This is a genomic window from Nocardia goodfellowii, from assembly GCF_017875645.1.
In the GTDB taxonomy this organism is placed as follows: domain Bacteria; phylum Actinomycetota; class Actinomycetes; order Mycobacteriales; family Mycobacteriaceae; genus Nocardia; species Nocardia goodfellowii.
In genome coordinates, this window is record NZ_JAGGMR010000001.1 from 1602921 (window position 1) to 1715674 (window position 112754).

General features: G+C 67.4%; 113 protein-coding genes and 1 tRNA gene (2 of these 114 cut by a window edge). 52 read left to right on the forward strand and 62 right to left on the reverse strand.

The genetic code is table 11. From position 1 onward, the window contains the following. Positions 1-71, reverse strand: the start of a protein-coding gene (locus BJ987_RS06815; protein ID WP_209885720.1) for an isochorismate synthase. It extends 1036 nt beyond the left edge of the window; only the first 71 of its 1107 coding nucleotides appear in the window; the start codon lies at positions 69-71; the stop codon falls past the left edge of the window. A gap of 78 nt (positions 72-149) precedes the next feature. Beyond that, positions 150-629, reverse strand: coding sequence for a universal stress protein (locus tag BJ987_RS06820; RefSeq protein WP_209897963.1), 480 nt, complete (start codon positions 627-629; stop codon positions 150-152). 130 nt (positions 630-759) lie between these two features. Between BJ987_RS06820 and BJ987_RS06825 the strand changes: the two genes are divergently transcribed. The 3 genes from BJ987_RS06825 to BJ987_RS06835 all read left to right on the forward strand — a co-directional run bounded on the left by BJ987_RS06825 (position 760) and on the right by BJ987_RS06835 (position 3952). After that, the gene (locus tag BJ987_RS06825; protein ID WP_209885721.1) at positions 760-1914 is read left to right on the forward strand and encodes a glycoside hydrolase family 3 N-terminal domain-containing protein; all 1155 of its coding nucleotides are present in this window, start codon (positions 760-762) and stop codon (positions 1912-1914) included. A 144-nt stretch (positions 1915-2058) separates the two neighbouring features. Further along, a complete protein-coding gene (locus BJ987_RS06830) occupies positions 2059-2658 on the forward strand; it encodes a TetR/AcrR family transcriptional regulator (protein WP_209885723.1) in 600 nt (199 codons plus the stop codon). Between the two features lie 115 nt (positions 2659-2773). Next, positions 2774-3952: a DUF5685 family protein gene (locus BJ987_RS06835; protein WP_209885725.1), complete on the forward strand. Its 1179-nt coding sequence runs from the start codon at positions 2774-2776 to the stop codon at positions 3950-3952. 20 nt (positions 3953-3972) lie between these two features. Here the strand turns inward: BJ987_RS06835 and BJ987_RS06840 are convergent, their stop codons facing one another. Both BJ987_RS06840 and BJ987_RS06845 read right to left on the reverse strand, forming a co-directional pair. Further along, the gene (locus tag BJ987_RS06840) at positions 3973-4839 is read right to left on the reverse strand and encodes a MaoC family dehydratase (protein ID WP_209885727.1); all 867 of its coding nucleotides are present in this window, start codon (positions 4837-4839) and stop codon (positions 3973-3975) included. Continuing rightward, entirely contained in the window at positions 4839-6197 is a 1359-nt protein-coding gene (locus BJ987_RS06845) for a 3-oxoacyl-ACP reductase (protein ID WP_209885729.1), read from the reverse strand. The genes BJ987_RS06840 and BJ987_RS06845 overlap by 1 nt, the downstream gene beginning before the upstream one ends. 164 nt (positions 6198-6361) lie before the next feature. Between BJ987_RS06845 and BJ987_RS06850 the strand changes: the two genes are divergently transcribed. After that, complete coding sequence (locus BJ987_RS06850; RefSeq protein WP_209885731.1) at positions 6362-7675, forward strand: acetyl-CoA C-acetyltransferase; 1314 nt, start codon at positions 6362-6364, stop codon at positions 7673-7675. 73 nt (positions 7676-7748) lie between these two features. Here the strand turns inward: BJ987_RS06850 and BJ987_RS06855 are convergent, their stop codons facing one another. The 4 genes from BJ987_RS06855 to gnd form a co-directional block, all read right to left on the reverse strand. After that, entirely contained in the window at positions 7749-7979 is a 231-nt protein-coding gene (locus BJ987_RS06855; protein WP_209885733.1) for a hypothetical protein, read from the reverse strand. Then, positions 7976-8176, reverse strand: a complete 201-nt coding sequence (locus BJ987_RS37155) for a helix-turn-helix domain-containing protein (protein WP_209885735.1) — start codon at positions 8174-8176, stop codon at positions 7976-7978. Before BJ987_RS37155 ends, BJ987_RS06855 begins: the two co-directional genes overlap by 4 nt. A gap of 221 nt (positions 8177-8397) precedes the next feature. Continuing rightward, a complete protein-coding gene (locus BJ987_RS06865; RefSeq protein WP_209885737.1) occupies positions 8398-10152 on the reverse strand; it encodes an SDR family oxidoreductase in 1755 nt (584 codons plus the stop codon). 161 nt (positions 10153-10313) lie between these two features. Continuing rightward, on the reverse strand, positions 10314-11342 hold the full coding sequence (gene gnd, locus BJ987_RS06870) for a phosphogluconate dehydrogenase (NAD(+)-dependent, decarboxylating) (RefSeq protein ID WP_209885739.1): 1029 nt from the start codon (positions 11340-11342) through the stop codon (positions 10314-10316). 317 nt (positions 11343-11659) lie between these two features. On the opposite strand from gnd, the gene BJ987_RS06875 reads away from it, so the two are divergent. The 3 genes from BJ987_RS06875 (at position 11660) to BJ987_RS06885 (ending at position 14619) form a co-directional block, all read left to right on the forward strand. Continuing rightward, positions 11660-13642 carry a VanW family protein gene (locus BJ987_RS06875; protein ID WP_209885741.1) on the forward strand — a complete coding sequence of 661 codons (1983 nt, stop codon included), beginning with the start codon at positions 11660-11662 and terminating at the stop codon, positions 13640-13642. Between the two features lie 136 nt (positions 13643-13778). Next, the gene (locus BJ987_RS06880; protein WP_209885743.1) at positions 13779-13958 is read left to right on the forward strand and encodes a hypothetical protein; all 180 of its coding nucleotides are present in this window, start codon (positions 13779-13781) and stop codon (positions 13956-13958) included. Positions 13959-14037: 79 nt separating this feature from the next. Next, positions 14038-14619 (forward strand): ImmA/IrrE family metallo-endopeptidase, encoded by a 582-nt coding sequence (locus BJ987_RS06885; RefSeq protein ID WP_209885745.1) that lies wholly within the window; start codon positions 14038-14040, stop codon positions 14617-14619. Between the two features lie 9 nt (positions 14620-14628). Here the strand turns inward: BJ987_RS06885 and BJ987_RS06890 are convergent, their stop codons facing one another. After that, a complete protein-coding gene (locus BJ987_RS06890) occupies positions 14629-14889 on the reverse strand; it encodes a hypothetical protein (protein ID WP_209885747.1) in 261 nt (86 codons plus the stop codon). A 281-nt stretch (positions 14890-15170) separates the two neighbouring features. Between BJ987_RS06890 and BJ987_RS06895 the strand changes: the two genes are divergently transcribed. After that, complete coding sequence (locus BJ987_RS06895; RefSeq protein ID WP_209885748.1) at positions 15171-15551, forward strand: helix-turn-helix domain-containing protein; 381 nt, start codon at positions 15171-15173, stop codon at positions 15549-15551. A 14-nt stretch (positions 15552-15565) separates the two neighbouring features. On the opposite strand, the gene BJ987_RS06900 is transcribed toward BJ987_RS06895, so the two are convergent. Continuing rightward, a complete protein-coding gene (locus BJ987_RS06900; RefSeq protein ID WP_209885749.1) occupies positions 15566-15835 on the reverse strand; it encodes a hypothetical protein in 270 nt (89 codons plus the stop codon). Positions 15836-15934: 99 nt separating this feature from the next. On the opposite strand from BJ987_RS06900, the gene BJ987_RS06905 reads away from it, so the two are divergent. Then, a complete protein-coding gene (locus BJ987_RS06905; RefSeq protein WP_209885750.1) occupies positions 15935-16249 on the forward strand; it encodes a hypothetical protein in 315 nt (104 codons plus the stop codon). A 56-nt stretch (positions 16250-16305) separates the two neighbouring features. Here BJ987_RS06905 and BJ987_RS06910 read toward each other — a convergent pair whose 3' ends face one another. Beyond that, complete coding sequence (locus tag BJ987_RS06910; protein WP_209885751.1) at positions 16306-17388, reverse strand: glycoside hydrolase family 183 protein; 1083 nt, start codon at positions 17386-17388, stop codon at positions 16306-16308. 148 nt (positions 17389-17536) lie between these two features. Continuing rightward, positions 17537-19363, reverse strand: coding sequence for an acyl-CoA dehydrogenase (locus tag BJ987_RS06915; RefSeq protein ID WP_209885752.1), 1827 nt, complete (start codon positions 19361-19363; stop codon positions 17537-17539). Between the two features lie 302 nt (positions 19364-19665). Between BJ987_RS06915 and BJ987_RS06920 the strand changes: the two genes are divergently transcribed. Together BJ987_RS06920 and BJ987_RS06925 are read left to right on the forward strand one after the other, a co-directional pair. Beyond that, the gene (locus BJ987_RS06920) at positions 19666-20262 is read left to right on the forward strand and encodes an alpha/beta hydrolase family protein (RefSeq protein WP_209885753.1); all 597 of its coding nucleotides are present in this window, start codon (positions 19666-19668) and stop codon (positions 20260-20262) included. Positions 20263-20333: 71 nt separating this feature from the next. After that, positions 20334-21764, forward strand: coding sequence for an alpha/beta hydrolase (locus tag BJ987_RS06925; protein WP_209885755.1), 1431 nt, complete (start codon positions 20334-20336; stop codon positions 21762-21764). Here the strand turns inward: BJ987_RS06925 and BJ987_RS06930 are convergent, their stop codons facing one another. From BJ987_RS06930 to BJ987_RS06940, 3 genes are all read right to left on the reverse strand, one after another. Next, positions 21765-22445, reverse strand: a complete 681-nt coding sequence (locus tag BJ987_RS06930) for a class I SAM-dependent methyltransferase (protein ID WP_209885757.1) — start codon at positions 22443-22445, stop codon at positions 21765-21767. Positions 22446-22511: 66 nt separating this feature from the next. After that, positions 22512-23618 (reverse strand): glycoside hydrolase family 183 protein, encoded by a 1107-nt coding sequence (locus BJ987_RS06935; protein WP_209885759.1) that lies wholly within the window; start codon positions 23616-23618, stop codon positions 22512-22514. 170 nt (positions 23619-23788) lie between these two features. Continuing rightward, a complete protein-coding gene (locus tag BJ987_RS06940) occupies positions 23789-24541 on the reverse strand; it encodes a crotonase/enoyl-CoA hydratase family protein (RefSeq protein ID WP_209885761.1) in 753 nt (250 codons plus the stop codon). A 117-nt stretch (positions 24542-24658) separates the two neighbouring features. Here BJ987_RS06940 and BJ987_RS06945 point away from each other — a divergent pair, with 117 nt between their 5' ends. From BJ987_RS06945 to BJ987_RS06955, 3 genes are read left to right on the forward strand one after another with little or no spacing between them, the layout of a single operon-like run. Next, the gene (locus BJ987_RS06945; RefSeq protein WP_209885763.1) at positions 24659-26158 is read left to right on the forward strand and encodes an acetyl-CoA acetyltransferase; all 1500 of its coding nucleotides are present in this window, start codon (positions 24659-24661) and stop codon (positions 26156-26158) included. 11 nt (positions 26159-26169) lie between these two features. Next, positions 26170-26934, forward strand: coding sequence for a crotonase/enoyl-CoA hydratase family protein (locus BJ987_RS06950; protein WP_209885765.1), 765 nt, complete (start codon positions 26170-26172; stop codon positions 26932-26934). 5 nt (positions 26935-26939) lie between these two features. Further along, positions 26940-27626 carry a TetR/AcrR family transcriptional regulator gene (locus tag BJ987_RS06955; protein WP_245365849.1) on the forward strand — a complete coding sequence of 229 codons (687 nt, stop codon included), beginning with the start codon at positions 26940-26942 and terminating at the stop codon, positions 27624-27626. Positions 27627-27629: 3 nt separating this feature from the next. Here BJ987_RS06955 and BJ987_RS06960 read toward each other — a convergent pair whose 3' ends face one another. Further along, positions 27630-28400: an alpha/beta fold hydrolase gene (locus BJ987_RS06960; protein ID WP_209885769.1), complete on the reverse strand. Its 771-nt coding sequence runs from the start codon at positions 28398-28400 to the stop codon at positions 27630-27632. 107 nt (positions 28401-28507) lie between these two features. On the opposite strand from BJ987_RS06960, the gene BJ987_RS06965 reads away from it, so the two are divergent. Together BJ987_RS06965 and BJ987_RS06970 are read left to right on the forward strand one after the other, a co-directional pair. Further along, entirely contained in the window at positions 28508-28732 is a 225-nt protein-coding gene (locus tag BJ987_RS06965) for a hypothetical protein (protein ID WP_209885771.1), read from the forward strand. Further along, on the forward strand, positions 28719-29015 hold the full coding sequence (locus BJ987_RS06970) for a hypothetical protein (protein WP_209885773.1): 297 nt from the start codon (positions 28719-28721) through the stop codon (positions 29013-29015). The genes BJ987_RS06965 and BJ987_RS06970 overlap by 14 nt, the downstream gene beginning before the upstream one ends. A gap of 4 nt (positions 29016-29019) precedes the next feature. Here BJ987_RS06970 and BJ987_RS06975 read toward each other — a convergent pair whose 3' ends face one another. Then, positions 29020-29319, reverse strand: a complete 300-nt coding sequence (locus BJ987_RS06975) for a DUF1905 domain-containing protein (protein WP_307869522.1) — start codon at positions 29317-29319, stop codon at positions 29020-29022. Positions 29320-29374: 55 nt separating this feature from the next. On the opposite strand from BJ987_RS06975, the gene BJ987_RS06980 reads away from it, so the two are divergent. Together BJ987_RS06980 and BJ987_RS06985 are read left to right on the forward strand one after the other, a co-directional pair. Continuing rightward, the gene (locus tag BJ987_RS06980; protein ID WP_209885775.1) at positions 29375-29725 is read left to right on the forward strand and encodes a hypothetical protein; all 351 of its coding nucleotides are present in this window, start codon (positions 29375-29377) and stop codon (positions 29723-29725) included. Between the two features lie 136 nt (positions 29726-29861). Further along, positions 29862-30647 carry a peptidoglycan recognition protein family protein gene (locus tag BJ987_RS06985; protein WP_307869523.1) on the forward strand — a complete coding sequence of 262 codons (786 nt, stop codon included), beginning with the start codon at positions 29862-29864 and terminating at the stop codon, positions 30645-30647. Between the two features lie 293 nt (positions 30648-30940). On the opposite strand, the gene BJ987_RS06990 is transcribed toward BJ987_RS06985, so the two are convergent. The 6 genes from BJ987_RS06990 to BJ987_RS07020 all read right to left on the reverse strand — a co-directional run bounded on the left by BJ987_RS06990 (position 30941) and on the right by BJ987_RS07020 (position 35182). Then, positions 30941-31216: a hypothetical protein gene (locus BJ987_RS06990; protein ID WP_209885779.1), complete on the reverse strand. Its 276-nt coding sequence runs from the start codon at positions 31214-31216 to the stop codon at positions 30941-30943. A gap of 804 nt (positions 31217-32020) precedes the next feature. Next, on the reverse strand, positions 32021-32983 hold the full coding sequence (locus BJ987_RS07000) for a coiled-coil domain-containing protein (protein WP_209885785.1): 963 nt from the start codon (positions 32981-32983) through the stop codon (positions 32021-32023). 8 nt (positions 32984-32991) lie between these two features. Next, entirely contained in the window at positions 32992-33825 is an 834-nt protein-coding gene (locus BJ987_RS07005) for a hypothetical protein (protein WP_209885788.1), read from the reverse strand. A gap of 33 nt (positions 33826-33858) precedes the next feature. Further along, a complete protein-coding gene (locus BJ987_RS07010) occupies positions 33859-34395 on the reverse strand; it encodes a hypothetical protein (protein WP_209885791.1) in 537 nt (178 codons plus the stop codon). Positions 34396-34544: 149 nt separating this feature from the next. Beyond that, complete coding sequence (locus BJ987_RS07015; RefSeq protein WP_209885794.1) at positions 34545-34820, reverse strand: hypothetical protein; 276 nt, start codon at positions 34818-34820, stop codon at positions 34545-34547. Beyond that, on the reverse strand, positions 34817-35182 hold the full coding sequence (locus BJ987_RS07020) for a hypothetical protein (RefSeq protein ID WP_209885798.1): 366 nt from the start codon (positions 35180-35182) through the stop codon (positions 34817-34819). Before BJ987_RS07020 ends, BJ987_RS07015 begins: the two co-directional genes overlap by 4 nt. 370 nt (positions 35183-35552) lie before the next feature. Between BJ987_RS07020 and BJ987_RS07025 the strand changes: the two genes are divergently transcribed. Continuing rightward, positions 35553-36767, forward strand: coding sequence for an NsdA family TPR-like regulatory protein (locus BJ987_RS07025; RefSeq protein ID WP_504739751.1), 1215 nt, complete (start codon positions 35553-35555; stop codon positions 36765-36767). Here BJ987_RS07025 and cutA read toward each other — a convergent pair. Both cutA and BJ987_RS07035 read right to left on the reverse strand, forming a co-directional pair. Beyond that, positions 36748-37083 carry a divalent cation tolerance protein CutA gene (gene cutA, locus BJ987_RS07030; RefSeq protein WP_209885804.1) on the reverse strand — a complete coding sequence of 112 codons (336 nt, stop codon included), beginning with the start codon at positions 37081-37083 and terminating at the stop codon, positions 36748-36750. The genes BJ987_RS07025 and cutA overlap by 20 nt on opposite strands. A gap of 408 nt (positions 37084-37491) precedes the next feature. Further along, a tRNA-Gly gene (locus tag BJ987_RS07035) sits at positions 37492-37565 on the reverse strand. 126 nt (positions 37566-37691) lie between these two features. On the opposite strand from BJ987_RS07035, the gene BJ987_RS07040 reads away from it, so the two are divergent. Together BJ987_RS07040 and dcd are read left to right on the forward strand one after the other, a co-directional pair. After that, complete coding sequence (locus tag BJ987_RS07040; RefSeq protein ID WP_209885807.1) at positions 37692-37853, forward strand: hypothetical protein; 162 nt, start codon at positions 37692-37694, stop codon at positions 37851-37853. A gap of 85 nt (positions 37854-37938) precedes the next feature. Then, positions 37939-38538 carry a dCTP deaminase gene (gene dcd, locus BJ987_RS07045; RefSeq protein WP_209885810.1) on the forward strand — a complete coding sequence of 200 codons (600 nt, stop codon included), beginning with the start codon at positions 37939-37941 and terminating at the stop codon, positions 38536-38538. Here dcd and BJ987_RS07050 read toward each other — a convergent pair. The 3 genes from BJ987_RS07050 to BJ987_RS07060 all read right to left on the reverse strand — a co-directional run bounded on the left by BJ987_RS07050 (position 38484) and on the right by BJ987_RS07060 (position 40465). Then, positions 38484-38885 carry a hypothetical protein gene (locus BJ987_RS07050; RefSeq protein ID WP_209885813.1) on the reverse strand — a complete coding sequence of 134 codons (402 nt, stop codon included), beginning with the start codon at positions 38883-38885 and terminating at the stop codon, positions 38484-38486. The genes dcd and BJ987_RS07050 overlap by 55 nt on opposite strands. Before the next feature lie 66 nt (positions 38886-38951). After that, positions 38952-39875 (reverse strand): helix-turn-helix domain-containing protein, encoded by a 924-nt coding sequence (locus tag BJ987_RS07055; protein WP_209885816.1) that lies wholly within the window; start codon positions 39873-39875, stop codon positions 38952-38954. A 140-nt stretch (positions 39876-40015) separates the two neighbouring features. Beyond that, on the reverse strand, positions 40016-40465 hold the full coding sequence (locus BJ987_RS07060) for a hypothetical protein (RefSeq protein WP_209885820.1): 450 nt from the start codon (positions 40463-40465) through the stop codon (positions 40016-40018). 255 nt (positions 40466-40720) lie between these two features. On the opposite strand from BJ987_RS07060, the gene BJ987_RS07065 reads away from it, so the two are divergent. From BJ987_RS07065 to BJ987_RS07075, 3 genes are all read left to right on the forward strand, one after another. Beyond that, positions 40721-42064: a helix-turn-helix domain-containing protein gene (locus BJ987_RS07065; protein WP_209885823.1), complete on the forward strand. Its 1344-nt coding sequence runs from the start codon at positions 40721-40723 to the stop codon at positions 42062-42064. A 41-nt stretch (positions 42065-42105) separates the two neighbouring features. Beyond that, positions 42106-43362 carry a pyridoxal phosphate-dependent aminotransferase gene (locus BJ987_RS07070; RefSeq protein WP_209897967.1) on the forward strand — a complete coding sequence of 419 codons (1257 nt, stop codon included), beginning with the start codon at positions 42106-42108 and terminating at the stop codon, positions 43360-43362. A 334-nt stretch (positions 43363-43696) separates the two neighbouring features. Further along, positions 43697-44974 (forward strand): YibE/F family protein, encoded by a 1278-nt coding sequence (locus tag BJ987_RS07075; protein WP_372446846.1) that lies wholly within the window; start codon positions 43697-43699, stop codon positions 44972-44974. A 13-nt stretch (positions 44975-44987) separates the two neighbouring features. Here BJ987_RS07075 and BJ987_RS07080 read toward each other — a convergent pair whose 3' ends face one another. Beyond that, positions 44988-46451 (reverse strand): Hsp70 family protein, encoded by a 1464-nt coding sequence (locus BJ987_RS07080; protein ID WP_209885827.1) that lies wholly within the window; start codon positions 46449-46451, stop codon positions 44988-44990. A gap of 160 nt (positions 46452-46611) precedes the next feature. After that, positions 46612-47934 (reverse strand): UDP-glucose dehydrogenase family protein, encoded by a 1323-nt coding sequence (locus tag BJ987_RS07085; protein WP_209885830.1) that lies wholly within the window; start codon positions 47932-47934, stop codon positions 46612-46614. Between the two features lie 309 nt (positions 47935-48243). Here BJ987_RS07085 and BJ987_RS37160 point away from each other — a divergent pair, with 309 nt between their 5' ends. Beyond that, positions 48244-48729: a hypothetical protein gene (locus BJ987_RS37160; RefSeq protein ID WP_245365851.1), complete on the forward strand. Its 486-nt coding sequence runs from the start codon at positions 48244-48246 to the stop codon at positions 48727-48729. Positions 48730-48777: 48 nt separating this feature from the next. Further along, the gene (locus BJ987_RS07095; RefSeq protein WP_209885832.1) at positions 48778-49311 is read left to right on the forward strand and encodes a YdcF family protein; all 534 of its coding nucleotides are present in this window, start codon (positions 48778-48780) and stop codon (positions 49309-49311) included. A 15-nt stretch (positions 49312-49326) separates the two neighbouring features. On the opposite strand, the gene BJ987_RS07100 is transcribed toward BJ987_RS07095, so the two are convergent. Together BJ987_RS07100 and BJ987_RS07105 are read right to left on the reverse strand one after the other, a co-directional pair. Further along, positions 49327-49614, reverse strand: a complete 288-nt coding sequence (locus BJ987_RS07100) for a hypothetical protein (protein WP_209885835.1) — start codon at positions 49612-49614, stop codon at positions 49327-49329. A 236-nt stretch (positions 49615-49850) separates the two neighbouring features. Continuing rightward, on the reverse strand, positions 49851-50540 hold the full coding sequence (locus tag BJ987_RS07105) for a hypothetical protein (RefSeq protein WP_209885838.1): 690 nt from the start codon (positions 50538-50540) through the stop codon (positions 49851-49853). A 205-nt stretch (positions 50541-50745) separates the two neighbouring features. Here BJ987_RS07105 and BJ987_RS07110 point away from each other — a divergent pair, with 205 nt between their 5' ends. Continuing rightward, on the forward strand, positions 50746-51975 hold the full coding sequence (locus tag BJ987_RS07110; RefSeq protein ID WP_209885842.1) for an acyl-CoA dehydrogenase family protein: 1230 nt from the start codon (positions 50746-50748) through the stop codon (positions 51973-51975). Beyond that, the gene (locus tag BJ987_RS07115) at positions 51975-53120 is read left to right on the forward strand and encodes an acyl-CoA dehydrogenase family protein (RefSeq protein WP_209885845.1); all 1146 of its coding nucleotides are present in this window, start codon (positions 51975-51977) and stop codon (positions 53118-53120) included. The genes BJ987_RS07110 and BJ987_RS07115 overlap by 1 nt, the downstream gene beginning before the upstream one ends. Positions 53121-53274: 154 nt before the next feature. On the opposite strand, the gene BJ987_RS07120 is transcribed toward BJ987_RS07115, so the two are convergent. Beyond that, complete coding sequence (locus BJ987_RS07120) at positions 53275-56472, reverse strand: (Fe-S)-binding protein (RefSeq protein ID WP_209885848.1); 3198 nt, start codon at positions 56470-56472, stop codon at positions 53275-53277. A gap of 530 nt (positions 56473-57002) precedes the next feature. Here BJ987_RS07120 and BJ987_RS07125 point away from each other — a divergent pair. Continuing rightward, positions 57003-57740: a DUF8020 domain-containing protein gene (locus tag BJ987_RS07125; protein WP_245365852.1), complete on the forward strand. Its 738-nt coding sequence runs from the start codon at positions 57003-57005 to the stop codon at positions 57738-57740. A 72-nt stretch (positions 57741-57812) separates the two neighbouring features. On the opposite strand, the gene BJ987_RS07130 is transcribed toward BJ987_RS07125, so the two are convergent. The 13 genes from BJ987_RS07130 to BJ987_RS07190 form a co-directional block, all read right to left on the reverse strand. Beyond that, positions 57813-58655 (reverse strand): NRDE family protein, encoded by an 843-nt coding sequence (locus tag BJ987_RS07130; RefSeq protein ID WP_209885855.1) that lies wholly within the window; start codon positions 58653-58655, stop codon positions 57813-57815. A 71-nt stretch (positions 58656-58726) separates the two neighbouring features. After that, positions 58727-60013: a trypsin-like serine protease gene (locus BJ987_RS07135; protein ID WP_209885859.1), complete on the reverse strand. Its 1287-nt coding sequence runs from the start codon at positions 60011-60013 to the stop codon at positions 58727-58729. A 76-nt stretch (positions 60014-60089) separates the two neighbouring features. Further along, positions 60090-61454 (reverse strand): S1 family peptidase, encoded by a 1365-nt coding sequence (locus BJ987_RS07140; protein WP_209885862.1) that lies wholly within the window; start codon positions 61452-61454, stop codon positions 60090-60092. Between the two features lie 127 nt (positions 61455-61581). Continuing rightward, positions 61582-62724 carry a hypothetical protein gene (locus BJ987_RS07145; RefSeq protein ID WP_209885865.1) on the reverse strand — a complete coding sequence of 381 codons (1143 nt, stop codon included), beginning with the start codon at positions 62722-62724 and terminating at the stop codon, positions 61582-61584. Positions 62725-62764: 40 nt separating this feature from the next. Then, positions 62765-65317 (reverse strand): LuxR C-terminal-related transcriptional regulator, encoded by a 2553-nt coding sequence (locus BJ987_RS07150; RefSeq protein ID WP_209885867.1) that lies wholly within the window; start codon positions 65315-65317, stop codon positions 62765-62767. A 531-nt stretch (positions 65318-65848) separates the two neighbouring features. Further along, entirely contained in the window at positions 65849-67018 is a 1170-nt protein-coding gene (locus BJ987_RS07155; protein ID WP_209885870.1) for a globin domain-containing protein, read from the reverse strand. A gap of 532 nt (positions 67019-67550) precedes the next feature. Next, entirely contained in the window at positions 67551-67964 is a 414-nt protein-coding gene (locus BJ987_RS07160) for a heat shock protein transcriptional repressor HspR (protein ID WP_209885873.1), read from the reverse strand. Further along, complete coding sequence (gene dnaJ, locus BJ987_RS07165; RefSeq protein ID WP_209885876.1) at positions 67964-69124, reverse strand: molecular chaperone DnaJ; 1161 nt, start codon at positions 69122-69124, stop codon at positions 67964-67966. The genes BJ987_RS07160 and dnaJ overlap by 1 nt, the downstream gene beginning before the upstream one ends. A 99-nt stretch (positions 69125-69223) precedes the next feature. After that, a complete protein-coding gene (grpE, locus tag BJ987_RS07170; protein WP_209885879.1) occupies positions 69224-69919 on the reverse strand; it encodes a nucleotide exchange factor GrpE in 696 nt (231 codons plus the stop codon). Then, on the reverse strand, positions 69916-71763 hold the full coding sequence (gene dnaK / locus BJ987_RS07175) for a molecular chaperone DnaK (RefSeq protein ID WP_209885881.1): 1848 nt from the start codon (positions 71761-71763) through the stop codon (positions 69916-69918). Before dnaK ends, grpE begins: the two co-directional genes overlap by 4 nt. A gap of 343 nt (positions 71764-72106) precedes the next feature. Further along, on the reverse strand, positions 72107-72877 hold the full coding sequence (locus BJ987_RS07180) for an FAD-binding oxidoreductase (protein ID WP_307869524.1): 771 nt from the start codon (positions 72875-72877) through the stop codon (positions 72107-72109). A gap of 14 nt (positions 72878-72891) precedes the next feature. Next, positions 72892-74049, reverse strand: coding sequence for a globin domain-containing protein (locus BJ987_RS07185; RefSeq protein ID WP_209885884.1), 1158 nt, complete (start codon positions 74047-74049; stop codon positions 72892-72894). Positions 74050-74266: 217 nt separating this feature from the next. Continuing rightward, on the reverse strand, positions 74267-75202 hold the full coding sequence (locus BJ987_RS07190; RefSeq protein ID WP_209885887.1) for an NADP-dependent oxidoreductase: 936 nt from the start codon (positions 75200-75202) through the stop codon (positions 74267-74269). 245 nt (positions 75203-75447) lie between these two features. On the opposite strand from BJ987_RS07190, the gene clpB reads away from it, so the two are divergent. From clpB to BJ987_RS07225, 7 genes are all read left to right on the forward strand, one after another. Then, positions 75448-78003: an ATP-dependent chaperone ClpB gene (gene clpB, locus BJ987_RS07195; RefSeq protein WP_209885890.1), complete on the forward strand. Its 2556-nt coding sequence runs from the start codon at positions 75448-75450 to the stop codon at positions 78001-78003. Between the two features lie 57 nt (positions 78004-78060). Continuing rightward, entirely contained in the window at positions 78061-78837 is a 777-nt protein-coding gene (locus tag BJ987_RS07200) for a DUF5666 domain-containing protein (protein ID WP_209885892.1), read from the forward strand. 76 nt (positions 78838-78913) lie between these two features. Further along, entirely contained in the window at positions 78914-79918 is a 1005-nt protein-coding gene (locus BJ987_RS07205; protein WP_245366638.1) for a TtfA family protein, read from the forward strand. A 24-nt stretch (positions 79919-79942) separates the two neighbouring features. Continuing rightward, positions 79943-80755: an SDR family NAD(P)-dependent oxidoreductase gene (locus BJ987_RS07210; protein WP_209885898.1), complete on the forward strand. Its 813-nt coding sequence runs from the start codon at positions 79943-79945 to the stop codon at positions 80753-80755. A gap of 49 nt (positions 80756-80804) precedes the next feature. Further along, positions 80805-81338 (forward strand): orotate phosphoribosyltransferase, encoded by a 534-nt coding sequence (gene pyrE / locus BJ987_RS07215; protein ID WP_209897976.1) that lies wholly within the window; start codon positions 80805-80807, stop codon positions 81336-81338. A 53-nt stretch (positions 81339-81391) separates the two neighbouring features. Continuing rightward, positions 81392-82450, forward strand: coding sequence for a beta-ketoacyl-ACP synthase 3 (locus tag BJ987_RS07220; RefSeq protein WP_209885901.1), 1059 nt, complete (start codon positions 81392-81394; stop codon positions 82448-82450). Between the two features lie 63 nt (positions 82451-82513). Further along, positions 82514-83212 (forward strand): lysoplasmalogenase family protein, encoded by a 699-nt coding sequence (locus tag BJ987_RS07225; protein ID WP_209897977.1) that lies wholly within the window; start codon positions 82514-82516, stop codon positions 83210-83212. Here the strand turns inward: BJ987_RS07225 and BJ987_RS07230 are convergent. The 3 genes from BJ987_RS07230 to BJ987_RS07240 form a co-directional block, all read right to left on the reverse strand. Then, the gene (locus BJ987_RS07230; protein ID WP_209885904.1) at positions 83196-83642 is read right to left on the reverse strand and encodes a DUF3592 domain-containing protein; all 447 of its coding nucleotides are present in this window, start codon (positions 83640-83642) and stop codon (positions 83196-83198) included. The two genes, BJ987_RS07225 and BJ987_RS07230, sit on opposite strands and share 17 nt — an antisense overlap. Positions 83643-83753: 111 nt before the next feature. Beyond that, positions 83754-84407, reverse strand: coding sequence for a LuxR C-terminal-related transcriptional regulator (locus tag BJ987_RS07235; RefSeq protein WP_209885907.1), 654 nt, complete (start codon positions 84405-84407; stop codon positions 83754-83756). Beyond that, positions 84407-85762 carry a sensor histidine kinase gene (locus BJ987_RS07240; RefSeq protein ID WP_209885910.1) on the reverse strand — a complete coding sequence of 452 codons (1356 nt, stop codon included), beginning with the start codon at positions 85760-85762 and terminating at the stop codon, positions 84407-84409. The genes BJ987_RS07235 and BJ987_RS07240 overlap by 1 nt, the downstream gene beginning before the upstream one ends. 92 nt (positions 85763-85854) lie before the next feature. Here BJ987_RS07240 and BJ987_RS07245 point away from each other — a divergent pair, with 92 nt between their 5' ends. From BJ987_RS07245 to BJ987_RS07260, 4 genes are all read left to right on the forward strand, one after another. After that, positions 85855-86181 (forward strand): DUF4190 domain-containing protein, encoded by a 327-nt coding sequence (locus BJ987_RS07245; RefSeq protein ID WP_307869525.1) that lies wholly within the window; start codon positions 85855-85857, stop codon positions 86179-86181. 49 nt (positions 86182-86230) lie between these two features. After that, positions 86231-86734: a DUF4190 domain-containing protein gene (locus BJ987_RS37700; protein ID WP_209885913.1), complete on the forward strand. Its 504-nt coding sequence runs from the start codon at positions 86231-86233 to the stop codon at positions 86732-86734. 31 nt (positions 86735-86765) lie between these two features. Continuing rightward, on the forward strand, positions 86766-87491 hold the full coding sequence (locus BJ987_RS07255; RefSeq protein WP_209885916.1) for a TrmH family RNA methyltransferase: 726 nt from the start codon (positions 86766-86768) through the stop codon (positions 87489-87491). Between the two features lie 128 nt (positions 87492-87619). After that, complete coding sequence (locus BJ987_RS07260; protein ID WP_209897981.1) at positions 87620-88708, forward strand: glycoside hydrolase family 76 protein; 1089 nt, start codon at positions 87620-87622, stop codon at positions 88706-88708. On the opposite strand, the gene BJ987_RS07265 is transcribed toward BJ987_RS07260, so the two are convergent. Beyond that, positions 88705-89361 carry a DedA family protein gene (locus BJ987_RS07265; RefSeq protein WP_209885919.1) on the reverse strand — a complete coding sequence of 219 codons (657 nt, stop codon included), beginning with the start codon at positions 89359-89361 and terminating at the stop codon, positions 88705-88707. The two genes, BJ987_RS07260 and BJ987_RS07265, sit on opposite strands and share 4 nt — an antisense overlap. Before the next feature lie 46 nt (positions 89362-89407). Further along, complete coding sequence (locus BJ987_RS07270; RefSeq protein ID WP_209897983.1) at positions 89408-90067, reverse strand: DedA family protein; 660 nt, start codon at positions 90065-90067, stop codon at positions 89408-89410. Positions 90068-90312: 245 nt separating this feature from the next. On the opposite strand from BJ987_RS07270, the gene fbaA reads away from it, so the two are divergent. Together fbaA and BJ987_RS07280 are read left to right on the forward strand one after the other, a co-directional pair. Next, positions 90313-91407 (forward strand): class II fructose-bisphosphate aldolase, encoded by a 1095-nt coding sequence (gene fbaA / locus BJ987_RS07275; RefSeq protein ID WP_307869526.1) that lies wholly within the window; start codon positions 90313-90315, stop codon positions 91405-91407. 58 nt (positions 91408-91465) lie between these two features. Beyond that, positions 91466-92584 carry a BTAD domain-containing putative transcriptional regulator gene (locus tag BJ987_RS07280; protein WP_209885924.1) on the forward strand — a complete coding sequence of 373 codons (1119 nt, stop codon included), beginning with the start codon at positions 91466-91468 and terminating at the stop codon, positions 92582-92584. Between the two features lie 7 nt (positions 92585-92591). Here BJ987_RS07280 and BJ987_RS07285 read toward each other — a convergent pair whose 3' ends face one another. The 3 genes from BJ987_RS07285 to BJ987_RS07295 all read right to left on the reverse strand — a co-directional run bounded on the left by BJ987_RS07285 (position 92592) and on the right by BJ987_RS07295 (position 95116). Further along, positions 92592-92897 (reverse strand): excalibur calcium-binding domain-containing protein, encoded by a 306-nt coding sequence (locus BJ987_RS07285; protein ID WP_307869527.1) that lies wholly within the window; start codon positions 92895-92897, stop codon positions 92592-92594. A gap of 71 nt (positions 92898-92968) precedes the next feature. Beyond that, entirely contained in the window at positions 92969-94024 is a 1056-nt protein-coding gene (locus BJ987_RS07290) for a fused (3R)-hydroxyacyl-ACP dehydratase subunits HadA/HadB (protein WP_209885930.1), read from the reverse strand. 117 nt (positions 94025-94141) lie between these two features. Further along, a complete protein-coding gene (locus tag BJ987_RS07295) occupies positions 94142-95116 on the reverse strand; it encodes an Rv0361 family membrane protein (protein ID WP_245365857.1) in 975 nt (324 codons plus the stop codon). A 775-nt stretch (positions 95117-95891) separates the two neighbouring features. Between BJ987_RS07295 and BJ987_RS07300 the strand changes: the two genes are divergently transcribed. The 3 genes from BJ987_RS07300 (at position 95892) to BJ987_RS07310 (ending at position 98155) form a co-directional block, all read left to right on the forward strand. Further along, a complete protein-coding gene (locus BJ987_RS07300) occupies positions 95892-96473 on the forward strand; it encodes a hypothetical protein (protein WP_209885933.1) in 582 nt (193 codons plus the stop codon). Positions 96474-96553: 80 nt separating this feature from the next. Beyond that, positions 96554-97003 carry a DUF3151 domain-containing protein gene (locus tag BJ987_RS07305; protein ID WP_209885936.1) on the forward strand — a complete coding sequence of 150 codons (450 nt, stop codon included), beginning with the start codon at positions 96554-96556 and terminating at the stop codon, positions 97001-97003. Positions 97004-97006: 3 nt separating this feature from the next. Then, a complete protein-coding gene (locus tag BJ987_RS07310) occupies positions 97007-98155 on the forward strand; it encodes an FUSC family protein (RefSeq protein ID WP_209885939.1) in 1149 nt (382 codons plus the stop codon). On the opposite strand, the gene BJ987_RS07315 is transcribed toward BJ987_RS07310, so the two are convergent. Together BJ987_RS07315 and BJ987_RS07320 are read right to left on the reverse strand one after the other, a co-directional pair. Further along, positions 98152-98931: a site-2 protease family protein gene (locus tag BJ987_RS07315; RefSeq protein WP_209885942.1), complete on the reverse strand. Its 780-nt coding sequence runs from the start codon at positions 98929-98931 to the stop codon at positions 98152-98154. The genes BJ987_RS07310 and BJ987_RS07315 overlap by 4 nt on opposite strands. Beyond that, positions 98928-99590 (reverse strand): hypothetical protein, encoded by a 663-nt coding sequence (locus BJ987_RS07320; RefSeq protein ID WP_245365858.1) that lies wholly within the window; start codon positions 99588-99590, stop codon positions 98928-98930. The genes BJ987_RS07315 and BJ987_RS07320 overlap by 4 nt, the downstream gene beginning before the upstream one ends. Before the next feature lie 255 nt (positions 99591-99845). On the opposite strand from BJ987_RS07320, the gene BJ987_RS07325 reads away from it, so the two are divergent. The 4 genes from BJ987_RS07325 to BJ987_RS07340 all read left to right on the forward strand — a co-directional run bounded on the left by BJ987_RS07325 (position 99846) and on the right by BJ987_RS07340 (position 104942). Beyond that, a complete protein-coding gene (locus tag BJ987_RS07325; protein WP_209885946.1) occupies positions 99846-101135 on the forward strand; it encodes an adenylosuccinate synthase in 1290 nt (429 codons plus the stop codon). A gap of 167 nt (positions 101136-101302) precedes the next feature. Then, positions 101303-101620, forward strand: a complete 318-nt coding sequence (locus BJ987_RS07330) for a hypothetical protein (RefSeq protein ID WP_209885948.1) — start codon at positions 101303-101305, stop codon at positions 101618-101620. Between the two features lie 186 nt (positions 101621-101806). Next, complete coding sequence (locus BJ987_RS07335) at positions 101807-104407, forward strand: helix-turn-helix transcriptional regulator (RefSeq protein WP_209885950.1); 2601 nt, start codon at positions 101807-101809, stop codon at positions 104405-104407. A 247-nt stretch (positions 104408-104654) separates the two neighbouring features. Then, complete coding sequence (locus BJ987_RS07340; protein WP_209885952.1) at positions 104655-104942, forward strand: hypothetical protein; 288 nt, start codon at positions 104655-104657, stop codon at positions 104940-104942. Between the two features lie 12 nt (positions 104943-104954). Here BJ987_RS07340 and BJ987_RS07345 read toward each other — a convergent pair whose 3' ends face one another. Next, the gene (locus BJ987_RS07345) at positions 104955-105551 is read right to left on the reverse strand and encodes a methylated-DNA--[protein]-cysteine S-methyltransferase (RefSeq protein WP_209885954.1); all 597 of its coding nucleotides are present in this window, start codon (positions 105549-105551) and stop codon (positions 104955-104957) included. A gap of 20 nt (positions 105552-105571) precedes the next feature. Next, the gene (locus tag BJ987_RS07350; protein ID WP_209885956.1) at positions 105572-105871 is read right to left on the reverse strand and encodes a hypothetical protein; all 300 of its coding nucleotides are present in this window, start codon (positions 105869-105871) and stop codon (positions 105572-105574) included. A 62-nt stretch (positions 105872-105933) separates the two neighbouring features. On the opposite strand from BJ987_RS07350, the gene yczR reads away from it, so the two are divergent. Next, complete coding sequence (yczR, locus tag BJ987_RS07355) at positions 105934-107436, forward strand: MocR-like transcription factor YczR (protein WP_209885958.1); 1503 nt, start codon at positions 105934-105936, stop codon at positions 107434-107436. Positions 107437-107496: 60 nt separating this feature from the next. Here the strand turns inward: yczR and BJ987_RS07360 are convergent, their stop codons facing one another. After that, positions 107497-108594, reverse strand: coding sequence for a CaiB/BaiF CoA transferase family protein (locus BJ987_RS07360; RefSeq protein WP_209885960.1), 1098 nt, complete (start codon positions 108592-108594; stop codon positions 107497-107499). 164 nt (positions 108595-108758) lie between these two features. On the opposite strand from BJ987_RS07360, the gene BJ987_RS07365 reads away from it, so the two are divergent. After that, positions 108759-109241, forward strand: a complete 483-nt coding sequence (locus BJ987_RS07365) for a DUF456 domain-containing protein (RefSeq protein ID WP_209885962.1) — start codon at positions 108759-108761, stop codon at positions 109239-109241. On the opposite strand, the gene BJ987_RS07370 is transcribed toward BJ987_RS07365, so the two are convergent. From BJ987_RS07370 to BJ987_RS07380, 3 genes are all read right to left on the reverse strand, one after another. Further along, on the reverse strand, positions 109242-109901 hold the full coding sequence (locus tag BJ987_RS07370; protein WP_209885964.1) for a maleylpyruvate isomerase family mycothiol-dependent enzyme: 660 nt from the start codon (positions 109899-109901) through the stop codon (positions 109242-109244). A gap of 133 nt (positions 109902-110034) precedes the next feature. Next, positions 110035-110889 carry an amidohydrolase family protein gene (locus BJ987_RS07375; protein ID WP_209885966.1) on the reverse strand — a complete coding sequence of 285 codons (855 nt, stop codon included), beginning with the start codon at positions 110887-110889 and terminating at the stop codon, positions 110035-110037. Between the two features lie 54 nt (positions 110890-110943). Further along, on the reverse strand, positions 110944-112332 hold the full coding sequence (locus BJ987_RS07380) for an FAD-dependent oxidoreductase (protein ID WP_209885968.1): 1389 nt from the start codon (positions 112330-112332) through the stop codon (positions 110944-110946). A gap of 250 nt (positions 112333-112582) precedes the next feature. Between BJ987_RS07380 and BJ987_RS07385 the strand changes: the two genes are divergently transcribed. Then, positions 112583-112754, forward strand: partial view of an Rv0361 family membrane protein gene (locus BJ987_RS07385; RefSeq protein WP_209885970.1) — the 5' portion only. It continues 281 nt past the right edge of the window; only the first 172 of its 453 coding nucleotides appear in the window; the start codon lies at positions 112583-112585; its stop codon lies beyond the right edge, outside the window.

A 112754-nucleotide genomic window follows, 5' to 3' on the forward strand; every position in this document is an offset into this window, starting at 1 on the left:
TCGTCGAAGGTGCCGCGACTGCCCGACGTGCGCAGCACACCGCCGGGCTGGGCTAGCAGGAATCCGTCCATGGTCCTTCGACCCTAACCCCGCTGCCCGGCAACGAGCCCGCTCCAGCGACGTACGTCTCAGCGTGACGGTCGCGACGGCTACTTGGCGGGTTCCCGGCCGGGCGGAACCATCAGCACCGGCCGGTGGCAGTGTTTCAGCACCGCGTCCGCGACGCTGCTGTGCAGCAGCGCCCGCACGCCGGTCGCCCCGCGTGTCCCGGCCACGATGATGTCGACATCGAGTTCGTCCGCGCATTCCACGATCGTGTTCCAGATCGTCGTACTGCACTCGGCCGTGCGCGCCTCCGCGTTCAACCCGGCGAGCTTCGCCAGCCGCACACCCTCGGTGTTGATGTTGCGCGCGTCGACGTAAACGATGTCCTCGATCTCCTCGTCGGGCATCCATTCGGGCTGCATCACCCCGGACAACCCCGACAGCTTGGCGGCTTGGCGGACCATCGGCTCCCAGGCCGTGAGGACCACCGCGCGGTCGGCCGAGAGAAATCGCCCGGCGTATTCGATGGCGCGCTTGGCATTTTCGGATCCGTCGTACGCGATGAGCATCAGATCGCAGGGCACGGCGACCTCCCGGTGCGGGGTTCGGCTACCTCCCAAGGTTACTCCCGACACGCCCACCGCGGGCGTCGGCGCGCGGCCGCCACGCACCCGGGGATGCCCGGCGCGGCCCCGCGCACTAGCGTGAAACCTCATGCGGAAGACGCCTCTCGTCCTGCTCGCGGTTCTCGCCTCGGTCGTCACCGGCTGTTCCGGCGGAGACTCGTCGAGTTCCGGTTCGCCGACCTCCGACGCGCCGGCCCCGTCCGCGCCACCCTCGGCGACCACCGTGCAACGCGACTGCAACGCCGTCTACCTCGCGCAGTTCACGCCGCGGCAGAAGCTGGCGCAGCTGCTGACCGTCGGCGTCAGCAGCGCGGCCGACGCGGAGCAGGTGGTGCGCTCCGAACAGGTCGGCGGCATCTTCGTCGGCAGTTTCACCGAGAAGGCGTTCCTCGCCACCGGCCAGGCCGAGCAGGTCAAGGCTGCCGCGAAGGTCCCGTTGATGGTGACCATCGACGAGGAGGGCGGCCGCGTCTCCCGGGTCAAGGATCTGATCGGCCCCGCGCCGTCGGCCCGCGCCACCGCCGAGACCATGACCTCGGAGGAGTTCTACCAGGCCACGCTGGTCCGGGCGCGCAAGCTCAAGGATCTCGGCATCACCGTCGACTTCGCGCCCGATGTCGATGTGAGCAGCGAGCCGGACGACGCCGTGATCGGCGACCGTTCGTTCTCCGACGACCCGCAGGTCGTCACCGACTACGCGCGCGCCTACATCCGGGCCATGAACGAGGTCGGGCTGGGTTCGGTCATGAAGCATTTCCCCGGCCACGGCAGCGGCTCCGGCGACTCGCATCACGGTTCGGTGCGCACTCCGCCGCTGGCCGAGCTGATCGCCTCCGATCTGGCGCCCTACCGCGAGCTCGGGGATTCCGGCGCCGCGGTCATGGTCGGCCATCTCGACGTGCCCGGCCTGACCACCCCGGATGTGCCCGCCAGCATCAGCCCGGAGACGATGGCGCTGTTGCGCAACGGCGTCGGCTACGGTGCGGCACCCTTCGACGGCGTCATCTTCACCGACGATCTGAGCGGTATGAAAGCCATTACCGCGCGGTTGGATATCGCGAGCGCGGTGCAGGCGGCGCTGGTCGCCGGTGCGGACAACGCCCTGTGGATCAACACCACCGCGGTGTCGCAGGTGCTCGATCAGCTGGAGCAAGCGGTGACGAGCGGGACGCTGCCGAGCGCTCAGGTCGACGCGTCGGTGCTGCGGATGGCGAAGTACAAGGGCATCTCAACGCAGTGTTAAGGCTGTCTCGGCCCGGTGCGCCGGGCCGTAGGATCGCTGTCTAGCCCGGCTCTCAGATAAGACAGGCGATCGGTGAGCAAATCGTGCCCACCGAACTTACCTTGGAGTAATATAGGGGCTTCACCTTGCGGTAGGAGACAGTGGATGGCGGGCGGAACGAAGCGACTTCCCCGGGCGGTTCGTGAGCAACAAATGCTCGACGCCGCCGTCGAGGTGTTCTCGCGCAAAGGCTTCCACGACACGTCGATGGACGCGATCGCCGCCGAGGCGAAAATCTCCAAACCGATGCTCTACCTGTACTACGGCTCCAAGGACGAACTGTTTCGCGCCTGCATCCAGCGCGAGGGCCTGCGCTTCATCGAATCGGTGGCCCCCGCGGGCAACCCGCTGCTGTCCCCGCACGAGCAGGTCCGCACCGCACTGGAGGGCTTCCTCGGTTTCGTCGACGCCAACCGCCGCTCCTGGCAGGTCCTCTACCGGCAGGCGATCGGCCAGCAAGCCTTCGCCTCGGAAATCGAGAACGCCCGCGAGCGCGTCATCGAACTCACCGCGAAACTGCTGGAGTCCAGCGCTAAGCACGCCGAGCCGGGCACCAACTTCGATGTGGTCGCGGTAGCGGTGATCGGGGCGGGAGAGGCGATCGCCGACCGCGTCGCCAGCGGCCGCATCGAGGTGGAAGAAGCCGTCAACCTGCTCGACGATCTCGCCTGGAGCGGTCTCAAGGGCCGCAAAAAGGCCGAATAGCCGAGTATCTCCGGCCGAATTCGCCCGGCCCGATTGCGATGTCGTTAACGCCCTGCAAAGGTGCTGAGATCAACTGGCACGGACCGGTCGCGTGGACCGGGGATTACGGGGCGGAATGTTCGGGATGTTGAGGCCGTGTTCGCACGGCGCGGCGAAGTATGGGATCGATCCCGCGCAGTGGCGCGCGCACATGTGCGGCTTGTGTCTCGGCTTGCGGGACGGGCAGGGTCAATTGGCTCGCACCGCGACCAATACCGACGCGATCGTGCTCAGCGTGCTGACCGAGGCGCAGTCGAGCGGACCCGTGCGGCGCACGACCGCTGGTCGCTGCGCGCTACGCGGGATGCAGCGCGCCGAGGTAGCCGCGACGGACGCGCCGGGTGTACTGCTGGCGTCGACGGCGTCACTGCTGTTGGGCTCGGCCAAGATTCGCGATCACGTCGAGGATCGGGACGGCTCGGTGCTCACCCGGCGTCCGATGGCGAAGGTGTCCACCCGCTGGGCCGATGGTGCCAGAGCGCAAGCCGGACGTATCGGGCTCGACGTCGAACCGCTTGTGGCAGCGATCAATTCGCAGTCGGAACTGGAACGCAACGCATCCGCGTTGTCCCTCGATGACCTGACCGTCCCTACCCAGACTTGCGCCGCCGAATTCTTCGCGCACACCGCGGTTCTGGCCGGAGCGCCCGGCAATATCGACCCGATGCGCGAGGCGGGCAGGCATTTCGGTCGTATCGCGCACCTCGCGGACGCCATCGAGGACTTCGACGCCGACTCGGCGCACGGCCGCTTCAACCCGCTCGCCGCCACGGGCACCGCCCTGCCCGAAGCCTATGACCTACTCCGCCAATCGGATTCGGACCTGCGCCGTGCCGTAGCGGCGGCTCGGCTGGCCGATGCCCCGACGGTCCGCTGGATCCTGCTCGACCCGCTGACCGCGCTGCTCCGCCGCCTCAGCACAGGTGTGGGCGCAACGATCGCCCACACCTGCGCATCGGCCGACCGTCCGCACGCCGAGCGCCGCGGCACCCGCCGCCGGGACCGTCCGCACGCCCCGTTCCGCCCACCGCACCGCAGACCCGGCCTCGGCGAATCCCTCGCCCTCGTCCTCGGTTCGTACTGCACCGGCTACGCCCTCTGCGCCGACCACCGCAATCCCTGCACCGGCGAACAGAAACCGGCGTGGTGGAAAGAGCACTGCGGCAGCTGCTGCGACTGCGCCGAAGGCTGCTCCTCCTGCGGCGAATGCTGCAGTTGCGGCGGCTGCTGCGACGGATGCGGTTGCGACTGTTAGCGCGGTCTTCTACGACCTGCTCAGCGCAGCGTGGCCGTCAGGTGCGGGTAACCCTTCTTCGGATGCCGCATCGCCAGATCCCAGCCACCCTCGACCTGATCGGCGTACACGTTCACCGTGGACGGCAGGAAGATCGGCTTACCGAACTTCACCGCGTAGTCGGCCTTGTCCGGCACCCGGCCCTCGATATTGGCGAGGATGTTGGCCGCCGACCACATGCCGTGCGCGATCGGCTTCGGGAAGCCGAAAGCCTTGGCGCCCAACGCGGAGGTGTGGATCGGGTTGTGGTCACCCGAGGCGGCCGCGTACCGGCTGATGATCTTCTGATCGACCCGGAACTGCCGCATCGGCGGCGGCGGAACCTCTTCCGGCTTCGGTTCGGGCTTGGGCCCGCCCGAGAGCGAGGTGCGCTGCTGGTGCAGGAACGTGGTGACCTGCCGCCACACCAGCTCACGACCGACGTTCACCTCGGTGATGGCGTCGACCAGCAGCCCCTTCGGGTGCTCGCGCAAATTCTCGATGTGGGTTTCGAAGTCCAGCGGCTCGGCCACCGAGATCTCGCGGGTGCGCTCGATCAGGTTCTCCGCGTGCACCGCGCCGACCGCGACGAACGGGAAGTCGCGGGCCACCACCAGTTGCATGGCCAGCGGGAAGCTGAGCACGAACGGGTAGGTCAGCGGCAGCGCGTCACCGAACCGCAACCCGGTGGCCCGGCAGTAGGCGGCCAGGTGATCGGGGTCGACCTTGAAACCCTCCAGCCGCACCACCCGATCGGGCAACTGGGACCCACGCGCCGAAAGCAGCGGCACCGGAACTGCGCCCAGCGCAGCCTTCATGAAAAGGCCGCTGTTCTTGGGCGGTTCGGTGAGCGTGATCGTCTGCGTCATCATGCTCCGATCAGGGACTGACCGCAGACGCGAACCACGTTGCCGCTCACCGCGTTCGACGCCGGGCTGGCGAAGTAGGCGATGGTCTCGGCCACGTCGACGGTCTGGCCACCCTGCAGCAGCGAGCTCATCAGGCGACCGGCCTCGCGGGTGCCCAGCGGGATGGCGGCTGTCATGGCGGTCTCGATGAAGCCCGGGGCCACGGCGTTGATGGTGATGCCCTTCTCGGCCAGCTTCGGCGCTTCGGCATCGACCATGCCGATGACACCGGCCTTGGAGGCGCCGTAGTTGGTCTGGCCGCGGTTGCCCGCGATGCCGGCGATGGAGGACACGTCGATGACGCGGCCGCCTTCCTTGAGCGCGCCCCGCGCCACCAGGCCCTCGGTGATCCGGTGCGGCGCGGCCAGATTCACGTTGATGACCGAGTTCCAGCGGCCCTCGTCCATGTTGGCGAGCAGCTTGTCGCGGGTGATGCCGGCGTTGTGCACGATGATGTCGATGCCGCCGAACCGCTCGGTGCAGAACTCGGCGAGCTTCTCGGCGGCGTCGGGGGAGGTGACGTCGAGCGCGAGCGCGGTGCCGCCGACCTTGTTCGCGGTGTCGGACAAGGCATCACCGGCGGCCGGGATATCCGCGACGACAACGGTGGCGCCATCGCGGGCGAAGACCTCGGCGATGGTCGCGCCGATGCCGCGGGCCGCGCCGGTGACCACGGCGACCTTGCCGGCCAGCGGCTTGTCCCAGCTGGCCGGGGCCACCGAGTCGGCGGAACCGACCCGGATGACCTGGCCGTCGACGAAGGCCGACTTGGCCGAAAGCAGGAAGCGCAGCGTCGATTCCAGGCCGGTGGCGCTCGCCGAGGCCTCGGGCGAGAGGTACACCAGCTGTGCGGTCGAACCACGCAGCAGCTCCTTGGCGACCGAGCGGGTGAAGCCCTCGAGGGCGCGCTGGGCGATCTGTTCGTCGACGCTGGCGGTGAGCTCCGGCGTGGTGCCGATGACGACGACGCGGCCCGACGGGGTGAGGCTGCGCATGGCCGGCTGGAAGAACTCGAACAGTTGTGACAGGTCTTCGATGGACCCGATGCCGGTCGCGTCGAACACCAGCGCGCCGTACTTGGTGCCCTGGCTCAGGGAGTCGGCGAAGGTGTAGTCGGACAACAGGTTTCGCACCGGCTCGGCGACCCGGCCCTTACCGCCGATCAGCACCGGCCCGCTCAGCGGCGGTTCGCCCGCCCGGTAGCGGCGCAGGTTCTCCGGCTGGGGCAGCCCGAGCTTGCTGGCCAGGAACTGCCCGGGCGCGGAGTGTACGAACGATCCGTAGAGGTTGGGAGCACCCTTGCTCTTGCTGGCTGCCACTGTTCCTACCTTTTCTGTCGTGTGTTGTCTCGTTGCCCCGGCGGGAATCGCGCATGTCACGGGGTACGGTGTCGACAATAAACTTACTCCAGAGTAAGTTTAATGTAAACCAACACCGGCGGGGCGCTTTATCCCCGACATCCGACGAGACCGTGGAGACTCGAGTGACTAGCAAAGCCCGTTCGGCGAAAAAGCCCGCGAAGCAGCCGAAGTCTGTTGCCATCGTGGGCGGCAATCGGATTCCGTTCGCGCGCAGCGACAAGGCCTACGCGCACGCGTCCAACCAGGATATGTTCACCGCGGCGCTGGACGGTCTGGTGAGCCGGTTCAACCTGCAGGGCGAGCGCCTCGGCATGGTCGTCGGCGGCGCCGTGCTCAAGCGCGTCGGCGAACACGGCATGATTCGCGAGAGCGTGCTCGGCTCCAAGCTGAGCCCCTACACCCCGGCCCACGATCTGCAGCTCGCCTGCGGCACCGGTCTGCAGGCCATCGTCACCGTCGGCGACGCGATCGCCGCGGGCCGGATCGACGCGGGCGTCGGCGGCGGCACCGACACCACCTCGGATGCCCCGATCGGCGTCAGCGACACCATGCGCGAGTGGATGCTCGACGCCAACCGCGCCAAGACCAACAAGGACCGCCTCAAGCTGGTCGGCCAGCTGCGTCCGTCCATGGTCGGCATCGAGATCCCGCGCAACGCCGAGCCGCGCACCGGTCTGTCGATGGGTGAGCACGCCGCCATCACCGCCAAGGAGTTCGGTGTCGCCCGCGAGGCCCAGGACGAACTGGCCTATCTGTCGCACAAGAACATGGCAGCCGCCTACGACCGTGGTTTCTTCGACGACCTGATCACGCCGTTCCTCGGCCTGACCCGCGACGACAACCTGCGTCCCGGCTCCACCATCGAGAAGCTCTCGACCTTGAAGCCCGTCTTCGGCGTCAAGGCGGGCGACGCCACCATGACCGCCGGTAACTCCACTCCGCTCACCGACGGCGCGTCCGCGGTGCTGCTGTCCAGCGACGAGTGGGCCGCCGAACGCAAGCTGCCGACCCTGGCCTACCTGGTCGACTCCGAGGTCGCCGCCGTCGACTACATCCACGGTCCCGACGGCCTGCTGATGGCCCCCACCTACGCGGTCCCGCGCATGCTCGCCCGCAACGGCCTGACCTTGCAGGATTTCGACTACTACGAGATCCACGAGGCCTTCGCCTCGGTCGTGCTCGCCACCCTGCAGGCCTGGGAATCCGACCAGTACTGCAAGGAGCGCCTCGGCCTGGACAGCGCCCTCGGCTCCATCGACCGTTCGAAGCTCAACGTCAACGGCTCCTCGCTCGCCGCCGGCCACCCCTTCGCCGCCACCGGCGGCCGCATCGTCGCCTCCACCGCGAAGATGCTGGCGGAAAAGGGCTCCGGCCGCGCCCTGATCTCCATCTGCGCCGCCGGCGGCCAGGGCGTCGTCGCGATCCTGGAGCGCTGAAAGCCCCTGCCCTGAGCGGGATTACGAACCGCGCCCCGGAAAATCAGTTCCGGGGCGCGTTTTCGTTCGTTGCTCAACTCTGCTCGATTTCATCCCGACGCCAACGCAATTCGCGTTGCACCCGAGTAGCGGCGATCCCCCGAAGGGCAATTGGTCGCGATTGGCTCTTCATCGGCCGCCGATACTCAGGCAGATAACGGAATTCTGTACTTCCGTCGGGGTTTCGTAGAAGTATCGCGGCCAGGCGGCCGGCTTTGTAGACATCGGCGCGGCCGATATGCCGGAAGTCCTCGAAGCTGGTCACAGGGAGACGCCCAGCCGTAGGCCGACGACATCTGCCACGGTAGCCACGGTAGCGATGCTTGTGGTTCCGGTGCCGTGTTCGATGTCCCGGACCGTCCGAGTGGACGTTCCAGCGAGCTCCGCGAGTTGCTCCTGGGTGAGGCGATGGCGGCGTCGTTCAGCTCGGATCGCCTGTCCGATGTCGATTAGCTCTGTCACCCGGCCTCCGATAACGGCGAGATCCTGCCGATTGCGGTAATACTGCTTCCGATTCTAGGTGTTCGTAGCTTAAATCGGCAGAATATTGCCGTTCGCGGCTAGATGGACGAGTCATCGGCTGGGCGAGCAGAGAGAGCGGCAGCATTCTGCCGAATTCTGCTCATACTTGCGAGAATGGGATCCGCATTCCTGTCAACCGGCAAGATTCTGCCGATTTAGTTTCAGCGGACCAGGCGGGTGCGCTCGGTGACGAAGCGGACGAGGCCGGGGGCGAAGCGCCAGAGGTAGTACTGGGCGCGGGATTCGGGGGTTACGGGGACGATCTTCTTGTTCTTCTGGACGGCGCGGACGATCTGGGCGGCGACCTTGTCCGGGGTGTAGCCGCGCATGCGGTAGAGCCGGTCGTAGCGCTCCCGCATGCGGGCCTCCTGCGCGGGGGAGACGCCCGCCATGCGGGTGGTGCGCACGATATTGGTGTGCACGATGCCGGGGCAGATGGTGCTGACGCCGATACCGGCGGCCGCCAGTTCGGTACGCAGGCAGTCGGAGAACATGAAAACCGCTGCCTTGCTGGTGGAGTACGCGGTGAAGCCCTGCTGCGGGGTGTAGGCGGCCATGCTGGCGAGGTTGACGATGTGTCCGCCCAGGCCGCGATCGGCCATCGCCCCGGCGAAGGCGCGGCAGCCGTTGACGACCCCGCTCAGGTTGACGTCGAGGACACGCTGGAAATCCTCGGCGGAGGTGTCCAGGAACCGGCCCGCCTGGCCGATGCCCGCGTTGTTGATCAGGACATCGGGCACGCCGTGCACGGCCAGCACCTCGTCCGCGTGCCGGGCGACCGCCGCCGCGTCGGAGACGTCCAGCCGGTAGGCGTGGCCCATGCCGCCCGCCCCGGCGATCAATCCGACCGTGTCCTCGGCGGCCGCCATATCGATATCGGAGACCACGATCTCCGCACCGTCCCGCGCGAAAGCCAACGCTGTTTCCCGGCCGATTCCGCTGCCGCCGCCGGTGATCACGACCAGTTGATCCTCGAAAGGCCTGCGGTGCGCACCCATGCGCGCGCGCCGCAGACTGCGGGCCGGTGGCGCGCCGGCGGTGGCGTCGATCAGTTCGACGGTCGCGGACGCGAGCAGCTCCGGATGCGAGAACGGCAGCCAGTGGCCGCCTTTCACCACCCGCAGCCAGACTTCCTCGGCCCACCGATCCTCGTCGGAGTACGCGGACTGCCGCACCGCGGGGTCGCGGGTGCCGATGATGATCTGTACCGGAACTTCGGTGCGGGCGTCCCGCGCGCGCAGCGGATTCGCGAACCACGTCGCGCGATAGATGCGTAACCCGTTGACCATGTCCTGCTTGAAGGTCGGCGCGAGGTGAATTTTGTCCGGCCGCGCGCCCTCGCTGTTGGAAAGGATGGCCCGCCAGCGTTCTTCGCTCATGGTCGTGCGAATCGCCGCGTGCGGCAACGCGGGCAGCGCGAGGATGGTCGAGTAGGCGAACGAGCCGAGTTGAGCGAGCGGCAGCGCGATATTGCGCGGGGTCGGGCGAGCGAGCCGGCTGCGCGCCCACTGCGCGGTGTGCGCCAGGCTCGGCCCGGACACCGAGGTGAACGACGCGACCAAACGGCGGGCATCCGGACGGCACACGATTTCCCACATCGCGACACTGCCCCAATCGTGCGCGAGGACGTGCACCGGCTCGTCCGGGCTCAACTCCTCGATCACCGCGACGTAGTCCTGCGCCAGCTTCTCCACGGAAATATCCAGGGAGCCAGGAGGATTGGTGGACGCACCGTGGCCGCGGTTGTCCACGCTCAACACCCGGAACCGGTCCAGGAACTCCGGCGCGACGTTGTCCCACAGGTGATGGGTGTCCGGCCAGCCGTGCAACAACAGCAGGGTCGGCCCGTCCGGCGTCCCCTGCTCGTATACGGCGATGTCTACCGCACCGTTGCGCACCAGGTGTTGGACCACCATCGACCTCACCCCACATCCGGACCGCCGTTGGTCCTCGGACTTACGTCTCCGGCACCATTCTGTTCCAGTCGTGATCGACCCGAAACCCCACAGAAGCGGTGTCCTCGCGTCACAACCGGGCCCGGCGCCGAATTGCCGGGCCCCGGTACAGGATTGAAGCGCTACCTGCCGGGCAGCTCGTTGTGCCCGCCGAACGCTTTGCGCATCGCCGAGAGCGCCTTGTCCGCGTAGAGCGCTTCCCCGCGCGAGGAGAACCGCTGGAACAGCGCCGCCGCCAGCACCGGCGCGGGTACCCCGGTGTCGACCGCCGCGTCGAGCGTCCAGCGGCCCTCCCCGGAATCGGACACGCGTCCGCTGAACGTTTCCAGGGTGGGATCCGCGTACAGCGCGCTCGCCGTGAGATCCAGCAACCAGGAGGCGACCACCGACCCGCGCCGCCACACCTCGGTCACCTCGGGAATGTCGATGTCGTACATGTAGTGCTCGGGGTGGTCGAGCGGTGTCTCCTCGGCGGAGAACTCACCGTTGTGCTCGGCCCCGATATTGGCTTTGTGCAGGATATTGAGGCCCTCCGCGTAGGCCGCCATGGCCCCGTACTCGATGCCGTTGTGCACCATTTTCACGAAGTGTCCCGCACCGGCGGGCCCGCAGTGCAGATATCCCTGCTCGGACGTCGAGGGCTCACCCTGGCGGCCCGGTGTCCGCTCCGCCGCCTCGACTCCCGGCGCGATCGACTTCAGCAGCGGGTCAAGGTATTTCACCTGTTCGGACTCGCCGCCGATCATCAGGCAGAACCCGCGCTCCAAACCGAAGACGCCACCGGATGTTCCGATGTCGATGTAGTGGATCCCCTTCGGCCGCAGGTCTTTCGCGCGCGTGATGTCCTCGTGGTAGCGGCTGTTACCGCCGTCGATGATGATGTCGCCCGGCTCCAGCAACCCGGCCAGTTGATCGACCATCGCACCCGTCGCCCCGGCCGGGATCATCACCCACACCACCCGTGGCGTCTCCAGCTTGCCCACGAACTCCGTCAGCTCGGTGGTCCCGTCGAAATTGTCGCCTAGCTCACTACGCAACATCTCGATGTTCTCGACGTGCCGGTCGAGGCCGACGGCGGTGTGCCCGTCCCTGGCGATGCGGCGCACGATGTTGGCGCCCATCCGGCCCAGTCCGATCATTCCCAGCTGCATACCATCCCTCTCCTCCTGTGCGGCGGTGCTGCGATCCGGTCCGTTTCCGATTGTCCCGCGTGGTACGCCGGAAACCTGGTGAGGCGGGATGTAACACGCGTAGCGGGTCACCGATAAACAGATCGGCTCCACGTAGTTGCCAGACCCCCGACCCGGCAACTGCGTGGAGCCTTTCCGCATGTTTTGCGGGCCGTTTGCCGCTCGTCCGTGCTGTGCGGACGGTGTCGGTGCGGCGCACTATCGTGGGCGGAGACTCGCACCAGGCGAGTGCCTTTCACCTGACTGCATTTGTTTCAGAGACACGGGGAGGACGGTTCGTGACGAACGAGTCGAGTACCGGACGCCACGACCGAGGCGAAGTCACCTTGCGCCAACTGCTCGAGGCGAAGCGCGCAGCGGCGGCCGCACAGTCGGGTGGGTCACAGGACGCGCCGACCGCGCAGAACGCAGCGATGCCGCAGAACGCAGCGATGGAGACGGTGCCGATGCGGACGGTCGCGCGAGACGATCAGCGCGCGTTCTCGGGCCACCAGCGCATCCAGGACCCGCCCACCGAGGTCATGCGCCCGGCCGAGGCCCAGCGTCGCAAGCCGGCACCCGGCCCTGGCCCCTGGTGGAAATCCCCGGCCGCGCGCCGGACCGGCATCGCGGTGGGCGCCCTGCTCGCCGTCGGCGTGATCGGCTACGCCACCGATTTGATCCGTTCCTCGGGTGAGGTCCCACGCGGCACCGTCGTCGCGGGCGTCGATATCGGAGGCATGGAGACCGCCTCCGCCGACGCGAAGCTGCGTGCCGCGCTGGGCGGCCGTGCCGGTCAGGAACTCCCGATTCGCATCGGCGACGTGCAGACCGTGCTGACGCCCAACGCCGCCGGCCTGGACATCGACTGGGACGCCACCTGGGCCGATATCGGCGACCAACCGCTCAATCCCGTCACCCGCTTCGCGTCGATGTTCACCACGCGCACCGTCCCGGTTGCCAGCCGCGTCGACGAAACCGCGCTCGACCAGCAGCTCACCGCCTTGCGTGTGCACGACCGCCCCACCGTCGAAGGCACCATCGTGTTCGAGGGGGCCAAGCCCGTCGCCGTGCCGCCGGTCCCCGGCCGGGAACTCGACGCCCCCGCCGCCCGCACCCTGCTGATCGACAACTGGGTCCTGGGCGCCGCCCTCGACCTCCCGGTCCATCCGGCGCCGGTCACCGTCCAGCCCGAAGCCCTCACCAAAGCCCTGACCGAGGTCGCCACCCCCGCGGTGTCCGGCGACGTGGTGTTCACCGGCAAAGACGCCACGGGCAAGGAAACCAAGGCCACCCTCGACCCGGCCCAGATCGCCACCATCCTGTCCTTCGGCCCCGACGGGCAGGGCGGTCTGGCCGCGAAGTTCGATCAGAACATCGCCACCGGCCTGCTCGCGCCCCAATTGGCGCCCTCCGAGGTGGAGCCGAAGGACGCGACCTTCGCCCTGTCCGGCAGCTCGGCCCGGGTCGTCCCCGCCGTGGTCGGCAACAAGGTCAACTGGCAGAAGACGCTGGAAAAGCTTCCGGCCCTGCTGCTTTCGCCCGATCAGCGCACCGCCGAGGCGATCTACGAGAAGGTCGAGCCCAAACTCACCACCGAGGCCGCCAACAGCCTGAAGATCGTCGAACCCATGGGTTCGTTCACCACGGGTGGCTTCAGCGGCCCGTCCGGGGTGAACATCCGCACCGTCGCCGCGAAGGTCAACGGCGCCGTCATCAAACCGGGAGAAGTCTTCTCCCTCAACGAGTTCACCGGCCCCCGCGGGGTAGCCGAAGGCTATGTCGAGTCCGGCATCATCGACCACGGCCGCCCCAGCACCGCCGTCGGCGGCGGCATCAGCCAGTTCGCCACCACCCTCTACAACGCCGCCTACTTCGCCGGCCTCGAAGACGCCGGCCACACCGAGCACAGCTACTACATCTCCCGGTACCCGGCCGCCCGCGAAGCCACCGTCTTCGACGGCGCGATCGACCTCAAATTCCGCAACAACACCGCCAACGGCGTCTACATCGAAACCGTGGCCACCGGCTCCGACATCACCGTCCGCCTATGGGGCACCAAAACCGTCGAGGTCGAATCCATCACCGGCGAGAAAACCAAGCCCACCGAGCCGAACACCGTCAAACTCCCCAAGGGCAAAGACTGCATCGCCTCCGAAGGCGCCCCCGGCTTCACCATCTCCGACACCCGCGTCATCAAGGACCGCAAAACCGGCAAGGAAATCTCCCGCCACACCCGCACCGTCAAGTACGACCCCATCCCGGTCGTGCAGTGCGAGTGAGTCGTCGCTCCCTCGAAGTTCCTCGATTCCGTCGCCGATGTGCGCGCTGGGCGGATCACGGAACTATCAAGCCTGGCGGGGTGCCTACCGTCACTGCGATAACGGGGGCGCAATTAAAGGCAGTATGCTGGCTCGCATGACGTTCGAGCTCGACCCGCACTCACCTGAGGACTCCGATGGTGGCCTAGCTGCACCGTGGGATGACGAGCAGGCCGGCCCGGAGGTTAATCGGGCCCGGGTGCAGGCCGGCGATTTTTCGGACTTGAACCAGCACGACAAGTGCGTCATCGATGAGTTCCTCGCCACACTTCGGTAGCGGCTGCGAGTAGCGGGCTGAACCGCGAAGGGGCGTAAGAGGTTCCATAGAAATCCACTGTCGAAGAGGTGTCAGCATCATGCCCGGTCGCAGGGCTAGTACCAGATACGATGCTCGAACACACGCCGCGAAACTCGACATCACCATCGCCGACCTGGCATTCGATTCGGAGATTGTCATCTGGGATCCCGAGCACCGGGCAATCATGATTACCGCGGAGCTCTCCGCGGTGGACCGCCGGGAAGGGCTCGCGCACGCTATGGCGCACGCCCAGCTCGAGCACACCGAAACTGTGCGAAAGGCGCGAATGGGACGGGAATCTCGGCTGATCACCGAACTCCGCGTCTATGAAACCGCTTGCCGAAATCTGATTCCGATCGAGGAACTCAAGGTCGCCTTGGCGCGATATCGGGGTATCGAAGAAGCGGCGGAATGGCTTCAAGTCAACCCCGATACCGTCCGTTATCGGTTGCGTTCCTTATCACGCTCGGAACGGCGGGATTTGCCCGCCGACAACGTGAATCGGCTCAACTGGTCCGAAGTCGGAGACGATCCGATCCCGATCAGTTGCATTTGGACGAATGCGGAACCTGTACCGGTACACCGGAAACTCACCGATGCGCTCCGTACCGCGATTCCCAATATTATCGCGTATCGCTGAGATGGTGGACTACGCGATCATATCCAGCGACGCCGCAGGGTTGTAGCGGACGTAGACGGTGCCACCGCGCACCTCGGATTCGAAACCGGTGCCGAAGGCGGCGGACATCCCATTGCGCAGCCGATGCTTGGTGGAGTGCGGGGAGCGAGTGTGCCATGGATAGACGGCCCACCGGCCAGGATTGCGACGCAGCTCGGCGGCGAACTCTCGATTGGCGCGTTCACGCGCCCGAGTCTGCGGCGCTGGCAGCTCGGTGTAGAAGACGGACATTGCAACCCTTCGGAACGAACAAGCGGTGTAAAAACCACCACTACCAGCACGAACAGTGCGGCATGACAGCCGCAGAGGCGGCGCCCCCTGTTAGCGATCCTAGAGTTGGTACATGCAATCTGCAAGCGTTGGATGTAGCTCGCTGCGCACCGCAGCTTGCAAACTGTCAGCTGTATTCGGCTGAAGCGCAGGTAGATACCCTGGCGACGCGGCGGCTAAACATGGAGTGGCGGTACATACAAAGATAGGTGTAAATGCAGGTAATGGCCTACCATGTGAGCATGAGCAATCGTCAAAGCGCCCCGGTGCCAAGGGAGATCAGCGCGGCGATCCGGGAAGCCCGGCAGGTCAAAGGCCTGTCTCGTGACGCCGCGGCGAGGGAGGCCGGCATCAGCGTCAGCTTGTGGACCCAGGTTGAGCTTGGCACGCAGTACAAGGGGGAGAGGAAGGTCGTCGTCCGAACTACCGCACGAACTTTGCAGGCTATGGCCATGGCTGTGGGCATCGATCCGAGCCCGCTGTTGCGTAAGACCGGTTTCGAGGCCGCCGCCACGGGTGGGGCGCCCAGTCGCCGCCTGGGTACGGCCGTCGATCTGTCCGGTCTGTCCGATGACGACCTCGGCAAGGTCGCCGCGTTCGTCGCCGGCCTGCGCGCACGCTGAACAACTCCGCAAATCTAGATGCAACTCGCGGGCACTGTTGCAGCCGCGCTCGCCGTAGTGGCCCACCAGGCGGCGCTGTCCGGGTAGCGCGGGAAGTCGCGTTGACCGCGAGTGGGGTTTTGTTCTTTCGGATTCATATTTTTCATGGTGCTCGAATGCCGCAGGTGTTGTCCGGAGTCCGCGCGGCTTTCGCCCTGGTAGCGGGATTCATACAGGTGCCCGTTGCCTGCGTCGCGCACACCCGCACTGAACAATTCGCCATTGATCGTTTGCGCGACGTTCACCGACGTGTGGGGAACTGACCGATTCGGGTGATAGAAAGAGCCCGTGTCCGCCGCAGGCCGCGGCTGGATCGGTGTTCGATGAGGGAAGAAGAGTTATTCATGAGCAAGATCCGTGCGCTGGGTGTCGCCGTCGCGACCGCCGGTTTCCTTTTCGCCGGTGCCGGTATGGCTTCGGCTGACGTCTCCGTCGTGGCCGACCCCGCCCCCACGGGCTCGGCTTCGGGTTCCGCGACCTTCGCCACCCTGTTGAACAAGCTGCTGACCACCGGTTCGGGCAACCCGATTCCGCCGAAGAGCGCCGCCGAGCCGGTCGACACCACCTCCGGTTCGGCTTCGGGCTCGGCGACCTTCGCCACCTTGCTCGGCAAACTGCTCACCACCGGTTCGGGTGATCCGATCCCGCCGAAGAAGTAACGTCTCGCGCGTAATCAAAAGCGGCCCGGAACAATCCGGGCCGCTTTGTGCCGGCATTACAACGGGGTTCGCATGAGTATCACGTTGTACTGGCTGTGCACGGTGACGAGGAAGTACAGATCGCTGCCCGTTTGGTAGGGGAAAATCATCGGGGCGTAAGCGGTGGGGAGTTCACCGGCCGCGATCAGAACGCGGGGCTCGCTCCACGGCCCTTCCGGCGCCGGTGCGGTCCGCAGCACCACCGAGTTGGCCGGATCGGTTGTCAGCATGACGAATTGGCCCAAATGCTGGTTCCACATCACCGACTGTTCCGCGACACCGCCCACGATGGGCGCGGCGGCCTTCACGTCCGGCTTCCATTCCTTGCCGTCCCAATACTCGTAGGCGTCGAGATTCGCGATGTCGAATTCGGGTGCCCGCGAGATGAATCCAGGATTGCCGCGCCCAGCCGGCGTGCCGTACCGGTAGACGAAACCGTCGTGCTTCACGAAAGCGTTCTGCTGGAAGTTCTCGAAGCCGTCGACATTCGCGCGGCGGGTGTTCGGCAATTGCGCCCAGGTCTGCCCGCCGTCTCCCGAGACGGCGAGGGTGGAGAAATTGGTGCTCCACTTACCGTGGTCGCCCCATTCCCGCACCGACATCATGCTCATGTACTGCACCCCGCCCACCGAAATGCCCGCGGTCGGAATGAGACTGATCTCGATGCCGGGAATCTTGGGACTCGGCAACGGATTCGGTACGACGCTGTCGAAGTAGATGCCGTTGGACGGATCCTGGGTGCTGCTGCGGAACAACATATTCGAGCTCCACGCCCACATGCTGCCCGCGAGCAGGTTGGGCATACCGAGACCGGCGCTGTCGCCGAAGGCGGTGATCATGCGGCCGCCGCCGTCGTCCCACATGATGCCGAGGTCGGTGCCGATCATGTTGACCTTCTCGGTCCGGTTCGGACTGTCCATTCCGGTCATCTGGAAGACGGCCTGGGTCTGGCCGGGGAGTTTCGGCAGACCGTCCCAGCCGTTGAGGACCGGAATGGGATTGATGTTGTTGGGATCGGCCGCTGAGGGGCCGGCGATCACGAGGGAGAGCGCGGCTCCGACAGCACCGGCTCTGGCCAGTGCCCGCAGCGTTCGTTTCATCCGGACGAGTCCCCTTCTGTAGCGCGCGCGGTCAGCTCGATCATTGTGCCCGCTGCGCGCCCCGGAATGGGGGAGGAGACAGCAGAGCGGCCCGGGACGAATCCCGGGCCGCGCTGTGTGTCTTCGATTGTGCCTTGACTCAGCAGCCTCAGAAGGCGGCTTCGTCCAGCTCCATGATGTCGTTGTCCAGGTTCGACAGGATGGCGCGGGTGGCGGTGAGCTCCGGCAGGACGTTGCGCGCGAAGAACTGCGCGGTGGCGACCTTGCCGTGGTAGAACGCCTCGTCGGAGCCGTTGTCGAGGGCCTTGATGGCGACTTCGGCGCCGCGCAGCAGCTGCCAGCCGATCATCAGGTCGCCGACGGCCATCAGGAAGCGCACCGAGCCCAGGCCGACCTTGTAGAGCTCCTTCGGATCCTGCTGGGCGCCCATCAGATGCCCGGTCAGGGTGGCGGCCATGGCCTGCACGTCCTCGAGGGCGGTGGCCAGCAGCTTGCGCTCGGCCTTCAGCCGGCCGTTGCCGGCCTCGGACTCGATGAACTTCTGCACCTGGCCGGCCACGTGGGCCAGCGCGACGCCGCGGTCACGGGCGATCTTGCGGAAGAAGAAGTCCTGCGCCTGGATGGCGGTGGTGCCCTCGTAGAGCGAGTCGATCTTGGCGTCGCGGATGTACTGCTCGATCGGGTAGTCCTGCAGGAAGCCGGAGCCACCGAAGGTCTGCAGCGATTCGGTCAGGTACTGGTAGGCGCGCTCGGAACCGACACCCTTGACGATCGGCAGCAGCAGATCGTTGACGCGGAACGCGGTGTCCTTGTCGGCGCCGGAGACCAGCTCCGCGATCTTGTCGTCCTGGTGCGCGGCGGTGTAGAGGTAGATCGCGCGCAGGCCCTCGGCGTACGCCTTCTGCATGGCCAGCGAACGACGCACGTCCGGGTGGTGGGTGATGGTGACGCGCGGGGCGGCCTTGTCGGTCATCTGGGTCAGGTCCGCACCCTGGACGCGCTGCTTGGCGTAATCCAGTGCGTTCAGGTAACCGGTGGACAGGGTCGCGATGGCCTTGGTGCCGACCATCATGCGGGCGTTCTCGATGACGTCGAACATCTGCGCGATGCCGTTGTGCACCTCGCCGACCAGCCAGCCCTTGGCGGGCACGCCGTGGCCACCGAAGGTGACCTCACAGGTGGCCGAGACCTTGATGCCCATCTTGTGCTCGACATTGGTGACGAAGACGCCGTTGCGGTCGCCCTTGGTCTGGGTGTCGAAATCGAAGTGCCACTTCGGCACGTAGAACAGCGACAGGCCCTTGGTGCCGGGGCCGGCGCCCTCGGGGCGGGCCAGCACGAGGTGCATGATGTTCTCGAACAGGTCGTCGGAGTCGCCCGAGGTGATGAAGCGCTTGACGCCCTCGATGTGCCAGGAGCCGTCTTCCTGCTTGATCGCCTTGGTGCGGCCGGCGCCGACGTCGGAACCGGCATCCGGCTCGGTCAGCACCATGGTGGCGCCCCAGTTGCGCTCCGCGATGATCGAAGCCCACTTCTTCTGCTCTTCGGTGCCGTTGTTGTAGAAGACCTCGGCGAAACCGGCGCCGGCGGCGTACATCTGCGCGGGCGGGTTGGCGCCCAGGATCATCTCGCCCAGGGCCCAGCCGATGACGCTGGGCGCGCCCAGGCCGCCGAGCTCCTCGCGGACCGGAACCTTGGCCCAGCCGGCATCCTCGAGCGCCTTGTAGGACTTCTTGAAGGACTCGGGGAGCGTGACGGTGTGGGTGTTGGGGTCGAAGACCGGCGGGTTGCGGTCGCCGTCGACGAAGGAATCCGCGAGCGGGCCCTCGGCCAGGCGACGCACTTCGTTCAGCATCTCCTTGACGGTGTCGCTGTCCAGGTCGCCGAAGGCGCCGCTGTCCAGCAGGGAGCCCAGGCCGAGCACCTCGAAGAGGTTGAATTCGAGGTCGCGGACATTGCTCTTGTAGTGACCCATGTTGTCTCTCGCTCTCCATTGAGTCGGGTGCGGTCGGTGGTGTGCCGTTCCCGCCCGTTGTGCGCCTCCGGGTAGCCATGCCGTGTGCAGCTTGCTACTCGCGGGTAACTTACACGCCATATTACCGGCGAGTAATCACTGCGGCAAAGGTTCGGGCGACCAATGTGATGCGAAAGACACTGCGGCGCATTGCCCCTGGTTGAAGGAACGAGTAAAGGGCGGATCTGCCCTGTTCAGCGGCTCGGCGGGGTCGGCGGGCGCGGTTACGGCCCGACCGATTACCGACCGATTACCGTGAGGCGGTGCACATCGAGACGAGCGCCGGACCGGCCGAGATCGAGCTCGACAAGCCGCGTTCCCCGGCCTTCCTGCTACTGCTGACGCACGGGTCCGGGGGTGGGGTCGATGCCAAAGACCTTCTGGCGGTGCGTGATACCGCGCGCACGCTGGGCGGGGCGGTCGCGCTGGTGACCCAGCCCTACCGGCTCGCCGGGCGGCGCGCGCCCGGCTCGGCGATCAAGCAGGACGAAGCCTGGCTGGAGATCGTCGCGGCCCTGCGCAAGAAGGCCAGGAACGTGCCGCTGATCCAAGGCGGCCGGAGCAACGGGGCCCGGGTGGCTTGCCGGACAGCGGCCGAGGTCCAGGCCCGCGGGGTGATCGCGCTGTCGTTTCCGCTGCACCCGCCCGGAAAGCCGGAGAAGTCGCGGCGCGCGGAGTTGCTGGCGACCGGTGACGTCCCGGTGGTGGTGATCAACGGGGGCAGCGACCCGTTCGGGATCCCGGAGGCGGCGGATGCCGCCGAGGTGCGGGTGATCGCCGGCCAGCCGCACTCGTTCCGCACCGGGTTCGATGTCATCCAGGCGACCGTCGAGCCATGGTTGCGGCGCTGGTCGAAGTAGCACCGCGGAGTGACCCGCTCTCCCTCGCCGGCGTGATGTGCGGCGTCATCCGGTAGGCCGACGATCGAGCTATGACCTTATCTCGCAACATCTCCGGTGCGCTGCTCGCCGCGGTGCTCGGCTCCGGGGCGCTCGCGGCCTGTACGTCCACCGCAGCTCCGGAGCCGGCGCTGACCTGGCAGCCCTGCGCGGAGAACGGCGCCTACGAGTGCGCGTCGCTGACGGTGCCGATCGACTGGTCGAACCCGGACGGCGGCACCATCGATGTCGCGGTGGTGCGGGACAGCGCGGACGGTGCGGACAAGGTCGGGACGCTGATTTCGCTGCCGGGCGGGCCGGGCAGCTCGGGGGTCGATCAGATCATGCGCGGCACAACGTTTTCCACTGAACTGGAGAGCCGGTTCGACATCGTCAGTCTCGATCCCCGCGGGGTGAAGCGCAGTCAGGCGGTGCGGTGCGACGCCGGATTGGTGGCCCGGTGGCCGAATCTGGTCCCGGACGCGGGCGGTCGGCTCGCGGAAGTGCATTCCTACGCAAGGGAACTCGAAGCCAGCTGCCGTGAGCACACCGGTCCCCTGCTGGACCATCTGGACGCCGAGAGCCTCGCGCGTGACGTCGAGGCCTTGCGAAAAGCGCTGGGGGAGAGCCAGATCAGCCTCTACAGCCGGTCCTATGGCACCATGCCCGCACAGCGCTACGCTGAACTTTTTCCAGGTCAACTGCGTGCCTCACTGCTCGACAGCGTCGACGACCACAGCCTGGGCGGCGCGGACTTCCTGGCCTCGCAGGCCCGCGCGGGACAAAACACTTTCACCGAGTTCGTGGCATGGTGCGCCCGGGAGACGCAGTGCGCCCTGCATGGGTCGGACGTCCCAGGTCTGTACGGCGACCTGTTCGCCACCGCCGCGCGTGGTGAACTGCGCCAGATCGACGGCAAACCGCTGCCGCCGGTGGACCTGAGCAGCGCTGTGACACAACGCCTTTACCGCCCCGAGTGGCCGGAGCTGGCGAAAGATCTGCGAGCCCTGGCCGCACAACCGCGCGGTGCCGCCGAACTTCCGGTGCCGCCGCGGCGCACCGGAGAGATCGCGCCCATGCCGCAGATCATCTTCTGCTCCGACTGGCAGTTCGACATCGCCGATGAGGCCCAGTGGCAGCGGCTGTGGCGCGCACAGCAGGACAACGCGCCCACCCTGCGGGTCCATTTCGCTTGGGCCGCGGGAAGTATCTGCTCGGGCTGGCCGGTGGCCACGAAGAATCCGCCGCACCGTCCGCTGATCCAGGGCGGTCCGCCGACCCTGATCCTCAATTCCCGGCACGACCCGGCGACACCGCACGAATGGGCGCTCCAGGTCGCCGCCCAGACGCCGGGTGCCAGGTTGCTCAGCTACGACGGCTGGGGTCACGGCATGTACGACCGCACCGCCTGCGTCACCGACGCCGCGGATCGCTATCTCATCGATCTCCGGCTTCCGGCCGCGGACAGCTGCCCGGCCGCCTGATCACTGGCCGGGTTCGGGCGCCGGCCGGGTGGCGACCACGAGGGCGTCGATGGCATCGCGGCCCTCCGTGGGGCGCAGGACGCGATCGGCGACCCGGATTCGGAGGTGGCTCGCCGCCGGACCCAGGTCGGCGGTGATGTCTTCCGGGGTGAAGAGGATGGACGGATCCTGCGGGCCGCCGTACCCGTCGGTCAGGTTCGAGCCGTCGTGCCCCAGTACGAGCAGAGTTCCTTCGGGCGCAAGCAAATTCGCGGCCCGGCGCACCAGCGCACGTCGCTGCTCGGCGGGCAGGTGCAGAAAGACCATCAGCACCAGCTCGTAGGGCCCGGTGATCCCGGCGGCTTCTAGTTCGGTGACATCGGCGCAGTGCCAGCTGATCCGGCTGCGCACCGACCGGGACAGCCGCGTCGCGACAGTGCGCCCCTTGTCGATCCCCACCTGCGAGTAGTCGACCGCGTCCACCTGCCAGCCGTGGGTGGCCAGCCACAAGGTGTTCCGGCCCTCGCCACAGGCCAGGTCCAGAGCGCGCGGATGCTGGGGCGGTTCCCCGCCCGGCGTGTCGGGCCGCAACGTGATGCCGCGCTCCAACCCGTACACGTGCTCGACGACGGTGCTGTTCGGCGGCGCACCCCAGACCAGCTCACTCCGCGCGTAGCGCGCGTCCCACTCGGCCGCTTCCATGCCGCGAGTCTATTGACCACGAACCGGCGGCCGTCCCAGGGACGACCGCCGGTTCCGATGCCGCGGTCAGAGCGTGGTGCGCATCAGCAGAACGTTGTACTGACTGTGCACGGTCGTCATGTAGTACAGATCCCGGCCGGTCTGGTACGGGAAGATCGACGGCGCGTAGGCGGTGGGCAGTTCCCGGGTGTCGATGAGCACCTCCGGCGGACTCCACGGACCCTGCGGGCTCGGCGAGCGGCGCATGACCACCGAGTTGAACGGATCGGTGGTCAGCGAGATGAACTGGCCGAGATAGTCGTTCCACATCACCGACAGTTCGCCGACGCCACCCATGATCGGCGCGGCGGCGTCGACGTCGCCGCGCTTCCACTGTTCACCGTCCCAGTATTCGCGGGCGCCGAGGTCACCCATCGCGTCTTCGGGGACCCGGGCGACGAACGCGGGATTGTTGCGTCCGTCCGGGGTGCCGTATTCGTAGATGAAACCGCCGTTCTTCAGGAAGGCGTTCATCTGGAAGTTGGCGTGACCGCCCTCGTTCGGCCGCCGGGTGCCGGGCAGCTCCAGCCAGGTTTCCCCGTTGTCACCGGAGACCGCCAGGCCGGCGTAGTTGGTGGTCCACTGGCCGACCTCGTCCCAGCTCGCCACCGACATCAGACTCATGTACTGGGCGCCGTGGGCGGCGATGCCCGCGGTCGGGATCCGGCTGATCTCCAGCATCGGAATTTTCGGGCTGGCGATCAGGTCGCGCGCCTGCCCGAAGACATCGCGCACCACGCTGTCGAAGTAAATGCCGTTGGATGGGTCCTGGGTGTGACTGCGCACCAGGATATTGCTGCGCCAGGCCCAGGTGCTGCCGGCCAGCAGGTTGGGGAAACCGAGGCCGGCGGTGTCGCCGAACGCGGTCAGCATTTCGCCGTGGCCGTTGTCCCACATGATGCCCAGGTCGGTGCCAAGCACGTTGTAGGTGTGGGTGCTGTTGGGGCTGGCCATGCCCGTCACCTGGAACACCGCTTTGCTGCGGCCGGGCAGGTGCGGCAGCCCGTTGGTGCCGTTCAGCACCGGAATCGGATTGATGGCGTTGGGGTTCGCCGCGGCTGGGGACGTGACTGCCAGGACGAAGGCCGTGGCACCCGCGACTGTCGACAGCAGGATGGAAGCGGTCTTGTGCAAGTCGGTGAAGCCCTCCGGATCACGCCGAAGCGGGCACGCCGACACAGACCCGTTATGTGTCTCGCGCCACATCTCGACTGGCTGGCAGATCGAGCGAAATGCTAACAGCCGGTCGCTATCGAATTGTGTCGGGCATCACTGTCATGCGAAATTGGTATCGCTCTGTTCGCTTAGCGTTTGCTGTTACCCCGGGCCAGGCGCAGGATCAGCGGCAGCTGGGTCGCGCGTTCCAGTGCGAAGGTCCGGCGCGCCGAGGCCTGCCACGAGCGATCGAACATGCGCTTGGCGCCCGCCACCGCGTGCGGGGATCGGAGCGCGATGCGGTCGGCGAGCTGCTCCGCGGCGGCCGGCGGATCGGGCGTCACCTCGGTGATCAGGCCGACGCGCGCGGCGTAGGCGGCGTCCACCACGTCGGCGGTCATGGTCAGCATCAGCGCCTTGTCGATGCCGATGAGCTGAGACAACGAGGCCGCGCCGGTCATATCCGGCACCAGGCCGTGCTTGGTTTCCATGACCGAGAACTCCGCGTCCGGGGTGGCGAAACGGACATCGGCGGCCAACGCGATCTGCAACCCGCCGCCGAAGCAGCGGCCGTGCACCGCCGCGATCACCGGCACCGGCAGGCGGCGCCAGGCCCAGCACGCCTCCTGGAAGGTGTTGGTGCCGCGCCACGGCAGCGGGACGAACGCGCGCGCGATCGCCAGTGGATCGCTGGCGGCCTTCGCGACGTCCAGCCCACTACTGAAACTCGGCCCGTTCCCGGTCAGAATGACCGCCCGCACGTCCTTGTGGGCGGCGATGTCATGTGCGGCGTCGATCAATCCGCCGAGCATTTCGAGGGTCAGCCCGTTGTGCTTGTCGGGGCGATCGAGGGCGACGTAGGCACGGTCGTCCTGGAATCTCAGCGTGACGTCGGAACTCATCCTCGGATCTTACCCAGCGGTCAGTTCCGTGGGTCGAACCGTTGCGAGGCAGAGAGCGGCTCTGTTCTAATCGAGCTAGTTCCCGTCAGTGCTGACGGGAAATGGAGTGGAGGAACAATGCTGCCAGCCGGAATGGACCCGCGCACGCCGGTCCTCGTCGGGGCCGGACAGGTCGTGCACCGGGCGGGCGAACCGGGGCTGCCGGGTCCGGTCGAACTCGCCACCGAAGCACTGCGCCGCGCGGGCGCGGACAGCGGCGCCGGTGATCGCCTGCTGCGGTCCGCCGATTTGGTCGCGGCTGTCGCGCCAGTGAGCAAGCCGTACGCGGATCTGGGCGCACTGGTGGCCGCCGAACTCGGCGCGACGCCGAGCCGGACGGTGCAGTCGGCGCGTTTCGGCGGGGACGGCCCGCAGCGTCTGCTCAATACCGTCGGCCAGGCCATCGCGGCCGGACGATCCGAGGTCGCGCTGATCACCGGCGCCGAAGCCGTCGCCTCGTGGAATGCGGCGAAACGCGCGGGTACGCAGGTCGATTGGCCGGAGCAGGCCGAAACCCCGTGCGAGATCATCGGATCCGAACGCGGCCCCAACTCCGAGATGGAGACGGCGGCCGGGCTGTGGGGGCCGGTCTACTTCTACGCGCTGATGGAGACCGCGCTGCGGGCACGGCTCGGTGCCAGTGCAGCCGACCATCGGAATCGGATCGGCGAGCTGTGGTCACGGTTCTCGAAGGTGGCCGTGGACAACCCGTATGCGTGGATGCCCACCGCACACAGCGCCGCGGAATTGATCACCCCGTCGGCGGCCAACCGGATGGTGTCGACTCCCTATCCGAAGTTACTCATCGCCAACTTGACGGTGGATCTGGCCGCGGGACTTGTCGTTTGCAGCGCCGCCGCCGCCGACGCGGCCGGGGTGCCCCGGGACCGCTGGATCTTCCTGCACGGCGGCGCGACCGCGACCGACGAATGGTTCGTCTCCGAACGGGCGGACATGAGCGCGTCCCCCGCCATCGCGGCGGCCGGTCAGGCCGCGCTCGCGCACGCGGGTGTCGGCATCGATGACGTGGCGCAGATCGACCTGTACTCCTGCTTCCCGGTCGCGGTGCAGGTCGCGGCCGAGGCGCTGGGGTTGCCGATCGATGATCCGGCACGGCCACTGTCGGTCACCGGCGGACTGACCTTCGCGGGCGGCGCGGGCAACAACTACACGACGCATTCCATCGCGACCATGATCGGCCGGCTACGGGAACGCCCGGACGACTACGGGCTCACCACCGCTCTGGGCTGGTACATCACCAAGCACGGAGTCGGCGTCTACGCCGCGAAACCACCTGTGCGCCTGTTCCGTTCGATCGAGGCCGAGGTACCGGCCGCCCGCCGGGAGGTGGCGCCGGGGTACACCGGGCCCGCGACCGTCGAGGCCTACACCGTTCCCTACCGCAAGAGTCGCGACGGCGACGAACCGGAGGCCGTCGTGATCAGCGCCCTGAACCCGCAGGGGGCACGCATACTGGTGCGGGCCTCGGATCCGGGCACCGTCGCGGCATTCACCGACGGCGACCCGATCGGCGCGTCCGCCGAGATCACCGCCGCCGACAAGCTCACCCTGCTTTGAGAGGAAACCCCATGTCCGACTTGGTATTGGTCGAACGTCGTGACGCCATCACCGTGCTGACCGTGAACCGGCCCGAGGTCCGCAACTCGATCAACCTGGCCGCCGCCCAAGCCATCGAGGCGGCGATCGACGAGTTCGAGGCCGACGATGCCGCCCGCGTGCTGGTGCTCACGGGTGCGGGCGGCACCTTCAGCGCGGGCATGGATCTGGTGGCGGCGTCCAAGGGCGAGATGCCGATGACGCAGCGGCGCGGTCCGCTCGGCATCGCCGCGAAACCTCCTGTCAAGCCGATGATTTCGGCAGTGGAAGGTTTCGCCTTGGCGGGCGGATTCGAACTGGCGTTGTCCGGTGACCTGATCGTCGCGGCGGACAACGCGCAATTCGGTATCCCCGAGGTGAAGCGCGGGCTGGTCGCGGCCGGTGGCGGCGTCTTGCGGCTGACCCAGCGGCTGCCGCGCAGTATGGCCGCGGAGCTGGCCCTGACCGGCGGGCGGATCGGCGCCGAGCGGCTGTATCAATTGGGACTGGTCAACCGGCTGACCGAGCCGGGCGGTGCGCTCGCGGGTGCGCTCACCTTGGCCGCCGAGATCGCCGCCGCCGCGCCGTTGGCGGTCGCGGCGAGCAAGCGGATCATCGACGAGTCACCGGACTGGACAGCGGATCAGGCATTCGCCAAACAGGGTGAAATCGCCTTGCCCGCCCTGTTTTCCAAGGACGCCGCCGAAGGCGCCTTGGCGTTCGCGCAGAAGCGCGAACCGCAGTGGCAGGGCCGCTGACTCCGATGGCCGAGCGCGTCCGGGAGACGCAGGCGCAGCGCACCTCGCGCATGCGTACCCGCCTCCTGGACGCGGCGGTACAAAGCCTGGTCGACGACGGGTACTCGGGCACCACCACTTTGGCGGTGCAGAAGCGCGCCGGGGTGCCGCGCGGCACCCTCCAGCATCACTTTCCGACCAAGGCCCACCTGCTCGCGGGTGCCGTCGAGCACCTGGCCGCGCGGCGCCTGGCTCAGCTGACCTCGGAGTTCGCGGCGATCCCACCGGACGCGGACCGGCTGGAAGTAGCCGTCGAGCTGACGATGCGCATGCTCAGCGGGCCGTCTTTCCTTGCGGCACTGGAGATCTGGGTGGGCGCAAGAACAGATCCCGAGCTGCTCGCCGCGTTCCTGCCACTGGAACATCGGCTCTTCGACCTCATGCACACCAGCATTCGCGAGGTCTTCCGCGCCGAATTCCCCGACGACCCCAGGGTTCCGACGATCACCGAGTTCACCATCGAGATCATGACGGGTCTGGCGATGCGCGCCCTGCTCACCGGCGACGTGGACCGCAACCGAATCCTGCAGTGGCGCTGGCGGAACGCGGTGCGGATCCTGCTGGGCACCGCGCCACCGGAATCGTTGACCGCTCCGCGCGAATCTGTGACCCCGCCCCGTGAACTGGGGATGACTGTGGACAACTTCGACTAGCGACTATCCGGCGGTGTCCAGCAGAACTTGCGCGCAGGCGGCGGGGTCGTCGTAGAACGGGGTGTGGCCGCTGCCGCGCAGAGTGACGTGAGTCGCGTTGGGCAGCAAGGCTTTCGCGCGGCGGCTTTGGGTCGCGTAGGTCAGCAGGATATCCCGGTTGCCCCATGCGATCGTGACCGGAATTTCCGCCAGCGCCGCCGGATCGGGTGGGCGGACGTCGGCGAACGAGTCCAGTGCGGGCTGGAAACCGAGCACCTTCGCGCCGTTGGCGGTGTCGATGGCGGTCTGCGGGTCGACCGCCCACGCTTTGCCGAAGACCAGGCCGAGGAAGACGGTCCGGCCGGCGGCGGTGCCGAGGACCTGCGGTATCACCGGCCCCAGGGGGCCGAGCAGCCCGCGTGAGCGTCCGAGCGACTGCTGGCACCAGACGCGACCGGCCTTGTCCCAGAACCCGATCGGGGAATACGCGGTGACCGAGCGGGCCAGTCCGCGCGCGGCGAGGTTCAGGGTGATCAGGCCGCCCATCGAGTTGCCCGCCAGGTGCGGACGCTCGATTCCCGCTGCCGCGAGGAAATCCGCGAGCGCGTCGGTGAGCGTGTCGACCGTGGTGCGGGGCAGCGGCGCGGACGCGCCGAACCCGGGCAGGTCGACCGCGATGACGTCGAAGGACCTGGCGAGCGTGTCGATGATGGGTTCCCACACCTGCCAGCGGCTGCCGACCCCGTGCACCAGAACCAGCGGTTCACCCTTGCCGATCCGGTGGTGATTCAACATCGTGACCCCTGATTCTGCTGCTGGCAACGGGCCAATAGTACTGTAACGACCCGGTCGCAGCCTGGAAACCGCTGGCAGAAAGCCCGCTCATCGGTACGATAAATGGTATGGCAACACGTAAGGTCACCCTCTCGCTCGACGAGACGGCCTGGTCCTTCGCCGAACAGGCGGCGGCCCGCGCCGGCATGTCACCCTCGGCGTGGATATCCAAGGCGGCTCGGCGCGAAGCGGTGCGCACCGGCGTCGGTCCGATCCTGGACGTCGGCGCCGAAGCCGCGGCCGACGAGGCCGAACTGGCCGCGGCCGAGAAGGAGATGCGTGCGCAGGGGTGAACTCTGGACCTACCACCCGCAAGGCTCGACTCGCCGCCGCACCATCGTCCTGATCAGCAGCGACGGCATCCATGAATCGCCGCGCCGCTGGCTGATCGCCGCCGAAGTCCTCGACGCGGACCCGAAGGACATTCTCGCGGTCACCCTGCCCGGCCACGGCTGGGTACACGCCGGCAATATCGGCCGCATCTACCGCGACTGGCTGGCCGATCGGATCGATGAGCTGCCCACCGACGTAGTGGAACGGCTCGATACCGCCCTGCGCGCGGCGATGGATCTGTGAGCCGCTAGATCGCGACAGCGAGTTCGACCCGCACCGGGGACCCGGCCGTCAACTCCTCGGCCAGCCGTATCGGCTTCTTCACCGGCAGCACGTACGTCCGGCGCGCCTTGTCCGGAAACACGGAGGTCGACCACCGGCTGGCGCCGATCGTCACCTGTACCCGTACCGCCCCGAAACCGTTTGCCCGGTGCGCGTACAACTCTTCGATCTCGTCGGCGACCTCCTCGGGCAGCGATACGAAATGCCAGGACGCCATCCCGTCGTGCTCCCACAATTCGGCCGTGAACGAATATTCCGATGCCACCCCCGGACTGTAACCACGGCCACCGACAACGACCGCGGATCGATACGCTGACCCGGTGCCCCTAGTCGAGGTGACCTACGCGCCCCACGTTCCCGAATCGACCCTCCGCACCCTCGCCGAGCAACTGCCGCACCTGGTCTCGCTCGCGGTCGAATGCCCCGAAGAGCCCTACGACGGCGATCTGCGACCCGGCGACGTCGAGATCCGCTTTCGCGCTCTCGGCCCGTTCGATCGCAGCGGGCTCGACGTCGTCATCGAAATCCGCTCCAAGTGGTTCGAGAGCCGTGCCGCCAACCGGCAGTACCGCGTCGACGAGTTGCACGACGCCCTCACGGCGGCCACCGCGCTGGACGACTTCGGCATCTACCTCAGCCTCCCCGTCGCGGCCTGGGCGCAGAGCGAGTAGCGCCCGAAACCGGTCTGCGCGAAGAAAATAGCGGCGACCGGACAGCCAGGCACCCTCACGGCATCGAATGCAGTGCGCCAACCCATTTCGAAGCGCACGCCGGAATCGACCGGCAAGACCGAGGAGGCCCGATCTCGTGAGTGATCCACTGTGGCTGGCCGATGTGCTGCGCGCCGAAGGCCTGCGCGTACTGGAACACGAAGGCTGGCGCGACCGCGGCCACGGCGATTTCGCCGATATCCGCGGTGTCCTGTGCCATCACACCGCCGGTGGCGGGGAAAACGACTGGCGCATCGTGCAATACGGACGTCCCGACCTCGAAGGCCCGCTGGCGCAGCTGGTCCTGGAGCGAGACGGCACCTATCGCGTGATCGCCGCGGGCGTCTGCTGGCACGCCGGCCGCGGATCGTGGCCCGGTTGGCCCACCGACAACGCCAACTACCACGTGATCGGCATCGAAGCCGTTTCCCGCGGCGACGGAACCGATTGGACCGCCGCGCAACTCGACGCTTACAAGCGCGGTTGCGCCGCGATTCTGCGCCACCTCGGCCGCGACGCCGGCGACTGCGTCGCCCACCGCGAGTACAGCAGCGAAGGCAAAGTCGACCCGACCGGCATCGACATGGCGGCATTCCGTTTCGACGTACAAGCACTCATCGACGCCACACCAATCCCAGGAGGCAAGACCATGGCCGCGCTCGAAGAAACCTTCGTCAACTTCCGAGGCGAGACCGTCACCCTCGGCACCGCGATCCGCTACATCGACGAATACGTCAACGACCTGCGCGAACAGATCGGCGGCCCGATCCCGCTGAAGGGCTGGCCCCAACTGGGCGACCGAACCCTGGTCGACGCCGTCGCCGCGATCGGCGCCGAGCTCGGCATCGAGGGCTTCACCGATCTGGCGAAGGTGCAGAAGTGACGCGACCGGCCTGTTTTCCGTGGAGCCGATGACGGGAATCGAACCCGCGCTGTCTGCTTGGGAAGCGGAATGTCGATAACTGTCATTGCTGCTCAACTCGCTGTCTTAGCGGGGACCGCTGGATGATTTCGGTGGAGATGACTGCCGAGTCGAAGCGGACCTCATCAAGCGGATAGCTGCCGTCCGCCAACTGCTGAAGCAATTCGACAAAGAGGTGACCCCTCGCTCGGGCCCACGGATGGGATAACACTTCCGACCGTGCGTGCGTTCTGTTCGGGTTTTCGGCGATGGGGTCACCCAGTAATCGCACCGAGCAGGCTGACAGCGATGCCGACGAAGGTGATGGTGATCCCCCCCAGCGCCCAGCCGAGGTCCTTGAAAGCTTGGCGCTTTGAATTCGATTGAACGGCTCCGACAGCTTGTTCAATTGCGTCTCGAAAGGTAGCGGCCTCAGACTGCTGGATGGCCTTCAGCTGGTCGATTTCTGAGTAGACCTCAAGCAGATGCGCGATCAGGCTGTCCGAAACTCGTTTGCTAGACGAGCTTCGGCGGGTGTGTTCGCACACCATGGTGCGGCTTGCGACAGCCCCTCGGCGCCGCATTAAGCGTGTTCGGGGGGCGCTTTTGTCGTGCCCGGCTACATGCCAAGCTTTTGCTGCATCCAATCGCCGACAGCGTCGTTGTCGTCGGCGGGGATAGCGTGCGTCCAATGCACTGGTGGTGTCACCCACCGGATTCGCCGCCAACCCCAGCATGGCCGGATGGCCCAACCGCCGTATTCCCGGGAGGGAACCCACTGCCCTTTCCCGGTGTAGCCCCGCGGGCGCCGAAGATGCTGCAGCGTGAAGCGCACGGTGGTGCGTAGCCGAAACAAGCGGCCCGCCCAGCCGTCCGGCCCGTCGCTGACCCACATCGAATCCGTCCGCATCAGGGCGGTCCGTGGTCGATGACGCGACCATCGAGGAACACACACCGATAACTGATCTCGTTGAAACTGGGCGACCGCATCGTTGCGTCGAGTGCGGCGGTGATAACGGCGGGGTCGAAGCCCAGTTCGACCAGTTCCTGGGTCGGGACTGTGTCAGGGTCAGCGCAGATCGCCAGCATCAAATGCTCGACCCCGACATACCCGTCGCCCGCTCGTCGGCGATGGCCTCGGCCGCCTCGACGATCGACTCGAAACGGGGTGTCCGTGGGAGCCTGCCTGTGGTCGCTATCGGCTCAGCCTTTCATCCGGCGTTGAGGACTTCGTACCCTTCTCGCGACCGACTATGCGGTGACGAACAGGGTGACTTCCCAGCTCCACCGCGCGCAGTCTGGGCCGTGCTGGCGTCAGCGCCTGCTCGCCCGCAGGATCGCAACAGTAGTCATAGCTACGACCCTTTGCCGCGTGATTCGCGCTCTCGTTCCTCCCTCAGCCGCGCCAACTCCGCCTCCCGGCCGCGCACGGTCGCTCCCTCGATTTCCTTGTCCGGACTGCGGGAGCCGACAGCGGGCGCACCTGGAGCGTGAATACCGATCGTGTGGTGGATCGCTCGCGGGTCCCATCCTTTCCCTGCCAGCCTCGCGGCTTCGCCCGCGATCCGTTCCGGGCTTTCCGGTGCGACGCGGACCTCCCGGCCTTCCACCCGCGCCAACCACTTCCCGGTCTCGGGATCGAAGCGGGCTTGTCCGTCGCGGAATGCCTTGTACACCTGCGCGTTCAGGTTCTTGTCCCGGTCGCGGTCGAGGGTGAGGGACTGTGCGGCTTCGCGGGTGAGTTCGATTTCCTTCTCCAGTTGGGGCACGCTCTTGTGTCCCTCCCGTAGTTGCACCTGCGCGGGGTCACGCTGGCGTTCCTGGGTGGCTTCTCGTTCCAGCGCGGCGATGTGGTGGGCGGTCGTTTCCTGAACGCGGGCGTTGTGACTATCGATCTCGACAACCATCTCGCGTGCGTTGCGCTGGACCGCGATCCGTTCTCCGATCCGCTGCAAGCCTCGGGTTGTTTCCTGGTCGCGGTCGGCGCGTTGCCCATCCAGGCGTGCCATGAGCTGTTCGACGTGATCAGGTGTGAGACCTTCCCGCGTGAGTGCCTGGATTTCGTGTTGGCGTTCGAGTTCGTGCCCGGCACGGACTTGATAATCGAGGCGGCGTTGTTCACGGGTGAGCTCGAGTTCTGAGCGGTCGTGGTCGCGTTCGAGTTCGAGGACCTGTTCACGGATCTGCTCACGTTCCTGCTCGCGGACCGGCCGCGCGCTCTCAGCGAGTTCGATTGCGGTGCGGTCGATTTCGAGGCCGATCGGTTCCAGCGACGCGGCCAGGCCGGCGGCCCGGACCTCGCGGGTCTGCTCCTGCACCTGCTCGATCAAAGTGACTGCCGAAGTGGCACATTGGCTTGCTTCAATGCCAGGTTGTCGTAGTCGCGGATGACTTGCCGGTCGGCTTCCACCAGGCGTTGCAGGTCATCGCGAGCACCGAGCAGCACAGATAGGCTGATCGGCTCACCGCGCTCGCGGGCTTGCTGCACCTCGGCGGTAAATCGACTGATAGCGTCCCGGGCGACGGTCAGGGTGGGGTTTTCTCGCATCCGCTCGACAGCGTTAGCCAGCCGCTCCATCGCCTGACGGGCTACCACCGGCCGGCCGAGTTCCACCGCGCGTTCGAAATCACGGGGTCCGGCCTCGACCACCCGGTAGCGGCCCGGGAACTTCTTCGCCAACTCCTGAACACGCTGGGCTACCTCGGTGTCGAGATCGGCCCAGTCCCGGATGACCGCTTCGGACTCCAGGATGATCCCGTTGGCGAGTAGCCATTCCTCTTTAGCAAGTTGGTGTAACCCTTCCTCGCGGGGAACGTATCCAGCTTTGAACTCGTTGGACTTCACAACGACCGCCACGCCTTTGGTCTCACGGACCTGGGCGGCATCCAAACGGCGTTCACTCAGCGGGGTCTTGATTACATACTCATGCGCCCAACCCTGATCCGGCGAGCGCTGTTGCATTTGCTGCCAGCCGTACATGAATGCGTCATGCAGCTCTTTGCGGTTGCCCCACTTCTCGACCTCGGTGCGCCAGTCAACAGCGGCCCGAATACGGGACAACTCGACCTTTTCCGCGAGCTTGCCTAGGACATATGCGGCGTGGCCCCGGTCACCAGCGGGGGTCAAACCATGGTCGCCGATTTCCGGATTCGGGCTCACCGCACGACCCCCGAAACGGCGAGCCGGGGGAGACTAGCGGCGGTTCGCCCATTCGTGCAGCGGCGGTTGCCCCAGGGAGTGCCATTCCCGCCACTCAGCGGCGACGTGATCGTAGACCTCTTCGACCGTTGTCCCGGTCCGCCGGAGAAGAGCATGGACAAGCAGGCGCGCAGGATCGAACCAGGCTGTGGCAGAGGGGATTTCCACAGCCGGGTGCGGCCGAGCCGGGCCGTCGGGAAGAGCCGTGATCTCCACGTAGACCCAGTGCCCGCCCAACGTCGTAGCGAAGATGTGGCCGACACCGCGGGCGAGGCGTTCGAACCGTGCTTTCTGCGCCGGTGTGTCGGGAGCGTCGGGATCGGGGTAGTAGCGCAGCGCTGCCCGCTCCAGCACCCGCAGTGAATCCCGAGTCCATCGGTCGGCAAGCTGCCCGAGTGCGGGTACGTCGTCGCGTTCGAGTTGGGCCAGGTCGTCGTCCATGGCGGCGAGCCATGCCAGAAATGCCGGGTCCTGCTGCTGTTCAGTGTGGTCGGGCTGTTGTTCGGTGGTGTGGGTGTTGAGCTCTCCCATGTCCGGCGCTCCTTCCGGCGGGTGCTGTCAGTCATTGCGATTGTCCCTGTGTCGCTGTTTGGACGTTCGGGCGGCCAGGAATCCGGCCAGACGGTTACGCGGTCAGTACCACCCCCTCGACGGGTCGGCCCGCATGCGCCTAGCGTCGATCAGCGTTTGCCGCGCAGCCGCCTTGCGCATGCAGAGGTCGGCGCGACAGCGGCGCAGCTGCTGCATGACTCGTGCGCCTCTTCGACGCTCAACCGATGATCGGGCGCGGCATGGGTACAGCCCCGCGGCCACACCCCGTCGTCTGCGGCGCGCGCGTCTTCGGCTTGAATCTGTATGCGGCGACGCTCTTTTGCGATGCGTTCGGCGATCTCCTGGACGCTGGTACCGCCGGGCACGGTGGGCGCGGAGGCATTTCTGAACCAGTCGAGTCTCATCGTGCTTGCTCCGTCGCAGACGGGCGGTCGACGGGCGGGGCGTCGGGCGGCACATCGCCGCGGGCATAGGTGTTTTGGGTGTCGACGGTGAGGACATCGCACACCGCGATTAACGCGGCCGGCACTCTCCCATCGAAGTCCCGCAGGCTGTGCACCATCACGGCGTCGGCGCGCTGGAGTTGCACCTCACCGATCAACATCTGCACGGGGTCCAGTGGCCGGTTCAGCACGACAGCGGAGGCGAGGGAGTAGCCGAGCAGCAGCGAGCGGGCACGCGCCTGCTGATACTCCCACCCTCGGCGGGCTCCGGCGAGGTCGGCGCGCTGGTAGATGATCACGCGGGGCCGGTCGGGTTCAGCCATCCTCACCACCTCCTCCCGTCGAGGTCGCCGCAACTTCGGGCGTCGGCGGGTTTGGGTCGGGTTGCGCGGTGTGTGTAGTAGCACGCGGTGACGAGAAGAGCCAGCACTAGCGTGATCGCGGTGCCAGCGAGGATCATTGGCATGTCGGGTGCCTCCATTTCCCTGGAACGGCTGGAGTGCACCCGACGCCGGGAATCCGCCCTCTGGCAACGCTTTCGCGCTGGTGGAGTGCCCGTATGAGTGAGGCAATCACCGGCGCCGGGTACAGATATCAGCGTCTTGGATACGAGCGGTAGGCGGAAGCGCAAAACTATAGGCAAATAACGGCATCGACCCGTTTGGGGGAGCCACGAACACCAAGCTCCGAGATTTGCGATTGGCTCGCGGTATGACCCAGGCCGAGGTTGCCGAGGCGGTGTGCGATGAGATCGAGCGCGCTACCGGGCGGCGGCCTTCTATCACCGGTCAGGCGATTTACCGGCTGGAGGCCGGTGAGCTGACGTGGCCGAGGAATGCGACACGCGCGGCCCTCATGGCAGTCTTGGGTAGTTCTTCGGCGGCCGATCTCGGCTTGTATCCGAAGCGCACCCGACGTGATGTCGAAAGGGAAGAGGCCACGAAGCGCAGGCAATTCGGACTGACTGGGCTGGTCGTGCCAATCGCAGCTATGGATGCTCCGGGACGAGCGGGCAGTGTCGATCTCGAGGAAATGCGTGCCCGGTTCACCCGCCTACAAGAGTTGGACTCGTTCCTCGGTGGCGGTGACACGTTCCGGCTGTACGCGGCGGAACTCGCGAAAACCGAACTGACCCTTGCCCGGTCCAGCTGTTCCGCCGCCGTCCGTACGGCGTTGACGGGACTGGCCGGGGAACAAGCGCAGCAAGCTGGCTGGGCGGCATTCGATGCGGGATTCGCCAGTCAAGCTCTCGACCTGTACGAGTACAGCCACCGTGCCGCGCAGGAGGCGGGTTGCCCCGAGCTGGCCGCGAACGCGCTCATACAGATCGCTTACGCCATTGGTAGTTCCGGTGCGATCGCCGCGGCAGACGCGGCATGCTCGACGGTCGGTACCGCGGCGCCGGCCAAAGCGCGAGCGATGCTGGAATCGAGGCGTGCGTGGTCGCTGGCGACTACGGGGGACCGTGACGGTGCCGCCCGCGCGTTGGATGCATCCTATGAGGCGTTGGAAGATAGTGACCGCCAGCCTGCGGCGCGTTGGTTCGACTGGGTGAACCGGGCGGAACTCGACATTATGACGGGGCGGGTGTGGTCGGTGCTGCACGCCCCGGAGAAGGCGACACCACCGCTGACGCGGGCACTAGCCGACTATCCCGATCACTGGTCACGCGACAAATCGTTGTATATGACATGGCTGGCCGATGCCCACCTTGATGCCGGGAATGTCGACGAAGCTATGCAGATCACCGGCCGCGCGTTTGATCTCGCTGTGCAGGTCGCTTCGGTCCGGCCGTTGACTCGGGTCCGGCAAGTGAGTGCGCGGTGTGTGTCGGCCGGTATCGCAGGAGCAGCGACCCTGCACCGGCGGGTGGTGGGGGCGCGAGTGCCTATTCCGCAGCGATTGTAGATTTCCGCGCCCATTCGATATAGGCGTCCGAGCACGCCCCGATCGGCACTCCGATCAGTTCGGGGTTGTCCCACGGGTGCAAGGTCCGAATCCGGTCCATCAACTGGTCCACAATGCCGGCCGGGGTGCGGAGTTCGACACGCCACTCTTCGCCCGTGCCGGACTCTCCGAGATGCCACCACACCGACTTCACGGGGCCGCTGATCCACGCGGCGGCGGCGAGTTGTTCGGCGACAGCCGCTTTCGCGATGTCTTCGGCGGCTTGCTCGGTCGGCGTTGTGGTGGTCACGGTCCAGACGGTGGGGGTGGATGCCATGGCGGCCAGCCTAAGACGTCGCGCCGCGCGTCGACGGTGGTTCACCGGGACCGCCGGACCGCACGACTCGTCGCGGTTGATGGCCGTGGTCGGGGCGCACCGTCAGCCGGTAGGAGCCGCTGACACCGCCGGTCAGCGGAAGCAGTCCAGTGACGGACCTCGACGACGAAGACAGGGAAGCCTATGAGGCTGCGAATGAGGTGGTAGTCGAAACCTGCGATCGCCTGATTGCGGTGTGGGGATTCCAAGTCAGCGAACGGTGGCATGGGACGGCCACCGATCGGGTGCGTCGCTCGGTTTGGAGAGGACCCGATCGGAAACCATGGATAGGGTACAACTTTGGGTACAGTGCCCCGGAGCTAAAGAAAGGCCCTGCATCAGCACACGCTGGTCAGGGCCTGTTTTCCGTGGAGCCGATGACGGGAATCGAACCCGCGCTGTCTGCTTGGGAAGCAGAAGTTCTACCATTGAACTACATCGGCAGTGCTTGTATGCGTCCGTGAGCTTAGCAGACGGCCCGCTGCGGGAGGCAAGTCCATTACCATTCGTTGCAGGGTGGTCGGGCCAGTCGATTGGCTATTCGATCACTATCGGAGGAGGCTCGACGGATGAGTACGGAAGACGGGCATGCGCCCGGGCTATTCAGTCATGAAACCGCGCCGTTGACGGCGTTTCCAATGGCCGACGAGGGTGCTCCGCATCATCGCCCGGTCTTCAGCGCCGACGAGTCGGCGGCGGCACAGGATCCGGCGGGCAGGGCCGGCGACTAGCCGCCAGGGTCGGGGGATCATCGCAAATCAGGCAGAGCACCGGCCGCGCGGCATCGGGTAGCCGGCGACCACTACGCTGCTCCCCGTGCTGCTTTCCGATCGTGACATCCGTGCGGAGATCGCCGCTGGGCGTCTCGGGGTCGAACCGTTGCTGGAAAATCTGATCCAGCCGTCGAGTATCGACGTGCGGCTGGACCGGTTGTTCCGGGTCTTCGACAACTCCCGCTACACCCACATCGATCCGGCCCAGCGCCAGGACGAGCTGACCAGCCTGGTGGAACCCCCCGAGGGGGAGCCGTTCGTGCTGCACCCGGGTGAGTTCGTGCTCGGGTCCACGCTCGAGGTGTGCACGCTGCCCGACGATCTGGCCGGGCGGCTGGAGGGCAAGTCGAGCCTGGGCCGGCTGGGTCTGCTGACGCATTCGACCGCGGGATTCATCGATCCCGGCTTCAGCGGGCACATCACCCTGGAGCTGTCGAATGTGGCGAACCTGCCGATCACGCTGTGGCCGGGAATGAAGATCGGGCAGCTGTGCCTGATCCGGTTGAGCAGCCCGGCCGAGCATCCGTACGGCAGCGCGTCGGTCGGCTCGAAGTATCAGGGGCAGCGCGGGCCGACGCCGTCGAAGTCCTATCTCAACTTCCCGCTGTCGGCGGACGTGGTCAATACGGTGGAGGCGCGCTGAAAGTGGTTGCGGGCCGCGGCCGGTAGCCACAGCAGGAGCAGGATCACCGTCGAGAGCGTCCAGCCGAACAGCAGCGCGGCGTGCACCCCGCTCGCCGGGAACAGCGCCCACACCACGAAGCGTCCGGCGAATTGGCAGCCGAGCAGGATGGTGATGGTGACGCGAGCCCAGTTCCGGCCGCGCCGGATCGGTAGCAGCAGCGCCGCGTAGAGCGGCGCGCCGATCGAGTGGTAGATGGTGCCGGGGTTCCAGCCGAACGGCGGAATCAGCAGGACGACAATGTGATTGATCGCGTGCATGCCGATGCCGACGACGGCGATTCGCACCGGGATGGGTGTCTTTGACATGCGGGTAAAGCTAAAGTCCGCGACCAGCGCCGGTATTGGACGAATCGGTCCTCGATGCCGGGCCGGTCACGGTGACGTGTCGGCCGGTGCGAAGAGACGGCCGGGCGTGGTTCCGGCGAAGCGGTGAAAGTCGCGGATGAGGTGCGACTGGTCGTAATAGCCCAGGTCGGCGGCGACGGCGCTCGGATCGCTCCCCAATACGGTGAGCGCGTGCGAGAAACGCAGCAGGGAGCTGTAATCCTTCGGCGGCAGACCCACCTGCTCGGTGAATCGCCGACGGAAATACCGGTGGCTCCAACCGATTTCGTCGGCCAGCGCGGTGACCGCGGTCCCGCGCTGTCGGCGTAGCGCCGCTACCGCGTGTGTGATCGCCGGATCGGCGGGTGCGGCCGCAGTTCGGCGTAGTGCCGCCTCCGCGTGTGTGATCGCCGGGTCAGCGGGCGCCGCCGCAATTCGGCGTAGCGCCGCTACGGCGTGTGTGATCGCCGGATCGGCGGGCGCGGCCGCAGCGGCGCGGTCCCGCACGAACCCCGCGACCAGGGCGAACCGTTGCGTCCAGTCGACGGCGTGGGCGAGGCGATCGGTCAGCTCGCCCGCGGGTCGGCCGATCAACGCACCCAAGTCCGCTGTGGTGTTTCGCAATTCGCCCATCGGCACGCCGAGCAATCGCCGCGCGGCCAGCGGCCCGAGTTGGACTTGGACGCTGTGCATCCGGCCGGAATGTTCCGTGCGACCGCCGCGGTCGTGCATGCCGATCACCAGCGCGGTCGGTTCGATCGCGCGCCCGCCGAACACCCCGTCCAAAGCGAAAACGATCTTCACGGTGCCGCCGGGAATCTTCCTGCGCCGCACCGTTTCCGGCTCGGTGACGTCGAACCCGAAACATCGGATGACGTCCAGCCCCTCGAACAGGGCCGCGGGGGAGTGCACTACGTCCTTGGCGCGCACCTGGTAGATCCCGCGCAGCTCCAGGACTCGGGCGGCGTCCATCTCCCCACAGTAGGCCCGAAATGTGCTGCGGCCGAGTCCGCCTCGTCGACTGTGGAAAAGAGGCGGACCCGGCCGGTGTAGCAGCGCCCCGGGCGCAAGCGGGTAGCCCGGGGCGGCGGCGGGGACCGACGACGCAATTTTCAGTCCCCGCCGCCCGCTCCCACCGCCAGCGCCGTCGTGATGACGACGGATAACGGCGGGAGCGTGTCGCCGCGTCTCGGCGGGCTGACCCAGAAGCACCCTTCCCGGGTCCAGCGACCGAGACCGGTCGGCAACATCACGGCACTGCCGATCGCGGGTATTCCGATATCGAGTCGGTTCAGTACCTCCAATACCTGTGCGCCTGGGCGGCTGTCCGGCGCGGCGAGAAAACTCCAGCGGATCTGCCGGGCCAGCATCGGACCCCTCGTCCCCTGCTGTTCCAGTGCCGCCCTGACCTTTTCAGCGCGCGCCGTGGGCAAGTGCACGACACAGACACGGCTACTGATGGGCAGCATCGCGAATCCGCCACGCTCGATCACCGGTAAGTCGTATTCGTGCCGGTAGAAGGCCACCCAATCATCGACTGTCCTGAGTTTGTCCACATTCACGGCCAACTCCTTGCCTCCTGTATCAAGGGTCGCCTGAGGAACGCGGACGCGGTAACGCCCTCCTGCCCGCATTCCGCTGCCCTTCCACTGCCCCTGCCCCGGGGCAGGGGCAAAAAGACTGATAGCGACACCGAATTGTTTGTGGCCTCCGGCACAATCGCCTCGTACCCTGGGAAAGAGTTCGTGCGAAGGGATGACATCGTGGTCAGGCAATGGTCAGGACGAGAGACCCGTGCCCTTCGCGATGCCAAGCGGATGAGTATCCGGGAGTTCGCGGCGCACCTCGGTGTGCACGAACGTCTGGTGTCGAAGTGGGAAGCCGGCGGCGTCCGGGTGCACCCACGTCCTGTCAATCAAGCCGCACTGGATACATCCCTGGCAAGGTCCGACGATGTGGTGCGGGCCCGGTTCGCGGAATTGATCGAGCATTCGGGTACTCCCGGCCCCGGCACCGCTCGATCCGCCGCGCCTGGTTTCGAGTCGCCGGCCGCAGCGGCTGGTGTGTCTTATTCGAGTGACGCGGACCTTTTGGCTCTCATAGATGCCGGTGCGATGAGAGGTGATGCGTTAGCAGCGATTTCGGAGAGGGATCTGATCATGGCGGCTGCCCACGAGGCCAGCGAGCACGCCGGCCAGGCCGAGAGCACCAATGTCGGTGCGACCACCTTGGAACAGCTCGACGCCGACGTCACGCGCATCGCGAACGATTACGTGCACATTCCACCGGTGCCGATGATGGTCGAGATGTTGCGGGTGCGGCGCCGGGTGTACCGGTTGCTGGAGGGGCATCAGCGCCCCGCCGACACATCGCACCTGTATCTGCTGGCGGGCACCCTGTCGGGGCTGCTCGCCAACGCCAGTACGGATTTGGGTTACTACGACGCCGCGGGCGAGCAGATTCGCGCCGCCTGGGCGTACGCGGAGTTGTGCGGGCACAACGGTTTACGCGCCTGGACCCGCGGTATGCACGCGCTCATCGAGTACGGCGCCGAACGTCCGCGCCGCGGTGTGCTGCTCGCTCAGAGCGGGCACGAATACGCCGAGTCGGCGACGGCGAAGGTGCGGTTGCTCAATATCGAGGCCAGGATCTGGTCGAAGATCGGCAGCCCCGCCGACACCGACCGCTGTATCCGGGCGGCCGACGACGCGCGCGAAGCCGGCGCCGCCGACGACCTGCACGACGAGGTCGGCGGCGTCTTCGGGTTCCCCGACGCCAAATCGCAGTACTACGCGGGCGCCACCTACATCCATCTCGGCGAGGCCGAACCCGCGCTGGCCGCCACCCAGCGCGCGATCGAGCTATATGCCAACGGTCCCTCGGAGAAGCGCTCCTACGGCGCCGAATCGCTGGCCCGGGTGGACAACGCCGCCGCGCACCTGATCAACGGCAGCCTGGACGGTGCCGCCGAAGCCCTGCACCCGGTCCTCGGACTCGCCGAGGACAAACGCATCGTGCAGTTGGAGACGCGGCTCACCGGTGTACGCCGCCGGATGGCGGCGCCCAGCTTCCGCAACGCGTCGGAGGCGCGTTTCCTGGACGAACGGATCGAGGAATTCTGCGGCGCGACCGCGGCCAAGGGCATACCGCCAGGTAGCTAGCTATGCGGCCCATCGATTAATCCGTTGCGGAGGATGGCACCATTGATCGGGTGAGCCCGAGTCATCTACCGCATCAGCCGCCGCGTGTTTTGGAGCAGTCCACGAAGCTGCAGAACGTTCTGTACGAGATTCGTGGGCCGGTACACGCGCATGCGGCACGGTTGGAGGCCGAGGGGCACCGGATCCTCAAGCTCAATATCGGCAACCCGGCGCCGTTCGGTTTCGAGGCGCCGGATGTGATCATGCGCGACATCATCGCCGCGCTGCCCTACGCCCAGGGCTACTCGGAGTCCAAGGGCATCCTGTCGGCCCGTCGCGCGATCGTGACCCGTTACGAGCTGGTCCCGGGTTTCCCGGAGTTCGATGTGGACGACGTCTACCTGGGCAACGGCGTCTCCGAGCTGATCACCATGACCATGCAGGCGCTGCTGGACAACGGTGACGAGGTGCTGATCCCGGCGCCGGACTATCCGCTGTGGACCGCCATGACCAGTTTGGCCGGCGGCACCCCGGTGCACTACCTGTGCGACGAGTCCAATGGCTGGCAGCCCGATATCGCCGATATCGAGTCGAAGATCACCGACAAGACCAAAGCGCTGCTGGTGATCAACCCGAACAACCCGACCGGCGCGGTGTACTCCACCGAGGTGTTGCAGCAGCTGGTCGATCTGGCGCGCAAGCATCGGCTCTTGCTGCTGGCCGATGAGATCTACGACAAGATCCTCTACGACGACGCCAAACACATCTCGCTCGCCACGCTCGCGCCCGATCTGCTGTGCCTGACCTTCAACGGCTTGTCCAAGGCGTACCGGGTGGCCGGATATCGCTCGGGCTGGGTGGTCATCACCGGACCGAAGGAGCACGCCGCCGGTTTCCTGGAGGGGCTGTCGCTGCTCGCCTCCACCCGCCTGTGCCCGAATGTGCCCGCGCAGCACGCCATTCAGGTAGCCCTCGGCGGGCATCAGAGCATCGAGGATCTGATCCTGCCCGGCGGGCGACTATTGGAGCAGCGTGACGTGGCCTGGGAGCGGCTCAACATGATCCCGGGTGTGTCGTGCGTGAAGCCGAAGGGCGCGCTCTATGCCTTCCCCCGGCTGGATCCGAATGTGCATGAGATCCACGACGATTCGAAGCTGATCCTGGACCTGCTGCTGCAGGAAAAAATCCTGATGGTGCAGGGCACGGGCTTCAACTGGCCCGACCACGACCATCTGCGGATCGTCACGCTGCCGTGGGCCCGGGACCTCGCGGTGGCCATCGAAAGGTTCGGCAACTTCCTCGCCGGTTATCGGCAGTAGCCCCTTGATTCCGGGGTCGAAACAGACCGTCAGTATGGATAACCGGCAGTTATGAATACTCACTAGCGCAAAACTCCCGTTTTTGTGTACAGTGGCTCTCGGCACTTCGAGTGCCCGGTCGGGTTGTCTACCCCCCCTGGACAACCTGGCCCTCGGGTTCGGCCGCCTACCCCCCTGGGCGCCGGCCTGCGGGCGGCGGAGACATCCCCCTGCTCTCCGCCGCCCCCTCCCGCTCTCGCCACCCGCACCCGTCGGCTGGCTTTCGCGCAGTTCAGCGCACCTTCTCCGTAGCGTCCATCGCGAGTTTGAAAATCAAATCCTTTAAGCTCCTCTGGTGACGGAGCACCATCATCACCACCACGACCATTCCGGGCCGATCGCGATCGGCGCCACCGCCGCGCGGGTGGTCATCGGGTTACTCACCGTCATCGGCATCGCGGTCGTCGCCGGCGCGTTCCTGCTCTGGCCGAGCAAGCAGCACATCGACATTCCGCTGCCCATGCAGAACGCGGGCGGCGGCGCGGTACAGACCGAAGCGGGCACCGTGGTGCTGCAGGATGTCGGAGTCTGCGGCAGTCCCTCCATCGGCAAGGTCTTCGCCGACAAACCCGAGGCGCCGCGCAACACCAACTACAAATGCCAGCGCAGCCTCATCACCATCGACTCCGGGCCGCACGAGGGCAGCAAGACGCTGCTCGAAATCGCGCCCGGCCCAGGGCAACCCGAACTCAAGGCCGGTGACGAGATCCGGCTGGTGCGGCAGACCGACCCGAGTGGCACACCGCTGTATTCCTTCGAGGACTACTCGCGCGGGTTGCCGCTGCTGCTGATCTTCCTGGTCTTTGTGCTGGTGATCATCGTGGTGGCGCGCTGGCGCGGCTTCCGCGCGCTGATCGGACTGGTGATCGCGTTCGCGGTGCTGGTCGGCTTCATGTTGCCGGCGCTGCTGGACGGGAAACCCGCGATTCCGGTCGCGCTGGTCGCGGGCTCGGCGATTCTGTACGCGGTGCTCTATCTGGCACACGGGGTTTCGCTGCGCACCAGCTCGGCGTTGCTCGGGACGCTGGCGTCGATGTTGCTCGCGGCGGTGCTGTCCTGGCTCGCGATCGAGATCACGCATCTGACGGGTCTGTCCGAAGAGCAGAACACCAACGTGGCGACCTATATCGAGCACGTCAGTATTACCGGCCTGCTGCTGGCCGGGTTCATCATCGGCTCACTGGGTGTGCTCAACGACGTCACCATCACCCAGGCCGCCGCGGCCTTCGAGTTGGCGGCGCTCGACGAAGGCGCCTCGCGCCGAGAGATTTTCGCCGCCGCCATGCGGGTGGGGCGAGATCACATCGCCAGTACGGTCTACACGCTGGTGCTCGCCTACGCCGGTGGGGCGTTGCCGCTGCTGCTGCTGTTCAGTGTGGCCGGGCGGTCGATCCGGGATGTGCTCACCGGTGACGCGGTCGCCATCGAGATCGCGCGGTCATCGGTCGGCGGTATCGCCCTCGCGCTGTCGGTGCCGTTGACCACAGGCATCGCGGTGATGCTGGCGCGGCCGTTCGGGCACAAGCGGCTCCCGGTTCCGGCCGCTCGGCGCGCGCGACACGCTCGGCCATGATCGCGGTGGGGGGTTACCCCTGGGGCGGTGGAGCGGGGAACAGCTCCGGTGGGATGGTCGGCACGACGATGGGCGGAAGGAACGGCACCGTAAAGGTATTCGCGCCCGTCGTGGACGTCGGCGGCGTGGTGGTTGGGCGGCGCGGTGCGGGCGCGACCGTCGACTCGGTTTCGGTGGTCGTGGTCGCGGGGGCCACCGCGATCTGCGGTTCCAGCGTCGTAGTGCGCGGCACGGCCGAGGTGGGCACGGGGGTCGAGCCCTCGCTGCTGTTGGAATCCCGGGTCAGCACCTGCTGGCCGTAGCCGAGACCGATGCCGATCGCGGCGACCACCACCAGCGCGCTCACCGTGAGGACCGCGCCGTTGAGTTCGCGCTTGCGCCGTGGACGGCCGGCCAGCGCGTCCGGTAGGTCGGCGTAGCTCTGCTTGCGGGCCTGCGGAGCCGGGGCGGCGCTCCAATCCTGACCCTGCTCGTCGCCCGCGAACCAGTCGTCCTCCGCGAGCTCGTTCTTGCGCTTGCGTTTGCCCTTCTTCGGCGGAGCCGACAGCCAGGCCGGGGACAGTTCCTCCTCGTCGAACGGCGGCTGGGCCGGGGCGGGCGCGGGTGCGGCGGCGGGGCGAGCGGCCGGGCGGGCCAGCAGTGCGGCGCCGCGGGCGGCGACCGTCTCCGGGTTCTCCGGGACGATGACCGGCACGCCGATCCAATGCTCGAGCACCTTGGCGACCAACGGGATCCGGGCGCAGCCGCCGATGGCCAGCACGCCGTGCACCGGGCGTTCGGCGCGGGCGATCACCTCGCGAGTCATCCGGGCGGAGGCCTCCACGGCCGTCACGACCAGGGCTTCGAAATTTTCCTGCGCGAGCAGCACCAAGCCTTGTTCGCTGGGTAGCGCGACCGCGGTGTTGGAGGAAAGCTGTTCCTTGGCTTCGCGGCACAGTGCGTCCAGCGACGCCAGACCGGCCGAATTCTGCGGATGCGCGATGCGGCCCGAAGCGATCTGCTGTTCGCGGATCAGGGAATCCAGGTAATCGCCGCTGATTTCGCTGGTGCGCTCGGTGTAGCGGACCTCGCGAGTGTGCGTCTCCACGACGCTGACCGTCAGGCCGGAGCTGCCGAGGTCGTAGACGACAAGGGAGTTGATACCCCGGATTTCGCCTGTCGCCATGGCGTATTCGAGTGTGGCGAAGATCTCCGGGACCAGTTCGTAGTCGGTGAGCTGCTGCCGGGCCATGGCCGCGCGGATCGAGCGGGCTTGCTGCTCACCGCGATACGCGATGGCGGTGGCTCTGATCTCGGGCGAGGATTCCAAGGTGACGCCGACCGCCTCGGCGGCCAATTCATCCCCGCGGTGATCGCGCACCGGGATCGTATGCAGGTCGAAGCCCTGGGGATTGACGGGTGTGTGGGGGTTCACGGCGTGTGGGCGCGCCAGACGAACTGCGCCGGCCCCCACCGAAACTCCCAGTACCGAACTCATCAGCTGCCCATCTTGTTTCACGCTTCTCGACCTGCGAGCCCGCGTCACCTGCCACGGAGACTGCCGCCGCCTACGACGGAGACTGCACGGGACCTTACCGGCGACGATCGATCCTGCTCAAGCGCCCCGTGCCCGCATTCACGTCGCGGTCGGTGCAACTCTACGGGGTGCCGAGACCCGCGTACACCCATCCAGCCGCTCTCCAGGTGGCACGATTGAGACAGTTCCGGCCGTCGATGATGGACTTCGTTCGCACCACCCGGTCCAGTTCCGCGGGGCGCAGCGCGGTGAACTCGTCCCACTCCGTGAGCACCAGTACCACGTCGGCGCGATCACAGGCCTCCTCGACGGAGGTGGCGTAGTTGAGGGTCGGGAAGATGCGGCGCGAATTCTCCACCGCCTTCGGGTCGTACACGGTGACGACCGCGCCGTGCAACTGGATCATGCCCGCCACGTTCAGCGCGGGGGAGTCGCGCACGTCATCGGATTCGGGTTTGAAGGCCGCGCCGAGAACGGCCACGTTCGCGCCGAGCAGCGAACCGCCGCAGGCGCGGGCCGCCATGTCGACCACCTTGGTGCGGCGGCGCATATTGATGTTGTCGACCTCACGCAGGAAGGCCACCGCGTGATCGGCGCCGAGTTCGCCGGAGCGGGCCATGAACGCGCGGATGTCCTTGGGCAGGCAACCGCCGCCGAAACCCAAGCCCGCGTTGAGGAACCGGCGGCCGATGCGGGCGTCGTAGCCGAGCGCGTCGGCCAGCATGGTGACATCGGCGCCCGTCGCCTCGCACACTTCGGAGACGGCGTTGATGAACGAAATCTTGGTGGCCAGAAAGGCATTGGCCGAAGCCTTCACCAATTCGGCGGTGGCCAGGTCGGTCAGCAGGAACGGAACCTCGTTCTCGATCAGGTCCGCATAGGCCTCACGCACGAGTTCCGCTACCCACGCGGCGTTTTCGCGGTCCTGATCCACACCCAGCACGAGCCGGTCCGGCCGGAGTGTGTCCTGGACCGCGAAACCCTCGCGGAGGAACTCCGGGTTCCAGGCCACCTCGACTTCGGTCGAGGTCAACGCGCGTGCCCGCTTGCCCAGCGCCGCAGCCGTTCCCACCGGCACCGTCGACTTGCCGACGATCACCGACGGCCGTTCCAGCAGCGGCGCGAGCGTATCCACCACGGCGTGCACATATTTGAGATCCGCGGCGTACTCACCCTTCTTCTGCGGTGTGCCCACCCCGAGGAAATGCACCGCCGCGTGCGCCGCGGCCTCCGCGTAGGAGGTGGTGAACCGCAGCCGCCCGGCATCGAGGTTGCGCCGCAGCACTTCCTCCAGACCCGGCTCGTAGAACGGCACCACCCCGTCCGAGAGTTTCGCCACCTTGCCGGGGTCGACATCCACCCCGATCACGTCATGCCCGAGTTCGGCCATGCACGCCGCGTGCGTAGCCCCGAGGTACCCGGTTCCGAAGACTGTGCAACGCATGATCGATTGGTAGTCCCCCACGATGGCCACGCCCCGACCTCGAGGCAAGACCCGTGGCAACATCAGGTGTACAAGCGGTGGTCGGTGTTGTGACCTGCGGCTTTGTTCATACCGGTCCTGGCGCGCCGGTGCGGCGAGCAGACTGACCGTTGGATTGATTCCCACCGATCGTTGGGGGATCGACCCGGTAATCAGTGGAAAAGCAACGGCATCGATCGATCAAGGGCAGCATCTTGGCACCCGCACAAACTCCTGTCGGGGGGAGTACGCGCTGCGGTCCGATCGGCAGTCGTCCAGGAGTACTGATATATGAACTTTCCGCAACAGTTGCCCAAGAAGCGCACCCCGGTGTGGGTGTGGATTGCCGCTGTGTTCGGCGCGATGTTGGTCGTCGGCATGATCGGCAACGCCGTCGACGGCGGCAAAAAGGACGCGGCACCGGTTGCCGCGGTTGCCTCCGCCGCGCCGAGCGTGCCCGCGGCAGCGATCACCACACCGGTGGCGTCTCCCCGCGTGACAGCGATCGCCCCTCCACCGACGACTGCGGCCAAGCCGGCCGCGCCGGTGGCCATGCCGAGTGTTGTCTGTTTGAATCTGCAAGCCGCCCAGAACGCGATACAAGCCGCCGGTGTCTGGTATTCCCGATCCACCGACGCCACCGGTAGGGGGCGAATGCAACTGTCCGACCGCAATTGGATTGTGGTCGCGCAGTCGCCTGCGCCCGGGGTGCTCATCGGTGAAGGGGATGCCGTGCTGTCCGTAGTCAAGACCAGCGAGCCGAATTCGTGTAACTGAACGCGGGCATGAAGGGTCGGTGCAGGTCATGGCGCTAGCATCGGCCTGATGCGACGGAAGATGACCGCTCCGGCGTTGCTGGTCCTCGTCGCGTTGACTGCGGTGGTGGCGGCGCTGTGGCCGGTCTACGTCAGTCCACGCACCGACCCGCCCGCGCCCGCCGACGCCATCCTCGTCCTGGGCGGGGCCCATGATGGGCGTGAGCAACTCGGGCTGCGATTGGCGCGCGACGGTTACGCGCCGTGGGTCGTCTTCTCCGACCCCTACACCAACAGCCCGATGATCAACCGAATATGCCACGGCGGCTACAGCTTCCGGGTCAGCTGCTTCGACCCGTCACCGCGCACCACGCGGGGTGAGGGCCGGGGACTGTCGCGGTTGGCGCAGCTCAACGGTTGGCGGCGCGTCATCGTGGTCACCTTCACCCCGCACATCTCGCGGGCGCGCTACATCCTCGAGAAATGCTGGTCTGGCGACCTGCTGTTCGTCGACCCGCGGCCGCGGTTGTCGGTGGCTCGCTGGGCCTACGACTACGTCTACCAATCGGCGGGCTTCGTGAAGGCCTACTTCGAGGACTGCTGAGCTGTAGGAAGTCACCTATTGCCGGGGCATCGGCCCGCCCGGACGGCGCATGACCGGTACCCGTTGCGCGCGGTGCGTCGCGAGGACTTCGAGCGCAGCGAGGCCCTTGCGCCGGAACGCCGGCGGGACCACGCGCCACGATGCGTGACTGGGCTGCGACAAATCGGTCGCGATCGCGCGGATTCGGCTTTGATCGCTACCTGTCATTCTGGCGGCGTCGGTGCGTGGTGATTTCAGTATCAGCGCGCCGGGAACATCGGGAATGCTGAGAGTCATCGAACTGTCTTGCTCCAGGTCGACCATGCAGTTGACGGTCTTTCGCAATGCCGATGTTCCGGCTGGTACCTGGAAGACCTGGCGAGCACCGACGACGGGCTGACAGCTCGGAGCCAAGTGATCCGCGACCATCACGTCGATGCATTCCGGCCCGCGGGCGAAGCGGTGCACCGGGGCTGTTCGCTCGGCGACCTGGGCCCAAGGCGGCCCCCACCCGCCGCTCGGCGTAGGGATCTGCCAGAGCGGTCGTTCGCGGTGGCCGGTCACTGGACCGTCATTTTATCGAGAAGCTCGGCGAGATCGCGCAGACCCGCTGAACGTTCTCGGGTGTCGAGCGATGCGGCGAGATCGAGCGCGATCGCGGCACGCGGAGTCTTTCCCCCAGCGAATGCGTGCTCATGGCTGACGACCCGCAGGGTTACCGGCCCAGCGGGATCGTCGAGCAGACTGAATTCCTCGATCACGGCCGCAACGGTGTCTGCGGCAACGTAGCCATCCAGAGCGGCGGTGGCGTTGGTCAACCCATGTGCGCGTTGTTCGCGCGCACCGAGGGCAAAAGCCCCTGAGGGAGCTATGTATTCGGCGAGTTCGTCTATCAAGGCTGGATGACAGTAGAACCGGCGTACCTGGGCGCGGTTGCGGGCCAGATAAGCGAGGTCTTCAGGACCGGTGCCGGCCAAGCGATGCGTCAGACGGAGTCGTTGGGCCGCTGTGATCCAGGTGGGGTTGTCTCCGGATAGCGTCGCCAGCGCTGCCCACGCGATCCGTTCAGTCCAGGGCCGCCCCGGGCGCCGGTGCTCTTGGACAAGCCGGTGCACCGACTCTGCCTCGAGGAGAAGAGTTCGCCCGGCACGACGAGAGATTTCGAGATGTCCGGCTGCGGCCAAACGAGCTGCCTGACGCTGCGTTACTTGCAGAAGTTCTGCTGCCTGGGCCGTTGTGAGCTCCTCCATCATTATATGGTCGCTCAAAAGACCATATGTGTAAATAGCGGTTGGCTATGTAAGCAGTGACCATAGCGCATCGGCGCAGAATGCCTGGTTAACTGCGGGCGGGTGGCATCAGTTTGATTTCGGGGGTGGGCGGGCTTACATTGACGGCTGGTGGGCCGGTTCTGGCCTGCGGTGATGCAGTGTGGCAACCCCTCTGGGAGGGCAGATGGAATACGACTGGTCAGCTGAAGATCTGGCCTTCCGGGATGAGGTTCGGAGCTTCCTCGAGGCGAAGTTGACGCCGGAGTTGCGGCGGGCCGGGCGGTTGGCGACGAGTGTGTATCCCGATCATGCGGCGAGCATGGAGTGGCAGCACATCCTGCACGCCAAAGGGTGGGTGGCGCCGGCCTGGCCGGTGGAGTTCGGCGGGCAACCATGGAGCTTGACCCAGCACTACATCTTCGGGCGGGAACTGACGCTCGCCGGCGCGCCGATGCTGTCGCCGATGGGCATCCGGATGGTGGCGCACGCGATCATCGCGTTCGGCACCCCGGAACAGCAGGCGTACTTCCTGCCGCGCATCCTGACCGGAGAAGTGTTCTTCTGCCAGGGGTACTCCGAGCCGGAGTCGGGATCCGACCTCGCCTCGCTGAGCATGGCCGCGATCGAGGACGGCGATGACCTGATCTGCACCGGCAGCAAGATCTGGACGACGCACGCGACCGAGGCCAACTGGATCTTCTGCCTGGTGCGCACCTCGCGCGAAGGCAAGAAACAGCAGGGCATCACGTTCCTGCTCATCGACATGACCACCCCGGGAATCGAAATCCGGCCACTGGTCATGACTTCCGGCGAAGAAGTGCAGAACCAGGTCTTCTTCGACAACGTGCGAGTGCCGAAAGCCAACGTACTGGGCCGGATCGACGAGGGCTGGACGGTCGCGAAGTATCTGCTCATTCACGAGCGCGGCGGCGCGTTGTCGCCGTTCCTTCAGGTGATGGCGGAGGATATCGCCGCCGTGGCCGCGGAACAGACCGGGCCGGACGGCAATCCGCTGATCGATGATCCGGCGTTCGCCCGGAAACTGGCCGAGGCCAGGATTCGGACCGAGGTGCTCGAAATCCTGGAATACCGCACACTTTCGGCGATGGCCCACGGTAAGAACCCGGGCCCGGCTTCCTCGATGCTCAAGGTGCTCGGCACCGAACTGAGCCAGAAACTGACCGAACTGAAGCTGGAGGCGGCGGGACCGCGCGGCCGGGTCTACCAGCCGCACGCGGCCATGCCGGGTGGACCGGTCACCGAATACACCGCACCGGCGGACGGTTACGTCAGCGGCGCGGACTGGCAGGCGGTCGCGCCGCTGCACTACTTCAACGACCGGGCCGGCTCAATCTACGCGGGCAGCAACGAAATTCAGCGAAACATCCTCGCCAAAGCAGCATTGGGGCTCTGATGGACTTCTCACTCACCAAGGAGCAGGAACTCCTGCGCAAGGCGGTCGCCGGGTTTCTCAGCGCCCGTTACGACTTGGAGCGCAGCCGCGGCGCCGTGAAGACCGGCCCCGGCTGGCAGCCCGCCATATGGCGCGGATTCGCCGATGAACTCGGAATTCTCGGGGCCACATTGCCCGAGGACGTGGACGGCATGGGTGGCGGCCCGGTCGAATTGATGGTCATCGCCGAAGAACTCGGCCGCGCACTGGTCGTCGAACCGTTCGTCGACACGGTGGTGATCGGTGCGGGGCTCCTGCGCCGCTCGGGCGGTAAGCAGGCGGATTCGATACTGCGCCAGATTGTTTCGGGCGAATCGCGTACCGCCTTCGCCGCGCTGGAACCGGCCTCGGGCCACACGCTGCACGATGTGGCGACCACGGCCCGCCGCGACGGTGACGACTGGGTGCTCGACGGCACCAAGGTCGTGGTGACCAGCGCGCCACTGTCGACGCACCTGATCATCGCCGCCCGTACGGCCGGGGACCGCCGCGACAAGGCCGGAATCTCGCTGTTCCTCACCGAATTCGACGTCGCCGACCCACCCGCCGGTGTCGAGGTGCACACCTACCGCACCATCGACGACCGCCTCGCCGCCGACCTCACCTGCACCGGACTCCGGCTCCCGGCCGACGCGCTACTCGGCGCCGAAGGCGCGGCCTGGGACGTCATCGAACCCACGGTGGACGAAGCGATCGCGGCGATCTGCGCCGAGGCGGTCGGCTGCATGAGCAAGGTACTCACCGACACCGTCGAATACACCAAGCAGCGCCAGCAGTTCGGTGTTCCGATCAGCAGCTTCCAAGCCCTGCAGCACCGCATGGTCGACATGTACATGGAGCACGAACAGGCCATCGCCGCAACATATCTGGCGATCCATTCGCTCGGCGGCACGGCCGCGGCCCGAGCCAAGGCGGTCTCGGCCGCCAAGGTCACCATCGCCCGCGCCGCCCGCTTCATCGGCCAGAACGCCGTCCAGTTGCACGGCGCGATGGGCATGACCGAGGAACTGGCCATCGGCCATTACTTCAAGCGACTCACCGCCATCGAATCCGAATACGGCACCAGCGACGCCCATCTGGCCCGTTACGCGGCCCTGACCCGCTGACTCCATGCTTCGCACCCCGGGCTCACCCCCGGGGTGCGAAGCATGTCGTTCGCCGACCGACTGCGAACCGTGCGGCACGACGCCCCAACGGTGGGGCGGAAAGCAAATCGGCCCGGATCCGTGAGACGGATCCGGGCCGAATGTTGTTCAGTTGTCAGTTCTTCCGGCCGGGGGCCTTCGCACCGGACTTGAAGCCGAGACCGCCTGGCTTGGCGGTCGGCGGTGCCACCCGGGTGCCGTTGCCGTTGGCGGGCTGATCCGCTTCGGCGGTCGGCTCTGCGGAAGCAGGCTCCGGTGCGTCTCCAGCGGTAGCCGGTTCGGGGGAAGCCGGTTCGGGGGAAGCCGGTTCGGGGGAAGCGGCCGCGGGGGCGGCGGTGCCCGGAGCCTTGGGACCGGGGCGCTTGAAACCGGACTTCATGGCCAAGCCCTTGGGCGCGACGGTCGGCTTGATCTCCTCGGCGGCAGTCGAAACCGGCTCGGCGGCAGAGGTTTCCGTGGCGGCCGGTTCCGTCGTGGCAGCCGGTTCCGAAGCGGCGGGAGCCTTCGCACCCGGGGCCTTGGCCGCGCCCTTCATAGCGAGACCCTTGCCCGGGGCTTTGGCGCCGCCCTTCATGCCGAGGCCCTTGACCGGCGGAGCCGACGGGGTTTCGGCGGCCGGGGTTTCGGCGGCGGGAGCCGCGTCATCCTTGGCACCGGGAGCTTTCGCCGCGCCCTTCATGGCCAGACCCTTGCCGGGAGCCTTGGCCGGACCCTTCATGGCGAGACCCTTGACCGGAGCCGCGGGCTTCTCCTCGGCGGCCGGTTCGGCTGCCTTCGCACCCGGGGCCTTGGCCGCGCCCTTCATGCCGAGACCGCCGCCCGGAGCCTTCGCCGGACCCTTCATGGCGAGACCCTTGACGGGCTTCTCGTCCGCGGCCGGTTCGGCCGCCTTCGCGCCGGGAGCCTTGGCGGCCCCCTTCATGCCCAGTCCGCCGGGCGCCTTGCCGCCCTTCATGGCCAGTCCGCCACCGGACGGCTTGGCCGCGGGAGCCGCAGGAGCCGCGGTCTCCGCCTCGGCGACAACCGGCTCCGGCTCGGGTTCGGCCTTCTTCTCCTTGGGCTGCTGGATGACAACCAGATTCTCGCCGAGTTGCTTGGCATCGACCCGGGTAATCGCGTCCAGCATCAGCTGCGACACGTCCACGACCTCGACACGGTCGGCGGCGTCCATGTCGTCCTGGCGGGCGGTGACGCCGTCGGACAGCATGACGCGGCAGAACGGGCAACCGGTCGCGATCTTGGTGCCCGCACCGGGCGAGGAATCGATGGTGGACAGCGCTTCGTCGACGCGGTCGACGTTGATGCGCTTGCCGAGCTGCTCTTCCATCCACATGCGCGCACCACCGGCGCCACAGCACATGGAACGTTCGCCGTGCCGCGGCATCTCGATCAGCGTCGAGCCCGAGGCCTCCATTAGCTCACGCGGTGCGTTGTAGACCTTGTTGTGCCGGCCCAGATAGCAGGGGTCGTGGTAGGTAACGTTCTGTGTCACCGAGGCCACCGGCACCAGCTTCTTCTGCCGCACCAGGCGATTGAGCAGCTGGGTGTGGTGCACGACCTCGTAGGTGCCACCGACCTGCGGGTACTCGTTGTTCAGCGCGTTGAAGCAGTGCGCACAGGTGACGACGATCTTCTTCTTGTTCTGCTCGACGCCGTCGAAGACCTCGTTCAGGGTCTCGATGTTCTGCTGCGCGAGCTGCTGGAACAGGAACTCGTTGCCCGCGCGGCGGGCCGAGTCGCCGGTGCAGGTCTCGCCCTGGCCGAGCACCATGAACTTGGTGCCCGCGGTGGCGAGCAGTTCGGCGACGGCCTTGGTGGTCTTCTTGGCCCGGTCCTCGTAGGCGCCGGCGCAGCCGACCCAGAACAGGTACTCGTAGCCGTCGAACGAGTCGGCGTCCTTCCCGTACACCGGGATCTGGAAGTCCATCTCGTTGATCCAGTTGAGGCGATCCTTGGCGTTCTGGCCCCACGGATTGCCCTTGTTCTCCAGGTTCTTGAACAGACCCGCGAGCTCGGAGGGGAACTCCGATTCGATCAGCACCTGGTAGCGGCGCATGTCGATGATGTGGTCGACGTGCTCGATATCGACCGGGCACTGCTCGACGCAGGCGCCGCAGGTGGTGCACGACCACAGCACCTCGGGGTCGATGATGCCGTTGACGTCTTCGCCGCCGACCAGCGGCCGCTCGGCTTCGGCCTTCGCGGCGTCGGAGATCTTCGCCAGCGCGGCCTCGTTCGGCTTGCCCTCGGAATCGACCAGGCCGATCTCGTCGCCGCCCATGTCTTTGCGGCCACCGGCCAGCAGGTACGGCGCCTTGGCGTAACCGTGGTCGCGCAGCGACATGATCAGCAGTTTGGGCGACAGCGGCTTACCGGTGTTCCAGGCCGGGCACTGCGACTGGCAGCGGCCGCACTCGGTGCAGGTGGTGAAGTCGAGAATGCCCTTCCAGGAGAAGTCCTCGAGCTTGCCGGCGCCCATGATGTCGTTGTCGGCGTCGACGTTCTCCATGTCCAGGATCTTGCCGTTGGACATCATCGGCTTGGCCGCGCCGAGGGCGACGCCGCCGTCGTCCTCGCGCTTGAAGTAGATGTTCGGGAAGGCGGAGAACCGGTGCGTGATGACGCCCCAGGTGACGTTGCGGCCCAGGTACCACAGGAACGCCATGCCGGACATCAGCTTGATGAACGCGAAGATCGACACCATGGTCGGGCTCGCGGGCAGCAGCTTCGCCACCTGCATGGTGAAGAAGTCGGTGGCCGGGTTGGCATGCCCGTAGGTGGCGATCTTGCCGGCCTTCACGAAGATCATGCCCAGGCCCTCCATCAGGCCCACGGCCTCGATGAAGTAGGCGGCGGTGAAGTTCGAGCCGCTGAAGCGCGACAGCCGCTCGGGGACGCGCGGATGGTTCAGCTGCCGGATGGTGATCAGCGTGAGAATGCCGATGACCGTTCCGATACCGAGGACCTCATCCCACAGGTGGTAGGCCGCGGTGTCGCCGATGATGGGCCAGTGGAACTTCGGATCGAAGGTCTGGCCGTAGGCCTCGAACCACAGCATGAAGCCGCCGAGGAAGCCGACCATGAAGATCCAGTGCGCCCAGCCGACGGTGCGGAACTTCACCATCCGGGTGTGCGCGACGAACTCCACGAGCATCTGCTTGAAGCGCGGGAAGAACGGACGCCACCGATCCGGCGCGGACTGGCCGACCATGATCGTGCGCACGACTTTGGTAACACCACCGAAGAACGACGCCCAGCACGCAATGCTGAGCACCGCCCCAATCGTGCCCAGCGACACTGTCAGGGCATTCATGTCGCGACCTTTCTTTCGAGGCAACACGAGCTGTCGTGGTCATCGCTCGACCACGGGTTGGCTCGTATCGTAACCGCCAGTAAGTTACCCACCGGTAACTTATGTGACCCATTGTACGATCGGCAGTTGCGTAGTACCCCCACTTACTGGGGCTTGACCTGCAAATTGCCTGTGAGCAATTTCACCGGATCGGTACCCATCCCTCGTGAGTCCGGGCGGATTACCACGGTAAACGGCAGCGGTGTCACTACCTGCGGTAAGGCCAGGCTTAGTGCATGGGCGTTATCCCCGCCGTGGCCGAAATGTGCTGATGGCGTAATGGTTCTCGCATCTTTGCTGCGATTGGATTACGCTCAGCTCGTTCTGTCTGCATAAGCCTGTCTTCGCGCTGCTCGGGGAGAATCCGCAAGGGCCCAACCACCTTTCGGATTGATGAGCGCTCTCGCGTGACGAAGGCAACGGCTCGCGGGCGACTCTGATGAAGGATTGGAAACTGAATGAACTTCCGCAGAACCACGGCGGCTGCAGCGTTGGTCGTCGGTGCGATGACCGTGGGTATGGGGACCACATACGCTGAACCGGCCGCGCCGGCTCCCGCCGAGCTCAAGTACTCGGTGAAGCTGGTGGACAAGACCATTGTCACGAAGCTGCAGGGTGGAAAGTTCGAGCTTTCGACGATGGAGGAGCTGGCGACCGACCCGGCTGAGAAGCCGAAGGTCACCGAGATTGCCGAACTGAGGGATGGCAGCGGCAATCTGGTCATGAGCTTGCCGATGACGTTCAACATCGCGGGTGTCGAGGTTCCGGTCAAGCCGGTCCTCAAGGAAGACGCTCAGGTCCTCGAACTGACGCCGGAGCAGCTGACGCCCGAGCAGCAGGCCCTCGTCAAAGAGAAGCCGATCAACACGGTCCAGGTCAAGCCGATCGCCTCGCCCATCGAGAACCAGCGGGCGATGAACGAGTTCTCCAGCCAGTTCGGGCTCGCCACGGCCGTCGGTGGTTTCGTCGGCACGGCTGTCGGTGCGGTAATCGGCACCATCGCCGGCGTCGTCACCGCAGCCGGCACGTGCGTCGCCCTGATGGCCTGCGTCATCGTCGGGATCCCGATCATCGTGGCGTTCGCCGGTATCGGCGGCATTCTCGGAACCATCGCCTTCGGTGCGCCCGCCCTGGGCCTCGCCGGCATGGATCTGCTCAACACGATGCAGGCCGAACCCGGCACCAGCAAGTGGAGCGAAGAGAACATGAAGGCGGACCAGCCGAAGTAGCGGCTCGCACCGCGTAATCCGAGTGGCCCGTTCCCGGTCTGGGAGCGGGCCACTCGGCGTTTGCCGCCCGGGTCAATCCGGCAGAGCGATATTTCCGCGGAAGGCCACGCTGCCCGTGGGCCGCCCCAGCTGACCGAAGGACCGCTCCGCCATCTCGAACGTCCCGTCCTCGCGCACCAGCAAGACGGTGCTCGCCCGGGTGCCGTGCGCGGAATGCGAAACAAAGCGCGCCGAGGCGGCTCGCTCCAGGTCGCGCGGAATCCCGGTCTCGGGCAACTGATCGTCGGGGGCTTCCGTCCGGTCGGCCAGCACCTCGAAATAGCGCTCGAGCGCGCCGGGTTCGGACTGCACTACTTTGCGCAGCCCGTCGATACCGTCGCGCACCTTCGGCCAGATCGGCTCCGGCGCGATCGGCTCCGCGCCTGGTGTGGGTGCGGACGAGGCCAGCGAACGGCCGTTGGACAGGCCGTGGAAGCCGGGCGCCAATTCCCGGGGCTGCCCGGGCCGGCCGTTGGAATGCCACCAGAGCGTCGCCAGATCCGAGACCACCACGTGGTACCCGTTGTAGTCGTCCGGCGCGGCAGCGACCTCGTGAAGGTACTTTCCGGGGCCGCCGAGATCTTGGTCGCCGCCGAGATAGTCCATGAGCAGCGCGCCCCGCGAACGCGCGTCGGCGCGTTCGCCTTTCGGATTGCGCACATTCGTCACCGCCGCGAACCGCCCGGCCACCGTAGCCAGACCGAGCCAGGTGCCGATGCCGCCGCGGGCACCCAGATCGCGCCCGGCCACAATGCCGGGCACCTCCGGCCACCAGCGCATCGGCTCGGTGGGCCGGGTATAGAACTCATCTCGGTTGGCCGCGACGATCAGCCGGTACTCCGGATGCGCGCGCCAGCCGAGCAACACCAAACACATACCTTCAGCGTGCCCCACACAAGCGAAAAGGCCGACAGCGCACGGCTGTCGGCCTTTTCACAGGGCTGGTGTCAGTTGGTGTTGACGCGCAGGCCCGGGTTGTCGGAAAGCACCACGTCCAGCGGCTGCGCGAACAGCTGCGGCGTATTGCCGGTGAGCACGCCCAGGAACTCGGGGATGGCGCAGATCGGGTAATCGGCGACCGAGGACGCGCTGGAGATGCCGAGCGCCTGGCGGCCGGTCACGATCGGGCCGCCGCTGTCACCCGGCAGGGCGCAGATGTCGGCGGAGAAACTCTGGGTGAGTTGACGGTCGCCGACCTGCACGGTCTGGTCGACGGCGTTGACCACGCCACAGCTGAAACCGGTGCGCGACCCGGACTTGCAGACCGGGGCGCCGACCACGGGGGTGGCCACGCCTTCGATGACGATCGGCGCACCGTTCGTCTTGACGCCACTGTTGTTGAACCGGGCGCCGTCACCGTCGATCCGCACGATGGAGTAATCCTGGCTGCCGAGCACCGACTTCTGGAAAGTGCCGAGCTGCGGGCCGATCTTGTCGCCGGCGACGAGTTCGTGCACGGCGGTCGGCTGATCGAGGGCGGGGTTGCAGTGTCCGGCGGTGATGTTGACGGCCTTGCCGCCGAGGGTGCCGTTGAAGCCGAACGAGCAGCGCAGCGAGGCGCGGCCCGCGACCGAGGCGAAGCCGTCGCCGCCGGTCAGCGAGGAGCGGTTGATATCGCCCGCGATGGGGGCGGCCTCGGGCAGCTGCTCGGCGGCCACCGGCGGCGCCGTCACCAAGACCCGGGACGGGTCGATGAAGCTCGGCATCGGCAGGCCGGGCTGGTCGACCCGCACCGCGATGCTGTTGTTGACGGTGTCGATCGCGACGCCGCGGATCAGGGCGGCGACCGGCTCCGGCTGCTCGTCCAGCCAACGCTGGAACGCGGACTTCTCGCCGCGCAGCGCGTTCTCGCTCTTGGCGACCGTGCGGACCTCGAAGCCGGCGTCCTGGGCGGCCCGGCGGGCCGCTTCGGCATCGGGACCCTGAGTCAGCGCGACCACGCCCTGTCCGGCCTGATCGAGCCAGGAGCCGCCGTAGACCTCGGGGAACTGCCGCTGCGCGGTCGTCGCGAAGGCCGCCAGCTGCTGCGACAGATCGGCCCGGCGCAGGTACTCCTCGGGGGAGATCTTCAGGTCACGGGCGACCGCCGCGACCAGTTCCGCGGGCAGGGCGGGCGCCGGGGCCGGTTCGGGCTCCGCGTTCGCCACCGCCGCTGTGGGAGCGAACAGCAGAATCGCCGCCGAGGCGGCGATCGCGGATTTCGAACGGAACTTTCCCAGACGTGGCAGACGCATGCCGAAACTATATGGGGTCCGGTCCGGTATCACTACTCCAAAGACGCTGTTTCGCCGAACTACCGACCCGGGCGTGTCACCCGGCGATCGGACGGGTGCGGACGGTGATGCCGCTGCCGACACCGCCACCAGCGGAGGCCTCGATATCGGACAGGATCGCGCGGATCGGAATGCCCAGCGTGGCGGTGCCACCGAACGGGGCCAGCGCGGTGTTGGCCTCGGTGCAGTTCGGCGCGTCGGCGGCGTTGGAGCCACTGGTGATGCCGATCGCCAGCGTGCCCGAGACGATCGCGCCGCCGCTGTCGCCGCCCAGGGTGCAGGCCGAGCTGGCGAAGCCGCGCACGATCCGGCTGACGCCGTCCGCGGTGTAGAGCTGGGTCTCGACCCGGTCGGCGACCACGAATCCACAAGTGAACGTAGAGGATTGGCCGGACTTGCAGACCGGGGCGCCGGTGATCGGCTCGGCGGTGCCGGTGATGTTCAGGGTGGTGCCGTTGGCGCCACGCACCGTCGGCTGGTCCATGCCCGCGCGGATCGCGCGATCGGTCAGCTGGATCACCGAGTAGTCCAGGCCGCTGTCGCCGCCCACCTTGGCCGCGACGAAGGTGCCGAGCTCGGGGCTGTTCGGGATGTCCTTGATGTTCGGGTAGTAGACGGTGGCCTTGTCGTCGGCCTTGTCGAGATTCGGGTTGCAGTGCCCGGCACTGATATTGAGCGCGTTACCGGCCGCGTCGGTGCTGTTGAAGCCGAACGAGCAGACGTCCACGCCCTCCAGCGAGGCATCGCTGAGCGCCTTGGGCGCGCTGATGTAGGTGTCGCCGCCCATCGGACGGCGTTCCACCGGACCGCCGCCGCCGGGCGAGAGGATGACCTTCACGTTGGCGATCAACGTGGGCAGGTTCAGCGCGTGCCCGACGGTGGTGTTGGCGACGCTCAGCACCAGCTGGCTGTTCAGGAAGTCGATGGCGACGGAGTTGATCGCGTCGGACAGGCTCACCGGCAGCGTGGCGATCCACTGATTCACCTGTGTCAGCGAGGTTTCCAGTTTGGCCGCGGACACCGGGGCCAGGCGGGTCTGATAACCGGCGGCCGCGGCGATCTGCGCCGCGTCCGGGGACGTCACGGCCACAACGGGTTTGCCGTCGGCGCCGATCCACGCCCCGGCGTAGGTCTCGGGCTGGGCAGCCCGGAAATCGCGGGCGTACACACTGAGCTGCTGGGCCTTCGCGGCCCGCGACAGATATTCCGCCGGGGACATCTTCAGATCGCGCTCGATGGCCTGAGCGAGTTCGGCGGGCAAGTTTTCGACGGTCAACTGCGCGGGTTCCGACGGTTCCGCCGAAGCGGGCGTGGTGGCGAGGACAGGAGCGAGGAGAACGGTCGTGGCGAAGCCGATCGAGGCTGCCTTGACCGCGGCGCGACGCGCCACCAGCTTGCGCATGAAGTCCCTTCGTAGGCACAGGAGTGCCAGCTACATCCGTGCACCAGATCCGTTGGCGCGCAGTCTTACCGATCAGCGCATCACTTTAGGGCACAAACCCGGGTTGGTCGCTACCGAATCGATCGATTCAGTTCGGCGACGGTACCGGGGGGTGCGGGGGCGACCAAATGTTCTGCGGCCGGTCCCAATCGTCCCAGGGCACGTCCTCGTCGTCGTTGAAGGGGAAAGGACGCGTGGTCGTGGTCCGGCGCGTGGTCGTGGTCGTGGTGGTGGACTCGGTGGTGGTGGGTGGCGGCGGTGGCGTGGTCGTCGGCTCCGGGGTTTCCGTGCTGGTGATGGTGATCGGCGGCGCGACGGCCGGGGGCGTGGTGGCCGGCGGCGTAGTTGTCGGGGGCGGCGGCGTGACCGTCACGGTCACCGTCACCGGCTCGGACTTTCCGTCCCGCACTTCGGGAACTTCGGTAGCGGACGCGTCGCGGAACAGCACGGCGACGCCGATGCCACCGAGAATCAATCCGAGCAGCACCGCGGCCGCGATCAGCAGCGGAATACGCCGGTCGCGCTGCTCGGCGGGCGTCTGGGGATCGGCTGTCGTGCCGGCGAGCGTTCCGGTGGCGGCCGGCGACAGCGCGGCGATCGGCTCGACGGCGGGAGCGGCCGCGGAGTAGGCCTGTGCGCCCACCGCCGACGCGGGCACCTGCGGAATGATGTCGGTGACCACGGTCGAGTTCTCGGCATTGGTCGGATCCGGCGGCGTCGTCCCGGCCGGCGTCGCGAGCACCGCCGCCAGCGCGGCGCGGGCCGCGTCGTAGGCGAAGGATTTCCCCGGCTCGGCGGTGTCGGCCGGCGGCAGGTCCGCCTCGCTGACCAGCACCACCGACCGCAGGCCGAGATAGTCCAGGGCTTCCCGCAGCGCCTGCACGTCCTGGGTGAGCCAGTGCGCCGGATGGGTCGCGTAGAACTCGGCGGGACCGCTGAGATGTTCGGCGGTCAGGTTGATCAGGCAGAACAGGGCGGTCGCGACCAGATCCTCGGCCCGGTAGGCCTCGCCGTCGTCGACCGGAAGGCCGGCCGGATCACCGACCGAGGCGATGAATCCACTGATCGAATGCGAGTTCCCGGTCGGCGGCGGGCCACCGAGAACGGTGTCACCGTCCTCGGCCATGTGCAGGACCGACTCCCGGACGACGTACTGCAGGTCGCCGGCGTCGGTGGCGATCGCGGCGGTGCACTCGTCCTCGGCGATCCGCAGGCCCACGCCAGTGGCCATCCCAATTCCTCGCTTCGCTCTGGATCGACCCGCGCGATGACTACACGGGTAGCGAGCCCTGCTGGTGAGCTGCACACCCCATGGCGCGGAGCATCGACAATAACTCCGACCGCGATGTCGCACCGATCCGGCGTCGGATCCGGGCGACATGATGCTCCACGGTTTTCGCGGAAATGTATAGCCGTGCGCCGATCTCCCGGTAGGTGAGGCCGAGCAGGACCAGCTCGGCGACCTCGCGTTCGCGTTCGCTCAGGACCGCTTCCGCGTCGGCGGCGGGCGCGGTCCGGTCCCGGCCGGGATCGGCGAGCACCGGATGCTGCTGCGGGCGCAACTGGGAGCGGGCCGCGCGAGCGAGTTCGCCGAGAGCGGCGGCGGTGACGGCATCGGCCGCGGCGGCGGTAGCGGAGGCGGCGGCGAGTTGCGCGGCCTCCCGGGCGAGGCCGAAGTCGCGCAGCCCGGCCACCGCGGCCTCGACCCGGGTGGCCACGATCTGCTTGCGCAGCACCGAGATCCAGGTGCGGGCGGCGAGGGCGAGCGCGGCCGCGTGCCGATCACCCGCGGTGGCGGCGACGTCGAGCGGGCGGGTCGCGGCGAGCAGCCGCTCCGGGTTGTGCGCCGCGATCGCCGCCTGCACGGCGTACCAGTGGAAGATGTTGGCCCAGGCGGGTGGCTGGTGCACCCGGCGCAGCAGGGCGTGCGCGGACTCGACCAGCGGGGCGATGCGCCGTTCCTCGTGCAACAGCATGCCCGCGGTCCACAGTTCACCGATCGGCAGCATGGTGAGCAGGTCGGCGTCGACGGCGTCGAACAGCGGGCAGGCCGCCTGCCAGGCCTGGGTGAGCGCCCGGTGGTCGCCGGCCCGGCGGGCCAGTCCGACCACGACACCGTGGGCGAGTAGCCGGTCGCGGATGTCGAGCTGGTCCCAGTTGAGCGTGGCCGTGATCGCCGCGGCGCCCTGTTCGTCGCCGTCGAACAGGGCCGTCCAGGCCGCGAGCACCTGGAGCTGATGGCAGCGCAGGCCACCCGTGGTCGCGCGTTGCAGGGCGTCGGCCGCACGCTGTGGCGCGCCGGTACTCAGACAGAGCAGCGCCGCGATGGACACCGCGGTGCACGGCAGGAAGACATCCGCGCCCGGCCCGCTGTCGGCGGCCTGCACGAGCGCGGCAATGGCCGCGGCGATGTGGGTTTCGGTATCGGTCTCGGCGAGTGTGTCGGCTAGGGCGACGGCGATCAGTCGCGCCTGGGCGCTGGCTTCGGTCGGGGGCCAGTGCGGGGCCGATTCCGCCAGGTTCGTCGCCGCGGCGGTATCGCCCGCGAGGTAGTGCACGGTCGCGCCGATCGCCCAGTCCGCGCCGGTGCGCTCCCGGCCGAGCCAGGTGTAGAGCTGGGCGGCGCGGCCGACGAGCCCGCGCCGGGTCAGTACGGCGGCGCAGATGCGCACGGCATCGGCGAGATCGGGTCCGGTGCTGCCGGAACGGTCGAGCAAGGGTTCGGCCAGGCGCATCGCGGTCTCGCCGTCGCCGGTCTGCGCGGCGGCTTCGGCCCAGCGCAACGCCATTCGATCGGGGTCGGCGCCGGCTGCCGCGGCCGCGGCGTAATACCGCACTGCCTCCCGGCCGGCGTGTTCCGCGGCGGTACAGAGGAATTCGGCCAACTGCCGGTCCCGGACGCCGGATTCGGCGAGCAGGAGCGCGGTGTGATCGCGTAGTAGCCCGGCTTCCAGGCGCGCGGTGAACAGGCGCCGCTGTACGGCGAGATAGCGATGGTCACCGAGCAGCGTGCGCAGCGGCGCGATCGCCGGGGCCAGCAGGAGGTCGGCGTCGGTGACCAGGGCGGTGGCCCGGGCCCGGTCGATCAGGGCCTGCGCGGCCGCGGACTCCACGCCGAGCACCGCGGTGAGTTCGCTGGAATCCAGGCCGGTGCCGGTGGTCGCGACGGCCAAAGTCTCCAGCAGGTCGGGGGCGAGATCATCGAGCAGGGCGCGCGCCCAATGGGTGACGGCCCCTTCCACCGCGGGGATGCTCGCGTCGAGCCGGGCCGAACAGGCGGCGGCCAGCGCGGTGACCACGCCGCCCCGGATACCGCCGGTCTGCTGATGGATGTGCTGGGCCACGTGCAGCGGCACCGTCATGCCGAGTTCCCGGGCGAAGGGGCCGATATCGGCGACGCCCAGCGGTCGCAGGTCGAGCACCCGGCCGCGCCGCGACACCGCGTCGGTCAGCGCGCGCAGGTTCGGGTCGTGCGGGCGCGGCTGGATCGCGACGACGATTGTGGTGCGGCCGGTTTCGATCAGACCGCACAGCGCGCGCAGCTCCTCGGGGCCGAGCGTGTGCGCGTTGTCGATGAGCAACGCGGGTCGTGACCCGGCCGGATCGGATTCCGGGCACGGATGGCAAACGGTGTCGCACAGTGCGATTCCCTGCTCGTGCAGGCGGGCCCGGATCGCCGCGAGCAAGGTGGATTTGCCGGTGCCGGAGCGGCCGCGGACGAGATAGACGGCCGGGGCGTGCGTGTTGCGGCGCGCCGCGGCGGAATCCAGCTCGCGGAAGATGTCTCGCGCACACGGCATCGTGTCGAAGGCGATGTCAGGCACGGGAATCTCCGATCATGTTTGCCAGCGCATAGCTTACCGGCCCGTGATCGACTGTCCCATCGGTTACGCAGTGACGCAACATATCCGGGCCGAATAGTGGCCTCGCCATCGAACAGTACCGTGCCCCCGTATCGCCGAAAATCCGCCGGGTAGTCCCTGTGATCGAATTCGACGCTGCGACAGTATCGCCGGTGGTCGGACGCTGTGTCATGGGTGAACCTCGTTCGAAACCGGATGCCCCGGCAATGCTGGTCTCGACATTCCGCTGCCGCGGAATCGGGGGCCGGAATGACCCACCCGCTATGTCGGTTGCTGGCAAACCGCCGTTACCGCGAAACGCCGATGCATTGTCCTCGATGATTCGATATTCGGCGCCGTCGAACCATTCCGGACAAAAAATACCGCGCGGCGTGATTCGCCGACCCGGCGAAGGCCGGGATCCAGGCCTAAAGCATGCGGATAGTCGTCACCCGCTTGGATCCCGACCTTCGCCGGGACGGCGAGATACCGCCCGGGCCAAGGGGATTCAGGTCAGTACAGAGGGTCGTGCCGGATGTTCTTGGTTTGCGTACCCGCTGCCATCAGGCGGAACTTGGTGGTTTGCACCATCGACGGAGAACCGGCGATTTGCACATCACGGTCCGCCCACGGGCCGAAGCTGGCGACCACCTTGCCGATCTGGCCGGTCATCTGCGGCTCGAGGCCGGGCAGCGGCGGCTCGTGTTCGCTGGAATCGAGGTGCCACCACGGGTTTTCGTCGTGCTCCGCGACCGGCGTGACGGTGAGCCACTTGTTGGTGGCGGCGAGCTTGCTCAGCGTCCGCAGGTCGTAGAGGTCGCAGGGGTGATGTCCGCCGACGAACAGGTGCACTTTCGGGTTGGTCCGGCGCTGTGCCATCTGCAGCAATTGGGCGCGCAGGGGCGCGATTCCGGTGCCGCAGCCGATCATCAGCATCTTGCGCTTGGTGTTGCGGGGTATGCCGAGCCCGCCGAGGGGTGAGCCGAGCAGCCATTGGTCTCCGACGTTCGTCTGGTTGACCATGGCCGGGCTCACCCACCCGCCGAGTACGCCGCGGATGTGGAATTCGATCTCGCCGTTGGCATTCGCGGGGACCGACGGCGAAAGGTAGCGCCACATCCGCGGCCGCGCCGGGACCTGCACGCTGACGTACTGCCCGGCGGCGTATTGAATCGGCTGGTCCAGCCGCAGCCGCACCACGGCCAGGTTGCGCAGCACCATGCGCCGCTCCAGCACCGTGCCGGTCCACACCGGTGGCGTGGATTCCTTTGCGGCGGCGCCGATCATGGTGTCGGTGATCAGCGTCAGGCCTTCGTCCCAGGCCCGGTCCACCTCGTCGGTCCACATCTCGTTGCCGGCGAAGCGACTCATCGCGGTTTTCAGCGCGTGCGCCACGGCCTGGTAGTGCTCGCTCTGCACACCGTATTTGCGGTGATCGCGGCCGAGTTGGGCGAGGAAGGGCAGGAGTTTGTTCGGTTCCTCGAGCCGGTCCAGCGCGTAGGAGATTGCCCGGACCAGGCGGTCGCGCTGGGAATCCATTGCGGCGGGGAAGAAATCGCGGCTCTGGGGGTACTCGGTGAACAAGATCGAATAAAAGGACCGGGCCAGCTTCTCGGGGCCGCTTTCCTCCGCAGCAACCGCCTTGAACGTGGTTCTGATCAAAGCGACAGTCCGCGAATCCATGTGCGTCACAACCCCATTCCGTGCTCGAACACAGCCCGCGCCAGCGAGTGAAAGTCGTATGGGTCACTCGACAGCAGCCGATGATTGGAGTCTAGGGGAGGTTTGCCAGCTACGGAATCGTTCGTCTAAACATCACGCGTGTAATTCGGTCAAAACGAGGATGCATAATGTGAAAACCATTGAATACCAACTGGTATTCAGCATTTGTGCCCTGAATCCGCCAGTTTCTCCTTGAATATGCACGACCCGAAATGCATGTTTCGCCCGGTTGCGCCCGCTGGGGCGACCAGGTGGCAACTGTGTGCAGATCGCCAGTTACCTTGACCCGCAACCACTCCGCATCCCATGACCTGGGCGGGGAGCGAATTCACCGGACGATCCCATAACCATGGCTCGCCAGCTAACTGCACCGGTTGCCAGCAAATCGGGCGTACGGTCGGCAACTATCGACCGGCAACACAAAACGGCCCCGGGAGCAGGCCCGCGCTTCGGCGGACCCGGCCCCGGGGCCGGTGCTGTTGCTGACCAGCTGCTAGCGCTGGTGTCGCGGCTTCCAGACCACCAGCGCCGTACTGCGTTGCGGTGGCGCGAAATCGGGCCGATAACCCGCCCGCGTCCGCTCCAGCTCGGCGGACAACTCCGCCACCCGCTGTTGCAGTTCCTCGACCTGGTTGGTCAATTCGATGATCCGCTTGATCCCGGCCAGGTTGACGCCCTCGTCCTGGGACAGCCGCTGCACCTCGCGCAGCAGCTCGACGTCCCGGGACGAGTAGCGCCGGCCGCCACCTGAAGTGCGTTGCGGCGTCACCAGGCCCAGACGGTCATACGTGCGCAGTGTCTGCGCGTGCATGCCCGCCAACTGGGCCGCCACCGAGATCATGAAGAACTCGGTCCGTGACGACGCCCCCGACCCCGAGCCGGGCGCCTTCCTCGGATCGTTGGACATTACGAACCTGCCCATCCTGCACGTGGATCGAAACCGCTGGCCTTCTCCGCCTCCTGATAGCGCTCCAGCGCCTGTTTGGCTTCGTCGTCCAGCTTCTGCGGTACTGCGACCTTGACGGTGACCAGCAGGTCACCGGCGCCGCCGCCGCGCTTGGGCACACCACGGCCCCGCACCCGCAGGATGCGTCCGTCCGCGGTACCCGGCGGTACCTTCACGCCGACGCGACCCTCCAGCGTAGGCACGGAAACCGTTGTGCCCAGCACCAATTCACTGTAACTGACCGGCAGCACCAAGGTCAGGTCGTCGCCGTTGCGGCCGAAGACCTTGTCCTGGCTGACGTGCACCGTGACGAACAGGTCGCCCGAGGGCGCGCCACGCAGGCCGGCCTCGCCCTGCCCGGCCAGCCGAATCCGCTGCCCGTCACTGACGCCCGGTGGAATCCGGACCGTGATGGTGCGGGTGCGGTTCTGGATGCCGCTGCCATGGCAGTCGACGCACGGGTCGTCGATGATCGAACCGGAACCCCGGCAGTCGTCACACGGCTCACTGAACCCGAACGCGCCCTGGTTGCGGCTGATCACGCCGGTCCCGTTGCAGTGCGGGCAGACCCGGGGACTGGTCCCCGGTTTCGCGCCGCTGCCGTGGCAGGTGGTGCACGGCGACGGACTGGTCATGCGCAGCGGCACGGTGACGCCCTGGGCCGCCTCGCGGAAACCGAGGGTCGTCTCGGTCTCCACATCGGACCCGCGGCGCGGTCGGCTAGCGGTCCGGGCGCTACCCCGGTTGAACAGGCCGCCGAACAGGTCCCCGAGGCCGCCGTCGGCGGCGCCACCGGCGCCACCGAAGATGTCCCCGATATTGAAGTCCTGCGAAAAGCCGCCCGTGGCACCGGGATTGAAGCCGCCACGACCGTAGCCGCCGCCCGCGAACAGCCTGCGGGTGTCGTCGTATTCCTTGCGCTTGGCCGGATCCGACAGCACGGCGTGCGCCTCGCTGACGGACTTGAAACGCTCCTCGGCTTTGGTATCACCGGGGTTGGCGTCCGGGTGCAGGTCACGAGCCAGTTTGCGGTATGCCTTCTTGATCTCGTCCTGCGTGGCGTTGGAGGAGACGCCCAGCTCCTTGTAGAAGTCCTTCTCGATCCACTCCCGTTGACTCACCGCGCGTCTCCTCCTCTCCTCGCTTCGCGGGCCGCACTACGCCCTACCCGGCTACGCTGCGCTACCGCCTCCGGGCGCTGAGCTCGCCCCGCGGTCGCACTAGTCGTTGTTCGCTTCGGCATCAACATCCGATGCCTCTGTCTCTTCGATCGCCGGCTCGTCGGCCGACGCCACCGGATCGGTTACCCCGACGAGCGCGTGCCGAAGCACCCGGTCGCCGAAGCGGTAACCCTTACGCATGACCAGCCCGATCACCGGCTCGTGGCCGGAACCCTCGTGCTGCACGGCCTCGTGCAGGGTCGGGTCGAAGGGCTCGCCCTCCGCGCCGAACTCCTCGAGACCCTGCTTCCGCAGTGCGCCGGCGAGCTTGTCGGCGACCGCCTTGAGCGGGCCCTCCAAGTCACCATGCGCGCGGGCCCGGTCCAGATCGTCGAGCACGCCGAGCAGTTCAGTGACCACGGACGCCTTGGCGCCGTCGATCGCGGTCTTGCGGTCGCGGTCGACGCGGCGCCGGTAGTTGGCGTACTCCGCGGTCAGGCGCTGCAGGTCGGCGGTGCGCTCGGCGAGCTCCACGCTGGTCGCGTCGGCCGGCTCCGGCGCGGCTTCGTGCGCCTCGCCGCCACCGTCCGATGGCGTGCCGCCGGTGGAGTCGGCGCCGCCGTTCGCCTCGGCGCCGTTCCCGGCCACCGCGTCTGCCGCGGCGGCCGGTTCCCGGACCTCACCCGTTTCGGGATCGATCTTGCGCTTGTCCACGAAGGTGACCGGCTCTTCCGGATTGGAGTTGGACTGGGTCACTTCTTCTCCGTGTCGATCGGGTCGTCCACGACCTCCGCGTCGACGACCTGGTCATCATCGGACTGCGCCGAGGAGCCGTTGCCCGAGGCGGCGGCGTCGGCGGCCTGCGATTCGTAGATCGCCTGGCCCAGCGCCTGTGATTCGGTCGCCAGCTTCTCCACCGCGGACTTCACAGCGGCGATGTCGGTGCCCTTGAGCGCCTCGTTCGCCTCGGCGATGGCCGCCTCGACCTTCGACTTGACGTCGGCCGGGACCTTGTCCTCGTTGTCCTTGATGAACTTCTCGGTCTGGTGCACCAGACCCTCGGCCTGGTTGCGGGTCTCGGCTTCCTCGCGGCGGGCCTTGTCCTCGGCGGCGTGCGCCTCGGCGTCCTTGACCATCCGGTCGATCTCTTCCTTGGACAGGCCGGAGCCGTCCTGGATCTTGATCTTGTTTTCCTTGCCGGTGCCCTTGTCCTTCGCGGTCACGTGCACGATGCCGTTGGCGTCGATGTCGAAGGTGACCTCGATCTGCGGCACGCCACGCGGCGCGGGCGGCAGGCCGGTCAGCTCGAAGGAGCCGAGCAGCTTGTTGTGCGAGGCGATTTCACGCTCACCCTGGAACACCTGGATCTGCACCGAGGGCTGATTGTCGTCGGCCGTGGTGAAGGTCTCCGAGCGCTTGGTCGGAATGGTGGTGTTGCGCTCGATGAGCTTGGTCATCACGCCGCCCTTGGTCTCGATGCCCAGCGACAGCGGGGTGACATCGAGCAGCAGGACGTCCTTGACCTCACCCTTGAGCACACCGGCCTGCAGCGCGGCGCCGACGGCGACGACCTCGTCCGGGTTCACGCCCTTGTTCGGCTCACGGCCGCCGGTCAGTTCCTTGACCAGCTCGGAGACGGCGGGCATACGGGTGGAGCCGCCGACCAGGACCACGTGGTCGATATCGGCGACATTGATGCCGGCGTCCTTGATGACCTGCTGGAACGGCGCGCGGGTGCGGTCGAGCAGATCGGAGGTGATCTTCTGGAACTCGGCGCGGGTCAGCTGCTCGTCGAGGAAGAGCGGGTTCTTGTCCGCGTCGACGGTGATGTAGGGCAGGTTGATCGAGGTGCTCTGCGAGGAGCTGAGCTCGATCTTCGCCTTCTCGGCGGCCTCACGCAGCCGCTGCAGCGCCATCTTGTCCTTGGTCAGGTCGATGCCGGCCGAGGCCTTGAACTTGTCGACCAGCCAGGTGACCACGCGCTCGTCCCAGTCGTCACCACCGAGGTGGTTGTCACCGGAGGTGGCGCGGACCTCGACGACGCCCTCGCCGATTTCCAGCAGCGAGACGTCGAAGGTGCCGCCACCGAGGTCGAAGACCAGGATGGTCTGTTCCTTGTCGCCCTTGTCCAGGCCGTAGGCCAGCGCGGCCGCGGTCGGCTCGTTGACGATGCGGAGCACGTTCAGGCCCGCGATCTGGCCGGCTTCCTTGGTGGCCTGGCGCTGCGCGTCCTCGAAGTAGGCGGGGACGGTGATGACCGCGTCGGTGATCTCCTCACCGAGGTAGGCCTCGGCGTCGCGCTTCAGCTTCATCAGCGTGCGCGCGGAGATTTCCTGCGGCGTGTACTTCTTGCCGTCGATCTCGGTGGTCCAGTCGGTGCCGATGTGGCGCTTGACCGAGCGGATGGTGCGGTCGACGTTGGTGACCGCCTGGTTCTTGGCGGGCTGGCCGACGAGAACCTCACCGTTCTTCGCGAACGCGACGACGGACGGGGTGGTGCGCGATCCTTCAGAGTTCGCGACGACAACCGGTTCGCCGCCTTCGAGAACGGCGACGACCGAGTTCGTGGTCCCGAGGTCGATTCCGACCGCACGAGCCATGGTGGTTCCTCCTAGTTGACGTATTACTTGTGGGTGCCGGGCGCACATGCTGCGGCTCCAAGCACCGATTCGCGGAGCACGATCCCAGCAACGCTGAGCGTGGTCGGCTCAATCCTGCCCTCGGCTCGGCCGGGAGTCAACTCAAACTTGAGTCGGACACGCTCAACATCTAGTTCTGCTCAACCGGCTACCTGCGCGATCTATTCCCAGACCTTGTCGGGCGCCATCAGCCATTCTCGTCACGCGACCGGCACCCGGCCACCCTGTGGCCGGTTCGTAATGAAAGAGACCGAAGGGTCCCACCCGCCGGCCCGCACGGAATCGCTACCGCGATGGTGTCTCCTTACTGGAGACCTTCGAACTGGATGCGTTCCGGCGGGGTGCCGGTCTCCAGCAACCGGTTCACCGTGGCGTGCACCATCGCGGGCGAACCGCAGACCAGCACCTGATGGTTCGCGAAGGCACCGTGTGTGCCGACCACCTCGGCCAGCGTGCCCTGCAACAGGTCTTCCGGAGCGAAGCCGATATCGACCCGCGAGTGCTCGTACCAGTCGTCGGTCCAGCCCGGGTCCCGCAGGCTCTCGACGACGGGAACGACTGTCAGCCAGGGCAATTCCTCGGCCAGCAGCGTCAGCATGTCGGAGGCGTAGAGGTCGCGGGGGCTGTGCCCGCCGAAGAACAGATAGGTGGGGGGCGGCTCCGGATGCCGGGCCAGCTCCAAGATCTGCGAGCGCATCGGGGCCAGCCCGGTGCCGCCCGCGATCATGACGATCTCGTCGCCCTCCGGGTCTACCTGGAACATGCCCGCGGGCGCGGTGATGCGCCACTCGTCGCCCGCCCGCGTCTCGGTGACCAGGGTGCTGCTCAGCCAGCCGCCCGGCACGGTGCGCACATGGAATTCCAGCTTGCCGTCCAGCGACGGCGGCAGCGCGGGCGACAACCGGCGGCGTACCTCCGGATGCTGCGGCACCCGCACCTCCACCGACTGCCCCGCGGTGAACGGCACGAACTCGCCGATCAGGCGGATCACCGCCAGGTCGTGGCGCAGCCGATGGTGACCCACGACCGTGGCCTTCCATTCCGGGGGCGCGATGAGGCTGGGATCGATCTCCACCAAGAGTGTCTCGCTTACACAGGATCGGAGCTGATGATGTGCTCCGGGGTGCCGACAGAAATAAGGGCCCGACGGGTGTCGGCGATCATCCGCGCCGACCCGGCGATCTGGATCTGCCGGTCCGCCCACGCGCCGAAGCTGGCGACCACCGCGCCGAGATTGCCGGTCAGGCGGCGATGCATGCCGTAGGGCTCCTCGGCGGGCGGATGCGGGAACCACCACGGATTGGTCTTCTGCTCACAGACCGGGACGATGGTGAGCCACGGATTGCTCTGCGAGAGCTGCCACATGTTCTCCACGTCGTACAGGTCGCACGGGTAGCGGCCGCCGATGAAGAAGTGCACCCGCGGATTCACTCCGCGCTGACCCATCTCGATGAGCTGCGCGCGCAACGGCGCGATGCCGGTGCCCGCGCCGATGAGCAGCACATCGCGGCCGCTTTCCCGGTCCACGTGCAAACCGCCCAGCGGCGCGGCGATCCGCCAGCGGTCCCCGACCTGGGTCTCGTTGACGATGGCCGGGCTGACCCAGCCGCCGCGGATCTTGCGGACGTGGAATTCGATCTCGCCGTACGGGTTCGACGGAATCGCGGGGGAGAGATAGCGCCACATTTTCGGACGCTGCGGCAGCGTGACCGGCACGTACTGGCCGGCCTGATAGGGGATCGGGGTGTCGGACTGCAACCGGACGATCGCCAGATCCTCCAGCACGCGCCGGTGCCCGACCACGGTGGCTTCCCAAAAGGGTTGCGACTTATCGGAATTGGCGCCGATGGCCATGGACGCCGAGATCAGGATGGTGACGTCGCGCCAGCCCTCGTGCAACTCCCGGTTCCAGCCGGCACCGTTGTAGGAACGGAAGGCCTGCAGCAACGCGTGCCCCGCGGCGTCGTAATGCGAGGCCGCGACACCGTATTTGCGGTGGTCGCGGGCGAGCTGCTCGAGAAAGGTCTGGGCCCGCTCCCAGTCTTCGAGATGATCGAGGACGAACTGGATCGCGGTGCACACCCGTTGCGCCTGCTTCTCCATCGCGGGTGGGAACAGCTCTCGGAGCTGTGGGTTCTCGGCAAAAAGAAAGCCGTAGAACGTGCTGATCAACCGCTCGGGTCCGTTCGGTGCCTCGGTCACCGAACGGAAGTTGGCGCGGACCAGCGCTGCTGAACGCGCATCCACGACGTGGAGCTTCCTTTCCCTCGTCTTGCCCAGGGACATACCCGTCGGCCGTGTCGGTACCAGTATCCAGGAAAAACCGGAGGTCGCCAGGGGATGCCCGCGTGCGACCGGGGCCAACCGTAGCTGACCATTTCCAGCGGCCTGCGAGCAGTCGCAAGCGGCCGGCAAACCGGGCCGTCACCGGGTCGGAAAGGGAACTGAACGCTTGGGCTGATGGTCAGATGCTCAACACGGTTTTTCCGCGTGCGGCGGGCTTGTCGATGACCGCGGCGGCTTGCGCCAGCGGCACGGTGGACTCGATCGGGATCACCACGTCACCGTCGCTCACCCGCCGGAGTAGTCGGGCCAATTCGGGTGCCGCGCCGTGAGATTCGAAGTTGCCGCCCTTGATGCCGCGGTCCAGCAGCGCGGGCGCGTCGGCGGAGCCGATGGTGCTGTAGACGGTGCCGCCGTCACGCACCACGGCGGTGAGCTCGGTGAGTCGATCGGGCGGACTGACCAGATCGAACAGCACATCGATGCCGTCGGGGTAGCGGTCGGCCAGCTGTTCGGCCACCGAGCCCCGGGTGTAGTCGACGGTTTCGGCCGCGCCGAGCCGCAGCATCTGATCGGCCGCCGCGCCGCGCGCCGTCGCGATGACGTGCGCGCCCGCGAGATTCGCCAGCTGCACCAGGAAAACGCCGACGCCGCCGGTGGCGCCGACGATGAGCACGGTCTCGTCCGGTTCGATCTTGGCGGCGTCCACCAGGTCCTGGGCGGTGACGCCGGCGGTCGGTACCGCGGCGGCGGCCATGGTGGCGATGCCGTCGGGGATTCGGACCAGGGTGGCGTCCTCGGGGAGGACCGAGTACTCGGCGAAGGAGCCGTGCCCGGCCCGGCCGGCCAGGAACTTGCCCACCACCCGATCGCCGACCGCGAAACGGGTGACTTCGGGCCCGGTTTCGACCACGGTGCCCGCCCCGTCGACGCCGAGGATCAGCGGGAAATCGTGCGGCAGTTTTCCGTCGAGGATGCCGTCGGCGACTTTTCTGTCGAACGGGTTGACCCCGGCCGCCTCGAGGTGCACACGCACCGCGCGCGCGCCCGGCTCGGGCACCGGCATATCGGTCGATTCGGGGGTTGCTCCGAACTCATTGATCACGATCGCGCGCATCGTTCCGCTCCTCGACTCGAGCTGAATATGACCCATCAACCAACTGTCAGAACCGTCCTATGAATCCCTACACCACCCGTGCCGGGATTCATCGCATTCGACCCGGGTGCGGCGTAGCGTGGACGATTGTGCTGGTCAGCCAGCCGCTGCGGCAGGTAGCTGAAATTTTGCAAACTTGAGCGGAACAGACTCAACCTTTCCGGCGTTGGACGCTGTGTATCAACTCGACCAGTAGGAAGGTGACCGTGGACTCGTTCAATCCCACCACCAAGACCCAGGCGGCCTTGACCGCCGCCCTGCAGGCGGCCTCCGCCGCGGGCAACCCGGAGATTCGTCCGGCGCACTTGCTGGTGGCGTTGCTGGATCAGACCGACGGCATCGCCGCGCCCTTGCTCAAGGCCGTCGGAGTCGATCCGGCCGCGGTCCGCCGGGAGGCCCAGGACATCGTGGACCGGCTGCCGCGCGCGAGCGGCGCCACCACCACCCCACAACTCGGACGCGAATGCCTGGCCGCGATCACCGCCGCCCAGCACCTGTCCAAGGAGATCGGCGACGAGTACGTCTCCACCGAGCACATCATGGTCGGCCTGGCCAGTGGCGACTCGGATGTGACGATGCTGCTGAAGAAGTACGGCGCCACCGCCGACGCGCTGCGCGAGGCGTTCACCACCGTGCGTGGCAGCGCGAAGGTCACCACCCCCGATCCGGAGGGCAGCTACCAGGCGCTGGAGAAGTACTCCACCGATCTGACGGCACTGGCCCGCGAGGGCAAACTCGACCCGGTCATCGGCCGTGACTCCGAAATCCGCCGCGTCATCCAGGTTTTGAGCCGGCGCACCAAGAACAACCCGGTGCTGATCGGTGAACCAGGCGTCGGTAAGACCGCCATCGTCGAGGGGCTGGCGCAGCGCATCGTGGCCGGTGACGTCCCGGAGTCGTTGCGCGGCAAGAACGTCATCTCGCTGGACCTCGGCGCCATGGTCGCCGGCGCCAAGTACCGCGGTGAATTCGAGGAACGGCTCAAGGCCGTGCTCGAGGACATCAAGAACAGTGCGGGACAGGTCATCACGTTCATCGACGAGCTGCACACCATCGTCGGCGCGGGCGCCACCGGTGAGTCCGCGATGGACGCGGGCAACATGATCAAACCGATGCTCGCCCGCGGTGAGCTGCGCCTGGTCGGCGCCACCACGCTGGAGGAGTACCGCCAGCACATCGAGAAGGACGCCGCCCTGGAGCGCCGCTTCCAGCAGGTACTGGTCGGTGAGCCCTCGGTGGAGGACACCGTCGGCATCCTGCGCGGCATCAAGGAGCGCTACGAGGTGCACCACGGCGTGCGCATCACCGACTCCGCGCTGGTCGCCGCGGCCACACTGTCGGATCGCTACATCACCGCCCGCTTCCTGCCGGACAAGGCGATCGACCTGGTGGACGAGGCCGCTTCCCGGCTGCGGATGGAAATCGACTCGCGCCCGGTCGAAATCGACGAGATCGAGCGTTCGGTGCGCCGGTTGGAGATCGAGGAGATGGCGCTGAGCAAGGAGACCGACGAGGCCTCCAAGATCCGGCTGGAGAAGCTGCGCGCCGAACTCGCCGACGGCAAGGAAAAGCTGAACCAGCTGATGACCCGCTGGCAGAACGAGAAGGGCGCGCTGGACCAGGTCCGCATCCTGAAAGAGGAGCTCGAGTCGTTGCGCGGGGAATCCGAGCGCGCCGAGCGCGACGGCGATCTGGGCAAGGCCGCCGAGCTGCGCTACGGCCGGATCCCGGAGCTGGAGAAGAAGCTCGACGCCGCCCAAAAGGCTTCCGCCGGTGCCGCCGACGGTGAAATCATGCTGAAGGAGGAGGTCGGCCCGGACGACATCGCCGACGTGGTCTCGGCCTGGACCGGCGTCCCGACCGGCCGCCTGCTCGAGGGGGAGACCCAGAAACTGCTGCGCATGGAAGACGAACTCGGCCGCCGCGTCGTCGGCCAGACCGAGGCCGTGCAGGCAGTGTCGGACGCGGTGCGCCGGGCCCGTGCCGGTGTCGCCGATCCGAACCGTCCCACCGGCTCGTTCATGTTCGTCGGCCCCACCGGCGTCGGTAAGACCGAGCTGGCGAAAGCCTTGGCGGACTTCCTGTTCGACGACGAGCGCGCCATGGTCCGGATCGACATGAGCGAGTACAGCGAGAAGCACTCGGTCGCTCGCCTGGTCGGCGCGCCCCCGGGCTACGTCGGCTACGACCAGGGCGGTCAGCTCACCGAATCGGTGCGCCGCCGCCCCTACTCGGTGATCCTGTTCGACGAGATCGAGAAGGCGCACCCGGACGTCTTCGACATCCTGTTGCAGGTGCTCGACGAGGGCCGCCTCACCGACGGCCAGGGCCGCACCGTCGACTTCCGCAATACGATCCTGATCCTCACCTCGAACCTCGGTGCGGGCGGCGATCCGGAATTCGTGATGAACGCGGTGCGCTCGGCGTTCAAACCGGAGTTCATCAACCGGCTCGACGACGTGGTGATGTTCCATCACCTGGACGAGGAGCAACTGCGCTCCATCGTCGACATCCAGCTGCAGCAGTTGCAGAAGCGGCTGGCGCAGCGCCGGTTGACGCTCGAGGTCAGCGAGGCGGCGCAGCTGTGGCTGGCCCTGCGCGGGTACGACCCGGTCTACGGCGCGCGTCCGCTGCGCCGGTTGATCCAGCAGGCCATCGGCGACACGCTCGCCAAGGAACTGCTGGCCGGTGAGGTGCTCGACGGCGACACGGTCAAGGTCGATCTGGACCAGAACCGCGACACGCTGGTCGTCGGCAAGTGACGACGGGGCGGTCCGACCTCACGGCCGGACCGCCCGTACCGGCCTACCCTGGAGGTCATGACGAACCCGAAGGATCCTTGGGGGCAACGTCCGGAGGACGCACCGACCGAGCACCTCGGTCACTCGGGTGCGCCGCCCGAGTACGGCCAGGGTCCGTCGGTCTATCCGTCCAACGAGCAATACGACGCCTGGACGCCGCCGCCCCCGAACGCGACCCAGGAATTGCCCCGGGCCGAAAACCAGTGGGGCGCCTACGAAAGCGGCGGCTACGGCAACCAGTACCCCACGCCCGCGCAGCGTCCGGTTCCGCCCGGCGCGGTGCCGCCGGGCATGTCGCCGGGCGATCTGCCGCCCGGGCCGCCGCAGCCGCCGAAGCGCAATACCGGTCTCTGGATCGCCTTGGCGCTGGGCGTGATCGCACTGATCGCGGTGGCCGGCGTGGTCACGGGCGCGCTGCTGGGCAGCCGGGATTCCGGGTCGAACGCCGCGGGAGACACCACGGCACCGGCGACGCGCACGGCGCCGGTGCTGCCGCCGCAGTCCGGCCGGAGCACGACCACCGGCATCCCCGGTGTGCCCGGATTCGAGAATCTCGGCGCCACCATGGGCACCATCAACGCGAACACCGGGGGCACGCTCACCCTCGACTCCGCCTCCGGCGGCAGCGTCACCGTGCACACCAATGACATGACACAGGTCATTTCGCTGTCCGGCGCGAAGGTGTCGGACCTGCCCGTCGGTGACATAGTGATGGTGCAGGGTGACAAGAATCCGGACGGGTCCATCTTGGCCAAGTTCATCATCAGCACCGCGCTGCCCGGCGGCCCTCGGTAATGAGGTCCGGCTCGGCGCGCCCACAATGACGAACTCTGCCGGGCTGCGCCCATTAAGGTAGACGGCGATGACGGCATTGTGGTTCGGGTTGGCGGCGATCGCACTGATTGGTGCGGTCGTGCTGCTGTATTTCGATCGGGTCCAGCGGCAGCGGACCGGTCACGCACGCCAGGTCTGGGCGAAAGCCCAGGGCTACACGTATGTATCGGTGGAACCGGCACTGCCCGCCACCTGGCGGCGGGGTGCGCTGGCCAAGCTCGGCTACCTCTCCGCCGTGGACGTGGTATCCGGAATCCGCAAGGGCGAGAAGTTCGTTCTGTTCGATCTGGAGGACGCGGCGACCCTGGTCGCGGTGCGCCGGCAGATCGGTTCCGATATCGACGTGGACATGCGTTTGAAGACGGCGTCGCCGCCGAAGGACGCCGATCTGGAGTTGCTCGGCGCGATCGGTGACCGGGTGGTGTTCGCCACCAATCCCGAGATCGCCAGGCACGCTGTGGATCAGCGGATGGTCGCGTTCATCGAGACCTTGCCCGACACGGTGCAAATGCTGTGGTCCGAAGGTAATTGGACGCTGGGCATGCTGTCGGTCGGCACCTCGGCCAAAGACTGGGAGACCGCGATCGACGCGGTGCTGCGGTTGTCGGGTCTGCTGCATGTGCTGCCGCCGGTCGCCGATCCGCGCGCCAACCCCACCGGGCACGACCCGGGCCGCCCCCGGCCGCGCAAGGCCGAGGACGAGGATCCGGAGTTCGAGGCGCCGGCCGGGGCTACCCGGGTGCGCCCGCCGGATGCGCCGCGACGCGAAGACGATCGCGACTACGACGATCACGACTACGACGACGAGGACTTCGAAGAGCGGTCCTACGCCTATGCCGACGATTTCGACGACGAACCCGAGCCGCGCGTCCAGGAACCGCCGCGCCGGCCGTCCCTGGCGGTGGTCCCGGACGCTCGCTCCCGGGTGCGCGACGAGCGCGCCGAGGATGAGGAAGAGAACCGCGGGCGCGACGAGGCGCCGCAGCCCGGTGGACCGTTCCACCCTGGATTTCGTCCCTATCAGGGTCCGGTCCCGCAATAATTCGCTGATTGGAATGTGGTCGTGATGACCGATAGTGCTGCTTCCGCGCGCCTGCCCGGCGCCACCCGTCCGGTCGCCTTGGTCACCGGACCCACCTCCGGCATCGGCCACGGTTACGCCACCCGGCTGGCCTCGCTCGGTTACGACCTGGTGCTGGTGGCGCGCGACACCGAACGGCTGACCGCGCTGTCCGGTGAGCTAGAGCGCAAATTCGCCACCCGCTCGGAAGTGCTCACCGCCGATCTCGCCGACGTGAGCGACCGCGCGCGGGTCGCCGCGCGGGCGGCCGAGGGCATCGAATTCCTGGTCAACAACGCCGGTTTCGCGCACAAGGGCGAATTCTGGACGCTGCCCTACGAGCAGTTGCAGGCGCAGCTCGACGTCAATGTCACCTCGGTGCTGCAACTGACCCATGCCGCGCTGCCTGGAATGATCGCCGCGGCCAAGGGTTCCATCGTGAATGTGGCCAGTGTGGCGGGCCTGGTGCCGGGACGGGGCTCGACCTATTCGGCGTCCAAGGCCTACGTCGTATCCTTCACCGAGGGCTTGGCCGGGGGCCTGGCCGGCACCGGCGTCCGGATCCAGGCGCTGTGTCCCGGTTTCGTGCGCACCGAGTTTCATGAGCGCGCCGGTATCGAGATGTCCACGACACCGAAGGCGATGTGGCTATCGGTCGAGCAGGTGGTCAACGGTTCTCTGAGTGATCTGGAGAAGGACCGGGTGGTGTGCGTGCCCGGAGTGCAGTACAAGGTGCTCACCACGGCGGCTGGCATGATTCCGCGAGCCCTGCAGGTGCGCATGAGTCGCGGCCTGTTCAATTCACGCGGAAGGACATGAACAACATATGAGCGAGGCATCACCTGGAGCAGGCGCGGATCCGCTCGAGCTGGTCGACCGCGACAAGCTGGCCGCGCTGGTGCGCGAGCTGGCGGTCGTGCACGGCAAGGTCACGTTGTCCTCCGGCAAGGAGGCCGATTACTACGTCGACCTGCGCCGCGCCACCCTGCACCACGAGGCCGGGCCGCTGATCGGCCGGCTGCTGCGCGAGGTGGTCGCGGACTGGGAATTCGACGCCGTAGGCGGTCTGACCATGGGCGCCGACCCGGTCGCGCTGGCCGTCATGCATGCTCCGGGCCGCCCGATCGACGCGTTCGTGGTGCGCAAAGCGGCCAAGACCCACGGCATGCAGCGCCAGATCGAAGGCCCCGAGATCGTGGGCAAACGGGTGCTCGTCGTCGAAGACACCACCACCACCGGCAACTCCCCGCTGACCGCGGTGCGCGCGCTGCGAGACGCGGGGGCTACCGTCGTCGGTGTGGCCACCGTTGTCGACCGGGAAACCGGAGCCGATCAGGTGATCGCGGCCGAGGGCCTGGAATACCGCTCCATCCTCGGTCTGAAAGACCTTGCCCTGGGTTAGCCTGGGCAGCGTTTTTATAGGGTTGGTCCGGTGAAGGGTCGTGTGAGTCACCCATGGTGAGCATTGCTGTCAATAAAAATCGCGCGAATGTGGCGATGCTCGGAATCGGTGCCTACCGTCCGCAGCGCATCGTCAGCAACGCTGAAGTGTGCGAGGTCCTGGATTCCACGCCCGAGTGGATCTTCGAGCGCACGGGCATTCGCAACCGCCGCTGGATCAGCGGTGACGAGACGCTGCGTTCGATGGCGGCCGCCGCCGGTGAGCGCGCGCTGAACAACACCGGTCTGGACCGGTCCAAGATCAGCGCGGTGATCCTGTGTACCTCGAGCTGGCTCAAGCTCACCCCGCACGGCGCACCCACCATCGCCCACGACCTGGGTATCAACGGTGTTCCCGCGTTCGACCTGACCTCGGGTTGCGGCGGTTTCGGGTACGGCCTCGGTGTAGCGGCCGACCTGATCCGCGCGGGATCCGCCGAATACGTGCTGGTGATCGGCGCGGAAACGATGACCGTCGGACTCGATCCGACCGACCGCGGCACCGCCATGATCTTCGGTGACGGTGCGGGCGCGGTCGTGGTCGGCCCCAGCGAGGAGAACGGCATCTCCCCGACGGTGTGGGGCAGCGACGGCGAGCACGCCGAAGCCATCTCCCAGGACGTCGACTTCCTGGAGTACATGAACAAGGCGCAGGCGCTGCAGGGCGCCGACCCCGAGACCGAACCGGTCGGCCGGATGTCGCTGCGCATGCAGGGGCCGAGCGTGTTCCGCTGGGCCGCGGTCACCTTGCCGCGCGCGCTGGCCTCGGCGCTGGAGATGTCCGGCGTCGCCAAAGAGGACATCGAGGTGTTCGTGCCGCACCAGGCCAACGCCCGCATCAACGAGCTGATGCGCAAGAACCTGGGTCTGGCCGACGACATCCCGATGGCCAACGACATCGAGAACACCGGCAACACCTCCGCCGCGTCGATTCCGCTGGCGATCGAGGAGATGCTGGTCAGCGGTAAGGCCAAGGGCGGTCAGACGGCGCTGTTACTCGGGTTCGGCGCGGGTCTGAGCTATGCGGGTCAGGTCGTCACCTTGCCGCCCGCGCCGGCCGAGCCGAGCTTCTGAGGGTGTGTTTTGAGCCACTCGCATGGTCGTGCCGCGCCGCCGCGCGCTGAGCGCACACCGCGCGTGCCCGCGTTCCGGGCCGGGTTCCTCGCGGCCGCCGCGGTCACCGTCTACGGGGCGGTGACCGGCCGGGAGAAACTGCAGTGGCTCGCCAAACCGCTGATGATGCCGTTGCTCGCGGCGGATGTGGTGGCCTCCGGGGTCGAGCTCGAAGCTACCGATCGCGCGGTGCTGCTGGGATCGCTGGCGGCGGCGACCGTCGGCGACATCCTGCTCATCGATCCCGACAACGATCGCCGATTGATCGCGGGCGCTTCGTCTTTCGCGGTGATGCAGACCGGGTACTCGGCGCTGTGGTTGCGTAAGGGGGCGCGAGCATGGCCGGTGGTCGCACTGCCCCGGGTAGCGGCCTGGCTCGGGGCCGCCGCCCTGTTGCGAGCCAAGGCGCCCACGGTCGCAACGCCTTTGACCGCCTACGGCGCGACGCTCGGCACCGCCGCCGTGCTGGCCTCTGATCCAGGGTTGGCTCCCACCGCGAAAAACGTGGCGGGCCTGAATATTCCGGGAGCGGATCCGCGCAGCCGGTTGGGGCTCGGCGCATTACTGTTCACCGTGTCCGATGGACTGATCGTGCTGCGCCGCCTGTTCGCGCGCAGTGCGCGATCCCGGCACCGCACCGAGGGCGTCATCCTGGCGACTTACGCCGCCGCGCAATATCTGCTGGCCGATCCGCGGGCGCACCAGGTCACAGCACCAGAATGATGCGGTCCCGGTTGGCCGGATCGACGCGGATCGACACGGTCTCGCCGACCGCGAGTTTCGGGCTGTCGGCCGGCATCAGATCGAAAGTGATCGAGCCGGTATAGGTTTCGGTGCCCGGCACGGTGAGTTCCAGTTCCAGCCGGGTCAATTCGCTGTGGTGGTCGGTGCGTTCGAGGGTGCGACGGCTTTTCACGGTGGCCCAGCCCTCCAGGCCGTGCCGCCAGAGTTCGCGATCGGCGCGGGACGGGCGAGTGGCCAGCAGCATGCCCAGGCCCAGGCAGGAACCGAACAGCCCGACCATGGCGACGATTTGATATGGGACGGTGCCGGGTGGAGCGCGGTGGATGAGCCAGCCGAGCCACAGGCCGAGCAGGATCAGGTACCCGGCCGTCACGCCGAGCACCACGCGGAGAACGCGCCCGTGATCCATGCAGTGTCCTTTTCCAGCGCCTGCGGCACTGGGGGGTTCGCGGCCCCTATTGTCGCGTATTCGATCAGCCGGGACTCGCGACTTCGACGCATACGCGTCGGTTGTTCGCCGTCAGCCCTTCAGACGCAGGACCGCGAGGACCCGTCGATGATGCGTATCCGACACCGGCAGATCCAGTTTCACGAAGATGTTGCCGATGTGCTTCTCCACCGCTCGCTCGGTGACGGTGAGCGTCTCGGCGATCGCGTTGTTGGACAGGCCCTGTGCCATCAGTTCGAGGACTTCGCGCTCCCGTGGCGTGAGCCGGGCCAGCGAATCCTGTTGCCGGGAAGCACCCATCAGCTGACTCACCACTTCCGGGTCCAGGGCGGTGCCGCCGGTCGCGACCCGCTGCAGGGCGTCGACGAACTCGCGCACGTCGGCTACCCGATCCTTGAGCAGATAGCCGACGCCACTCGCCCCGCCGGCCAGAAGCTCGGTGGCGTAACGGGTTTCGATCCACTGCGAGAACACCAGCACGCCGGTCATCGGGTACTTGCGGCGCAGTTCGATGGCGGCGAGCAGACCCTCGTCGGTGAACGACGGCGGCATCCGCACGTCGACCACGGCGACATCCGGATTGTGCTGTCCGACAACATCGCTCAGCGTTCCCGCGTCACCGACCATGGCCACCACCTGGTGGCCGCGTTCGGCGAGCAGGCCGGCCAGACCGTCGCGCAGGATCGCGCTGTCCTCGGCGATGACGATACGTAACGGAGTGGTCATCACGGTCCCACCTTCGGCAGCACAATGGTCACCACGGTGGGGCCGCCGGTCGGGCTCTGCACGGTGAGCGTCCCGTCGACCGCCCGCGCCCGCGCCGCCAAGCCCGAAAGCCCGCTGCCCTCGGTCGTTCCCGCCGCGTCCGGCGGCAGCACGCCGCCGATACCGTTGTCGCGCACCGTGACCGCGATCGTGCGTCCGTCGTGCGGGACCACCGAGACCCAGACCCGATCGGCGTGCGCGTGCTTCACCACATTGGTGAGCAGTTCGGCGACGGAGAAGTAGGCGATGGCCTCGATCGCCGGGCTGGGGCGCTGCGGCAGCGCGACCCGCAGATCCACCGGCACGGCACAGCGGGAGGTCAACGTTTCCAGGGCGGGTTCCAGGCCCAATTCCAAGGCGGGTGGATGGATTCCGCGCACCAGCTCCCGCAGTTCGGTGAGCGCCTCCTTCGAGCTGGCGTGCGCGTCGGCGATCAGGTCGCTCGGGTTCCCGCCCGTCTCCAACCGCTCCTCGGCGCGGCCCAGCGCCATGGCGATGGTGACCAGCCGGGCCTGCGTGCCGTCGTGCAGGTCGCGCTCCACCCGGCGCAGCGTCGCGGCGGCGTCGTCGACGACGGCCCGGCGGCTCGCACGCAACTCCGCCAGCTGCTTGTCCCGGGTGGTGGCCGAGAGCAGGGCGATCGTGAGCGCGCGATGCACCAGGCAGAGGACGCGCACCAGCCACGGCAGCGCGAAGCACAGCACGACTCCGCCTGCCGCGACGCCCAGCACCCGCGGCCAGGTATCGACGTAGTACGAACCGAACTGCATCATCGAGTGGTGCTCGACCCCGTCGGCGTCGACATTGACCGGCCGGTCCACGGCCCAGAAGATCGGCGACAGGGCGAGGAACACCGTCATCGCGATGACGACCAGGGCGAGGTAACCGAGCACGACGCCGAGCGGCACCTGCACGACCAGGAACAGCAACGCCCGCCAGCTCGGCCGGTCGGTGAACGCGCTCTTCAGGAAGCCGAACACGCCGGGCTGCCGCGCGAACGGCGGCGGCGGTTCCACGGGGGTGTCGAGCAGGGTCCTCGACAGGGCCCGGTAGACCCAGGCCCAGAGGCGGCCGCTCAGCAGCACCAGCGCCAGCAGCGGAATGCCGACGATCGTCAGCGAGACGAGCAGACCGCCGCCGAGGCCCAGGAACAGATAGGTGACGACCGCCAGCCCCAGCACGAATACCGCCAGCAGGTAGGCGAATTCCTTCCACGTCCGGGCCTGGAACGGTGCGCCCAGTACGGCGCGCCACAGCGGCGGCGCGGGCGGCCGCGGCGCCGGCACGACGATGGGTTCGGCCTGTGTCTCGGTCATGTCTCCCATGCTTGTCGGTGCGGCAACAGGTTTCGAGGGTGCTGTCCGCCGAAACCATGGTGGTGCCAGCTACACCTCGTACGATTGATGGCGTGAACCCGTATCCGGGGCCGTATCACGGATACCCGCCGTATGTCCGGCCGCCACAGCATCCGCAGGCGAACACCGCGATGGTACTCGGCATCGTCGCGCTGGTCGGCACGTTCATGTGCCCGCTGCTGGTGGTGCTCGGACCCTTCGCGTGGGTGCTGGGCAAGCGCGCGATGGACGAGATCGACGACTCGGCGGGCGCGCTCGACGGGCGGGGCAACGCACAGGCGGGCTACATCTGCGGCATCATCGCCACCGTTCTGCTCAGTCTCGGGGTAGCGGCTTTTCTCACCATCATCATCGCCGCCACGGTCGCCGCACCCGGGTGATGTCGCCGCAGACCCACCGAAGCGGAACGCTGACGGCTAACATCTCCTCATGAGTTTTCCGCCGTCGATGGACAAATCCGGACAGCCGGAGCAGCCCTACGGACAACAGCCGTACGGCCAGCAGCCGTACGGGCAATCCGATCCGCACGCGCAGCAGCCGCAGCAGCCCTACGGTCAATCCGATCCCTACGCCCAGCAGCAGCCGTATCCGCAGCAGCCCTACGGTCAGCAGCCGTATGGTCAGCAGCCCTACGGCGCCGCGCCGTACGGCGCGCCCTACGGCCAGCAGGAACACCCGCAGTCCACGCTGGTGCTGATCCTGGGCATTCTCGGTGTCACCCTGTGTGGTCTCTGCGCGCCGTTCGCCTGGTTCATGGGCAAGAAGGCGATGGACGAGATCGACGCCTCCGGCGGCGCCATGGGTGGCCGCGGCAAGGCGCAGGCCGGCTTCATCCTCGGCATCATCGGCTCGGTGCTGATCGCGCTGAGCATCATCTTCGTGGTCTTCGCGATCGTCATCGGCGCCTTCGGGGCCAGCAGCACCAGCTACTGATCGCGCTGTCGCTGGAATTAGCATCGTCGGCGTGACTCACCCGCAGCCCGACACCGCAGAGCACACCCGCCTCGCCGACTCCGTCGGCCGCGAGCCCCGGGAGACCGATCCCGGACCGACCGAATGGGGGGAGCATCCGCGCGGTGTCGGGCCGTGGTTCGAAGAATTCGGTACCCCGCCGCCGGACGACTCCCGCCTCGACCCGGAACTGCTCGCGCACGGCGACCGCCGCAATGTGGTGGACGCCTACCGCTATTGGACGCGCGAGGCCATCGTCGCCGACATCGATCGGCGCCGGCACCCGTTCCACGTCGCCATCGAGAACTTCGGGCACGACGCCAATATCGGCACCGTGGTCCGCACCGCCAACGCGTTCGCCGCGGCGGCGGTGCACATCGTCGGCCGGCGCCGCTGGAATCGCCGCGGCGCGATGGTGACCGACCGCTATCAGCACCTCGAACATCACACCGATCTGGCCGAACTGCTGGCCTACGCCGAGCGGCACGGGCTGACCGTGGTGGCCGTGGACAACGTGCCGGGTGCGGTGCCGCTGGAAACCGCCGAACTGCCGCGCGAGTGCCTGCTGTTGTTCGGCCAAGAGGGGCCCGGCGTCACCGAGCACGCCAAGCACGCGGCGGCGTTGACCGTCTCGATCGCCCAGTTCGGCTCCACCCGCAGTATCAACGCCGGTGTCGCGGCGGGCATCGCCATGCACGCCTGGGTGCGGCAACACGCCGAGCTATCCGACTCCTGGTAGCGAGTTCGGTAACAAATAGGCCACGTAATGTGCGTGTCGGCTGGCACCATTGAGAGATGACATCGCGAAGCCCGAATACCGGGCAGGACGCTGCATCGACACCCGACCTGTGGTCCGAGCGTGCCGATATGGCGGAATCCGCGATCATCTCCCGGCACCTGCGGGCCCTGTGGGCCTTTCCGGGTACCGAACTGGGCGTCGTCGGCTGGCCCGCGACCAAACGCGAACGCACCTTCGGATACTGGCATTACTGGTGGCAGGCGCATCTGATCGAGTGCGCGGTCGACGCCGCGAACCGCGTGCCGACCCCGGCCCGGCGCAAACGGATCAGCGAGCTGGCGCGCTCGCATCGGGTCCGCAATATCACCGGCTGGACCAACAAGTACTACGACGATATGGCCTGGCTGGCCATCGCTCTGGAACGCGCCGAACGCACCCAGGGCCTCACGGAGGTGCGCGGGGCGCTGGTCGCGCTGGAGAAGAAGCTCTATGACGCGTGGAATCCGGCGGTGGGCGGCGGCATTCCGTGGCGACTGGGATCGGATTTCTACAATGCGCCCGCGAACGGTCCCGCGGGCATCGCGCTGTGCCGGCTCGGCCGCTACGGCCGCGCGCAGGAGATCTCGGATTGGCTGGAGGAGAACCTGCGGGACGCGGATACCGGCCTGATCCTCGACGGTATCCACCTACCCTCGGGCGTGATCGAGCGCCCGATCTTCAGCTACTGCCAGGGCGTGGTGCTCGGCCTGGAAGTCGAACTCGCCGTGCACACCGGCGAGGAAAGGCATGTCGAGCGCGCGCATCGGCTGCTGCACGCGGTCGACGCGCACCTGACCACGGGCGGTGTGATCCACGGCGGGCGCGGGGGCGACGGTGGCCTGTTCAACGGGATCCTGGCCAGGTATCTGGCGCTGGCCGCGGTGATGCTGCCCGGCGACGACCGTCGAGAAGTGGAGGATCGGCAGCTCGCGGCCACCCTGGTGCGGAAATCCGCGGCGGCGGCGTGGGCGAATCGGCTGGAGGTCGAGGGTGAACCGCTGTTCGGAGCCGATTGGTGCAAACCCGCCCGGGTGCCCGGGGGCAGCTCCGGTGCGGGTCTGTTCACCGCGGGCGGCTCGGTGACCGCTTCGAAGACCCCCGAGCGCGACCTCTCGGTGCAGCTGTCGGGCTGGCTGTTGATGGAGGCGGCCTACCAGGTCACCGCGGCCGGACTCTAGCGCTCCGCGGGCGCCGACTCCACGTCGAAATCCTCGGCGGGCTTGGCCATTTCCTGCCGGTAGTGCCGGATACCGAGTGCGGTCCCGATGATCAGACCCACCACCAGCGTGCCGATCACCATCGGCATCAACCACGGCACCCGCTGCAACCAGCTGCCCGCGTAGTAGCCGATCAGCAGCAGCACCGGCGCCCAGATGATCGCGCCGATCGTGCTGGCCACGGTGTATTTCCGGTGATCCATGCCGGCCGCGCCGGCGACCATCGGGCACAGCGTGCGCACCCACGGAATCCAGCGCGCCACCAGCACCGCCAGAAAACCGTGCCGCTGCAACAACTCCGAGACCCGGGCCAGGTTCCTGGTGTTGATGTAGCGGCCGTCCTTGCGGGCCACCAGATGATGGCCCGTGCGCTGGCCGATGACGTACCCGACCTGGTTTCCGGCGATCGCGGCGAACATCGCGCCCACCGACAACGCCCACACCTGGGCTTCGCCGGTGGCGTGCGCGGCCATGACGATGCCCGCGGTGATGAGCATCGAGTCGCCGGGCAGGAACAGCCCGACGATCAACGCGCATTCCAGGAAGACGAAGGTGAGGACCACCGTCCAGACGAGCGTGGGGCCCGCCGAGAGGAGCGGATCGAAAGAGCCCACCGCCAGGGGCTCGACCGCTAGAAGAGAGGGCGCCGTACCCACCGGCTCAGCGGGTCGATTCGTTGGACGTGGCGGTGAGCTCGGCCTCGAGCACTTCCTTGGCCGGTGTATTGCCGCGGTTGAGCAGCTTCTTCCCGATGGCCATGATGCCGGGCAGGATCGAGACGAACACGATCAGCAGGAAGATCGCCTCGATGTGATCGCGCACGAAGGCCACGTTGCCGAGGAAGTATCCGATGATGGTGACGCCGCCGCCCCACAGGATCGCGCCGACGATGTCGAAGGCGACGAACTTGCGGTAGGTCATCTGGGAGACGCCCGCGAGCACCGGCATGAAGGTGCGGACGATCGGGACGAAGCGGGCCAGGATGATCGTCTTCGGGCCGTGCTTCTCGAAGAACTCGTGCGTATCGGTCACGTAGTGCTTCTTGAAGAAGCGGGTGTCTTCCTTGTGGAAGATCTTCGGGCCGATTCCGCGCCCGATCCAATATCCGCACTGGTCGCCGAGGAAGGCGACCAGGACGGTCGCGGGCAGCAGGACCCAGATCGACACCGGGGGACTGGGCTGCGCCGACAACATGCCGCCGGTGAACAGCAGCGAATCACCGGGCAGGATCGGGAACAGCAGACCGGTCTCGATGAAGACGATGATCAGGATCGCGGGCAGTACCGCGTTCGCCAGCCAAGTCTCGGTGAGCAGTGTCATCGGGTCGAGGATGTTGCTCCACACCGACTTATCGGTCGCTGCCAGTAGATCGGTCGCTGCCAGCAGATTCACGCGGCCTCCTGTTCGGGGTCGGCCGGCGCGCGTCACGTTTTACCGTTCGAGTGCCGCCAGCCCGATTACCCGGCCCACAGTACCGGGTAACGGCCCCTGGCTTAGGGTGTGCCTGACAGAATTGTCTTTTGCCGCATCTACACGCGGCGTGAGCTCAGAGCCCGAAGGCGGTTGTGCAGCCTGACCACGCAGGGCTCGACGCACGCCGCCAATCGAACACGGAGGTTGTCACTGTGCCCATCGCGACTCCGGAGGTCTACGCCGAGATGCTCGGTCGGGCCAAAGCGAACTCCTTCGCCTTCCCGGCCATCAACTGCACGTCGTCGGAGACGGTGAACGCGGCCATCAAGGGCTTCGCGGACGCCGGCAGTGACGGCATCATCCAGTTCTCCACCGGCGGCTCGGAATTCGGTTCCGGCCTGGGTGTGAAAGACATGGTCACCGGTGCGGTGGCGCTGGCCGAGTTCGCGCACGTCATCGCCGCCAAGTACGACGTGACGATCGCGCTGCACACCGACCACTGCCCGAAGGACAAGCTGGACGGCTTCGTGCGGCCGCTCATCGCCATCTCCCAGGAGCGGGTGAACGCGGGCCGCGACCCGCTGTTCCAGTCGCACATGTGGGACGGTTCGGCGATCCCGATCGACGAGAACCTGGAGATCGCGAAGGAGCTGTTGAAGGCCACGCACGCGGCCAACATCATCCTCGAGGTGGAGATCGGCGTCGTCGGCGGCGAAGAGGACGGCGTCGAGGCCGAGATCAACGACAAGCTCTACACCTCCCCGGAGGATTTCGAGAAGACCATCGACGCGCTCGGCCACGGCGAGAACGGCAAGTACCTACTGGCCGCCACCTTCGGCAACGTGCACGGCGTCTACAAGCCGGGCAATGTGAAGCTGCGTCCCGAGGTGCTGGCCGAGGGCCAGCGCGTGGCCGCCGCCAAGTTGGGCCTGGGCAGCGACGCACAACCGTTCGATTTCGTCTTCCACGGCGGCTCGGGCTCGCTGAAGTCGGAGATCGAGGACGCGCTGCGTTTCGGCGTGGTGAAGATGAACGTCGACACCGACACCCAGTACGCCTTCACCCGTCCGATCGCCGGTCACATGTTCGGCAACTACGACGGCGTGCTGAAGATCGACGGCGAGGTCGGCAACAAGAAGGTCTACGATCCGCGCTCCTACCTGAAGAAGGCCGAAGCGGCCATGGCGGCGCGTGTCGTCGAGGCGTGCAATGATCTGAAGTCTGCGGGACGGTCGATCAGCGCCTGACCCTTTCGCCTCTCGGGGGCAAGGGTTTTGCCGCCGATGAGGGAGCAATAGGAAGTTCATGAGTGTGGATGTGCGCGTGCTCGGGCCCGTCCGGTTGTTCGTCGGTGGTGAACCGGTGGCGGTCGGCGGGCCCAAGCCGCGCGCGTTGCTGGCGGCGTTGACCGTCAATCGGCGGCGCGCGGTGTCCTCGGCTGTCCTGGCCGACATGGTGTGGAACGAGGATCCGCCCGACTCCTACGCCGCGAGCCTGCAGGTGTTCGTCTCGAATATTCGTAAGGCGCTGCGTAATTCGGGTGTCGATCCGGCGCAGGTGCTGCGCACGGAGTCCTCGGGCTATCGGCTGGAGATTTCCGAGGCGGCCTGCGACATCGGCAGATTCGAGGCCGCGCGCGAGGCCGCGGCCAAGGCCGCCGGTGTCGGCGACAACGAGAGTGCGGCACGGCTCTACGCGACCGCGTTGCGGGAGTGGACCGGTCGCGCGCTGGCCGATCTGGCGGGTCTGGGTTTCGCCGACGGATTCGCCACCGCCATGGACGAGGAGCGCCTGGTCGCCGCCTCGGCTCGGATCGACGCCGAGATCGCCTGCGGGCGGCACTCTTCGGTGATCGGCGAGCTGCGTTCGATGACCGCCGAACATCCGCTGCGGGAACCGCTGTGGGGTCAGCTGATCACCGCGCTGTATCTGTCCGGGCGGCAAGCCGACGCGCTCGCCGCCGCGCGCACGGTCAAGGAGGTGCTCGCCGAGGAGCTCGGGATCGATCCGGGCCCCGCGCTGGTCGAGCTGGAGCAGCGGGTGCTGCGCCAGGAACCGTTGCACACCACCGAGTTCCGGCGCGCCGAAGACCTGCACAAGTACATGACCGAGACGGTCACCGAGACGCCGCGCACGGTCCGCAACGGACAGCTGCGGCTATCCGACGGCCGGGCGCAGGTGATTCCGCCAGCTGGGCTGCGCATCGGCCGGATGACCGACAACGATCTGATCCTCGACGACCCCAAGGCCAGCCGCTATCACGCGCACATCATGCCGAGCCGGGCCGGTCTGCTGATCAAGGATCTGGGTTCGGCCAACGGCGTCTACGTCAACGAGGAAGCCATCGACAACGGCGCGCTGCTCGCCGACGGCGATGTCATCCGGATCGGTGCGACCGTGCTGGTGTTCCAGGCGATCACCTGACCGGCGCTCAGTCGTCCACGTATTCGCAGGCGATGCCGTCGCCGTCGCGGTCCAGGTAGGACCAGTAGCCGGGTTCGCCGCGGCGCAGGTGCCCGTTGCCGTCGCGCCTGGCTTCGGCGCAGCTGCTGTAGAACTGCTTCTTCGGTGTGTCGCCGGCGGTCGGTCTCGGGTCCTGGTCGCGCAGTTCGCCGGCCTGCGCGAGGGCGGGCGCCGGACCGAGAATGGCGGCCGCGGGGGCGAGCCCGAATCCGGCTACCAGGCACAGGGCACCGAGGGCCGAGGCCGCGCGGCGGGAATTCACGGAGTTTCTCACGGCCTCCATCGTGCGCCGACTTCGGAATCGCTGCTATTACCGCTGATCCCGGCTTGATCGAAAGCCTGGAGTCAAGCGAAGCGCACTTCGGCCAGCGCCCGCCCGAACAGCTTGCGCCCGTCGGCGGCACCGCTCAACATGATTGTCCCGGTGCGGCTTCCGGCGTCCAGCGACTTGATCTTGCCGCTGAAGTCGACGGTGGTCGCGGCGTCCGCGGCGACCGGGACGAAACCGGAGAACCGGACGCTGAACTTCTCGATGGCGGTGGGATCGCCCAGCCACGAGGTCAGATAGTCGGCGGCCAGGCCCATGGTGAGCATGCCGTGCGCGACCACGGTCGGCAGGCCGACCAGTTCGGCGGCGCGGTCACTGAAGTGGATCGGGTTCGGGTCGCCCGAGACACCGGCGTAATTGGCGAGGTCACCGCGGGTCAGCCGGGCGGAGCCCGCGGGCAGCGCGGTGCCCGGGGATAGCTCCTCGAACGCGGGCAGCGTGTGCACGAGGGCGGGCTCGCGGGCCGGAATGTCCAGCGGGACACCGGCTACGGGCAGCTCGGCGAGCGGGCCGGTCTCGTCCAGCTCCGAGGGGCGGACGTGCATGAAGATGCTCTCCACCGCTTCCACCAGATTCGGGTCCACGTCGGCGCCGCGGCGGGCGACGATGGTGCTGGAGCCGACCTGCGCGATCTCCCCGTGCTGATTGCGCAGCACGAACTTGACGTGGATGAAGTCGTTGTCACCGAACTGGCGCAGCGAATCGATCAGGACTTCGGTCTGCATCCGGTCGCCCGCGAGGATCGGGCGGCGCATCTCGAAAACCTGATCGGTCTGCAGCACCTGGGTGAGGTCGTAGTCGGTGAGCACCGAGTCCAAGAGCGCGCGGGTACTGGCCATGCCGATCACCGAGGCGAACGTCGGCGGCGCGATCAGACCCTCGTACCCGAGCTTGCGGGCATCGGGTTCGCGCTGATGCGCACCATGATGGTTCTGCACGGCGCGGGCGAACTCGCGCACTTTCTCCCGGCCGACCTCGTAGTGGTCGCGAACCTGAAAGCGTCGTCCGGCCAGCCCAGTCGACTGACCGACAGCTCCGGTTTCCGGTTGCGCCATCGTCTGTTCCCTCGTCATGATCCGGGCCATGTTACTGGCGTATCGGACCAGTGACCAGGTGACTGTGACGTGGGCTACGGGTGACCTGGGCCTCCGCCAGCAGGGCGTTTATCCCCGTTGACGGAGGCGGTCCGGTCAGCTGCTGGGCGGCGGATCGCAGACCTTCCAGCCGTCGGCGGTGCGCTCCAGATCGAAGGTGCGCGCCGACTTCTTCGACGGATCCGCCGCGGTGTACACCGTGGCCTGGGCCAGCGCCTTGCCGTCGGAGATCTGGATGGCGTCGACCTCGTCGACCACCGGGATGGTCTTCTGCTCCTGCGAAAGCTTGTGCACGCCGGCGAAATCGGCCTCGGGCAGCTTCGCGTAGAAATCGTGCAGCGACCCGCAGGTGCTGCTGCGCAGCGCCGCGAGATCACCGGCCTTCAGCGCACTCGTGTAGTCGCCGATGGCCTCGCGGACCTGAGTCTGCGGCGAATCGTCCGAGCGGTTCGCGAAGGCGACGCCACCCGCGACCAGCGCGATGACCAGCGCGGCCGCGGCTCCGGCGCCGATCAGCAGGCGCTTGGACTTGCCGGACGCGGCGGCCGGCGCGGCCGGTTCCACCCGCTGCGGCGCGGCCATCGGCTGCGGCTGGTGCGGACGCTGCTGGGGCGGCTGCTGGCCCGCGGGCTGGAACACCGACTGGACCGGCAGCGTCATCTGCACATCCGCCGGCGACTGCGCGTGCGGCACCCGGCGCGGTTGCGGTTGCTGCTGCGAAGGACCTTGCTTGCCAGGCTGTTTCGGGCCCGCCGCCGGACGCGGAGTCATCGGCGGCTTGGTCATCGGAGCCGGACGCGGCGGGACCGCGTCGGTCCGAATCTTCTGCGTGGCCTGCTGATCCGGCCGCGGCTGCACCGGAAGCGTGGTGGTCTTCGCGTCGTCCTCGGGCTTGGCGACGATCTTCATCGCCACGGTCTCGGCATCGGCACCGGCCACATCCGGTGCGGGCGGCGGGGGAGCATCCACCGGCTCGTCGTTCCGCATCCCAACGGTATCGGCGTCGTCGGCCGAGCCCTCGACGGCGCGCGCCGGTGTCTCCGCCTTATCCGGGCGCGGCTGGATCCGCATGACAACGGTCTTCGCGTCCGCCCCGGCCGAATCGTCGGGTTCGCTTGCGGCATCAGGGGTTTCGGGCTTCGCGGGGTGCCGAGACTCGCCTGTTTCGGACGTGTGCTCGGACCTGCCTCCGGGTGTGGCGGACTTCCCCGCCGCGGGCGTGGACTGAGAGCTACCTGCTTCGAAAGTGCGCTGCGACTTCCCTGCCTCGGGCGCGGGCTGAGATTTTCCTGTCGTGGTTGGGAACTCGCTGCCTTGCGGCGCGGGGTGGGACTTGCCTGTCCCGGGTGTGGACTGGGAACTATCTGTTTCGCGAGTGCGCTGCGGTGTCCCTGCCTCGGGCGCTGGCTGAGTTTTTCCGGTCTGGGGCGTGGGCTGGGACTCGCTGGTGTTTGGCGTGGGCTGAGACCTGCCTGTCCCGGATGTGGACTGGGAACTATCTGTTTCGCGAGTGCCCTGCGGTGTCCCTGCCTCGGGCGCTGGCTGAGATTTTCCGGTCTGGGGCGTGGGCTGGGACTCGCTGGTGTTCGGCGTGGGCTGAGACTTGCCCGCCCCGGATGTGGACTGAGAATTACCTGTTTCGCGAGTGCCCTGCGGTGTCCCTGCCTCGGGCGCTGGCTGAGATTTTCCTGCCTCGGGCGCGAGTTGAGACTGGCCTGCTTCAGTTGTGGGCTGGAACGTGCCCATTTGGGGCGCGATCTCCGACTTGCTTGCCTCAGGGGCGGGCTGGGGCTTGCTTATCTCGGGCGTGGACTGGGGCTTGCTAATCTCGGGCGTTGGCTGGGACTTGCCTGCCTCGGGCGCGAGCTGGGACTGTCCTGCCTCGGCGGTGCGCTGGGACGCGCCTGTCTCCGGCGTGGGCTGGAACCTGCCTGGGTCGGGCGCGATCTCCGGCTTGCCGGCTTCGGCCGCGGGCGGGAATTTGCCGCCCTCGGGCGCGGGCTTCGGCTCGGTGGCCGCGGAGCCGGACTGCGACGTGACGGCCTCGTCTCGGCGGATGGCGGTCGTGGCGGCGTCGGCGGCTCCCGCGGCGGGCTTGGTGCCCGCACCGTCGGCGGGCGCTTGGGCACTGCCGGAAGACGCACTCCGCGCGGGCTTTTCGGCCTCGGCGGGCTCCTCGGTCTTCCACTCGCTCTTTTTGGGCGCGTCGGTCCGGCGGGCCATCTCGACCGTCCGCGCCTGCGAGCTCACGGCTTCGGGGCGGTCGTCTTTCGGCTCGGCCGCGGCCATCGGCACGGTCGGGGCGGCGGTCGAATGCTTGACGGTGGGTGCGTCGGCGGCCGGTTCCACGGCGGCGTCGGTTCGCGCGTCCTGCGGACCGGCGGATTCCGGGGCCGGCTTCTTCTCGTCGTTCGGGTCGGACACCTAATACCCCTCGCTCAGGCGGAACATGTGGAACTCGACGGCCAGCCTAGTGGGCATGTCGGTCCTACATGCAGAATGAACCGCATGACCTCCTTCGGTGACTTGCTCGGACCGCAGCCGGTACTCCTCCCGGAAAACACGGATGCGGAGGAGGCGCTGCTCAACAAGGCCGACCCGGTGCAGGTCGCGGCCGATCATCCGGCGGCTTCCATCGCCTGGGCCTACCTCGCCGAGGCGGCGCTGACCCGCGGCGGCGCGGACGGCGCCGACGCCACGGTGAACCACGACATCGTCTCCGCCTACGCGTTCGCGCGCACCGGCTACCACCGCGGCCTGGACCTGTTGCGCCGCAACGGCTGGAAGGGTTTCGGCCCGGTGCCGTGGAGCCACGAACCCAATCAGGGCTTCCTGCGCAGCGTCGGCGCCCTGGCCCGCGCGGCCAAGGTGATCGGTGAGACCGAGGAGTACGCGCGCTGCCTGGACCTGCTCGAGGACTGCGATCCGCGGGCCGCAGCGGAACTCGGACTCGAGTAGTAATTGCTGGATCCGAACTCTCGGATTGTCGTTGCCCGGACTTCCAGCGCGGATCGACTGCGGAAGTCCTGGGCGCGGCTGCGGCTGTCCTGGCTGCCGATCGTGCAGTGCGCGCTCGGCGCCGCGCTGGCCTGGTCGGTCGCGCACTACATCATCGGGCATCCGCAACCGTTCTTCGCGCCGACCGCCGCGGTGGTGTCCATCGGCGTCTCGTTCGGCGCGCGGTTGCGCCGATCGGTGGAATTGGTGGTCGGCGTCGCGGTCGGCATCGGCATCGGTGACCTCTTCATTTCCCGGGCGGGCACGGGTATCTGGCAGATCGCGCTGGTGGTCGTGGTGGCCATGGCGCTCGCGGTGTTCGTCGACGGCGGTTCCATCATCACGATGCAGGCCGCGAGTTCGGCGGTGCTGGTCGCGACCCTGATGCCGCCCTCGACGGGCACCGGTTTCCCGCGCATGATCGACGCCCTGGTCGGTGGTCTGGTCGGGGTGGTGATGGTGGCCGCGATCCCGCTGCATCCGGTTCGGCGGGCTCGGGAGCAGGCGGCCGAAGTGCTGGCGGTGATGGGTAGATCGCTGGCCGAATGCGCCGACGGACTGCTGGAACAGGATCAGGACAAGATCCAGTCCGCGCTGGACTCCGCCCGCGCGACCCAGTCCCAGATCGACTCCCTGCGCTCCTCGCTGGAGGGCGGCCGGGAGATCAGCCGGATCTCGCCGCTGTACTGGAATTCGCGCCGTCGGCTGGACAACATCCGGGCCACCGCCGATCCGCTGGACAACGCGATCCGCAATACCCGAGTCCTGTTGCGCCGCTCGCTGACCCTGGTGCGCGACGACGAGATTCTCGACGCGCGCTTGGTCGAAGAGGTCCGCAAACTGGCCGAAGCCGTCGACGTGGTGCGCCGGATGATGCTCGCCGACCCGGGTGAGCAGCCCGATCAAGCCGAGGCGGCGCGGGTGCTGCGCGTCGTGGCCAAGGGCGCGAAGCCCGAAATGGTGCAGGGCGCCGGTCTTTCCGCGCATGTGGTGTTCGCGCAGGTGCGTTCGATCGTGGTCGACCTCATGCAGGCCTGCGGCATGCAGCGGATCTCCGCGATCGCGCTGTTGCCGCCGACCGTGCCGAATCCGTACGTGCAGCCCGAGGACTAGGTCCAGAACCGGGTCAGGCGCGAGCCCCAACCGCTCCAGGACGCGGGTACCCCGGACAGCTCGTAGAGCCAGTAGACCGCGTCGAAGAACACCCGGTTGATCTGCGGGGTGAAGATCAGCGCGAACAGAATCAGCATGCCGAACGGCTTGAACTGGTCCAGGTTCTGGCGCGTCTTGTAGCTCAGCGACGGCTCGAGGATGCCGTACCCGTCCAGGCCCGGAATCGGCAGGATGTTCAGCACGAACGCGGTGATCTGCAGGAACGCCAGGAAGCTCAGGCCGAACCAGAACGCCGCGTGGCCCTGCAGGTCGCCGAAGATCCGGATGATCAGCAGCAGCACGGCCCCGCAGACCAGGTTCACCGCCGGACCCGCGAAGCTGATCAGCCGCTGGATCCGGGGGCTGAAGTTGTGGCTGTGCACGTACACCGCGCCACCAGGCAGGCCGATGCCGCCGAGCGCGATGAACACCATCGGCAGCACGATCGAGAGCAGCGGATGCGAGTACTTCAGCGGGTTCAGCGTCAGGTAGCCGCGCATTTCCACGTCCTGGTCACCGGCCCGCCACGCGGTATAGGCATGGGCGAACTCGTGCAGGCAGAGCGTGACCACCCACCCGGCGACCACCAGCACGAAGACGCCGAGCTTGGCCACGTTGGAATCGACCTCGGACAGCCAGGCCAGCACGCCGCCCGCGATGGCCAGCGCCAGCACACCGAGGAACACCGGACTCGGGCGGACCGCGCCGGTCCGCTTGCGCGGGAACGAGTACGTCATCGGACCAGCAGCCAGGACTCGTGATGCCGGTAGAAGGTCGAGCGCGGCACGGTCCGCTGGGAGCGGACGCCGTCGCGCGTCACCACCGCGCCGGGGGTGCCGAGCTGCGCCGCCCGGCCTTCCAGCCAGACCCGTCGGCTGAAGCGGCCGCGCTTCACCGCCGCGCGCACACCGGGCAGGTGCAGGCTCGGGGAAATCTGCATCGCGGTGACCACGCCGGAGAACAGCCGGTTCTCGTCCACGTAGGCCTCACCCTCCAGTTTCGCGCCGTCCACGCCGGTGATGCTCGCGCGACCGACCAGCACGGTGCCGGTGTCGTCGCGGATCAACGGCGTTCGGGTGGCGCGGCCCTCGATCGCGCGCTTGGCGGCGGCGTTGCCGGTGCCGGTCTCATAGGCCCGGGAACCGTAGGTCTTGTCGATCGGCACGTACCCGATCTCGACGTGCAGGCGTTCGGTTTTCATCAGATGGGTCAGCACGGCGGCCAGCCCGGCGTCCTCGCCGAGCACGATCAGGCGGGGCAGGCTGTCGGCGGCGAGTACGGGAAGCAGTTCGTCGATGACGGTGGTGTCCGGGATCGCGGCCGTCGGAGTGGTGGGCAGTGCCGCGAGCGCGATCGGAACCGGTGCGCCGTCGCAGCGGAGAACGTGGGTACTCAAACTGCCGTACACCCCTCCTCGTTCCGGGCCGACACACCCGGCGGTCGGGTGGACGACGTTGGCCGCTTTCGGCCCAACCATACCGGCCGATTCCGGTTTGTCCCGCCCTGCGACCAGGCTGCGGCGGTGTTGGTTGCCGGGCGCTGAGCTCAGGCCGCGCGGGCCGTCGGCTAAAATGAGTTACCGGCCACCTCCTCCAGACGGGCAGGTAGCTGCAACACGAGTGTGTTGCGCCTCGAACCGTAGGAGACAACGATGCCGGCGATCGTCCTGATCGGCGCCCAGTGGGGCGACGAAGGTAAGGGCAAGGCCACCGATCTACTGGGTGGCCGGTTGCAATGGGTGGTCCGCTATCAGGGCGGCAACAACGCCGGTCACACCGTGGTGCTGCCCAACGGCGACAAGTTCGCCCTGCACCTGATTCCCTCCGGCATCCTCACCCCCGGCGTCACCAATGTCATCGGTAACGGTGTGGTGGTGGATCCCGGCGTGCTGCTCACGGAGCTGGCCGGTCTGGAAGAGCGCGGCGTGGACACCTCCGGTCTGCTGCTCTCCGCCGACGCGCACCTGATCATGCCGTATCACGTGGCCATCGATAAGGTCACCGAACGCTTCCTCGGCAACAAGAAGATCGGCACCACCGGCCGCGGTATCGGCCCCTGCTACCAGGACAAGGTCGCCCGCGTCGGCGTCCGGGTGGCCGACGTGCTGGACGAGAAGATCCTCACCCAGAAGGTCGAAGCCGCACTGGAATTCAAGAACCAGGTGCTGGTCAAGATCTACAACCGCCGCGCGCTCGATCCGCAGCAGGTGGTCGATGAGGTGCTGGAGAAGGCCGAGGGGTTCAAGCACCGCATCGCCGACACCCGGTTGCAGCTCAACGAGGCGCTGGAGCGCGGCGAGACCGTGCTGCTGGAGGGTTCGCAGGGCACGCTGCTCGATGTCGACCACGGCACCTACCCGTACGTGACCTCGTCCAACCCGACGGCGGGCGGCGCCGCGGTGGGCTCCGGTGTGGGTCCGAACAAGATCACCACGGTGCTCGGCATCCTCAAGTGCTACACCACCCGCGTCGGCTCCGGCCCGTTCCCGACCGAGTTGTTCGACCAGTTCGGCGAGTTCCTGGCCAAGAACGGCGGCGAGGTCGGTGTCACCACCGGCCGCGCCCGTCGCTGCGGCTGGTTCGACGCGGTCATCGCCCGGTATGCCACCCGCGTCAACGGCGTCACCGACTACTTCCTCACCAAGCTGGACGTGCTGTCCGGTCTGGACACGGTGCCGATCTGTGTCGCCTACGAGGTCGACGGCAAGCGGGTCGAGCAGATGCCGACCACCCAGACCGACTTCCACCACGCCAAGCCGATCTACGAGGAGATGCCCGGCTGGTGGGAGGATATCTCCGCCGCGAAGACCTTCGATCAGCTGCCGGCCAACGCGCAGGCGTATGTACTTCGGCTGGAAGAGCTTTCGGGCGCGCGCATCTCCTGCATCGGCGTCGGTCCGGGCCGGGACCAGACCATCGTCCGGCACGACGTGCTGGGCTGACCATTCCCGCCGTTCCGCACTGGGCCGCGGCGCCGGTTCCGGTTAGCATGTGGCGAGCACATGATCGGAATCGGTGTGCCTGAGCGTTTTTCGATAAGGATGGTGTTGTCGACGTGTCGGCTCGGAACCGGACAATGCGGAATGGGTTCTCGCGAAGCACGTTTCGGGTGGCGGTAGGCGCGCTAGCGGTCGCGCTGGCCACCGGTCTGGCGGGCGTGGCCTTGGCCCAGCCCACACAGCCCGGTGTGACCACGCAGACCCCGCCCCCCGCGCCCGAGGAACCCGGGGAGTTGAAAGCGGCGAACCCGCAGGCTCCGCCCGTGCCGCGCGCGCCCCGCAGTACGCCCAAGCCGGAGCCGACACCGGAACCCAAGCCGCACGCCGTGCAGTTCGGTGACGTGACGGTGCCGGTACCCAACGAGGTTCCGGTCGACGTGGTCGATTCCTGGAACAAGGCGCTCAACGGGGGCCAGCCGCGGCCCTGAGCCGAGTAAACTCGACTCAGGCTCGGTCAGCGACGGCAGCCCGTTCGTAGGTTCGCCGGGCCGCTGTCGTATGTCTGGCACTGTCGTGTGTCTGGCACGGTTGTGTGATTCTCTCGATCCGGCTGGCGGACACGTGAGTTCGCGGTTGGGTTCGATCATGTTCTTGTAAAGAACTACAGTTAGTACATGGCTCGGAATTGGCCGATGATCGAGCGCGAGACCGAGTTCGAGGCGATCCGGTCCGCGCTCACCGGCACGGGATATGTCGGTGCGGTGCTTACCGGCGACGCCGGGGTGGGCAAAACGACGCTGGCCAGACAGGCGACGGCGGCGGTGGGCGGCAATATCCGCTGGGTCGCGGGGACGGAATCGGCGCGCAGCATTCCGCTGGGGGTCTTCGCCCACATGGTCGGGGTATACACCGCGCACGACCCGGTGACGTTCATGTCCGCGGCGCGCGAAGCCCTGCTCGCGGACGGCCACACCATCATCGGCGTGGACGACGCGCATCTGCTGGACCAGCTTTCGGCGACGCTGCTGCTGCAACTCGCCATCGATAAGGCCGCCCACATCGTCGCGACCGTGCGCAGCGGCGTGCCCGTCCCAGACGCGGTGACCTCGCTCTGGAAAGACGGCCACCTGCTGCGCATCGACTTGAACCCGTTCACCCAGCGGCAGAGCGTCGACCTGGTGGAGTCCATGCTCGGCGGTCAGCTCGAAGGATTCACCGCCAACCTGATGTGGGAATCCTCCGGCGGAAACGCCTTGTTCCTGCGGCATTTGGTGGAGGGCGCGCTCGAAGCGGGCACGCTCAAGCAGGTGAACGGGGTCTGGCAGCTGCGCGGGCGCGCCGCCGTCACCTCGGAACTCGCCGCGCTGCTGGAGGATCGGGTCGAGCAGCTGCCCGAAGAGGTGCTGCGCGTGCTCGAACTGCTCACCTTCTGTGAGCCGATCGACCTGGACGTGCTCGCCGAGATCGCCGGTGCGGAAGCCATCGAGTCGGCCGAAACACGCGGTGTCATCAGGGTGGTGGAGAACGGGCACCAGTTGATCGTGCGCTACAACCATCCGCTGTTCGGTGAGGTCATCCGGCGGCGGCTCGGTATCGCCTCGGCGCGGCGATTACGCGGCAAGCTGTACTCGGCGTTGAAGGAACGCCGTATCAACTCCGCCGCCGATCGGATCCGGCTGGCCGAATTGGCTTTGGACAGCGACAAATCCGCCGATCTGGAACTGTTCGAGGCGGCCGCGGCCGACGCCATCGCGCTGGCCAATCTGCCCCTCGGCGAGCGCTTCGCCCGGGCCGCGGTGGAACGACGCGGCGGCGTGGAAGCGGCCGATCTGCTGGCCCGCGCGCTGCTGTGGCAGGGTCATCCGATCGAGGCGGAACGTACCCTCGCCAGCTTCGATCCGGACGAGTTGAACGAGGTGCAGCTGGTTCGCTGGGGCAGCACCCGGGTCTCGAACCTGTTGTGGGCCATGGGTGATGCCGATCGCGCCGACGAGGTGCTGGCGCTGGTGCGCGGCAAGGTGACCCATCCCGGTTGTCGAGCCACGCTGACGGGACTGTCCTCCGCTTGCGCGGTCAACGAGAACCGGATCGCCGACGCCATCACCGACGCCGACACGGTCATGCAGGCGAAAAACGCACCGCCGTGGGCGGTTTGGTGGGCGGCGTTCGGCGGCGGGCTCGCGCTGGCGCTGATGGGCAAAGGCGAAGCGGCCCGGCAATACGTGGCGCGCGGGCACGAGGTGGAAAGCGAGATCGACGGCCTCAACCGGTTCATGTCGACGCACGCCGAAGTGCTCGCGCTGACTTTCACCGGTGAGCTGGACGCCGCCAGGCGCTGTGCCACAGCGTATTTCGGCTACTCCGCGCCCGGCCAGTATCTCGCCTGGGGTATGTCGAAGATTCTGCAGGGCACCGCCGACGTCGCGGCGGGGCGGTTCGGCGACGGCGTCGAGCACCTCGAGCAGGCACTGGCCGCGCTGGCCGCCGAGGGTGCGGCGGCCTGGATGACGCCCGCGAGAATCCGTCTGGCCGAGGCTTATTCGGCGCTCGGCCGTACCGCCGAAGCCGCCGAGACCATCGCCGAGGCGACTCGGCGCGGCGGTCGGCACAGCGCCATCTACGACCCGCAACTGGAGATCGCGCGGGCCTGCCTGGCCGCCGCCGAAGGTGCGGTCACCCCGGCCATCCGCTCGGCCATGAGCGCCGCCGACGCCGCCGCGCGTTCCCAGCAGCACGCCATCGAGGCGATGGCGTTGCATGCCGCCGCCCGCTTCGGCGAGCAATCGGTGGCCGGTCGGCTCGCCGATCTGGCGGCCCGGGTGGATGGGCGGCTCGTCCAGGTCCAGGCCCGGCACGCGGTCGCTCTCGCAGCCCACGACGGGCCCGGCTTGGACGCCGCCGCCGCCGAATTCGAGCAGATCGGAGCCATGCTCTCGGCCGCCGACGCCGCCGCTCAGGCCGCGCTGGCGCACGACCGCGCGGGCGACCGCCGCCGCCTGCACGAATCGGCCGCCACCGCCAACCGGCTCGCCGCCGCCTGCGGGGGCGCCAGCACCCCCTCCCTGCGCCAAGCCGCGCAACCGCTCCCGCTCACCGTGCGGGAACGGGAGATCGCGAATCTGGTCGCCGCGGGCCTGTCCAACCGGCAGATCGCGGACCGCCTCACCGTCTCGGTGCGCACCGTGGAAGGTCACCTGTACCGCGCCTGCAGCAAGATGGACGTCACCGACCGCGAATCGCTGGGTGCGTTGATCCGGGGCGAATCCCCGAACTGAATAGTGGTCCCGCCGGTCGCGAATGCCCTGGACACATCGGTTGACGTGCACACCGCGCCCGAGCTGAGGGCGGGTCCGCGACCTCCCGCGCGGTGAGTTACCGTCGGTGCACTCTGGGACGTACGTGATCGGCCGGGCGAGCCGTTCGTCCCGCACGGGCACAGCGTCCGGATCCGAGAATGCGTGGGCTGCCTGAATCACGGTGGTCGTGAATAACCGTCGAAACTGTGGATGTGGAAGGTTGGGGATGGATTCGAGGTGGCCGGTTCGGATCGGTGCGGCGCTGCTGGCGCTCGGAGTGCTGGCCGGGTGCGGGTCGGACCAGGGGTCGGAGAAGACCAGTACCGGGAAGCTGACCCCCGCAGTGTCCACCACCACCCTGAGCCCCGAGCAAGAGCGCAATGTGCGCATCCACAAGCGGCTGCTGGAGCTCGGCTGCGACACCAACAGCTGTATCCAGACCTACTTCGCGTGTATGGACGGGCAGCTCACCGGTGAGGCGTGCGAGTTCTACCGCCGGAATCCGCTGAACTGAGCCCGCCGGAATTCAGAACAGCGTCGGCTCGCCGAAGCCCGGCGTGCGTTCGATCTCCAGCAACCGCTGCTTGGTGACGATCCCGCCCGGCGCGGAGAAGCCGTGCAGCGCGTGGTCGGCGGCGAGCACCCGATGGCAGGGGATGATCAGCGGAATGGGGTTGCGGCCCAGCGCCTGCCCGACGGCCTGGGCGGCGCCCGGCGCGCCGATACGGTCGGCGACCTGGCCGTAGGTCAGCGTGCGGCCGGGCGCGATAGCGCGGGTGACGGCATAGACGGCGCGGTGGAACTCGGGGATCCCGCCGGTATCCAGCGGGATCCAATGCAGATCGTCGAGTTCGCCCGCCAGATGCGCGCGGATGCCCGCCACTGCCTCGGCGATCGCACCGGCCGGTTCGGCTTCGGCCAGCGCGTCGGCGTCGGCGGAGTGGCGACGGGTGATCCGCGCCCGGGTGGCGGCCGGGCTCGATTCGGGCAATTGGAATCGGATCACGGCATCGCCGCTCCAAGCGATCGCGCAGACGCCGATCGCGGTCTCGAACAGCGCTGCCCCGGACGGCAGACGAGTGGACGCACGCACAGCGCCAAGTGTGCACCTCGGGTCTGACATCACACTGCCGAGCAGTCCAGTCACTGAAAACTGGCCTTGACCGAACCGCAGCTCGGATTCGGATTGGTCATGCGCAGCACCCGTGGCGTTTCCGGCACCGCAGGGGCGTCGACGTCCGGCGCATCGTTGCGGCCGTAGATCGCCGCCAGATCCGAATACTGGCGCTGGGCTTCATAATCCGGCGTCAGGGTGGACTCGTAAAGCGGTCCGGGACCGACGAAGCGTTCCAGTCGAAACAACTCCTGCCGCCGCGGCGGCGCGAAATGGTAGATCGCGTAGGCGGCGGCGGCAACAACGAGGAAGGTCAGTAGCGCGGTCATATCGCTAGCCTGCGCGCAACTGGCCTTGCCAAGAAAGAGCCAATCTGGGAATACTGGCCTTTATGGCTACGAGAGTGATCGGCGCGGGAAGTTTGGCCAGGGATCTGGGCAACTGGCGCAGTGTGGGCGAAGACGACGAGGCGGGCACCCGCCGTTCGGCCCGCCCGGCGTACCTGGCGCTGGCCGAGGGAATCCGCCTGCTCATCCACGACGGCCGCGCCCCGCTCGGCGTCGCGCTGCCCAGCGAGCGCGATCTGGCCGGCACGCTCGGCGTCAGCCGCACCACCATCACCTCCACCTACGCGCTGCTGCGCGAGCACGGCTACCTGATCAGCCGGCAGGGTTCACGCAGCACGGTGGCCCTACCGCCCGCGGTGCCGCACGACGGCAACCGGCCGGCGCGCAGCATCCTGGCCATGATGGCGCAGCCGGAACTCGCCACCGTCGACATGACCTATGCCGCGATGGCCGCCCCGCTGGAGATGCAAGAAGCGTATGCCACTGCGCTGCAAGGGATTCCGGCCTATCTCGGCACCCACGGCATGGATCCGGTCGGTGTGCTGGCGCTGCGCGAGGCGGTGGCCCGCCGCTACACCGAGCGCGGGCTGCCCACCGATCCGGACCAGATCCTGATCACCCTCGGCGCCCAGCACGGCATGCGGCTGCTGCTCAATGTGCTGACGGCTCCGGCCGCCCGGGTCCTCATCGATCACCCCACCTACCCGAACGCGATCGAGGCGATCCGGGATGTCGGCGCCCGCCCGATCCCGGTGCCGCTGCTGCCGGAGGGTGCGCAGCGCGGCTGGGATCTGGACGGAATCCGCAGTGCGGCAAGGCAAACCGCCGCCACCCTGGCCTACCTGGTGCCCGACTTCAACAATCCGACCGGGCTGCTGCTCGACGCGGACGGCCGGGCGGAACTGGCCGCCATCGCCCGCGAGACCCGGATGACGATCGTGGTCGACGAGTCCATGGTCGACCTGAATCTCACCGACGCGCCCATGCCGCCGCCGGTGGCCGCCTTCGCCAAGGGTTCGGAGATCGTCACCATCGGTTCGGCGTCCAAGTCGTTCTGGGGCGGTCTGCGGGTCGGCTGGGTCCGCACCAATCAGGCGTTGATCACCAAACTGCTCGGCATCCGCTCCACCGTCGACCTGGGTACGCCGGTGATGGATCAGCTGGCCACCATCCACCTGCTCGATAACGCCGGCGTCATCCTGGACCGCCGCCGCGACCAATTGCATTCCCAGCGTGCGGCGCTCATGGCCGCCCTCGCCGACGAACTGCCCGAGTGGCGGTTCAATCCGGGCGCCGGCGGTATGTCGCTGTGGGCGCAACTCCCGGCTCCGGTCTCCACCGCGCTCGCCGCCACCGCGCCGAACCACGGCGTATTACTCGCCGCGGGACCACGTTTCGGCGTGCAAGGCGCGTTCGAGCGCTTCATCCGACTGCCGTTCACGCATCCGGAGGCGGATCTGCGACTCGCGGTCAAGAGCATTGCCGCCACCTACGAGGCGCTGACGCCACGCGCCGCGGAACCGTTGCAGTCCCTGACGCTCTACTGACAGACGAATGCCGTGCCCGCCGAAGATGCTGCGGGGCACGGCAATCCGTTGTCGGGGAACCTAGTCGGCCCAGACCGATTCGATCCGGGTCGCCTCGTTCGGCGGCGGGGTGGGAACGGTCGGCGGCGTACGCGAGAAACGCGGGGCCGGCGCGTGCTGGACGACACCGTCGATGTCGACGAGTCCGGTCCGCGCCACGATGTGGGCGTTCTCGGTGGCCTCGGTCAAGGTCAGCACCGGTGTGGTGCAGGCGTCGGTGCCGTCGAAGATGGCGGTCCACTCGTCGCGGGTCTTGGTCTTGAACTTCTCGGTGAACAGCTTCTTCAGCTCGTCCTGACCGTTCGGGTCGATCTGCATCGGCAGACCCTCGGGGTCGATCTCCAAACCCTTCAGCAGTTCCGCGTAGAACTGCGGCTCGATCGCGCCGACCGCCATGTACTTGCCGTCGGAGGTCTCGTAGGTGTCGTAGAACGCCATACCGGTGTCGAGCAGGTTGGTGCCGCGTTCGTCGGACCACAGGCCCACCCCGCGCATGCCCCAGATCATGTGCGAGAGGGCGAGCGCACCGTCGATCATGGCGGCGTCGATGACCTGGCCCTTGCCGGAGTTCTGGCGCTCCACCAGCGCGGCGAGCACGCCGAACACCAGGAACATGGAGCCGCCGCCGAAGTCGCCGACCATGTTCAGCGGTGGCACCGGGCGCTCACCCTTGCGGCCGATCGCGTTGAGCACGCCGGTGAGGGAGATGTAGTTGATGTCGTGGCCGGCCCGATCGGCCAGCGGGCCGTCCTGACCCCAGCCGGTCATCCGGCCGTACACCAGCCGCGGATTGCGGGCCAGCGCCACGTCCGGGCCCAGGCCCATGCGTTCGGTGACGCCCGGCCGGAAGCCCTCGATCAGCACGTCGGCTTTCTCGACCAGGCCGAGCACCTTCTCGATGTCGGCGGGATCCTTGAGGTTGGCTTCGACGATGGTGCGGCCACGCCACTGCGGACGCTCCATGAAGCCCGGCAGCAAGTTCGGCCGTTGGACGCGCACCACGTCGGCCCCGAGGTCGGCGAGCAACAGCGCCGCGTGCGGGCCCGGCCCGATACCGGCCAGCTCGACAACCTTGATGCCCGCGAGCGGACCCTGCTTGGCGGTGTTCGGAGTACTCACGCCCTACCTCGGTTCTTCGTTGATCCTGCGTTCCCCGGTCGACCGGAGCTGTATTGACAGTATGACAATAACGCTCCAATGCGCTGCCGGAGCCTCAGCTGTGCAGGCGACCAGCAAGTAGGCGAGAATTCGAGCAACCGAACAAGACCGGAGAGGCATGTCTCGTGAGTGTGTGGGGTGAGGTCGTTGTCGGCCTGGCAATTCTGATCGGCTTGCTCGGGGTCATCGTCCCGATCCTGCCCGGCGTGATCCTGATCTTCGGCGCGATAGCCGTCTGGGCGTTCCTCACCGGCGGCACCACCGCCTGGATCGTCTTCGCCGTCGCGGCGGTGTTCCTGGTGCTCTCCGGCGTCATCAAATACACCTGGCCGGGCCGGCGGATGAAGGAGGCGGGCGTCGCCAATCGCGCCCTGTTCCTCGGCGCGATCCTGGGCATCGTGGGGTTCTTCGTCATCCCGATCGTCGGGTTGTTCGTCGGATTCGTACTGGGCGTCTATCTTTCGGAGTACCAGCGCCTCGGCCGCGGCGAACCCGCTTGGGTGGCAACCAAACACGCCCTCAAAGGCGTCGGCTTGTCCATGCTGATCGAGCTTTTCGGCGCACTGCTGGCCACCGGCGTCTGGGTCGTCGGAGCCTTCGTCGCCTGATCAGCCGTGCCCGCCCGACGCCGACAGACGGCTATGCAGCGTCGCCGCACCAGGACCCGACAGATCCGCGCAGTAAGCCGATCTTCCGGCCATCGCCATGGTCAGCGCGATCGTGGTGCCGCGGACGAGGGGGCCGCTCCCGGTGGCGAACGATCCGTCGGTCGCTGCCAAGCGCAGGCCCTCGATGGTGCTACGGCTCGGCACGGTGAAGTCACGTGCGGCGAAGAAGCGGGCGACCTCGGTGGCGGCTTCGGTCGACGGCGTACGCAGCAGCCCTAACGGTCGCCTGATGTCTTGCGCGTGGACGACCACCTCGCCCAGCCAGGCCGCCGTGTGCCCGGACGCGGCGGTAGTGCTGGTGATGATCGCCCGGAACCGCTCGAGGGTTTCGGCCGGGGTCGCGCCCCGGTGCTCGGCGAGCCGCCGTTCGTTGTGCTTGTCGAAATCGAAACGCGCGCCCAGGACGCTGAGCAGCCAGCGCCGACGGCCGAGACTCGCTGCCGCGGTGAGGTGCGCGACGACCTCCTCGACCACCCAGAGCCCGCACAGGGACCGCCGATTCCACTGCTCATCGTCCAGTTCGGCGAGATCCTCGGCCAGGCGCGCGCGTTCGGCATGCGCCATGTCCCAGAGGGCCTCGCGGGCAACGGCATTCGGCATCGGTACCTCCAAATCGGTGCGACCGGCCGCGGGTACGGCCACGCGCGGGAAGCTCAGGTCGTCAGTGATCCAGACGACGAAGCAGGCCCGAATTCATCGGTCTCGGCATCCCTGCGCATGGCCGTGTCGCCGACTAGCGCTCGATGATGGGCAGCGGCAGCGTCGCGTTGGGGTCGATGCGGGGCAACTCCTCGCGGCGCAGCGGCAGCGTCGGCGGCTCGGCATGGGGCAGCGGCGGGATCGAGCGGGTCCGCGGCGGCACTCGGTAGAACTGCCGCGCATTGTCTTCCAGGACGGCGAACATATCGGTGCCGACCACATCGCAGATCAGATCGACATCGGAATCCTGGAACGGACGTCCGGCGCGGTTGCCCGGCAGGTCGGTGCCGAACATCAGGGCCTGCGGATTCACCGCGTGGATACGGCGGAGCGCGTTGGCGACATTCATCGACACCCGGCCGAAACCCGTCGCCTTGACCCGGGCGCCGCGATCCACCAGGTCCAGCAGATACGGCAGGCTCTCCTCGGACATGCCGAGATGGTCGATGGACAACGCGGGCAGCTTCGAGATCACCGGCTGCAACGAGGCCAGCATCGACCCGTCGATGTAGACCTCCACATGCCAGCCGACCAAGTCGTGCGCCCGCAGCGCCTGCAATGTCATGCCTGTGATGTCGGCGGCGGCGCGCTTCAGGTTGAACCGCAACGCGCGCACGCCGATCCGATCCAGCTCGACGATCTCGTCGTCACTCGTTTCCAGATCCAGCGCCGTCACGCCGACCCAGCCCGCGCCCAGCTCGGCCAGCGCCGTCTTCATGAAGGTCTGGTCGGTGCCCTGGAACGAGGCGATGACCACGGCGCCACCGCCGACGTCGAAGCGCGCCATACGCTTTCGATAATCGGCGATGGTATAGGGGTCGGGCAGGTAGCCCTCGTTCTCGATCAGCGGGAACCGCGGATCGATGATGTGGACATGGGCATCGAACACCTGTACAGAATGCCTCAGTCTGGGAGATTTCGCTGCCGTGGAACGGCGCTCCGGCTAGACCTTGTGCGGTTCGCTGGCGCGCAGCATGTCTTCGCGCTCGACGACCTTGACCCGCTCGCGGCCCTCCGGCTCGCCCAGGGCGCGCTCGTGCGCGTCCAGGCGGTACCAGCCCTGCCACGTGGTGAACGGGATGCCCTTGCCCTCCAGGAAGGTGGTGACGGCGTCCAGCTCCGGCTCGGGGGCCGGGGTGAAGTTCGCGCTGTCGTCCAGCAGGCAGGCCACGGTCTCGTTGGCGTCGCCCTTGGTGTGGCCGATCAGGCCGACCGGGCCGCGCTTGATCCAGCCGGTGACGTAGGTGGCCGGCAAGTAGCGCGCGGCGCCGTCGGCGTTCTCGTCGGCCAGCACGCGACCGGCCTCGTTCGGCACGGTGCCCGCCTGCTCGTCGAAGGGCAGGTTGGTGATGTTCTGCGACAGGTAACCGACCGCGCGGTAGATCGCCTGGACGTCCCAGTCGCGGAACTCGCCGGTGCCCTTGACGTTGCCGGTGCCGTCGAGCTGGGTGCGCTCGGTGCGCAGGCCGACGACCTTGCCGTCCGCGCCGAGCACCTCGGCGGGCGACTCGAAGAAGTGCAGGAACAGCTTGTGCGGGCGGTTGCCCTGATCGCGGATCGCCCACTGCTCCAAGGTGTTGGCGACCATGTCGACCTGCTTGGAGTGCCGGCGCGCGGCCTCGGAGCCGGCGTCGTAATCGATGTCCTCGGGGTCGACGATGACCTCGATGGTCGGCGAATGGTCGAGTTCGCGCAGCTCCAGCGGGGTGAATTTGGCCTGCGCCGGGCCGCGGCGACCGAAGACGTGCACCTCGACGGCCTTGTTGGCCTTGAGGCCCTGGTAGACGTTCGGCGGGATCTCGGTCGGCAGCAGTTCGTCACCGGTCTTGGCGAGCACACGCGCCACGTCGAGCGCGACATTGCCGACACCGAGCACGGCGACCTTCTCCGCGTCCAGCGGCCATTCGCGCGGCACGTCCGGGTGGCCGTCGTACCAGGACACGAAGTCCGCGGCGCCGAAGGAGCCGTCCAGATCGATACCCGGGATGTCCAGCGCACGGTCGGCGTTCGCGCCGGTGGAGAAGATGACCGCGTCGTAGAAGCGCCGCAGATCGTCCAGGGTGATGTCGGTGCCGTAGTCGATATTGCCGAGCAGGCGCACCTGCTCCTTGTCGAGCACCTTGTGCAGGGCGGTGATGATGCCCTTGATCCGCGGATGGTCCGGCGCGACGCCGTAGCGGATCAGGCCGAACGGCGCGGGCATGCGCTCATACAGGTCGATGCTGACCTCGGCATCGGACTTCATCAACGCGTCGGCGGCGTAGATACCGGCCGGTCCTGCGCCCACGATCGCGATGCGGAGCGGGCGAGTGGCTGCACTCTGTTCGGTCATCTCTTACGCGCACCTTCGGTAGAAAAATAATGGCGTCCTTCTTAGCCTAGGCTAAGTCGACGCACCGCTGCGGTTGCCCCTGACGATGCGGCTGGTGCTGCTGGCTCGTAACTGCAAAGCCCCCAGGTCGCTCCCGTGCCGCACTGCCATATGGGTGATGACGGCGAGACCCCGGTCTCGCGATTCTATCGGGGACGCCTTCGGCCGCCTGCACGGGTGCCGCCGACCAGGGATAAGGGATCATCGACGCATGACCGAGCAGCAATCGACACCCGACGACGAACCCATCCAGGTCGACCAGACCGACAAGCGGTCCATGACGCCGTTCATCGCCGCCGCGATCCTGGCCGCGATCGTGCTGGTCGCCGTGTTCGCGGGCGGGCTGCTGTCCCCGGCTGAGAAAAATGTCACAGAATCCGACC

Coding starts and splice junctions, on each gene's coding strand:
- BJ987_RS06825 (WP_209885721.1), top strand. CDS start 760: ATGCGGAAGACGCCTCTCGTCCTGCTCGCGGTTCTCGCCTCGGTCGTC.
- BJ987_RS06830 (WP_209885723.1), top strand. CDS start 2,059: ATGGCGGGCGGAACGAAGCGACTTCCCCGGGCGGTTCGTGAGCAACAA.
- BJ987_RS06835 (WP_209885725.1), top strand. CDS start 2,774: ATGTTCGGGATGTTGAGGCCGTGTTCGCACGGCGCGGCGAAGTATGGG.
- BJ987_RS06840 (WP_209885727.1), bottom strand. CDS start 4,839: ATGACGCAGACGATCACGCTCACCGAACCGCCCAAGAACAGCGGCCTT.
- BJ987_RS06865 (WP_209885737.1), bottom strand. CDS start 10,152: ATGGTGGTCCAACACCTGGTGCGCAACGGTGCGGTAGACATCGCCGTA.
- gnd (WP_209885739.1), bottom strand. CDS start 11,342: ATGCAGCTGGGAATGATCGGACTGGGCCGGATGGGCGCCAACATCGTG.
- BJ987_RS06880 (WP_209885743.1), top strand. CDS start 13,779: ATGACGTTCGAGCTCGACCCGCACTCACCTGAGGACTCCGATGGTGGC.
- BJ987_RS06885 (WP_209885745.1), top strand. CDS start 14,038: ATGCCCGGTCGCAGGGCTAGTACCAGATACGATGCTCGAACACACGCC.
- BJ987_RS06890 (WP_209885747.1), bottom strand. CDS start 14,889: ATGTCCGTCTTCTACACCGAGCTGCCAGCGCCGCAGACTCGGGCGCGT.
- BJ987_RS06895 (WP_209885748.1), top strand. CDS start 15,171: ATGAGCAATCGTCAAAGCGCCCCGGTGCCAAGGGAGATCAGCGCGGCG.
- BJ987_RS06905 (WP_209885750.1), top strand. CDS start 15,935: ATGAGCAAGATCCGTGCGCTGGGTGTCGCCGTCGCGACCGCCGGTTTC.
- BJ987_RS06910 (WP_209885751.1), bottom strand. CDS start 17,388: ATGAAACGAACGCTGCGGGCACTGGCCAGAGCCGGTGCTGTCGGAGCC.
- BJ987_RS06915 (WP_209885752.1), bottom strand. CDS start 19,363: ATGGGTCACTACAAGAGCAATGTCCGCGACCTCGAATTCAACCTCTTC.
- BJ987_RS06925 (WP_209885755.1), top strand. CDS start 20,334: ATGACCTTATCTCGCAACATCTCCGGTGCGCTGCTCGCCGCGGTGCTC.
- BJ987_RS06930 (WP_209885757.1), bottom strand. CDS start 22,445: ATGGAAGCGGCCGAGTGGGACGCGCGCTACGCGCGGAGTGAGCTGGTC.
- BJ987_RS06940 (WP_209885761.1), bottom strand. CDS start 24,541: ATGAGTTCCGACGTCACGCTGAGATTCCAGGACGACCGTGCCTACGTC.
- BJ987_RS06945 (WP_209885763.1), top strand. CDS start 24,659: ATGCTGCCAGCCGGAATGGACCCGCGCACGCCGGTCCTCGTCGGGGCC.
- BJ987_RS06950 (WP_209885765.1), top strand. CDS start 26,170: ATGTCCGACTTGGTATTGGTCGAACGTCGTGACGCCATCACCGTGCTG.
- BJ987_RS06955 (WP_245365849.1), top strand. CDS start 26,940: ATGGCCGAGCGCGTCCGGGAGACGCAGGCGCAGCGCACCTCGCGCATG.
- BJ987_RS06960 (WP_209885769.1), bottom strand. CDS start 28,400: ATGTTGAATCACCACCGGATCGGCAAGGGTGAACCGCTGGTTCTGGTG.
- BJ987_RS06965 (WP_209885771.1), top strand. CDS start 28,508: ATGGCAACACGTAAGGTCACCCTCTCGCTCGACGAGACGGCCTGGTCC.
- BJ987_RS06990 (WP_209885779.1), bottom strand. CDS start 31,216: ATGGTGTGCGAACACACCCGCCGAAGCTCGTCTAGCAAACGAGTTTCG.
- BJ987_RS07010 (WP_209885791.1), bottom strand. CDS start 34,395: ATGGGAGAGCTCAACACCCACACCACCGAACAACAGCCCGACCACACT.
- BJ987_RS07015 (WP_209885794.1), bottom strand. CDS start 34,820: ATGAGACTCGACTGGTTCAGAAATGCCTCCGCGCCCACCGTGCCCGGC.
- BJ987_RS07020 (WP_209885798.1), bottom strand. CDS start 35,182: ATGGCTGAACCCGACCGGCCCCGCGTGATCATCTACCAGCGCGCCGAC.
- cutA (WP_209885804.1), bottom strand. CDS start 37,083: ATGGCATCCACCCCCACCGTCTGGACCGTGACCACCACAACGCCGACC.
- BJ987_RS07040 (WP_209885807.1), top strand. CDS start 37,692: ATGAGTACGGAAGACGGGCATGCGCCCGGGCTATTCAGTCATGAAACC.
- BJ987_RS07050 (WP_209885813.1), bottom strand. CDS start 38,885: ATGTCAAAGACACCCATCCCGGTGCGAATCGCCGTCGTCGGCATCGGC.
- BJ987_RS07055 (WP_209885816.1), bottom strand. CDS start 39,875: ATGGACGCCGCCCGAGTCCTGGAGCTGCGCGGGATCTACCAGGTGCGC.
- BJ987_RS07065 (WP_209885823.1), top strand. CDS start 40,721: ATGAGTATCCGGGAGTTCGCGGCGCACCTCGGTGTGCACGAACGTCTG.
- BJ987_RS07080 (WP_209885827.1), bottom strand. CDS start 46,451: ATGAGTTCGGTACTGGGAGTTTCGGTGGGGGCCGGCGCAGTTCGTCTG.
- BJ987_RS07085 (WP_209885830.1), bottom strand. CDS start 47,934: ATGCGTTGCACAGTCTTCGGAACCGGGTACCTCGGGGCTACGCACGCG.
- BJ987_RS37160 (WP_245365851.1), top strand. CDS start 48,244: ATGAACTTTCCGCAACAGTTGCCCAAGAAGCGCACCCCGGTGTGGGTG.
- BJ987_RS07095 (WP_209885832.1), top strand. CDS start 48,778: ATGCGACGGAAGATGACCGCTCCGGCGTTGCTGGTCCTCGTCGCGTTG.
- BJ987_RS07100 (WP_209885835.1), bottom strand. CDS start 49,614: ATGGTCGACCTGGAGCAAGACAGTTCGATGACTCTCAGCATTCCCGAT.
- BJ987_RS07105 (WP_209885838.1), bottom strand. CDS start 50,540: ATGGAGGAGCTCACAACGGCCCAGGCAGCAGAACTTCTGCAAGTAACG.
- BJ987_RS07110 (WP_209885842.1), top strand. CDS start 50,746: ATGGAATACGACTGGTCAGCTGAAGATCTGGCCTTCCGGGATGAGGTT.
- BJ987_RS07115 (WP_209885845.1), top strand. CDS start 51,975: ATGGACTTCTCACTCACCAAGGAGCAGGAACTCCTGCGCAAGGCGGTC.
- BJ987_RS07120 (WP_209885848.1), bottom strand. CDS start 56,472: ATGAATGCCCTGACAGTGTCGCTGGGCACGATTGGGGCGGTGCTCAGC.
- BJ987_RS07130 (WP_209885855.1), bottom strand. CDS start 58,655: ATGTGTTTGGTGTTGCTCGGCTGGCGCGCGCATCCGGAGTACCGGCTG.
- BJ987_RS07135 (WP_209885859.1), bottom strand. CDS start 60,013: ATGCGTCTGCCACGTCTGGGAAAGTTCCGTTCGAAATCCGCGATCGCC.
- BJ987_RS07140 (WP_209885862.1), bottom strand. CDS start 61,454: ATGCGCAAGCTGGTGGCGCGTCGCGCCGCGGTCAAGGCAGCCTCGATC.
- BJ987_RS07145 (WP_209885865.1), bottom strand. CDS start 62,724: ATGGCCACTGGCGTGGGCCTGCGGATCGCCGAGGACGAGTGCACCGCC.
- BJ987_RS07155 (WP_209885870.1), bottom strand. CDS start 67,018: ATGGATTCGCGGACTGTCGCTTTGATCAGAACCACGTTCAAGGCGGTT.
- BJ987_RS07160 (WP_209885873.1), bottom strand. CDS start 67,964: ATGTCCAACGATCCGAGGAAGGCGCCCGGCTCGGGGTCGGGGGCGTCG.
- dnaK (WP_209885881.1), bottom strand. CDS start 71,763: ATGGCTCGTGCGGTCGGAATCGACCTCGGGACCACGAACTCGGTCGTC.
- BJ987_RS07190 (WP_209885887.1), bottom strand. CDS start 75,202: ATGCGCGCGATCGTGATCAATGAGTTCGGAGCAACCCCCGAATCGACC.
- BJ987_RS07200 (WP_209885892.1), top strand. CDS start 78,061: ATGACGAACCCGAAGGATCCTTGGGGGCAACGTCCGGAGGACGCACCG.
- BJ987_RS07210 (WP_209885898.1), top strand. CDS start 79,943: ATGACCGATAGTGCTGCTTCCGCGCGCCTGCCCGGCGCCACCCGTCCG.
- BJ987_RS07220 (WP_209885901.1), top strand. CDS start 81,392: ATGGTGAGCATTGCTGTCAATAAAAATCGCGCGAATGTGGCGATGCTC.
- BJ987_RS07230 (WP_209885904.1), bottom strand. CDS start 83,642: ATGGATCACGGGCGCGTTCTCCGCGTGGTGCTCGGCGTGACGGCCGGG.
- BJ987_RS07235 (WP_209885907.1), bottom strand. CDS start 84,407: ATGACCACTCCGTTACGTATCGTCATCGCCGAGGACAGCGCGATCCTG.
- BJ987_RS07240 (WP_209885910.1), bottom strand. CDS start 85,762: ATGACCGAGACACAGGCCGAACCCATCGTCGTGCCGGCGCCGCGGCCG.
- BJ987_RS37700 (WP_209885913.1), top strand. CDS start 86,231: ATGAGTTTTCCGCCGTCGATGGACAAATCCGGACAGCCGGAGCAGCCC.
- BJ987_RS07260 (WP_209897981.1), top strand. CDS start 87,620: ATGGCGGAATCCGCGATCATCTCCCGGCACCTGCGGGCCCTGTGGGCC.
- BJ987_RS07270 (WP_209897983.1), bottom strand. CDS start 90,067: ATGACACTGCTCACCGAGACTTGGCTGGCGAACGCGGTACTGCCCGCG.
- BJ987_RS07280 (WP_209885924.1), top strand. CDS start 91,466: ATGAGTGTGGATGTGCGCGTGCTCGGGCCCGTCCGGTTGTTCGTCGGT.
- BJ987_RS07290 (WP_209885930.1), bottom strand. CDS start 94,024: ATGACGAGGGAACAGACGATGGCGCAACCGGAAACCGGAGCTGTCGGT.
- BJ987_RS07295 (WP_245365857.1), bottom strand. CDS start 95,116: ATGCGGATCCAGCCGCGCCCGGATAAGGCGGAGACACCGGCGCGCGCC.
- BJ987_RS07305 (WP_209885936.1), top strand. CDS start 96,554: ATGACCTCCTTCGGTGACTTGCTCGGACCGCAGCCGGTACTCCTCCCG.
- BJ987_RS07315 (WP_209885942.1), bottom strand. CDS start 98,931: ATGACGTACTCGTTCCCGCGCAAGCGGACCGGCGCGGTCCGCCCGAGT.
- BJ987_RS07325 (WP_209885946.1), top strand. CDS start 99,846: ATGCCGGCGATCGTCCTGATCGGCGCCCAGTGGGGCGACGAAGGTAAG.
- BJ987_RS07335 (WP_209885950.1), top strand. CDS start 101,807: ATGGCTCGGAATTGGCCGATGATCGAGCGCGAGACCGAGTTCGAGGCG.
- BJ987_RS07340 (WP_209885952.1), top strand. CDS start 104,655: ATGGATTCGAGGTGGCCGGTTCGGATCGGTGCGGCGCTGCTGGCGCTC.
- BJ987_RS07345 (WP_209885954.1), bottom strand. CDS start 105,551: ATGTCAGACCCGAGGTGCACACTTGGCGCTGTGCGTGCGTCCACTCGT.
- BJ987_RS07350 (WP_209885956.1), bottom strand. CDS start 105,871: ATGACCGCGCTACTGACCTTCCTCGTTGTTGCCGCCGCCGCCTACGCG.
- yczR (WP_209885958.1), top strand. CDS start 105,934: ATGGCTACGAGAGTGATCGGCGCGGGAAGTTTGGCCAGGGATCTGGGC.
- BJ987_RS07370 (WP_209885964.1), bottom strand. CDS start 109,901: ATGCCGAATGCCGTTGCCCGCGAGGCCCTCTGGGACATGGCGCATGCC.
- BJ987_RS07380 (WP_209885968.1), bottom strand. CDS start 112,332: ATGACCGAACAGAGTGCAGCCACTCGCCCGCTCCGCATCGCGATCGTG.